At 74.6% G+C, this 100,382-nt stretch carries 81 protein-coding genes and 1 pseudogene (1 of these 82 running past the window's edge); 44 read left to right on the top strand and 38 right to left on the bottom strand.

The features are described from left to right. Positions 1 to 8,753: non-ribosomal peptide synthetase (locus tag CHC11_RS33345; RefSeq protein WP_143227413.1), on the bottom strand; the 8,753-nt coding region annotated here is incomplete at its 3' end. Positions 8,754 to 9,213: 460 nt separating this feature from the next. Further along, a complete protein-coding gene (locus CHC11_RS33340; protein WP_089315851.1) occupies positions 9,214 to 10,767 on the bottom strand; it encodes an amino acid adenylation domain-containing protein in 1,554 nt (517 codons plus the stop codon). A gap of 237 nt (positions 10,768 to 11,004) precedes the next feature. On the opposite strand from CHC11_RS33340, the gene sbnA reads away from it, so the two are divergent. The 3 genes and pseudogenes from sbnA to CHC11_RS33325 form a co-directional block, all read left to right on the top strand. Next, positions 11,005 to 11,970, top strand: coding sequence for a 2,3-diaminopropionate biosynthesis protein SbnA (gene sbnA / locus CHC11_RS33335; RefSeq protein ID WP_089315850.1), 966 nt, complete (start codon positions 11,005 to 11,007; stop codon positions 11,968 to 11,970). Between the two features lie 28 nt (positions 11,971 to 11,998). Beyond that, complete coding sequence (gene sbnB / locus CHC11_RS33330; protein ID WP_089315849.1) at positions 11,999 to 13,024, top strand: 2,3-diaminopropionate biosynthesis protein SbnB; 1,026 nt, start codon at positions 11,999 to 12,001, stop codon at positions 13,022 to 13,024. 60 nt (positions 13,025 to 13,084) lie between these two features. Continuing rightward, positions 13,085 to 13,180, top strand: a pseudogene (locus CHC11_RS33325) (SDR family oxidoreductase); the annotation flags it as partial. A 49-nt stretch (positions 13,181 to 13,229) separates the two neighbouring features. Here CHC11_RS33325 and CHC11_RS33320 read toward each other — a convergent pair. Both CHC11_RS33320 and CHC11_RS33315 read right to left on the bottom strand, forming a co-directional pair. Beyond that, a complete protein-coding gene (locus tag CHC11_RS33320) occupies positions 13,230 to 14,036 on the bottom strand; it encodes an SAM-dependent methyltransferase (protein ID WP_089315848.1) in 807 nt (268 codons plus the stop codon). Positions 14,037 to 14,198: 162 nt separating this feature from the next. After that, entirely contained in the window at positions 14,199 to 14,789 is a 591-nt protein-coding gene (locus tag CHC11_RS33315) for a Uma2 family endonuclease (RefSeq protein ID WP_218826351.1), read from the bottom strand. 146 nt (positions 14,790 to 14,935) lie between these two features. Here CHC11_RS33315 and CHC11_RS33310 point away from each other — a divergent pair, with 146 nt between their 5' ends. Further along, positions 14,936 to 15,178, top strand: coding sequence for a Rossmann-fold NAD(P)-binding domain-containing protein (locus CHC11_RS33310; protein ID WP_089315846.1), 243 nt, complete (start codon positions 14,936 to 14,938; stop codon positions 15,176 to 15,178). 91 nt (positions 15,179 to 15,269) lie between these two features. Beyond that, positions 15,270 to 16,367: an acyl-CoA dehydrogenase family protein gene (locus tag CHC11_RS33305; protein WP_089315845.1), complete on the top strand. Its 1,098-nt coding sequence runs from the start codon at positions 15,270 to 15,272 to the stop codon at positions 16,365 to 16,367. On the opposite strand, the gene CHC11_RS33300 is transcribed toward CHC11_RS33305, so the two are convergent. Next, on the bottom strand, positions 16,342 to 16,752 hold the full coding sequence (locus CHC11_RS33300) for a DUF2000 domain-containing protein (RefSeq protein ID WP_089315844.1): 411 nt from the start codon (positions 16,750 to 16,752) through the stop codon (positions 16,342 to 16,344). The two genes, CHC11_RS33305 and CHC11_RS33300, sit on opposite strands and share 26 nt — an antisense overlap. A gap of 62 nt (positions 16,753 to 16,814) precedes the next feature. Here CHC11_RS33300 and CHC11_RS33295 point away from each other — a divergent pair, with 62 nt between their 5' ends. The 3 genes from CHC11_RS33295 to CHC11_RS33285 all read left to right on the top strand — a co-directional run bounded on the left by CHC11_RS33295 (position 16,815) and on the right by CHC11_RS33285 (position 19,517). Then, on the top strand, positions 16,815 to 17,621 hold the full coding sequence (locus tag CHC11_RS33295; protein WP_245920091.1) for an AraC family transcriptional regulator: 807 nt from the start codon (positions 16,815 to 16,817) through the stop codon (positions 17,619 to 17,621). A gap of 15 nt (positions 17,622 to 17,636) precedes the next feature. Then, complete coding sequence (locus CHC11_RS33290) at positions 17,637 to 18,635, top strand: ADP-ribosylglycohydrolase family protein (protein ID WP_245920089.1); 999 nt, start codon at positions 17,637 to 17,639, stop codon at positions 18,633 to 18,635. An 84-nt stretch (positions 18,636 to 18,719) separates the two neighbouring features. Then, on the top strand, positions 18,720 to 19,517 hold the full coding sequence (locus CHC11_RS33285) for an alpha/beta fold hydrolase (protein WP_089315842.1): 798 nt from the start codon (positions 18,720 to 18,722) through the stop codon (positions 19,515 to 19,517). On the opposite strand, the gene CHC11_RS33280 is transcribed toward CHC11_RS33285, so the two are convergent. The 3 genes from CHC11_RS33280 to CHC11_RS33270 all read right to left on the bottom strand — a co-directional run bounded on the left by CHC11_RS33280 (position 19,514) and on the right by CHC11_RS33270 (position 21,640). Then, positions 19,514 to 19,933: a TIGR03668 family PPOX class F420-dependent oxidoreductase gene (locus CHC11_RS33280; protein WP_089315841.1), complete on the bottom strand. Its 420-nt coding sequence runs from the start codon at positions 19,931 to 19,933 to the stop codon at positions 19,514 to 19,516. The two genes, CHC11_RS33285 and CHC11_RS33280, sit on opposite strands and share 4 nt — an antisense overlap. 223 nt (positions 19,934 to 20,156) lie before the next feature. Next, on the bottom strand, positions 20,157 to 20,960 hold the full coding sequence (locus tag CHC11_RS33275; RefSeq protein ID WP_089315840.1) for an enoyl-CoA hydratase: 804 nt from the start codon (positions 20,958 to 20,960) through the stop codon (positions 20,157 to 20,159). A gap of 35 nt (positions 20,961 to 20,995) precedes the next feature. Further along, the gene (locus CHC11_RS33270; RefSeq protein WP_089315839.1) at positions 20,996 to 21,640 is read right to left on the bottom strand and encodes a class II aldolase/adducin family protein; all 645 of its coding nucleotides are present in this window, start codon (positions 21,638 to 21,640) and stop codon (positions 20,996 to 20,998) included. Between the two features lie 71 nt (positions 21,641 to 21,711). Here CHC11_RS33270 and CHC11_RS33265 point away from each other — a divergent pair, with 71 nt between their 5' ends. Continuing rightward, positions 21,712 to 22,629 (top strand): carbohydrate kinase family protein, encoded by a 918-nt coding sequence (locus CHC11_RS33265; protein ID WP_089315838.1) that lies wholly within the window; start codon positions 21,712 to 21,714, stop codon positions 22,627 to 22,629. A gap of 88 nt (positions 22,630 to 22,717) precedes the next feature. Here CHC11_RS33265 and CHC11_RS33260 read toward each other — a convergent pair whose 3' ends face one another. Next, positions 22,718 to 23,359: an ACT domain-containing protein gene (locus CHC11_RS33260; RefSeq protein WP_089315837.1), complete on the bottom strand. Its 642-nt coding sequence runs from the start codon at positions 23,357 to 23,359 to the stop codon at positions 22,718 to 22,720. Positions 23,360 to 23,554: 195 nt separating this feature from the next. On the opposite strand from CHC11_RS33260, the gene CHC11_RS33255 reads away from it, so the two are divergent. Genes CHC11_RS33255 through CHC11_RS33230 form a run of 6 tightly spaced genes read left to right on the top strand, consistent with a single transcriptional unit; the run spans position 23,555 to position 33,655 of the window. Next, complete coding sequence (locus CHC11_RS33255) at positions 23,555 to 24,193, top strand: nucleotide exchange factor GrpE (RefSeq protein WP_245920087.1); 639 nt, start codon at positions 23,555 to 23,557, stop codon at positions 24,191 to 24,193. Between the two features lie 5 nt (positions 24,194 to 24,198). Further along, positions 24,199 to 25,782, top strand: coding sequence for an Hsp70 family protein (locus tag CHC11_RS33250; protein WP_089315835.1), 1,584 nt, complete (start codon positions 24,199 to 24,201; stop codon positions 25,780 to 25,782). 28 nt (positions 25,783 to 25,810) lie between these two features. Further along, a complete protein-coding gene (locus CHC11_RS33245; RefSeq protein WP_089315834.1) occupies positions 25,811 to 28,441 on the top strand; it encodes a SaeA-related protein in 2,631 nt (876 codons plus the stop codon). Further along, entirely contained in the window at positions 28,441 to 29,712 is a 1,272-nt protein-coding gene (locus CHC11_RS33240) for a TRAFAC clade GTPase domain-containing protein (protein WP_089315833.1), read from the top strand. The genes CHC11_RS33245 and CHC11_RS33240 overlap by 1 nt, the downstream gene beginning before the upstream one ends. Positions 29,713 to 29,714: 2 nt before the next feature. Further along, positions 29,715 to 31,937: a GAP1-N2 domain-containing protein gene (locus CHC11_RS33235; protein WP_089315832.1), complete on the top strand. Its 2,223-nt coding sequence runs from the start codon at positions 29,715 to 29,717 to the stop codon at positions 31,935 to 31,937. Next, positions 31,934 to 33,655, top strand: a complete 1,722-nt coding sequence (locus tag CHC11_RS33230) for a TRAFAC clade GTPase domain-containing protein (protein WP_089315831.1) — start codon at positions 31,934 to 31,936, stop codon at positions 33,653 to 33,655. Before CHC11_RS33235 ends, CHC11_RS33230 begins: the two co-directional genes overlap by 4 nt. A gap of 40 nt (positions 33,656 to 33,695) precedes the next feature. Here the strand turns inward: CHC11_RS33230 and CHC11_RS33225 are convergent, their stop codons facing one another. Beyond that, positions 33,696 to 34,331 carry a TetR/AcrR family transcriptional regulator gene (locus tag CHC11_RS33225; RefSeq protein ID WP_245920084.1) on the bottom strand — a complete coding sequence of 212 codons (636 nt, stop codon included), beginning with the start codon at positions 34,329 to 34,331 and terminating at the stop codon, positions 33,696 to 33,698. 136 nt (positions 34,332 to 34,467) lie between these two features. Here CHC11_RS33225 and CHC11_RS33220 point away from each other — a divergent pair, with 136 nt between their 5' ends. From CHC11_RS33220 to CHC11_RS33210, 3 genes are all read left to right on the top strand, one after another. After that, a complete protein-coding gene (locus CHC11_RS33220) occupies positions 34,468 to 35,448 on the top strand; it encodes a phosphotriesterase family protein (protein ID WP_089315830.1) in 981 nt (326 codons plus the stop codon). A 97-nt stretch (positions 35,449 to 35,545) separates the two neighbouring features. Next, a complete protein-coding gene (locus CHC11_RS33215) occupies positions 35,546 to 36,631 on the top strand; it encodes a S1C family serine protease (protein ID WP_089315829.1) in 1,086 nt (361 codons plus the stop codon). Positions 36,632 to 36,692: 61 nt separating this feature from the next. Further along, the gene (locus CHC11_RS33210; protein WP_089315828.1) at positions 36,693 to 38,975 is read left to right on the top strand and encodes an FdhF/YdeP family oxidoreductase; all 2,283 of its coding nucleotides are present in this window, start codon (positions 36,693 to 36,695) and stop codon (positions 38,973 to 38,975) included. 89 nt (positions 38,976 to 39,064) lie between these two features. Here the strand turns inward: CHC11_RS33210 and CHC11_RS33205 are convergent, their stop codons facing one another. After that, positions 39,065 to 39,763: a TetR/AcrR family transcriptional regulator gene (locus CHC11_RS33205; protein WP_089315827.1), complete on the bottom strand. Its 699-nt coding sequence runs from the start codon at positions 39,761 to 39,763 to the stop codon at positions 39,065 to 39,067. 125 nt (positions 39,764 to 39,888) lie between these two features. On the opposite strand from CHC11_RS33205, the gene CHC11_RS33200 reads away from it, so the two are divergent. Beyond that, positions 39,889 to 40,902, top strand: a complete 1,014-nt coding sequence (locus CHC11_RS33200) for an alcohol dehydrogenase catalytic domain-containing protein (RefSeq protein ID WP_089315826.1) — start codon at positions 39,889 to 39,891, stop codon at positions 40,900 to 40,902. Here CHC11_RS33200 and CHC11_RS33195 read toward each other — a convergent pair. Continuing rightward, positions 40,889 to 42,298 (bottom strand): amidase, encoded by a 1,410-nt coding sequence (locus tag CHC11_RS33195; protein WP_089315825.1) that lies wholly within the window; start codon positions 42,296 to 42,298, stop codon positions 40,889 to 40,891. The genes CHC11_RS33200 and CHC11_RS33195 overlap by 14 nt on opposite strands. A 2-nt stretch (positions 42,299 to 42,300) precedes the next feature. Continuing rightward, a complete protein-coding gene (locus tag CHC11_RS33190) occupies positions 42,301 to 43,314 on the bottom strand; it encodes a D-2-hydroxyacid dehydrogenase (protein WP_179279130.1) in 1,014 nt (337 codons plus the stop codon). A gap of 306 nt (positions 43,315 to 43,620) precedes the next feature. Here CHC11_RS33190 and CHC11_RS33185 point away from each other — a divergent pair, with 306 nt between their 5' ends. The 5 genes from CHC11_RS33185 to CHC11_RS33165 all read left to right on the top strand — a co-directional run bounded on the left by CHC11_RS33185 (position 43,621) and on the right by CHC11_RS33165 (position 47,717). Then, a complete protein-coding gene (locus CHC11_RS33185) occupies positions 43,621 to 44,103 on the top strand; it encodes a DUF3830 family protein (RefSeq protein WP_218826356.1) in 483 nt (160 codons plus the stop codon). Positions 44,104 to 44,119: 16 nt separating this feature from the next. Next, on the top strand, positions 44,120 to 44,881 hold the full coding sequence (locus tag CHC11_RS33180; protein WP_089315861.1) for a maleate cis-trans isomerase family protein: 762 nt from the start codon (positions 44,120 to 44,122) through the stop codon (positions 44,879 to 44,881). Positions 44,882 to 44,916: 35 nt separating this feature from the next. Beyond that, complete coding sequence (locus CHC11_RS33175) at positions 44,917 to 45,690, top strand: maleate cis-trans isomerase family protein (RefSeq protein WP_089315823.1); 774 nt, start codon at positions 44,917 to 44,919, stop codon at positions 45,688 to 45,690. 20 nt (positions 45,691 to 45,710) lie between these two features. Continuing rightward, positions 45,711 to 46,370 carry a GntR family transcriptional regulator gene (locus tag CHC11_RS33170; RefSeq protein WP_089315822.1) on the top strand — a complete coding sequence of 220 codons (660 nt, stop codon included), beginning with the start codon at positions 45,711 to 45,713 and terminating at the stop codon, positions 46,368 to 46,370. A 93-nt stretch (positions 46,371 to 46,463) separates the two neighbouring features. Next, complete coding sequence (locus tag CHC11_RS33165; protein WP_089315821.1) at positions 46,464 to 47,717, top strand: aspartate aminotransferase family protein; 1,254 nt, start codon at positions 46,464 to 46,466, stop codon at positions 47,715 to 47,717. Positions 47,718 to 47,840: 123 nt separating this feature from the next. Here CHC11_RS33165 and CHC11_RS33160 read toward each other — a convergent pair whose 3' ends face one another. Continuing rightward, positions 47,841 to 48,698 (bottom strand): esterase/lipase family protein, encoded by an 858-nt coding sequence (locus CHC11_RS33160; protein ID WP_089315820.1) that lies wholly within the window; start codon positions 48,696 to 48,698, stop codon positions 47,841 to 47,843. Positions 48,699 to 48,891: 193 nt separating this feature from the next. Next, complete coding sequence (locus CHC11_RS33155) at positions 48,892 to 49,551, bottom strand: TetR/AcrR family transcriptional regulator (protein ID WP_089315819.1); 660 nt, start codon at positions 49,549 to 49,551, stop codon at positions 48,892 to 48,894. Positions 49,552 to 49,621: 70 nt separating this feature from the next. On the opposite strand from CHC11_RS33155, the gene CHC11_RS33150 reads away from it, so the two are divergent. Both CHC11_RS33150 and CHC11_RS33145 read left to right on the top strand, forming a co-directional pair. Then, positions 49,622 to 51,049, top strand: a complete 1,428-nt coding sequence (locus CHC11_RS33150) for an MFS transporter (RefSeq protein ID WP_089315818.1) — start codon at positions 49,622 to 49,624, stop codon at positions 51,047 to 51,049. After that, the gene (locus tag CHC11_RS33145; protein ID WP_089315817.1) at positions 51,046 to 51,426 is read left to right on the top strand and encodes a cupin domain-containing protein; all 381 of its coding nucleotides are present in this window, start codon (positions 51,046 to 51,048) and stop codon (positions 51,424 to 51,426) included. The genes CHC11_RS33150 and CHC11_RS33145 overlap by 4 nt, the downstream gene beginning before the upstream one ends. Positions 51,427 to 51,472: 46 nt before the next feature. On the opposite strand, the gene CHC11_RS33140 is transcribed toward CHC11_RS33145, so the two are convergent. Together CHC11_RS33140 and CHC11_RS33135 are read right to left on the bottom strand one after the other, a co-directional pair. Next, complete coding sequence (locus CHC11_RS33140) at positions 51,473 to 52,618, bottom strand: CaiB/BaiF CoA transferase family protein (RefSeq protein ID WP_089315816.1); 1,146 nt, start codon at positions 52,616 to 52,618, stop codon at positions 51,473 to 51,475. A 76-nt stretch (positions 52,619 to 52,694) separates the two neighbouring features. Next, positions 52,695 to 54,182, bottom strand: coding sequence for a hypothetical protein (locus CHC11_RS33135; protein ID WP_089315815.1), 1,488 nt, complete (start codon positions 54,180 to 54,182; stop codon positions 52,695 to 52,697). Between the two features lie 376 nt (positions 54,183 to 54,558). Between CHC11_RS33135 and CHC11_RS43590 the strand changes: the two genes are divergently transcribed. After that, entirely contained in the window at positions 54,559 to 56,283 is a 1,725-nt protein-coding gene (locus tag CHC11_RS43590) for a serine/threonine-protein kinase (RefSeq protein ID WP_179279129.1), read from the top strand. A gap of 21 nt (positions 56,284 to 56,304) precedes the next feature. Here CHC11_RS43590 and CHC11_RS33125 read toward each other — a convergent pair whose 3' ends face one another. From CHC11_RS33125 to CHC11_RS33115, 3 genes are all read right to left on the bottom strand, one after another. After that, a complete protein-coding gene (locus tag CHC11_RS33125) occupies positions 56,305 to 58,341 on the bottom strand; it encodes a fibronectin type III domain-containing protein (RefSeq protein WP_089315813.1) in 2,037 nt (678 codons plus the stop codon). A 133-nt stretch (positions 58,342 to 58,474) separates the two neighbouring features. After that, the gene (locus CHC11_RS33120) at positions 58,475 to 59,410 is read right to left on the bottom strand and encodes a threonine ammonia-lyase (RefSeq protein WP_089315812.1); all 936 of its coding nucleotides are present in this window, start codon (positions 59,408 to 59,410) and stop codon (positions 58,475 to 58,477) included. Next, positions 59,407 to 59,577: a hypothetical protein gene (locus CHC11_RS33115; protein ID WP_245920081.1), complete on the bottom strand. Its 171-nt coding sequence runs from the start codon at positions 59,575 to 59,577 to the stop codon at positions 59,407 to 59,409. The genes CHC11_RS33120 and CHC11_RS33115 overlap by 4 nt, the downstream gene beginning before the upstream one ends. Positions 59,578 to 60,147: 570 nt before the next feature. Here CHC11_RS33115 and CHC11_RS33105 point away from each other — a divergent pair. Beyond that, positions 60,148 to 60,786, top strand: coding sequence for a hypothetical protein (locus CHC11_RS33105; protein WP_089315810.1), 639 nt, complete (start codon positions 60,148 to 60,150; stop codon positions 60,784 to 60,786). Here CHC11_RS33105 and CHC11_RS33100 read toward each other — a convergent pair. Genes CHC11_RS33100 through CHC11_RS33085 form a run of 4 tightly spaced genes read right to left on the bottom strand, consistent with a single transcriptional unit; the run spans position 60,767 to position 67,239 of the window. Beyond that, the gene (locus tag CHC11_RS33100; RefSeq protein WP_143227412.1) at positions 60,767 to 62,956 is read right to left on the bottom strand and encodes a transglutaminase TgpA family protein; all 2,190 of its coding nucleotides are present in this window, start codon (positions 62,954 to 62,956) and stop codon (positions 60,767 to 60,769) included. The genes CHC11_RS33105 and CHC11_RS33100 overlap by 20 nt on opposite strands. Further along, positions 62,953 to 64,083, bottom strand: a complete 1,131-nt coding sequence (locus CHC11_RS33095; protein WP_089315808.1) for a DUF58 domain-containing protein — start codon at positions 64,081 to 64,083, stop codon at positions 62,953 to 62,955. The genes CHC11_RS33100 and CHC11_RS33095 overlap by 4 nt, the downstream gene beginning before the upstream one ends. Before the next feature lies 1 nt (position 64,084). Next, positions 64,085 to 65,080 (bottom strand): AAA family ATPase, encoded by a 996-nt coding sequence (locus CHC11_RS33090; RefSeq protein WP_089315860.1) that lies wholly within the window; start codon positions 65,078 to 65,080, stop codon positions 64,085 to 64,087. Next, positions 65,080 to 67,239 (bottom strand): hypothetical protein, encoded by a 2,160-nt coding sequence (locus tag CHC11_RS33085; RefSeq protein WP_089315807.1) that lies wholly within the window; start codon positions 67,237 to 67,239, stop codon positions 65,080 to 65,082. Before CHC11_RS33085 ends, CHC11_RS33090 begins: the two co-directional genes overlap by 1 nt. Positions 67,240 to 67,512: 273 nt before the next feature. On the opposite strand from CHC11_RS33085, the gene CHC11_RS33080 reads away from it, so the two are divergent. The 6 genes from CHC11_RS33080 to CHC11_RS33055 are packed head-to-tail and all read left to right on the top strand — an operon-like array spanning position 67,513 to position 75,646. Beyond that, positions 67,513 to 68,274 (top strand): M50 family metallopeptidase, encoded by a 762-nt coding sequence (locus CHC11_RS33080; RefSeq protein ID WP_089315859.1) that lies wholly within the window; start codon positions 67,513 to 67,515, stop codon positions 68,272 to 68,274. Positions 68,275 to 68,330: 56 nt separating this feature from the next. After that, positions 68,331 to 69,629 carry an SWIM zinc finger family protein gene (locus CHC11_RS33075; protein WP_089315806.1) on the top strand — a complete coding sequence of 433 codons (1,299 nt, stop codon included), beginning with the start codon at positions 68,331 to 68,333 and terminating at the stop codon, positions 69,627 to 69,629. Beyond that, positions 69,626 to 71,146 carry a DUF5691 domain-containing protein gene (locus CHC11_RS33070; RefSeq protein ID WP_089315805.1) on the top strand — a complete coding sequence of 507 codons (1,521 nt, stop codon included), beginning with the start codon at positions 69,626 to 69,628 and terminating at the stop codon, positions 71,144 to 71,146. Before CHC11_RS33075 ends, CHC11_RS33070 begins: the two co-directional genes overlap by 4 nt. Beyond that, entirely contained in the window at positions 71,143 to 72,276 is a 1,134-nt protein-coding gene (locus tag CHC11_RS33065; protein WP_089315804.1) for an ATP-binding protein, read from the top strand. The genes CHC11_RS33070 and CHC11_RS33065 overlap by 4 nt, the downstream gene beginning before the upstream one ends. After that, positions 72,273 to 74,471: a DUF5682 family protein gene (locus CHC11_RS33060; protein ID WP_089315803.1), complete on the top strand. Its 2,199-nt coding sequence runs from the start codon at positions 72,273 to 72,275 to the stop codon at positions 74,469 to 74,471. Before CHC11_RS33065 ends, CHC11_RS33060 begins: the two co-directional genes overlap by 4 nt. Continuing rightward, complete coding sequence (locus CHC11_RS33055) at positions 74,453 to 75,646, top strand: VWA domain-containing protein (protein ID WP_089315802.1); 1,194 nt, start codon at positions 74,453 to 74,455, stop codon at positions 75,644 to 75,646. The genes CHC11_RS33060 and CHC11_RS33055 overlap by 19 nt, the downstream gene beginning before the upstream one ends. A gap of 74 nt (positions 75,647 to 75,720) precedes the next feature. Here CHC11_RS33055 and CHC11_RS41760 read toward each other — a convergent pair whose 3' ends face one another. Beyond that, a complete protein-coding gene (locus CHC11_RS41760) occupies positions 75,721 to 77,211 on the bottom strand; it encodes a serine/threonine-protein kinase (protein ID WP_179279127.1) in 1,491 nt (496 codons plus the stop codon). Between the two features lie 101 nt (positions 77,212 to 77,312). Between CHC11_RS41760 and CHC11_RS33045 the strand changes: the two genes are divergently transcribed. The 3 genes from CHC11_RS33045 to CHC11_RS33035 are packed head-to-tail and all read left to right on the top strand — an operon-like array spanning position 77,313 to position 79,872. Then, complete coding sequence (locus tag CHC11_RS33045; protein WP_089315801.1) at positions 77,313 to 78,386, top strand: FecR/PupR family sigma factor regulator; 1,074 nt, start codon at positions 77,313 to 77,315, stop codon at positions 78,384 to 78,386. 23 nt (positions 78,387 to 78,409) lie between these two features. Beyond that, on the top strand, positions 78,410 to 78,799 hold the full coding sequence (locus tag CHC11_RS33040) for an ArsR/SmtB family transcription factor (RefSeq protein ID WP_089315800.1): 390 nt from the start codon (positions 78,410 to 78,412) through the stop codon (positions 78,797 to 78,799). Then, positions 78,796 to 79,872: a cation diffusion facilitator family transporter gene (locus CHC11_RS33035; RefSeq protein WP_089315799.1), complete on the top strand. Its 1,077-nt coding sequence runs from the start codon at positions 78,796 to 78,798 to the stop codon at positions 79,870 to 79,872. Before CHC11_RS33040 ends, CHC11_RS33035 begins: the two co-directional genes overlap by 4 nt. 26 nt (positions 79,873 to 79,898) lie before the next feature. Here CHC11_RS33035 and CHC11_RS33030 read toward each other — a convergent pair whose 3' ends face one another. The 5 genes from CHC11_RS33030 to CHC11_RS33015 all read right to left on the bottom strand — a co-directional run bounded on the left by CHC11_RS33030 (position 79,899) and on the right by CHC11_RS33015 (position 85,756). Continuing rightward, the gene (locus CHC11_RS33030; RefSeq protein WP_089315798.1) at positions 79,899 to 81,890 is read right to left on the bottom strand and encodes a glycoside hydrolase family 44 protein; all 1,992 of its coding nucleotides are present in this window, start codon (positions 81,888 to 81,890) and stop codon (positions 79,899 to 79,901) included. A gap of 1 nt (position 81,891) precedes the next feature. Then, on the bottom strand, positions 81,892 to 83,400 hold the full coding sequence (locus CHC11_RS33025) for a cellulase family glycosylhydrolase (protein ID WP_089315797.1): 1,509 nt from the start codon (positions 83,398 to 83,400) through the stop codon (positions 81,892 to 81,894). Positions 83,401 to 83,577: 177 nt separating this feature from the next. Then, positions 83,578 to 83,718: a hypothetical protein gene (locus tag CHC11_RS41755; RefSeq protein WP_179279126.1), complete on the bottom strand. Its 141-nt coding sequence runs from the start codon at positions 83,716 to 83,718 to the stop codon at positions 83,578 to 83,580. Between the two features lie 110 nt (positions 83,719 to 83,828). Then, entirely contained in the window at positions 83,829 to 84,716 is an 888-nt protein-coding gene (locus CHC11_RS33020) for an amidohydrolase family protein (RefSeq protein WP_089315796.1), read from the bottom strand. 20 nt (positions 84,717 to 84,736) lie between these two features. Beyond that, positions 84,737 to 85,756 carry an alpha/beta hydrolase gene (locus CHC11_RS33015; RefSeq protein ID WP_089315795.1) on the bottom strand — a complete coding sequence of 340 codons (1,020 nt, stop codon included), beginning with the start codon at positions 85,754 to 85,756 and terminating at the stop codon, positions 84,737 to 84,739. A gap of 170 nt (positions 85,757 to 85,926) precedes the next feature. On the opposite strand from CHC11_RS33015, the gene CHC11_RS33010 reads away from it, so the two are divergent. Next, the gene (locus CHC11_RS33010; protein ID WP_089315858.1) at positions 85,927 to 86,913 is read left to right on the top strand and encodes a diacylglycerol/lipid kinase family protein; all 987 of its coding nucleotides are present in this window, start codon (positions 85,927 to 85,929) and stop codon (positions 86,911 to 86,913) included. Between the two features lie 16 nt (positions 86,914 to 86,929). Here the strand turns inward: CHC11_RS33010 and CHC11_RS33005 are convergent, their stop codons facing one another. Together CHC11_RS33005 and CHC11_RS33000 are read right to left on the bottom strand one after the other, a co-directional pair. Continuing rightward, positions 86,930 to 87,499, bottom strand: a complete 570-nt coding sequence (locus CHC11_RS33005) for a PadR family transcriptional regulator (protein WP_089315794.1) — start codon at positions 87,497 to 87,499, stop codon at positions 86,930 to 86,932. A 61-nt stretch (positions 87,500 to 87,560) separates the two neighbouring features. Continuing rightward, the gene (locus tag CHC11_RS33000) at positions 87,561 to 88,415 is read right to left on the bottom strand and encodes an aldo/keto reductase (RefSeq protein WP_089315793.1); all 855 of its coding nucleotides are present in this window, start codon (positions 88,413 to 88,415) and stop codon (positions 87,561 to 87,563) included. A gap of 94 nt (positions 88,416 to 88,509) precedes the next feature. Between CHC11_RS33000 and CHC11_RS32995 the strand changes: the two genes are divergently transcribed. After that, positions 88,510 to 89,175, top strand: coding sequence for a response regulator transcription factor (locus tag CHC11_RS32995; protein WP_089315792.1), 666 nt, complete (start codon positions 88,510 to 88,512; stop codon positions 89,173 to 89,175). 19 nt (positions 89,176 to 89,194) lie between these two features. On the opposite strand, the gene CHC11_RS32990 is transcribed toward CHC11_RS32995, so the two are convergent. Genes CHC11_RS32990 through CHC11_RS32975 form a run of 4 tightly spaced genes read right to left on the bottom strand, consistent with a single transcriptional unit; the run spans position 89,195 to position 94,368 of the window. Then, positions 89,195 to 89,587: a hypothetical protein gene (locus CHC11_RS32990; protein ID WP_089315791.1), complete on the bottom strand. Its 393-nt coding sequence runs from the start codon at positions 89,585 to 89,587 to the stop codon at positions 89,195 to 89,197. Then, positions 89,587 to 91,920, bottom strand: a complete 2,334-nt coding sequence (locus CHC11_RS32985) for a DUF4132 domain-containing protein (RefSeq protein ID WP_089315790.1) — start codon at positions 91,918 to 91,920, stop codon at positions 89,587 to 89,589. The genes CHC11_RS32990 and CHC11_RS32985 overlap by 1 nt, the downstream gene beginning before the upstream one ends. Then, complete coding sequence (locus CHC11_RS32980) at positions 91,920 to 92,138, bottom strand: hypothetical protein (protein WP_089315789.1); 219 nt, start codon at positions 92,136 to 92,138, stop codon at positions 91,920 to 91,922. Before CHC11_RS32980 ends, CHC11_RS32985 begins: the two co-directional genes overlap by 1 nt. Positions 92,139 to 92,187: 49 nt before the next feature. Continuing rightward, positions 92,188 to 94,368, bottom strand: coding sequence for a DUF4132 domain-containing protein (locus CHC11_RS32975; protein WP_089315788.1), 2,181 nt, complete (start codon positions 94,366 to 94,368; stop codon positions 92,188 to 92,190). 96 nt (positions 94,369 to 94,464) lie between these two features. Between CHC11_RS32975 and CHC11_RS32970 the strand changes: the two genes are divergently transcribed. The 5 genes from CHC11_RS32970 to CHC11_RS32950 all read left to right on the top strand — a co-directional run bounded on the left by CHC11_RS32970 (position 94,465) and on the right by CHC11_RS32950 (position 98,965). Next, complete coding sequence (locus CHC11_RS32970; RefSeq protein WP_245920077.1) at positions 94,465 to 95,940, top strand: flavin-containing monooxygenase; 1,476 nt, start codon at positions 94,465 to 94,467, stop codon at positions 95,938 to 95,940. 24 nt (positions 95,941 to 95,964) lie between these two features. After that, a complete protein-coding gene (locus CHC11_RS32965; RefSeq protein WP_089315786.1) occupies positions 95,965 to 96,732 on the top strand; it encodes an SDR family NAD(P)-dependent oxidoreductase in 768 nt (255 codons plus the stop codon). Between the two features lie 123 nt (positions 96,733 to 96,855). Continuing rightward, complete coding sequence (locus tag CHC11_RS32960; RefSeq protein ID WP_089315785.1) at positions 96,856 to 97,803, top strand: DMT family transporter; 948 nt, start codon at positions 96,856 to 96,858, stop codon at positions 97,801 to 97,803. A gap of 17 nt (positions 97,804 to 97,820) precedes the next feature. Further along, complete coding sequence (locus CHC11_RS32955; protein ID WP_089315784.1) at positions 97,821 to 98,576, top strand: serine protease; 756 nt, start codon at positions 97,821 to 97,823, stop codon at positions 98,574 to 98,576. Positions 98,577 to 98,644: 68 nt separating this feature from the next. Continuing rightward, positions 98,645 to 98,965, top strand: coding sequence for a GroES family chaperonin (locus CHC11_RS32950; protein ID WP_089315783.1), 321 nt, complete (start codon positions 98,645 to 98,647; stop codon positions 98,963 to 98,965). Between the two features lie 171 nt (positions 98,966 to 99,136). Here CHC11_RS32950 and CHC11_RS32945 read toward each other — a convergent pair whose 3' ends face one another. Both CHC11_RS32945 and CHC11_RS32940 read right to left on the bottom strand, forming a co-directional pair. After that, positions 99,137 to 99,742, bottom strand: a complete 606-nt coding sequence (locus CHC11_RS32945; RefSeq protein ID WP_089315782.1) for a hypothetical protein — start codon at positions 99,740 to 99,742, stop codon at positions 99,137 to 99,139. Continuing rightward, positions 99,732 to 100,382 carry the 3' portion of a hypothetical protein gene (locus tag CHC11_RS32940; RefSeq protein WP_089315781.1) on the bottom strand. 411 nt of this gene lie beyond the right edge of the window, so the window shows 651 of its 1,062 coding nt (coding positions 412-1,062); its start codon lies off the right edge, out of view; it ends in the stop codon at positions 99,732 to 99,734. The genes CHC11_RS32945 and CHC11_RS32940 overlap by 11 nt, the downstream gene beginning before the upstream one ends.

Raw genomic sequence — 100,382 nt, 5'->3', positions numbered from 1 at the left:
TCGGCGGGCAGCGGCAGCTCCTCCGGCAGCCCCGCCAGCGCCTCGCGCCAGTACGCGATCTGCCGCGAGACCAGACTGCCGGGATCGTCCTCGGAGCCGAACAACTCCTGCTGCCAGAGCGTGTAGTCGGCGTACTGGACGGGCAGCGGCGCCCACTGCGGCTCGCCGCCCTCCGCGCGGGCCGCGTAGGCGGCGATGAAGTCGCGGGCGAGCGGCGCCATCGACCAGCCGTCGCCGCCGATGTGGTGCATGAGCAGCAGCGCGACGTGCTCCCGCGGCCCGACCCGGAACAGGTGGGTGCGCAGCGGCGGCTCGGCGGAGATGTCGAAGGCGTACCCGGCGGCCATGGCGAGCCGCGCCGGCAGCTCCGCCCCGGTGGTTTCGGTGATCTCCAGCTCGGGCCGTGCCGCGGCCGCGTCCAGGATGAGCTGGCGCGGCACTCCCCCGCTGTCGGGCAGGACCGTGCGGAGCGACTCGTGCCGTTCGACGAGGTCGCCGACGGCGGCGCGGAGCGCGTCCACGTCCAGCGGGCCGCGGATGCGCAGCGCGGTCGGCATGTTGTAGGTGGCGGACGGTCCCTCGAACCGGCTGAGGAACCAGAGCCGCTGCTGGGCGTAGGACGGCGGGATCACGGCCGGGCGCTCGCGGGGCTCCAGCGCGGGCCGGACGGGCGCGGCGCCGCGGCCGAGGAGGGCGGCGAGGCCCGCGACGGTCGGCGCCTCGAACAGCGCCCGGACGGGCAGCTCGACGGCGAGGGCGCGGCGGACCCGGCTGACGACCCGCATCGCGATGAGGGAGTTGCCGCCGAGCGCGAAGAAGTCGTCGTCGGCGCCGACCCGGTCCACGCCGAGCAGGTCGGCGAAGGCGGCGGCGACGGCCTCCTCCGCCTGCCCGGACGGGGCGCGGTACGCGGTCGCGGGGGCGATCGCCAGTTCCGGCTTCGGCAGCGCCCCGGTGTCGACCTTGCCGTTCGGGGTGAGCGGCATCTCGTCCAGGACGACGACGGCGGCGGGCACCATCGGCTCCGGCAGGCTCTCGCGGATGTGGGCGCGCAGCTCCTCGGGGTCGAGGGTCTGGCCGGGCGCGGCGACCACGTACGCGACGAGGCGCTTCTCGCCCGGCCCCCCCGCCGACTGCCCGGTCTGCCCGGCCTCCGGGAGGTCCCGCGGGGCTCCGGGCAGGTCGAGGGCGCCGACGGTGACGGCGCCGCCGGAGTCGACGGCGGCCTCCAGGGTCCGCCGGTACCAGCCGGCGAGCCGCTCGGCGGTCGCGCGGTCGAACAGGTCCAGGGCGTACTCCAGGGTCCCCGCGTACCCGCCCGCGCCGTCGCGGGCGGCCTCCAGGAGGAACTCCAGGTCGAACTTGGCGACCCCGGCGTCCACCGGCTCGACGGCGACGTTCAGGCCCGGCAGCTCGACCGACGCCTCGGGGTTGTTCTGCAGGGTCAGCATGACCTGGAACAGCGGGTGCCGCGCCAGCGACCGCGCCGGGTTGAGCACCTCGACGAGCCGCTCGAAGGGGACGTCCTGGTGGGCGTAGGCGGCGAGGTCGGTCTCCCGGACGCGGGCGAGCAGCTCGGCGAGCGACGGGTCGCCGGAGGTGTCGGTGCGCAGCACCAGCGTGTTGACGAAGACGCCGACGAGGTCGTCCAGGGCCTCGTCGGTGCGGCCCGCGATCGGCGAGCCGATCGGCACGTCCGTCCCGGCGCCGAGCCGCGTGAGCAGCGCGGCGAGCGCGGCCTGGAGCACCATGAAAACGCTGACCTGGTGGTCGCGGGCGAGGGCGCGCAACCCGTCCGCCAGCTCCGCCGGGACCTCGAAGGCGACCTGGCCGCCCCGGTAGGACGCGCGGTCCGGACGGGGGCGGTCGTGCGGCAGCCTGATCTGGTCGGGCAGCCCGGCGAGGGCGTCCTTCCAGTAGGCGATCTGGCGGGCGGCGAGGCTCGCCCGGTCGCGCTCGTCGCCGAGCAGCGCGCGCTGCCAGAGGGCGTAGTCGGCGTACTGGACGGGCAGCGGCGCCCAGCCGGGGGCGCCGCCGTCGCGGCGGGCCAGGTAGGCGGTGATGACGTCGCGGGCGAGCGGCGCCATCGACCAGCCGTCGCCGGCGATGTGGTGCAGGACGATGAGGAGCAGGTGCTCGTCCTCGCCGAGCCGGTACAGGTGGGCGCGCACCGGCAGCTCGTTCGCCAGGTCGAAGCCGCGGGTGGCGTCCGCGAGGAGGGCGGCGCGCAGGTCGGCGGGCTCGCCGACCGTCAGGCGCGGGTCGGCCTCGTCCGGCGCGATGATCACCTGGTGCGGCTCGCCGTCGGCGTCGGCGAACAGCGTCCGCAGCGGTTCGTGCCGGGCGACGACGTCGCGCAGCGCGTCCCGCATCGCCGCGGGGTCGACCGCGCCCGTGAGGCGCAGCGGAATCGGCATGTTGTAGGTGGCGGTGAGCCCTTCGAGCCGGTTCAGGAACCAGAGCCGCTCCTGCGCGTACGACACCGGCAGCGGGACGGGGCGCTCCGCCGCCCGCAGCGCGGGGCGCCCGGCGTCCCCGGCGGAGGCGATGTACTCGGCGAGGCCCGCGACGGTCGGGGCCTCGAACAGCGCCCGGACCGGCAGTTCCACGTCCAGCGCGGCGCGGGCGCGGGCGACGACGCGGGTCGCCTTGAGGGAGTCGCCGCCGTGGTCGAAGAAGCCGTCGTCGACGCCGACCCGCTCCAGGCCGAGGACGCCGGCGAAGATCCCGCAGAGGATCTCCTCGCGGGCGTCGCGGGGCCCCCGGGCGGTGAGGGACGCGGCGAAGTCCGGCTCGGGGAGCGCGGCGCGGTCGAGCTTCCCGTTCGGGGTGAGCGGCATCTCCTCCAGCACCACGATCGCGGAGGGGACCATGTAGTCCGGCAGCGTCCCGGCGACGAACGCGCGCAGCTCGGCCGGGCTCGCGGAACCGACGACGTAGCCGGCGAGGACGGTGTCGCCGGCCGCGTCCCGGCGCGCGAGCACGACGCTCTGCGCCACGGCGGGGTGCGCGGACAGCGCGGTCTCGATCTCGCCCGGCTCGATCCGGAAGCCGCGGACCTTCACCTGGTGGTCGAGGCGGCCGAGGTACTCGATGTGGCCGGCGCGGTTCCAGCGGACGAGGTCGCCCGTCCGGTACATCCGCTCGCCCGGCCCGCCGAACGGGCACGCGACGAACCGGTCGGCGGTCAGGCCGGGGCGGCGCAGGTAGCCGCGCGCCAGCCCGTCGCCCGCGAGGTACAGCTCGCCGGGCACGCCGACCGGCACGGGGCCGAGCCGGTCGTCCAGCACGTAGGCGCGGGTGTTGGCCATCGGGCGGCCGATCGGCGCCAGTCCCTCGGTGTTGCCGTCGTCGTACCACCCGGTGACGAAGATCGTCGCCTCGGTGGGGCCGTAGATGTTGGAGACGCGGGCGTCCGGCAGCAGCGCCCGGACGTCCCGGACGAGCTGCGGCGGCAGCGCCTCGCCGCCGAGCGCCACGTCCCCGGCCTCCAGCCGCAGGCCGCCGCGCGCCAGCAGCGCCGACACCGCGGACGGCACGCCGCTGACGAGCGTCCCGGACCAGCCGCCGCGCTCGGCGACCTCCAGCAGGTCGCGGACGACCTCGATCTCGCCGCCGGCGGTGAGCGGAACGAGCCACTCGAACACCGACACGTCGAAGTTCAGCGACGTGGAGAACAGCACGCGCGCCAACCGGGCGGGCCCGTAGCTCGCCATCGACTCGGCGCAGAAGTCCACGACGTTGGCGTGGGAGACGACGACGCCCTTGGGGCGTCCCGTCGACCCGGAGGTGTAGATGACGTAGGCGGGGTTCGCGGGGCGCAGCGGCCGCACGCGTTCGGCGCCGGTGACGTCGTCGCCGCGCAGCCCGTCCAGCCGGAGCGCGTCGAGTTCGACGCGCGGGGTCGGGCCGGGCAGGTCGGCCCCGGACGTCGTGATGACGCAGGCCGGGGCGGCGTCCTCCAGCATGTAGGCGACGCGGTCGGCCGGATAGGCCAGGTCGATCGGCTGGTAGGCCGCGCCCGCCTTCAGCACGGCCAGCGCCGCGACGACCAGGTTCTCGTCCCGCGGCAGGGCCAGCGCGACGAAGTCCTCCGCACCGACCCCGCGGCCGATGAGGTGGCGGGCGAGGCGGTTGGCGCGGGCGTTCAGCTCGGCGTAGGTGAGCCGCGCCCGGCCCGCGACCACGGCGGTGGCCTCGGGCGTCCGGGCGGCCTGCGCCTCGACCAGATCGGGGACGACGGCCGGGGCGACGGGCAGGTCGGTGGCGTTCCAGGCGCGCAGGAGGGTGTCGCGCTCGGCGTCGTCCAGCAGGTCCACGGCGCTGAGCGGCAGGGACGGGTCGGCGGCGACCTGTGCCAGCAGCCGCTCCAGCCGGGCCGCCATCGACGCGGCGGTCTCGGGGTCGAACAGGTCGAGCGCGTACTCCAGCCGGCAGGCGATCCCGGCCGGGCCGCCGGAGGCGTCCCGCCTCTCGTCCACCAGGAGCGCGAGGTCGAAGCGGGACACGCCCGGGTCGACCGGCTCCAGCGCGACCGTCAGGCCGGGCAGCGCGACCCGCGCGGACGGGTCGTTCTGGATCGAGATCATCGCCTGGAACAGCGGGTGCCGGGCCATGGACCGCTGCGGGTTCAGCACCTCGACCAGGCGCTCGAACGGGACGTCCTGGTGGGCGAACGCGGCGAGGTCTGCCTCGCGGACGCGGGCGAGCAACTCGGCGAACGTCGGGTCCCCCGAGGTGTCGGTGCGCAGGACGAGCGTGTTGACGAACACGCCGACCAGGTCGTTCAGGGCCTCGTCGGAGCGGCCCGCGACGGGCGAGCCGATCGGCACGTCCGTCCCGGCGCCGAGCCGCGTGAACAGGCCGGCGAGCGCGGCCTGCAGCACCATGAACAGGCTGGCGCGGTGGTCGCGCCCGAGCGCGGCCAGCGCCTCGTGCAGGGCGGGCGCGAGCGTGAAGGGGTGCTGGGCGCCCCGGTAGGTGGCGCGCGGCGGGCGCGGCCGGTCGGCGGGGAGGGCCAGCTCCGCGGGCAGGCCCGCGAGGGCCTCGCGCCAGTAGGCCAGCTGCGCGGCGATGACGCTGCCCGGGTCGTCCTCGCCGCCGAGGACCTCCCGCTGCCAGAGGGCGTAGTCGGCGTACTGGACGGGCAGCGGCTCCCAGCGCGGCTCGCCCCCGGCGGCGCGGGCGGCGTAGGCGGCGATGAGGTCGGCGGCGAGCGGCTCCATCGACCAGCCGTCCCCGGCGATGTGGTGCATCACCAGCAGGAGCAGGTGGTCGTCCTCGGCGACGCGGAACACGTGCGCGCGCACGGGCGGCTCGGCGGCCAGGTCGAACCCGCGCGTCGCGGCCTCGAACACCGCCGCGTGAAGGTTCTCCGGCGTGACGTCGGTGAACTCCGGTTCCCGCCCCATCTCGCCAGGCGCGAGGATCCGCTGGTACGGCTCGCCCTCGACCTGCACGAACACCGTGCGCAGCGCCTCGTGGCGCGCCATCATGTCGCGCATCGCGGCGCGGATCGCGGCGACGTCGAGTTCGCCGGTCAGCCGCAGCGGGATCGGGATGTGGTAGGTCGCGTTCGGGCCTTCGAGGTCGTGGATGAACCACAGCCGCCGCTGCGCGTACGACACGGGCACGAGGGCCGGACGCTCGGCGGGGACGAGCCTCGGCCGGACGCCGCCGCCGGCCTCCTTGAGCGCGGCGGCGAGCGCAGCGACGGTCGGTGCTTCGAACACCGCGCGGACGCCCAGGTCGGCGCCCAGCGCGGCGCGGGCCCGCGACACCACGCGGGTCGCCTTGAGGGAGTCGCCGCCGAGGTCGAAGAAGTTGTCGTCGATCCCCACCCGCTCGACGCCGAGGACCTCGGCGAACACGGCGCACAGCGCCACCTCGCGGGCGTCGCGCGGCGCGCGCCCGCCCGCGGGCGCGGCCAGGTCGGGCGCCGGGAGCGCGGCCCGGTCGAGCTTGCCGTTCGGGTTCAGCGGCATCGCGTCCAGGACGACGATCGCCGACGGGACCATGTAGTCGGGCAGCACGGCGGCCAGGGACCGCTTCAGGTCGGCGGGGTCCGCCCCGTCCGACACGGCGTAGGCGACGAGGACGGTGTCGCCCGCGTCGTCCCGGCGCGCGACGACCACGCTCTGCGTGACGGCCGGGTGCGCGGACAGCGCCGTCTCGATCTCGCCCGGCTCGATCCGGAAGCCGCGCACCTTCACCTGGTGGTCGAGGCGGCCGAGGTACTCGATGCGGCCCCGGTCGTCCCAGCGGACGAGGTCGCCCGTCCGGTACATCCGCTCGCCCGGCCCGCCGAACGGGCACGCGACGAACCGGTCGGCGGTCAGGCCGGGGCGGCGCAGGTAGCCGCGCGCGATCCCCTCGCCCGCGAGGTACAGCTCGCCGGGCACGCCCGCCGGGACGGGCCTCAGCGACGCGTCCAGCACGTAGGCGCGGGTGTTGGCGATCGGGCCGCCGATCGGGGCGCGGCCGGCGGCGTTGCCGTCGTCGAACCAGGCCGCGGCGTAGACGGTCGCCTCCGTCGGGCCGTAGATGTTGGAGATCCGCGCGTCCGGCAGGAGGGCGCGCAGGTCCTGGACGAGCCGCGCCGGAAGCGCCTCCCCCGCCAGCACCACGTCCCCCGCGTCCGGAGGGAGCGCGCCGGTGCCGAGCAGCGCGGACATCGCCGACGGGACGCCGCTGATCAGCGTCCCGGACCAGCCGCCGCGCTCGGCGACCTCCAGCAGGTCGCGGACGACCTCGATGTGGCCGCCCACCGTGAGCGGCGTCAGCCACTCGAACACCGACACGTCGAAGTTCAGCGACGTGGAGAACAGCACGCGGGCGAGCCGCTCCGGGCCGAAGTCCCTCCCCGCCCAAGCGCACAGGTCGACGGCGTTGGCGTGGGAGACGACGACGCCCTTCGGGCGTCCCGTCGACCCCGACGTGTAGATGACGTAGGCGGCGTTGCCCGGCCGGAGCGGCCGGACGCGGTCGGCGTCGGACGGGCTCACCGCCGGGTGCCCGGCCAGGTCGAGGGCGTCCAGCAGGACGCGCGGGGTCGTGCCGGGCAGGTCGGCCCCGGACGTCGTGATGACGCAGGCCGGGGCGGCGTCCTCCAGCATGTAGGCGACGCGGTCGGCCGGATAGGCCAGGTCGATCGGCTGGTAGGCCGCGCCCGCCTTCAGCACGGCCAGCGCCGCGACGACCAGGTTCTCGTCCCGCGGCAGAGCGAGGGCGACGAAGTCCTCCGCGCCGACGCCCCGCGCGATCAGGTGGTGGGCGAGGCGGTTGGCGCGCTCGTCCAGCTCCCGGTAGGCGAGGGTCGTGCCGCCGCGGGTGACGGCCGGGGCGTCCGGCGTCCGGGCGGCCTGCGCCTCGAACAACGCGGGGACGACCGCGGGCTCGACCGGAGCCGCCGTGTCGTTCCACTCCTCGAGCACGCGGGACCGCTCCGCGTCGTCGAGCAGCTCGACCTCGCGGAGCGGCGTGGCCGGGTCGACGTCGGCGAGCGCGCCGAGGAACCGGATGTATCGGTCCAGGTGCGTGGCGACCTGGTCCTCGGTGTACAGGTCCGGGTGAGCCTCGAAGTCGACGCGCATGCCGGCGCCGTCGAAGTTGTCGTAGATGTTGATCGACAGGTCGTCGATCGGCCCGGTGGTGATCGCGTGCATCCGCGCCGGCAGGCCCGCGAAGTCCAGCCGGTAGTCGAACGCCATGATGTTGATGACCGGCCCGTGGAGGCGCCGGCGCTCGCCGAGCAGCTTCAGGTCCCGCAGCAGGTCCTCGCGCCGGTAGTGCTGGTGGCGCAGCGCCCGCGCGCTCGCCCGCGTCGCCGCGCGGACCAGCTCGTCCACCGTCATGTCCGGCCGGACCCGGACGCGCAGCGGCAGGATCGTCGCCAGCATCGCCGGGGTGTCCAGCGCGATCTGCGTCGTGCGGCCGGTGACGGCGAGGCCGAGGACGACGTCCTCGGTGCCCGTCATCCGCGCCACGTACGCGGCCGTCGCCGCGATCGCCAGGCCCTGCGTCGCGGTGCGGAGCCGGCGCGCGCCGACCGCGAGCTCGGCGGTCCGCTCCGGCGGGACGACGGAGATGAGGCTCAGGTAGTCGGCGGTCGGCTCGGCCATCTCCTCCGACAGCGACACCGCGACGGGCCGGTCGGCGAACCGCTCGGTCCAGTAGGCGCGGTCCCGCTCGAACTTCTCCGACGCCCGGTAGGACTCCTCCTCGGCGAGGACCCGGCGGTAGTCGCCGGCCTCCGCCGGGACGTACTCGCCGCCGTTCGCCAGCGCCGTGTAGATCTCGGCGGCGCGGCGACTGATGATCGATCCGCTGTAGGCGTCCTGGATCACGTGGTGCGCGCGGATGAACCAGCGGTGCAGGCCGGGGGCCAGCCGCAGCAGGGCCGTGGAGTACAGGCGCTCGGCGTCCGGCGGCAGCGGCTCCGCCATCGCCTCCCGCATCCACGCCCGGGCGGCGGCGTCCGGGTCGGGCTCGCCGGACAGGTCCACGAGCGGGATCGTGGCGATCGCGTCCGGGTCGAGCACCTGGTGCGGCACGCCGTCCCGCTCGGCCAGCCGGGCGTTCATGGCCGGCGACTCATGGGCCGCCAGGCGCGCCACCCGGTCGAACAGCTCGTGGTCGACCGCGCCCTCGATCTCGATGTACTGCGCGATGTGGATCGGCGTTCGCGGCGCCAACTGCTGCGCGTACCAGACGCTCTGCTGAGCGGCCGAAAGGGGAACGTACTCGGTGGACATCAAGCGGTGCTTTCCCGGTCGCAGGGGGTTTGCTTCACGCCCGGTTTCGGGTCCGACAAGACGCCGGCGGGCAGAAATTCAAAGAGAATGACCACAGAACTGATCGGGTTTCCCCGTCCCCTTTCACCCCGAGTCCCCTCCGGGGGACGCACATCGCCCGCGCGATCCCGGAGTCAACGCCCTGTGTTCCGGCCAATACGGAGCGCCGCCGCTTTCCGCCCTCGCCCGTCTTCCGTCCGCGTCCCACGATCTACTCAGGAGTAGCGGGGTCACAGTCAACCAGCCGGTCACATGCCTCGCAATCCCCTCAAAAGCAGAACTTGCCCCGCCCCATTGCTAACAGGAGTGACAAAACCATCGGCCGCCAGGTCCGTTCCGGACCGGCCGGACGCGCGCCGGGTGACAAAGGTTGACAACCGAATCCGGCCAGTCCGGTCACGCTCGGTGAACGGCGGGCCCGCTACCTGCCCGGGTACTCGTGCACCACCACCGCGGCGGCCCGCACGGCCGGGTGGCGCTGCAGCACCGCCTCGATCTCACCCAGCTCCATCCGCACCCCGGCGATCTTGACCTGGCGGTCGACGCGCCCCAGGTACTGGAGGGTGGGACGGTCCTCGCCGCCCGCGCCGGGCGGCAGCAGCCGCACCGCGTCGCCCGTCCGGTAGAGGCGCCCGGTCGGGGACGCGCCGAAGGGGTCCCGGTAGAACGCCTCCCGGGTCCGCTCGTCGTCGCCGAGGTAGCCGCGGCCGACCACCACGCCGCCGACGAACAGCTCCCCGGTCTCGCCGACGCCGCACGCCGACCAGGCGCCTCCGGCCGTGCCGCCGTCCCCCTCCGGCCGCAGCACGTACAGGCGCGCGTTGACGATCGGCGTCCCGATCGGCAGGCGGAGGAGCCCCAGGTCGCCGGCCGTCACGATGTGGTGGGTGACGTCGTCGGAGCACTCGGTCGGGCCGTAGGCGTTCAGCAGCCGGGCGTGCGGCATCGCCTCCAGCCAGCGGCGGGACAGCTCGGCCGGCAGCTCCTCGCCGGTGGCGATCATCCAGCGCAGGCCCGCCAGCGGTCGGGCCGCGCCGCCCTCCGCCGGTGAGGCGCCGGGGGCCAGGTCGTCCAGCAGGTGCCTGACCATGGTCGGGACGAGCTCGACGACCGTGATGCCCTGCCCGTCCACCGCGCGGGCGAAGGCGACCGGGTCGTGGCCCACCTCGTCGCCGATCACGTCCACCCGGCCGCCGAGCAGCAGCGGGCAGAGCATCTGCCAGATCGAGATGTCGAACCCCAGCGGGGCGGTGAAGGCGACCACGTCGTCGCCGGTCAGCTCCAGGTCGATGATCTTCGCCCAGAGGTGGTTGAGCATGCCCTGGTGCTCGACGACCGCGCCCTTGGGGCGGCCCGTCGAACCCGAGGTGAACAGCACGTAGCGGGGCTGGTCGGGCGCGCTCAGGCGCGGCTCCCCCGCCCAGGGGGCGAGGCCGTCCGCCCGCGCGGCGGGGGCGACGCGGCACCCCGCCTCCGCCGCCCCCTCCAGCAACGCCGGCGCCGTTCGATCCGGTACGTCCACCGTGACCAGCACGGAGGCGCCCGCCTGGTCGAGGACGTCGCGGACGCGCGCGGCGGGCCAGGTCTCGTCGGCCGGGACGTACAGGGCGCCGACCAGCTCGATCGCGAGGAACGCGGCGATGACGCCCGCGCACCGGCCTCCGCCCACGCCGACGACCGCGCCGGGGCGGACGCCCTCGTCCTCCAGCAGCGTGGCGAGCCGGCGCGCCTCGCCGGCCAGCTCGGCATAGGAGAGCGTCCGGTGCCCGTCGGCGACGGCGGGGCGGTCGCGCTCGGCGGCGATCCGCTCCACCCGCGCGATGACCGGGCCGGCGAGGTCGACGTCCCGCTCGCGGAGCATCCCGAGCCGCGCGGCCAGCTCGCGGGCGCGCTCCGCCTGCGCCGCGGGCACGTCCAGGGCGGGCAGCCCGGCCAGGGGGAGCAGCCGGTCCACGGCGGGTCCGCGAGCACTCATCTTTACTCTCCGTGTTGTAGGACATCTCCGCTGTAACAGCAAAACAAGCGGCCGCCATAGCCTAAGTCCGACCCGGCAGAAGCACCACGCATTCTGCCCTACCGACGGGTAATCAGGGGGGTTGCGGCCGCAAGATGCCCGAAGGTACCGTGATGCCTCGCCATGGCTCTGGCGTGAAGCCCGCGGCGAACTTCGGGGGAAGACGAGGGAATTGCTTCTTCATTTCAGGGTGGCAGCGTGCCGATCATAACCTCGCCGCAGGAATTCAATGTCGACGACCTTTACATCGATCTTCGGCATGTCATCGAACGCCCGCTCTACCTCAAATGCGAAGGCTTTAACTTCGCCGGTTCGGTGAAACTGAAGGCGGCCGCGGCGATGGTCGAGGCGGCCGAGCGGGACGGCGCGCTCACCCCTGACTCGATCATCGTGGAGTCGTCGTCGGGCAACCTCGGGATCGCGCTCAGCCTGATCGCCGCGAGCCGCGGCCTGCGGTTCGTGTGCGTCACCGACCCGCGCTGCAACCCGGCGTCGATGCGGGTCATGCGGGCCCTCGGCGCCGAGGTGCGCGTGGTGTCCGACCGGGACGCCAACGGCGGCTACCTCGGCGGGCGCATCGACTACGTCCGGAACCTGTGCGCGTCCGGGTCCGGGTACGTGTGGCTGAACCAGTACGCCAACCGCAACAACTGGCTGGCGCACTACCGCGGGACCGCCCCGGCGATCGACCGCGAGTTCCCCGACCTGGAGGTCCTGTTCGTCGGCGCGGGGACGACCGGCACGCTGATGGGCTGCGCCCGCTACTTCCGCGAGCACCGCCGGCCCGTCACGATCGTGGCGGTGGACGCGGTCGGCTCGGTGACCTTCGGCGGCCTCCCCGAGCGCCGGATGGTGCCGGGCCTCGGCACCAGCAGCAGGCCGGCGCTGGTGGACGAGTCGCTCATCGACGACGTGGTGCACGTCCCCGAGACCGACACGATCCGGACCGTCCACGCGCTGGCCTCGCGCGGGTTCCTGTTCGGCGGCTCCACCGGCACCGTGGTGTCGGGCGCCTCCCGCTGGCTGGAGGCCAAGTACCCCGGCGAGGACCCCGTGGCCGTCGCCATCGCCCCCGACCTCGGCGAACGCTACCTCGATTCCATCTACGAGGAGAACTGGCTGCGCGAACACTTCGGCGACCCGGCCGCTATCCTCGGCGACTGATCATCTACAGGAATACGGAGTTCCGCATATGACGCAGGCCCCAACGTTCGCCGTGGTCTCCGGCGCCCAGGTCCACGAGGCCGTCGCCGGGCGCGAGGCGGAGGTCACCCGGATGGTCGAGGCGGCCTACCGGCTGCACGGCGAGGGCCTGACGGTCAACCCCGACTCCTACTTCCTGCGCTTCCCCGACCGCCCGTCCGACCGGATCATCGCCCTGCCCGCCTCGGTCAAGGGCGGCGTCGGCGTGCACGGCATCAAGTGGATCTCCAGCTTCCCGGGCAACGTCGCGAGCGGCATCCCGCGCGCGTCGGCCGTGCTGATCCTCAACGACGCCGAGACGGGCTACCCGTTCGCGTGCCTGGAGAGCTCCATCATCTCCGCCGCCCGCACCGCCGCGTCCGCCGCGCTGGCCGCCGCGGCCCTCGCCGACCGCCGGGGCCCGCGCCCCCGCCGGGTGGGCTTCGTCGGCGTCGGCCTCATCGCCCGCTACATCCACACCTACCTGGCGGGCAACGGCTTCGCCTTCGACGAGCTCGGCGTCCACGACCTGTCGCGCGAGCACGCCGAGGGCTTCCAGGGCTACCTGGAGCGCACCGAGAAGGGCGAGATCACGATCCACGACTCGGCCGAGTCGCTGATCCGCTCGTCCGACCTGGTCGTCTTCGCGACCGTCGCGGGCGAGCCGCACGTCACCGACCCGGACTGGTTCGCGCACGACCCCCTCGTCCTGCACGTGTCGCTGCGCGACCTCTCCCCCGAGATCATCCTGTCGTCGTACAACGTCGTGGACGACGTCGAGCACTGCATGAAGGCCAACACGTCCCCGCACCTGGCCGAGCAGCGGGTCGGCCACCGCGACTTCGTCGCCGGGACCCTGTACGACGTCCTGACGGGCACGACGGCCCCGCCCGCCGACAAGCCGGTGGTCTTCTCACCGTTCGGCCTCGGCGTCCTGGACCTCGCCGTGGCGAAGTTCGTCTACGACCAGGTCGCGTCCTCGGGCGAGCTGAACACCGTCCCCGGCTTCTTCCACGAGATGAAGCGCTACGGCTGACGCCCGGTCGCGGCGAGCAACTCGCAGGCGCGCGTCCTTCGGCCCCGGCCCCACCCTGTCGGCCGCATCGGCCGCCCCGAGGAGGTCGCCGAGACCGTCGCCCTCCTCGCGTCCGACGTGTCGAGCTTCATCACCGGCGCCCTCGCCGCCGCGGACGGAGGCTGGACCGCCAGCGATCCGGAGGACCCGATCCGGGCGGGTACGGCTAGGGCTTGCGGGCGACGGCGGCGTACATGTTCGTGGCGGTGTCGGGCAGAGGCGCGGCACCGGGTGCGGGGCGCCAGCGCGGCATCGGGACGACGCCCGGGTCGAGGAGCTCCAGCCCGGCGAAGAGGCGCTCCACCTCGGCGTGGTCCCGCAGGTACATGGGGATGCCGCTGCTGGTGTAGTCATCGGCGAGCCGCTGCGATTCGGGGGCGAGGTCGGCGGTGGGGATGGTGACGGCCAGGTGGCTGCCGGGGGCGAGCGGAGCGACGAGCGCGTCCACCAGGCCCGCCGCGTCCTCCACGAACTGGAGCATGGCGATCACGGTCAGCGCGACCGGCCGGGAGAGGTCGAGGACGTCGCGCAGCACGGGATCGGTGTGGAGCGTTTCGGGGGACCGCATGTCGGCCTCGATGTACGCCGTGCGGCCCTCCGGAGTGCTGGTGAGCAGCGCACGCGCGTGGGCGAGGACGATCGGGTCGTTGTCGACGTAGACGACCCGCGCGTCGGGCGCGACCTCCTGGACCACCTCGTGCAGGTTCGGCGAGGACGGGATGCCCGTTCCGACGTCGATGAACTGCCGCACGCCCAGCTCGGCGAGATGGCGGCCCATCCGCTGCATGCAGGCCCGGTTGGCGATCATCGAGGTGCGCAGCCCCGGCCAGTTCGCCAGCACCGTGGCCGCGGTCTCCCGGTCGGCGGCGTAGTTGTCCTTGCCGCCGATGATGTAGTCGTAGACCCGTGCCGAGTGCGGCCTGTCGGTCTGCAGGTCCGCCTCGGCCGGCCGGCCCTGCGGAGAGTCCGACATATCCGGTACCCGCCTTCGCTCGTGCCTCCAGATCGGTGATCACTCTAGTTCCGGATCGCACGAAGGGCCCCGCTTTCGGCCACAACGGACCGCCATCGCCTTCGGGGCGGACGGCGTGGCGACCACGGCCGGGTGAGCCCTCGGTCGCCACCGCCCCCCGGCTCAGCCGAACTCGGAGGTGTCCAGCTCGATCTCGAACGGTTCCGGCAGCGGCAGCGGCTTGCCGAACTGCACCTGATCGATGTGCCCGTAGTCCTTGCCGTCCGGCCCGCTGAACAGGACCGCCTTCTGCTCGCCCCGGTCGATCAGCAGGTAGAGCGGGACCCCGGCTCGCGCGTATCCGAACCGTTTGCCGTTCCGGTCGGCCTCCGGCCTGGAGGACGTCACCTCGACCACCATGGCGATGCCGTCGGGCTCGACCCGCATCCACTCGGGGGACCCCCGGAAGAGGCGCAGCTCGGCGGGAGCGATGACCATGTCCGGGATCACGCGGCTCTCCCGGTGCGCGTCGTCACCCGGGAGGATCAGTCCCTTCTGGCCCGCCCAGTGGAACCTGCGCGGCGTGTCGCGGACGATCTGCAGCGAGAGCTCGGCGATCCAGTCCTCGTGGTCGCCAAGGGGGGGTGGGGTCACGACGATCTCTCCGTCGATCAGCTCCGCTCGGAAGCCCTCCGGGGTGTCGAGGGCGAGGAAACCTTCCAGGACGACGTCAGCGTCATCGTGCGACAGAGGCTCTTGAACCATCACAGTCATGCCCTGCTCCTTTCCTCGCGAGCGAGTTTATAAGCAGAGCGCCACCTTTCGCATACGGATCGTAGTTGCCGAGCTTGACGGTCCCAGCGTACGGCGCCGCGCCTCGCGCGGGACTTAGAACGAGCGCGAGTGGGCACGGTCTGTCTATGGATGAGCGAGATGTTCCGCGTGGGGACGTGCAGGAGCTGTCGGACTTCGAGCTGGTCGTGTACGAGACCGTGGCCGAGATCGACAAGGAGAGCGGGGCGGCGGACTTCGAGACGATCGGGGCGCTCGTCGACGCGCCCGAGGAGGATCTGTGGGCCGCGCTCGGGCACCTCGTGTCGATCAACCATCTGCACTCGACGAGCAAGGGGTACGTCCTCGGGCCGCACGACTGGGCGCCCTGACCGTCCCGGTGGATGGGAAGGGCGCGGAGGCGGCGGCGGGCGCGCGGCACGATGACCCGGTAGGCCTGGGACACGTGTGGGAGGACGCCCGATGAAGCTCGTCGTCACCGAGGAACAGCGGGAGCTGCGGGACGCGCTGCGGCGCTTCTTCGCCGACCGGTCCCCCGGCGCCGAGGTGCGGCGGCTGATGGAGACGGCCGAGGGCCACGACCCCGGGGTGTGGCGGCAGATGGCCGAGCAGCTCGGGCTGCAGGGTCTGGCGATCTCCGAGGAGCACGGCGGCGCCGGGTTCGGGGTGCGGGAGCTGGCCGTGGTGTTCGAGGAGATGGGGCGGGCCGTCGTGTGCGCCCCCTTCCTCGCGACGATCACGGCCGCGGCGGCGCTGGAGGCCGGCGAGGGCGGGCACGACCTGCTGCCCGGCCTCGCGGACGGGTCGGTGATCGCGACGCTCGCGGTGGCCGAGGACGGCGGGTCCTGGGATCCCGGCTCGGTGCGGGCCGCGTTCGAGGGCGGCGTGCTGCGGGGGACGAAGGACTTCGTCCTGGACGGGCACATCGCCGACCTGGTCCTCGTGGCGGCCCGGGACGAGGACGGCGTCGGGGTCTACGCCGTCGAGGACGCGGCGGGGCTCGTCCGGCGGGCCCTCCCGACGCTCGACCAGACGCGGAGGCTGGCGCGGATCGGGCTGGACGGGGTTCCGGCGCGCAGGGTCGGCGGCCCGGAGGCGCTGGCGCGGGCCCTGGACGTCGCGGCCGTGGCGCTGGCCGCCGAGCAGCTCGGCGGGGCGCAGCGGACCCTGGACATGACGGTCGAGTACGCGAAGGTGCGGCACCAGTTCGGGCGGCCGATCGGGTCGTTCCAGGCGGTCAAGCACCGATGCGCCGACATGTTCGTGCTGGTGGAGTCGGCGCGGTCGGCCGTGCTGAACGCGGCGGCCGCCGCCGACGAGAGCCCGGACGAGCTGCCCGCCGCCGCCGCGCTGGCCCAGGCGTACTGCTCGGAGGCCTTCTTCCACACGGCGGGCGAGGCGATCCAGCTGCACGGCGGCATCGGCTTCACCTGGGAGCACGACGCGCACCTGTACTTCAAGCGGGCGCAGTCGTCCCGGGAGCTGTTCGGTTCGCCGGACCGGCACCGCGAGCGCCTGGCCGCCCTCGCCGGGCTCACGGGTGCAGCCGCAGCCCCTTGAGGACCTTGTCAACGCCGTTCTTCGGGCCGTGGACGGCGAACCCGACCAGGGGCATCTCCTCGGCGGCGACGGCCCGGACGGTCGCGCGGTTGGCCTCGTCGTGGCCCGTCTTGAACATGTCCTCGATGTAGACGGCGACGTCCATCTCCCGGGCGAGGGCGCGCGCGTGGGCCCTTGAGATCGCCTCGGCCTCTGCCTCGTAGACCAGGACGGGCTGGCGGAACATCGCCAGGTAGGTGTTGCCGGACGCGTCCTCGTACGGCTCGCCGACGACGCCGGGGACGCCGCCCGCGACGGCGCTCGCGAGGAACGCGGTGACGTTGAGCCGCTGCCAGGCGGCCAGGTCGTCGCGGACCACGATCCCGATCTTGGTGTCGAAACGCATGCGGTCCAGCCTGCCCCGGCCCGGGGGCGCCGTCTTGAACGCTCGTGCGCCAGACTTGAGGCGTGGACTGGAGCAGGTACTGGCGGTCGCCCGACCGTCCCCTGGAGGCGATGCACGCCCACTTCGAGCGGCACGCCTACCACCGGCACAGCCACGAGACGTACTCGTTCGGCGTCACCGAGGACGGCTACCAGGCGTTCCGGTGCCGGGGCGGGGCCCACACGAGCGCGGCCGGGATGGTCATCGCGTTCAACCCCGACGACCCGCACGACGGCCACGCCGCCGACGAGCTCGGCTTCACCTACCGCATCGTCCATATCGGCGCGGGGCTGATCTCGGACGTGCTCGCCGACATCGCGGCGCGCCCGGTCGGAGCACCGCTGTTCGACGCGCCCGTCGTGGCGGACCCCGCCGCCGCCGGGGCCCTGCGCGGGCTGCACGCGGCGCTGCTCGGCGGCGCGCCGGCCCTGCGGCGCGACGAGCTGCTGACCGCGGCCGTCGGGACGCTGGTCGACCGGGCCGCCACGCGGCGGCTGCGCGCGACGCCCGCAGGCGGCTTCGTCGAGCGGGCCCGGCGGCGCCTTGAGGAGTCCTACACCGACGACATCGGCGCCGACGCGCTGGCGGAGGCGGCGGGGTGCAGCCGGTTCGCGCTCTACCGGGGGTTCCGGCGGGAGTACGGGATGGCGCCGAGCGACTACCAGCGCCAGCTCCGCCTCCGCGCGGCGCGCCGCCTGATCGCCAGGGGCGAGGCGATCGGGGACGTGGCGGCCGGCACCGGTTTCGCCGACCAGAGCCATCTGACGCGGTGGTTCGTCCGCTGCTACGGCGTGACCCCTGGCGGTTACCGCGACGCTTGTACGGTTTAGGGAAGAATGCCGCCCATGAGACGGGCGAGCGGGGCGATGTTCGGGCTGGCGTACGGGGACGCGCTGGGCGCGCCCACCGAGTTCCTCACCATGAAGCAGATCCACCGGCGGTTCGGTGAGCACGGCCCCACGCAGCTCAACGGGGACCCGGCCCTGGTCACCGACGACACCCAGATGGCGATCGCGGTCGGGCTCGGACTGCTGGACGCCTTGGCGAGCCCCCCGTTCACGCCCGATCTGATCACCCCGATGTGGCGGCGGCGCTTCGTCGACTGGCTGAACAGCCCCGACAACAACCGCGCGCCCGGGCACACCTGCCTGGACGCGTGCCGGAACCTGGCCGCCGGGACACCCTGGGTCGAGGCCACCGTGGCGGGTTCCAAGGGGTGCGGCGCCAACATGCGCGTCGCGCCGGTCGGCCTGGCCCCGGGGTTGACGGACGAGACGCGGGCCGGGGCGTCGCAGCTCCAGGCCGCTCTCACGCACGGGCATCCGACCGGGCTCGCGGCGAGCGAGCTGACGGCGTTCGCCGTCCGGTGGCTGGCCGACGGCATGGCCCCGTCCGACCTGCCCGCCGCGCTCCGGGCCCGCTGCCGCGAGCAGCGCACCGTCTACCACGAGCGCTGGCTCGGCACCCTGTGGCAGCGGCCGGGCATGGACACCCCCGGGACGTTCATCGCCCGGGGCTGGGACGAGTGCCTGGCCGTCCTCGACCGCTTGGACGAGGCCGTCGCGCGCGGGGACCGGACGTCCGACCCCTGCGCGGCCACGGGCGCGGGCTGGGTCGCCGAGGAGGCGCTCGCCACCGGTCTGCTGTGCTTCCTGCTCTTCCCGGACGAGCCGGTCGAGGCGATCTGGCGCGGCGCCGCCAGCTCGGGCGACTCCGACTCGATCGCGTGCCTGGCCGGCGCGTTCGCGGGCGCGCACCTCGGCATGGACGCCTGGCCGGGCGAGTGGTCCGCCCGCATCGAGTACGCCGGCGACCTCGCGAGGCTCGGCGAGGCCTGGGACTGATTCCGAGAGCACTGCTCTTGACTTCCGTCCACCCCAAAGCTAATCTCATTAGCTATAGGGCTACAGACCTTTAAGGAGTGCGCGATGAGCGAGACCCGGTTCCTGGACCTTCCCGGCGGACGGCTGGCCTACGACGACGACGGCGACGGCCCGCTCATCGTGTGCCTGCCCTCGATGCTCGACCTGCGGTCGCAGTACCGGTTCCTGCGGCCGCTGCTTCTGGACGCCGGGTACCGCGTCGTGACCGTCGACCAGCGCGGGATGGGCGAGACCAGCGCCCGGTGGCCGGAGTACGGGAGCACGCCGCTGGCCCGCGACCTGCTGGCCCTGCTCAAGCACCTGGACGCGGGACCGGCGCTGGTCTACGGCTGCTCCAACGGCGCCGCCGCGGCCGTGTGGGTCGCGGCCGAGGCACCCGAACTCGTCAGGGGACTCGTGCTGGCCGCGCCGTTCGTCCGGGACGGCAAGGCCGGGTTCGCGATGAAGCTGACCATCGCCCTCATGCGGGCCCCCGGCCTGGCCCTGCCGCTCTACCTGTCCTACTACCCCAAGTGGGAGCCCAAGCCCCCGGCCGACTTCGCCGAGCACAAGGCGAGGCTGAGGGCGAACCTGAAGGAGCCGGGCCGCGACAAGGTCATCGCCGAGTACCTGAGCATGTCGCACGCCGAGTCCGAGGCGCGGCTCGACCGGGTGCAGGCGCCCACGCTCGTCATCATGGGCACGGGCGACATCGACTGGCCCGACCCGGCCGCCGAGGCCGAATGGGTCGGCCGGAGGCTGAACGGCCAGGTCGTCCTGCTGGACGGCGCCGGCCACCACCCGCACGTGGAGTTCCCCGAGAAGGTCGCCGAAGCCGTCACGACCTTCCAGCGCTCCCTCTAGGACGCGGACCAGCCTGTCCAGGCTTCGATCGTCATGGCTATGACCGGGCCCACGGGCGGGCGTTCGCGGTACTGGGGGTAGCGGTCCGCCAGGAGGCGGACGGGGGCGGCCTTGCGGGCGGGGTCGTCGACGACGGTCGCGTGGCCGTCCACGCGGACCCACCAGAGGCGGTCCCAGTCGTCCTCGTAGTGGTCGGCCAGGAGCGCGACGCGCGGGTTGGCCCGGATGTTGGCGAGGCGCCGCAGATCCCGGGTGGTCTTGGGCTTGTGGTCGACGGCCGTGTAGACGGCGCCCCGGTGGACGGCGAACGTCACGGGGACGAGATGCGGGCGGGCGTCCTCCCCCACGGTCGCGAGGCGCGCGACCGGCACGGTGGTCAGCAGGCGGCGCGCCTCGTCCGGCGCAAGCTTGGGCACCCCCTCAGCCTGCCATGCCGCTCCCCCGGGCGGGGTAGGGCGATCGCCCCGCGGCGGGAGGCCCTGCGGCGGTGGCGCGGAGAGGCTCGTCCCAGCGACGGGCTCATCAGCGGATGGTCCGGCTGGACGGTCGCGGCGTGCGGGATCGGCGCGTTCGCCGCCTACGGCGTGGCGCTGGGCGCCGCGGCGTGGTCGTACCAGCGGCGGACCCGGCCGGTGTGCGTCAGTCCTGGAAGTCCGGGGGACGGTGCTCGCGGCGCGCCTTGATCGCCTCTTCGAAGTTGTGGGTGGTGAGGCGGACGAACAGCTGGGCGAGCCCCTCCTGCCCCATATGGGCGTCCAGGCTCGCGGCGTCCAGGCTCGACCACAGCATCCGCTTCGTCAGCTCGGTGCCGGGGCGGCTGAACCCGGCGATCCGCTCGGCCAGCTCGTAGCAGGCGTCCAGGAGCTCGTCCCCGGGGACGACGCGGGACAGCAGGCCGATCCGCTCGGCCTCGGCGGCCTCCACGTCGCGCCCGGACAGCATCAGCTCGAACGCGCGGGACGCGCCGATCGCGCGCGGAAGCAGGTAGCTGAGGCCGAGCTCGCTCGCGGTCAGCCCGTTGTTGATCCCGGCCGCGCGGAACAGGGCCGTCTCCGCGCCCAGCCGGATGTCGGCGGCGAGCGACAGGCACAGGCCGCCGCCGATCGCCGGGCCGTTGACCGCCGCGATGACCGGCTGGTGGACGCGCCGCATCGCCCGCACCACGTCGTCCAGCAGCTCCATCGAGCGCAGCGCGATCGTCGGGAGCGTCAGCCCGTCGATGCCCGGGATGCTCCCCGGGTTCTCCAGGTCGGCCCCCGAGCAGAACCCCCGCCCGGCGCCGGTGATGACGACGACGCGGGTGCCGTTGTCGCGGCCGACCTCCTCCAACGCCTCCCGGAAGGGGACCATCACGTCGAACGCCATCGCGTTCATGCGCTCGGGCCGGTTGAGGGTGATGAGGGTGACGTTCGGGCGCGGCCTGTCGACCAGGACGAAGGGCAAGGCGGGCCTCCCAGAGTGACCTAACAAGCGTTAGGTTACACGCGGGGGAAGTCGGGCGGCGCGAGCCCCCGCTCGACCACCTTCGCCAGCTCCTCCTCCGTCAGGACGCGCGGCTCCCCGATCGTCCTGGCGCGGACGTAGACGCCGCAGAGCCACTCCAGGAGGCGCGCGTTCTCGTACGCCTCCTCCAGGTCGCGGCCGATCGTGACGCCCCCGTGGTTGGCCATCAGCGCGGCGCGCTTGCCGCCCGCCATGGCCGTCCGGACGTTCTCGGCCAGTTCGGGCGTCCCGTAGGTGGCGTACTCGGCGACCTTCACCACGCCGCCGAGCAGGAGCGTGTTGTAGTGGATCGGCGGCAGCTCGGACATGGTCGTCGCCACCACGGCTCCGTAGGTGGAGTGCGTGTGCACGATGGCGGCGGCCGGGGTCGCCTCGTAGAGGGCGAGATGCATGGGCGTCTCGGACGACGGCGCCTTGTCCCCGTCGACCCATCGGCCCGCGACGTCCACGACCGGGCAGTCGGCCGGCTCCATCCGGTCGAGCATCATCCCGCCCGGCGTGACCGCGACCAGATCGCCCGACCGGACGCTGACGTTGCCCGACGCGCCCGTCACCAGCCCGGTCCCCGCCAGCCGCCGGCCGATCCCGCACAGCGCGTCCCGCTCGTCCCTCAACAACATGCGAATACCTCTCACGTTCTGTGGCCTGCACCGCGTACGCTACGGCCCTGACGATCACAAGGGGGCCGGCCATGACCGTCGTCACTCTCGGCGCGCACGTCCTGGACGTGCTCGCCCGCCCGGTGGAGGGCATCCCGGACGGTCAGGACACCGTCGTCGTCGAGCAGATCCGGGTGACCGCGGCGGGCGCCGCCGCGGGGACCGCCGTCGCCCTGGCCCGCCTCGGCAACAAGGTCGTCTCGGTCGGCGCGATCGGCGACGACGACCTCGGCGACCTGCTGGTCACGATCATGACGCGCGAGGGCGTGGACGTGCGCGGGCTCGTCCGGCGGGCCGCCGACCAGACCAGCGCGTCGATCCTGCCGATCCGGCCGGACGGCGGGCGGCCGAGCTTCCACGTCCCCGGCGCGAACCTGACCCTCACCGCGGACGCGGTCGGGCCGGGACTGCTGGCCGCGGCGAGCGCCGTGCACCTCGGCGGCCCCGACGTCACGTTCGGCCTCAACGACCCGGCCTTCTTCGCCGTGCTCGCCGCGGCCCGTGAGGCCGGCACCGTCGTGACGATGGACCTGCTGTCCAACATGCCCGACCTGCTGGACGGCGCCGCCGCGTTCCTCCCCCACGTCGACCACTTCCTGCCGAACGGGGAGCAGGCCGCCCTCATGACCGGAGAGGACGACCCGGAGAGGGCCGCCGCCGCGCTGCTCGCACGCGGGCCGGGCACGGTCGTCGTCACGCTCGGCGGGGACGGCAGCCTCGTCGCCACCGCCGAGGGCGTGCACCGGCTGCCGGCGCTGCCCGCCGAGGTGGTCGACACGACCGGCTGCGGCGACGCGTACTGCGCGGGGTTCATCACCGGCCTCACGCACGGCGAGGACGTCCTGGAGGCCGCGCGCTGGGGCACCGCCGCGGCGGCCACCGTCGCCCAGGGGCTCGGCTCCGACGCCGGCCTCACCGACCTGGACGCCGTCCTCGCCCTGCTGGACTGACACGGAACCGAAGCGACACGGGCGGCCAGAGCAGTGACATGGGCGCTCGAAGCGGCGCCACGGGCGCTCGAAGCGGCGCCACGGGCGCTCAGAGCGGCGCCGCGCCGCGGGCGCGGTGCAGGACGGCGTCCGCGGCCCCGGCGAGCTGCTCCAGCCGGAACACCTCCGTCCGGTGGAACGGCGGCGCGCCCGTCCGGGCGACCACCAGCGCGACCCCGCCCGAGGCGAGCGGGCAGACCGCGAAGCGCGTGCCGTCCTGCGCCGTGAACGCGCGCGGCCGCAGCGGCCGCAGCTCCGGCAGGCCGGCGCCCGGCTCGCCGCCGGCGCTGGCGTGCACCAGGACCGCCTCGTCCTCCCCCTTCAGCTCGGCGAGGCCCGCCCAGTCGGCGCTCAGGACGGCCGGGACCGCGTCGGCGAGGATCTCCAGGCCGCGCTCCGGGACGGCGGCGACCTGACCGATCACGGCCGCGTCGGGGAAGGCGCCCTGCGGCTCGGCGGTCGGCCAGATCCCGACGACCTCCACCCCCGGCACCGTGCCGAGCCCCGCGGCCAGCCGCTCGGAGTCGGCCCCCGCGGGCCACACGACGGTGAAGTCGTCCATCGCCCGGCCGTTGTCGCGCTCCAGCACCGCCATCTGGACGACGTCCGCCCCCGCCGCGCCCAGGGTGCGCGCGACCTGCCCCAGCGAACCGGGACGGTCCGGCAGCCGCACCCTTATCCGCAGCAACATCGGCCACCTCCAGTCTCCGTGCGAGGCCCCCAGCTTCGGCGACACCCGTTTCCCCCGTGTTACCCAGACGTGTCGTCCCAAGAAAGCGGCACGGAAAGTCGGTGCTGGAACGGCGGGCGCGGGTCAAACTAGAGTCCGGTGGAGGTCATCGGTTGGCCTGACGTCTCCTGCCGTCCAGCATTAAGGTGACTCTACGTGTCGAGGGACGGGGAACCCCCAGTCAGTGAAGCCTCCGGTACCGGGCCCGAGCCGGCGCGCCCCGGGGACGCCGGGGACGCCGGCGCGATGCTGCACGCCGAGGTGAGGGACGCCCTCGCCGGGCTCACCGCCCGCCTCGACCGCGAGCGGGAGCGCGCGGAGCACCGCGAGGCCGTCATCGACCGGCTGCACGAGGAGAACCAGCGGCTGCGGCGCGGGGAGCTGCAGGCGATGCTGGAGCCCGTCCGCGCGGCGCTGTACCGGCTGCACGACCAGGCGCGCCGCGAGTCCGACCGGCTCCGCGCACCCGATCTCACCGAGGCGCCCGACCCGCGGCGGACGGCGGTGCTGCTGGCGGCGTTGGCCGACGACGTCTCCGACGCGCTCGCGCGGCTCGGCGTCGAGCGGTTCACCGTCGAGCCGGGCGCCCCCTACGACGCGTCCCGGCACCGTCCGGTCGCGGTCACGCCGGTCGACGACCCCGTGGCGGACGGCACCGTCACGGCCGTGCAGTCCGACGGGTTCGAGCAGAGCGGGAAGGTGCTGCGCAAGGCGGCGGTCAGCGTCGGCAGGCTCGCCGAGCCGGCGGCCGCCGGCGAGGCGGCGCACAACGGACAGACGACGAACAGCGGGTGAGGGACATGGCCGTCTACGGGATCGACCTGGGAACGACGTACTCCTGCATTGCCTCCATCGACGATGTGGGCCGGCCCGCGGTCCAGCGGAACCTGGAGGGCACCGACACCACTCCGTCCGTCGTGTTCTTCGAGAGCGGCGAGAACGTCGTCGTCGGCCAGACCGCGAAGGACACCGCGGTCCTGGAGCCCGACAACGTCGTCAGCCTGATCAAACGGGACATGGGCCGGGACGTCACGCGCCCCGTCCACGGGATCGACTTCACGCCCGAGGAGGTGTCGGCGTTCATCCTGCTGAAGCTGGCGACGGACGCGCGCACCACGACGGGCGAGGAGGCCCGCGACGTGGTCATCACCGTCCCGGCCTACTTCGGCGTGGCCGAGCGCGACGCGACCCGCAAGGCGGGCCGCATCGCGGGGCTGAACGTCATCGACATCGTGTCCGAGCCGATCGCCGCCGCGATCACCTACGGCGTCCTCAACCCCGAGAGCGACCGCACGATCCTGGTGTACGACCTCGGCGGCGGGACGTTCGACACCACGGTCATCGCGCTGCGCGAGGGCCACATCGAGGTGGTGTGCACCGACGGCGACCACGAGCTCGGCGGCGCCGACTGGGACGCCCGGCTCGTGGAGCACCTGGCCGAGCGGTTCCGCGCCGAGCACCCGGGCGCCGGCGACCCGCTGGACGACCGGCAGACCGAGCAGCAGCTGCGCCGCGACGCCGAGGACGCCAAGAAGGCCCTCACCACCCGCACGTCCCACACCGTCCGGGTGATGCACGGCGGGCGGGTCGCCTCGGTCGAGGTGACGCGGGAGAAGCTGGAGGAGCTGACCAAGGACCTCCTCGACCGCACCGTCGAGATCACCGGCCGGACGCTGGCGACCGCCGCCGAGAAGGGCGTGGAGGACTACGACGACCTCGTGCTCGTCGGCGGCTCGACGAAGATGCCGGTCGTCGCGGCGCGGCTGCACACCGAGCTCGGCCTCGCCCCCCGCCTCCAGGACCCCGACCTCGCGGTCGCCAAGGGCGCCGCCCTGTACGCGTTCGAGGAGACCTACCGGCGGCTCGTCCGGGAGGGCGCCGCCGAGCGCGCCGAGGAGATGGCGACCCGGGCCGGCCTGTCGGCCGAGCAGCAGCGGCAGATCGCCGGGCGGCAGATCAGGACGGTCGCCTCGCACGCGTTCGGGATCGTGGTCGTCGACCGGGAGACCGGGGCCGAGAGCGTCGCGCACCTCGTGCACGCCAACGACGAGCTGCCCGCCGCCAAGACCGAGGACTTCTTCACCGTCTACGACGACCAGTCCTCGGCCGACATCCGGGTGATGGAGCAGGCCGGCGTCGTGGAGTCCGCCGACCTGATCGACAACACCGAGATCGCGACCGGGGAGATCCGCGTCCCGCCGGGCAAGAAGGCCGGCTGGCCGATCGGGGTGACGTTCGCGCTCGACTCCTCCGGCCTGCTGAACGTCACGGCGATGGAGAAGGAGACCGGCGAGCGGCTGGAGCTGAAGGTGGACGTCGGCGGCATGTCGGAGGAGGAGGTCGAGCGCTCCCGCAAGGCCCTCTCCCGGGTCCAGGTCAGCTGAGCGGGCCGCGGATCCCCTGGAGGCGCCCGTGGCGTTCGACGAGGACTACCGGCGGGAGGTGCTGGAACCCGCGCGGGCGGCGGGCGACCGGCCCCCCGAGGACCTGCGCGTCCGGTACGCGCTGGAGGGTCCGCTGGAGGCGGCGGCCGTCACGGCGCGGGTCAGGCAGGTCCGGCAGTGCTGGCGGCGGGCGCGCGGGCAGCTGAAGTACCGCAAGCTCATCGACCGGCTGGAGGCCGAGCACCGCGAGCTGGCGCCGCTGTTCTCCGCCGCCGGGCGCGGCGACCCGCGCCCGCTGGAGGCACGGTTGCGCGGCGGCCGCGAGCGCGCCGAGCGCCGCCTCGGCGAGGCCCGGGCCCGCCTCGCGGACGCGGCCGGGACGCTGCGGATGGCCACGCCCGCGGAGGTCGAGGCCATCGCCCGCACCACCGGGGTGCGGGGCGCCGAGCTGGCGGGCCTCGCCGCCGCCGACGGCGTCGAGATCCGCGAGCCCGACCCGCTGCCGTCCGCCGCGCCCTATCCCGCGTACCGGAAGGTGCGCGAGTCGCTGGAGATCCTCGGCAGGCGCCACCTCGCCGACTTCCTTTTCGGCGCCGGCCTCACCGGCCCGATCCGCGTCCTGGACGGCTTCGCCGTTCCGGGCGGCGGCCCGCGCCCGGACGCGGACGCGGTCGCGGCGGCCGGAGCCGAGTGGGCGCGCCGCAGCCGCGACACCACCACCACGCACGCCGACACCGTGCTGGCCGCGCTGCGCTCGGGCGCCGACCTGCCCGGGCTGCTGCTGTTCGACATCGCCGACCGGCTCCGCGAGCGCCTGCGGCAGCGGGCGTCCGAGCGCGCCCTGCTCCGGTACGCCGCCGAGGAGCTGGGCGTCGAGCAGGGCGACGCCCGCCGCCTGGTGTTCGCCGTCGTGCGCGAGACCGACCCGGGCGGCGGCCTCGCGGGGCGGCTCCGGGCGCTGCTGGACGCCGGCGACGTGCACGCGGCGGCCGCGCTGGCCGACGCCGCGCGGGTCCCGCACCCCTCCCCCGGCGCCGAGCCGCCCGAGGAGGAGGTGCTCGCCGCCGAGGCCCGGCACCGCCTCGGCACCGCGCTGCGCCTGCGCGAGGCCGCGGCCGGCGAGCCCGACCCGGACCGCGCCCACCGCCTGCTCGCCGACGCGCTGCGCCTCGTCCGGGACCTGCCGGGCGCCGCCGCCCACCAGCGGCGCCTGCCGCCGCGCCCGGTGCCGGCGGTGCACCTCGACGTGGACGGCGCGTCGGTGCGCCTGTCCTTCGAGGATTCGCCGTCCACCGGGGGCGAGGTGACCTACCACGTCGTGCGGCGGGAGGGCAGGGCACCGCGCGACGCGCGGGACGGCACGGCCGTCGGCGGGGCGCTGGACACCCGCCCCCCGGTCAACGTGCCGCTGTACTACGGGGTGGCCGCGGTGCGCGGCGAGGCCGCCGCGGCGCCCGCGGTGGCCGGGCCGGTGGTCGTGCGGCCCGAGCCGGGCGAGGTCGAGCTGACCGCCGGGGACGGGCAGGTCACGGGACGCTGGCGGTGCCCGGCGGAGGCGGTGCGGGTCGTCGTGGCGCGGGAGGGGCGGACCGTCGCGGCGGGCCGGGACGGGTTCCGGGAACGCGTCCCGAACGGGCGGACGCACCACTACCGCATCGCCGCCGTCTACCTCGACGCGTCCGGGCGCGAGGTCGTGACGGACGGGGTGCGGGCGTCGGCCACGCCGAGCGCGCCGCCCGAGCCGGTGTTCGAGCTGACCGCCGAGACCGACGCGTCCGACCCGGGGCTGGTGCGGGCACGGTTCGCGCCGCCCGCGCACGGGACGGTGGAGCTGGTGCTCTGCAAGGGCCCGCCGCCGTGGCCGCGCAGCGCGCTCGTCCCGCTGGAGGAGGTCCGGCGGGAGACGCGGCGGCTGGCGTGCGCGCAGGAGGAGGGCGGGCTCGCGGCGCGGCCGGGCGGCGGGGGGTGGCTGCTCGCGGTGACGGTCGCGGAGGGCACGGCCGCGATCGGCGCCTACCACCGGCACGTGAACCTGCCGCCGCCGCGCCGGCTGGTCGCCGAGCGGCGCGGCGCGTACGTGCACGTCGGGTTCGACTGGCCGCCGGACGTCGCGGAGGTCGAGGTCGCCTACCGGATCGGGCGGGACGCCGGAACGGAGGCCGCGCCGTCCGGTGACTCCGCGCACGTCCCGGTCCGGGCCGCGCAGAGCGTCACCCGGGCCGCATACGACACCCAGGGCGGGATCCGGCTGCCCGTCCCCGAGGACGCGCCCGTCGCGCTGTCCGTGGCCGCGGCCGGGACGGTGGGCGGCGCGCGGATGACGGGCCCGCCGGCGACGGCGGAGGTCGCGGCGCGCACGATCGTCCGTTACGACGTGCTGCGGTCGGGCCCGCCGTGGCGGCGGACGCTGACCCTCCGGCTCACCTCCTCCCGCCCGCTGCGGGTGGCGCGGCTGGCGCTGGTGCTGCGCGCCGGGCGGGTCATGCCGCAGCGCGCCGCCGACGGCGAGACCCTCGGCGCGTGGGACCGGGTGCCCGTGCCGGGCGAGCTGTCGCTCGGCGCGCCGTCCGCGTCCGGGCCGTACTGGCTGCGCTGCTTCGCCGACGACGACGCCGTCGAGCTGAGCGATCCCCCCGTCCGCCGACTCCAGGTCCCCTGATGACGAGACCCCTGGCCCGGGTGGGAATCCCCGGCGCGCCGTCCCGGCAGGGCATCACCTGCCCCTACTGCTTCGCCTCCGTCGCGCCGCAGCGGATCCTGTTCCGGTGCCGGGGGCAGTCCGGGCGGCGGCAGGGCTGCATCCCCGTCATGGACGAGCGGCTGGCCGAGTACACCGGGTCGGCGGCGGGGGCGTCGCTGCCGCCGGTGTTCGCCGCGCACGGGCGCAGGGGCCGGGCCGACTGCCCCGGGTGCGGGCTGCCGACCGGGAACCGCGCCTGCCCCGAGTGCCACAACCCGCTGCCGTCGGCGTACTGCGACTCCCCCGGCCGGATCGTCGCGCTCGTCGGGGCGAAGAACGCCGGGAAGAGCACCTACATCGCGGTGCTGCTGCACGAGCTGATGAACCGGGTCGGGACCGAGCTGGACGCGTCGCTGGTCGCGTGCGACGACCGGACGATCGAGCGCTACAAGCGCGACTTCGCCCGGCCGTTGCTGGAGGAGCGGCGGCTGCTGCCGACGACGCCGAGCGCCGCGACCGGCCCGCGCGAGCCGCTGGTGTACCTGCTCACCAGGACCCGGACGCGGAAGGGCCGCTTCACCCGGCCCCGCAACGACTCGCTGGCGCTGGTGCTGTTCGACACGGCGGGCGAGGACCTGCGCAGCCGCGAGGCCACCGGCCTGCACCTGCGGTACCTGGAGGCCGCCGACGCGATCATCTTCCTGGTCGACCCGCTGGAGCTGCCCGGCGCGCGGCCGGGCGTGCTGGACGCGGTGCCGGGCCCGCGCGCGGGCGACGATCCGGGCGGGGACGATCCGGGCGGAGGCGATCCGGGCGGGGAGCCGCTGGACGTCATCGCGCGCGTCACCGAGGCGCTGCGGCTGCGGCACGGCACCCGTCCGGGCGAGCCGCTGCCCGTCCCGGTCGCGGTCGCGCTCACCAAGATCGACGTGCTGCGGCCGGGGCTGCTGCGCCAGTCGGCGCTGCACCGGTCGCGGTCCGGGCAGGGCGTCCTCGACCTCGACGACAGGGACGCGGTGAACGAGCAGGTCCGCGCGCTCCTGCACGACTGGCAGGCCGGGCGGCTCGACACCTACCTCGGGCAGCAGTACGCCGACCACGCGCTGTTCGGCCTGTCGGCGCTCGGCGGCGTCCCGGAGGAGGGGCGCGTCGGCGCGGGCGGCGTCCGGCCGTACCGGGCGGAGGATCCGCTGCTGTGGCTGCTGTACCGGTTCGGGATGCTCGACGGCGTCCGCCCGGGAGGGGCGTAGCGGTGGCCTGGCAGCTGCACTACACCTCCGCACGGAGCGGCCCCACCGGCCGGGCCGGGTTCCAGTTCGTCGCCGAGACGCCCGGCCTGCCGGAGGGGACGCGGGCCGCGGTCACGCCCTACCTGTCCTACCGCCCGCCGCCGGACGCGCCGCTGTCGCCGGGCGACGCCGAGCTGGACCTGTTCCCCGTCTCGCTGCTGTACGACGAGGTGGACGGCCGGCCCCTGCTGCTGCGCTGCCGCTACCTCGGCCGCGACTACTCGGGCCGCTACGGCAACTTCTTCGCGCACGCGGTGGTCGCCGAGCCCGAGGAGCTGGAGGGGCTGCGGCCCGCCGAGCTGTGGCAGGCCGCGCACTGGACGCCGCTGCCCGCGCCCGGGGCCGTCCTCGCACCGCTGGAGGAGCTGACGCCGGGATCCGCGCTCGATCCGGAGGCCCTCGCCGGTTGGCTCGCCGCCGCCGGGCCCGGCGACCCGTACGCGCTGCTCGCCCATCTGGTGGACGCCGTCGCGGGCGTGCTCGGGCGGGGCCACGGGCGGGTCGTCCTCGTCGCCGACGACGTGGAGGCGATCGCCCGCTGGATCGCGGTCGTGTCGTACTCGCTGCCGGTCGCGGCGGCGGCCCGGCTGTCGTTCGTCACCTACACCGCCGACCCGGACGGCACCGCGCAGCGCCTGGTCGGCACGACGCCCGCCGTCTGGGCCACCGCCCAGAACCACGCCTCGCACGCGTCCGCGTTCGACCTTCGCCGCGGCGTCCCGGACGGCCGGGCCGGCCGCTTCGCCGAGACCGTCGCCCGCTGCTGGCGCACCCGCGACTTCGGCGGCCTGGACGCCCTCGCCGAGCTGGCGCCGCCGGACGACCCCGCACGGGAGGGCGCCGCCGCGCTGCTGGCGCTGTGCCGGGGCGGCGCCGGCGTCACGCCGGACGAGGAGGGCGCGGCGGCGGAGCTGCTGGCTCGGCGCGGGACCGCCGTCCCCGCCTGGGTGTGGCGCGACCTGGCGCCGGGCGTCCCGTCCATGGGCCTCGATCTCGCGCTCACCGTGCAGGACCGGGCGCGGGCGGCCGGCGCGGCGGACCTCGCCCCCCGGTGCGCGCTCCGCGTCGGCGAGCTGGTGTCCGGGAGGCTCGCCGGGGCGTCCCGCCTGGCGGAGGTCGCGGAGGCGGCCCGCGTGGCGGAGCGGGCCGGCGTCCCGGTCGGCCCTCGCGAGGTGGCGGCGTCGGCGGCGCGCTGCGTCCGGCGCGGTCCCGCCGGGCTGGAGGGCGCGCTCGCCGCCTGCCCGGCCGGGCTTCGGGGCGCGCTGCTGGACGGGGTCGTCGCCGGGCTCGCCGGATCCAGGGACCGGGCGGACGCCCTCACCCCCGAGACCTGCGACCTGCTCTACGAGCACGCCGGGCGGCTGCGCGCAGCCCCCGTGGTCGCGGTCGCCGTGCTGGCATCGGTCGGGCGGAGGCGTCCCGCCCGCCGTATCGCGGTGACGGGCGAGCTGCTGCGCCTGGACGGCGGTGACACCCTCGACGTCGGCGGGGCGCTCCGGGAGATCTGGCCGGCGCCCCCGTCCGCCGCCGCATGCCTCGACCTGCTGGACGCCCGCGGGCCCGCGCCGCCGCCCCCGGCACTGGCGGAGCTGGCGTCCCGGACCCTCGCGCGGCTCGCGTCCCCCGGCGGCGACGGCCTCGCCGACCCGGCGACCCTGCGGCTCGCCGAGCGGGTACGCGAGCTCATGCCGGACGGGCCCGCCGGACGCGACGCCGCCCTCGTCCAGGCGTACGGGACGGCCATCACCGCGGGACCGCCGCGGGCCGCGCGGGCGCTGGAGCGCCTCGCCGAACCCGGCGGCGCCACCGAGCGCCTCGCCCGGGAGGCGTTCGCCGACGCGGCGCGGCGGCTGTCCCCGCGGCCGCCCGGGTTCCGGGCGGAGCTGCTGGCGGCCGTGCCCGCCCCCGTCAGGGCCCGGCTCGCGGAGCGGTGGACGGCCGAGCTGCCCGGCCGCGTCCGCGCCGGCCGCGCGCCGCTGCGCGGCGGCGAGGTCGAGCGGCGCAACGAGCTGGTCGAGGTGGTGCTGCGGCTGCGCGGGCGCGGCGCGGCCGAGCCGTCCCTGGAGGCGTGGGCGCGGGCGGCGGCCCGGCGGTGGCTCGCGGCCAGGCAGCTCGACTCCCATCTGGCGCGCCGCCCCGAGTTGCGGGCCGAGCTGCGGGCCCTTCTCGCGGAGGGCGCACCGTGAACCCCGTCATCGTGCTGCTGCTGATCGCCGTGTGGGTGGGCGCCATGTGGCTCGGTTTCCTGTACGTGTTCCCCGTGCTGTTCGCCGCGACGCTGGTCGTCGCCGGGGCCGCCGCGCTCGGCGTGTACTGCCTGCACGCGTGCCGGACGCTCGCGCCGTCCACGCTGGAGGGGCCCTCCCCGGTCGCCGAGCCCGCCGTCGCCTACCGGCACTACCTGCTCGGGCAGGTGTGGCGCGACTGGTGGACGATCAGCCGCACGGTCGTCCCGCAGGTGTACCGGACGGCCCGGAGCGTCGTGCTGAGCCTGACGCGGACGCTTCTCGGCGGTCCGTGGGGGTTCTTCGTCTTCCCGGTCTGGCTGGCGCTGTGCGCGGGCATCGTCGCCGCCGCCGCTCCCGCGTCGGTGTTCGTCCTCGCGCTGACGGTCCTGTACGGGCTGGTCGCCGCGGTCGGGCTGGCGGTGTGGCTGGCGTGCGTGCTGGTCCTGGCGGCGGTCGAACGCGTCTTCATGGGGTACGGCCGCATCCTGCAGACGTGCCCGCACCCCTTCTGCTACGAGCGGATCGGGCTGCCGGAGTACGCGTGCCCGGGCTGCGGCGCGCGGCACCGGCGCCTCTCGCCGGGGGCGGGCGGCGCGTTCCGGCACGTGTGCCGCTGCGGGGCTCGGCTTCCCACGACCGTCCCGCTCGGGCGGTTCCGCCTGGCCGCGTACTGCCCGCACTGCGGCGGGCGGCTGCCCGAGCGCATCGGGCGCGTCCGCGTGGAGCCCCTGCCGTTCGTGGGCGGACCGGCCGCCGGCAAGACCACCTTCATGGTCCTCGGCATCCGGGCCCTGCACGCGCGGGCCCGCGCCGTGCACGGGCGGCTGTCGTTCGTCGAGCAGCGGCACGCGCAGGCGTACGCGGGCGCGATACGCGAGTTCCAGCGCGGCGGGCGCCTCGCCAAGACCGGCCCCGAACTTCCCCAGGCCACCATGGTGGACGTGGAACTGCCCGGCCGCGTGCGGCGCATCCTCTACCTGTTCGACCCCGCGGGCGAGCACTACACGGGCGCGACGGAGGTCGAGTCGCTGCGTTACCTGGACCACGGCGAGGCGCTGCTGTTCGTCGTGGACCCGTTCGCGCTCCCCCAGCTCCGCCGGTCGCTGACCGGGGACGAGAGGGAGTTCGTCGACGAGGCCGCCGCCTCGTCGGAGGAGGACCCGGCCGACACCCTCCAGCGGGTGCTGAACGAACTGCGCTCGCGTCCCGACCAGGGGCGGCAGAAGCGCGTCGCCGTCGTCGTCACCAAGACGGACCTGCTGCTGCGCACGGAGATCGGCCGCAGCCTGGATCCCGACGCCGACCCGCGAGAATGGCTCGACCGCGTCGGGCTCGGCAACACCGTGCGCACGCTCGACCAGGTCGCCGCCCAGGTGCGGTACTTCGCCTCCGGCCTCGGCACCGAGCCCGCCGCCGTCGCCGACCTGCTCGGCTGGGTGACCGGACTGCCCGCGGCGAGTGCGCAGGACGGCGCCCGCGCGCCCGCCGACGTCCCGCCGGAGCCCCCGGGAACGGCGCCGCTGCGCGCCCCGTGGCCGGTGCGCGGCCGTGACGCCGGCCGCGTACCCGCCGGATACCAGGTGGGGCGCTGGGCCGTGCTCGCCGGCGTGTCGGTCCTGACCGTCGCCACCATCGCGGGCGCGCTCGTCGCGGCGGCCGAGCGCCTCCCCTTCTGATCGGCTGCCCGCGCTTGAGGCCGCGTCCCGCCCGGCGCCGTCAGGCCGTGGGCCGGTCCAGGGCGTCGAGGATGAACCCGGCGACCTCGTCGGCGAGCCGGGCGGCGGGCTTCGGGCCGTTCGCGCGGTACCAGGCCGGCATCTGGTTGACCATGCCGAGGGCGACGATGGTGATCGTCTCGGCGGGGGTCCCGGCGGCGAACACGCCGTCCCGCTGGCCCTGCTCGATGAGGCCCCGGAACGTCACGTGGTAGCGGCGGCGGTCGGCGCGGACCGAGCGCATCCGGGCGTGGTCCAGCCGGTGCATCTCGCGGGCGAACACCTTCGCCTCGTCGATGTGCTCGGCGGTGCTGCGGATCAGCCCGGTCAGCACCGCGTGGACGGCCTCGCGCGGCGGCAGTCCGCGCGCCAGCACCGCGCCGAGGTCGGCGAGCTGGCGGGCGATCAGCGAGTGGTAGATCTCGTAGAGCAGGTCGTCCTTGGAGTCGAAGTAGTGGTACAGCGCGCCCTTGGTGACCTCGGCGGCCTCCACGACACTCTGCACGGGCGTCTGGTCGAAGCCGCGCTCGGCGAACAGCCGCAGCGCCGCCTCCAGGATCCGCCGCTCGACCGCGCTCTGCCGGACGGGCGCCGTGGACTCCGGCACCGGGCCGGGCGCCGACTCGGCATGCGTCACCTGGGCACCTCCCTCGCGCGCCGCATTGACTCCGGTGTGCCCCGCGCCCTAGCTTGCCAGAAACCGACCGGTCGGTATGCCCCCCCGCAGAGCCAGTATCGCACCCGCAGCAGCACCGCGCACCGCAGGAGAACCGATGCCCGCAGTTGAGACCGTCCGCGGCCCCGTCGACGCCGCCGCCCTCGGGCGCACGCTGATGCACGAGCACGTCTTCGTGCTCGGCGCCGAGAACGTCCAGAACTACGGCGCGGGCGACTGGTGGGACGAGGAGGAGAAGGTCGCCGACGCGGTCGGCAAGCTGCGCGAGCTGGCCGGGCTCGGCGTCACCACCATCGCCGACCCCACGGTGTGGGGGCTCGGCCGCTACCTCCCGCGGATCCAGCGGGTCAACGAGCAGGTGCCGGAGCTCAACATCCTCGTGGCGACGGGCATCTACACCTACAACGACCTGCCGTTCCAGTTCCACCACCGGGGTCCCGGCACGCTGGTGGACGAGGGCCCCGACCCCATGATCGCCGACTTCACCCGCGACCTGACCGAGGGCATCGCCGGGACGGGGGTCCGGGCCGCCTTCCTCAAGTGCGCCGTGGACGCCCCCGGCCTCACGCCCGGCGTCGAGCGGGTGCTGCGGGCCGTCGCCGCGACGCACCGGGAGACGGGCGCGCCGGTCACCGTGCACACCGAGAGCTCGATCCACGCGGGCCGGACGGTCGTGGACCTGCTGGGCGAGGAGGGCGTGGACCTCGCCAAGGTCGTGGTGGGGCACGCGGGCGACAGCAACGACCTGGACTACCTGATGGGGCTGGCCGACACCGGCGCGATCCTCGGCATGGACCGCTTCGGCCTCGACATCATCAACTCGACCGCGGAGCGCGTCGCGACCGTGGCGGCCCTGTGCGAGCGGGGCTACGCCGACCGGATGGTCCTCAGCCACGACGCGTCCTGCTTCATCGACTGGTTCGGCCCCGACCCCGCGACGGTGCCCGCGCTGCAGCCGAACTGGAACTACCGGCACATCAGCGAGGACGTCCTGCCCGCCCTGCGCGCCGCCGGCGTCTCCGACGCGCGGATCGACCAGATGCTCGTGGAGAACCCCCGCCGCTACTTCACCCGCTGAGCCCAGGCCGGCGTTCGCGCGGCGGAGTCCCCCTTACTTCGGACTAATCCCCCGGAATCGGGAATCATGGGAGGAACCTGCGGGAGGAGGCATCCAGGTGAGCGAGGACTCCGGGCGCCGCCGCGCCCGCGCCGCGGTCCCGTTGCTGCTGGTGGCGCTCCTGGCCCTCCTCGCCCCCGGCTGCCGGGTCGTGGAGAGCGGCACCCCCCAGGACGTCCCGCCCTCCGTCACCGCCCCCCGGCACAAGCACGCCAAGCCCAGCGGGCGCCGGCCGGGCGTGGTCAACATCGAGACCGAGCAGACGCTGAACGGCACCCGCGCCGCCGGCACGGGCATCGTGCTCACGGCGTCCGGCCTCGTGCTGACCAACAACCACGTCATCCAGGGCGCCACCGCGATCAAGGGGACGGACGTCGACAACCGCCGCGGCTACACCGCGGAGGTCGTGGGCTACGACCGGGCGGGCGACATCGCGGTGATCCGGCTGGCCGGCGCGGCCCGGCTGAAGGCCGCGGCGTTCGCCTCCGCGGGCGGCGTCGCGGTCGGCGACACGGTCACCGCCGTCGGCAACGCGGGCGGCAAGGGCGGCACGCCCACGGTCGTCACCGGCAAGGTCACCGCACTGGAGCAGTCGGTCACCGCGCGCGACGACAGCAACGGCACCTCCGAGCGGCTCACCGGGCTGATCGAGACGAACGCGCCGATCCGGCCGGGCGACTCCGGCGGACCGCTGCTCGACACCTCCGGCAAGGTCATCGGCATCAACACCGCGGCGTCCGCTGGGTTCTCGGTGAAGGGCGCCGAGAAGCGCAAGGACCACCGGGGCTACGCCGTCCCGTCCGACCGGGCGCTGGAGATCGCGCGGCAGATCCAGCGCGGCGAGGCGTCCTCGACCGTGCACATCGGCCGCACCGCGATGCTCGGCGTCAAGGTCCGCCCGAACGGCCGCTCCCCCGGCGCGCTGGTCGCCGAGCTCGTGCCGGGCTCCCCCGCCGAGGCCGCCGGGGTCCCCGTCGGCGGCGTCATCGTCGCCTTCGGCGACGCAGCGGTCGACACACCGGCCGCCCTCACGACCCTGATGCTGACCCGCCATCCGGGCGACGCCGTCCGGATCGAGTGGACGACGAGCCAGGGCGACCGCAGGGCGGGCACCGTCCACCTGACGGAGGGCCCGCCCCAGTAGCGCGCCGAACCGGCGCCGCGTGCGACAGTGGGGATGTCGGCCGACCACGAGGATGTGTTCTATGACGCGCAAGGCGCCCGCCGGTGACTCCGACGACGCCGATCTGGAGGTCTCGGAACCGAAGACCTGGGCGGCGGGCGTTCCCGGGGTGACGGCCGCGCTGCGCCACTCCTACGCGCAGATGGGCGTGCGGCGGACGGCGCTGACGCTGCTGCGCGTCAACCAGAAGCAGGGGTTCGACTGCCCGGGGTGCGCCTGGCCGGAGGGCGACCACCGGCACGCCGCCGAGTTCTGCGAGAACGGCGCGAAGGCCGTCGCGGAGGAGGCCACGGCGCGGCGCGTCACCCGGGAGTTCTTCGCCGAGCACGGCGTCGAGGAGCTGGCCGCGCGGTCCGACCACTGGCTCGGGCAGCAGGGGCGGCTGACCGAGCCGATGGTGAAGCGCGCCGGGTCCGGGCACTACGAGCCGGTGTCGTGGGACGAGGCGTTCGGCCTGCTGGCGTCCGAGCTGAACGCCCTGGACTCCCCGGACGAGGCCGTCTTCTACACCTCCGGGCGGACGAGCAACGAGGCCGCGTTCGCCTACCAGCTGTTCGCGCGGGCGTTCGGCACGAACAACATGCCCGACTGCAGCAACATGTGCCACGAGTCGTCCGGGTCCGCGCTGAGCGAGACGATCGGCATCGGCAAGGGCTCGGTGCTGCTGGAGGACCTCTACCGGGCCGACCTCGTCTTCGTCGTCGGCCAGAACCCGGGGACCAACCACCCGCGGATGCTGTCGGCGCTGGAGCGGGCGAAGAAGGAGGGTGCCCGCGTCATCGCGGTCAACCCGCTGCCCGAGGCGGGGCTGATGCGGTTCAAGAACCCGCAGCGCGCCTCCGGGATGGCCGGGCGGGGCACGGTGCTCGCCGACCGGTTCCTGCAGATCCGGCTGAACGGCGACCTCGCGCTGTTCCAGGCGCTCAACCGGATGCTGCTGGAGTCGGACGCGCCCGGCGCCCTCGACCGGGAGTTCCTCGACGCCCACGCGCACGGCTTCGCGGCGTTCCGGGAGCACGCCCTCGGCCTGGACTGGGACGAGGTGCTGGAGGCGACCGGCCTCACCCGCGAGGAGATCGCCGCGACGCTGGGCGACGTCCTCGCCGCCGAGCGGATCGTCGTCTGCTGGGCGATGGGCCTCACCCAGCACCGCAACTCCGTGCCGACGATCCGCGAGATCGTCAACTTCCTGCTGCTGCGCGGCAACATCGGCCGTCCCGGCGCCGGCGTCTGCCCGGTGCGCGGCCACTCCAACGTGCAGGGCGACCGGACGATGGGCATCTGGGAGCGGCCGAAGCCCGCCTTCCTGGACGCCCTCGCCGCCGAGTTCGGTTTCGAGCCGCCCCGCGAGCACGGCCTGGACACCGTCGGGGCGATCCGCGCCATGCGCGACGGCAGGGCGAAGGTGTTCCTCGGCATGGGCGGCAACTTCGTGCGCGCCACCCCCGACTCGGCCGTGACGGAGGCGGCCCTGCGCGGATGCCGGCTGACCGCGCAGGTGTCGACCAAGCTCAACCGGTCCCACGCGGTGACCGGCGAGGTGGCGCTGATCCTCCCGACGCTCGGCCGCACCGAGCGCGACGTGCGGGAGACGGGGGCGCAGATCGTCTCCGTCGAGGACTCGATGGGCATGGTGCACGCCTCCCGCGGCCGCCTCGCCCCGGCATCGGGGCACCTGCTCTCGGAGGTGTCGATCGTCTGCCGGCTCGCCAGGGCCGCGCTGCCCGGCTCGGGCATCGGCTGGGAGGCGATGGAGCGCGACTACGACGTGATCCGCGACCACGTCTCCCGGGTCGTCCCCGGCTTCGAGGACTTCAACGCCCGGCTCCGCGAGCGGGGCGGCTTCACGCTCCCCCACGCGCCCCGCGACGAGCGCAGGTTCCCGACGGCGACCGGCAAGGCCAACCTCACGGTGAACCGGCTGGAGGTCCTGCGGGTCCCCGAGGGGCGGCTGCTGCTGCAGACCATCCGCAGCCACGACCAGTACAACACCACCATCTACGGCCTGGACGACCGCTACCGGGGCATCAGGGCGGGACGCCGCGTCGTGCTCGTCAACCCCGCCGACCTGGCCCGCCTCGGCATCGCCGACGGCGCGACCGTCGACCTCGTCTCGGAGTGGCCGGACGGCGCCGAGCGCCGCGCCCCCGCCTTCCGCGCCGTCTCCTACCCGACCGCGCCGGGCTGTGCGGCGGCCTACTTCCCGGAGACGAACGTCCTGGTCCCGCTCGACAGCACCGCCGAGATCAGCAACACCCCCACGTCCAAGTCCGTCGTCGTCCGCCTGGAGCCGCCCGGCCCCTGAGCGGGCTCCCCCACGGTCGTGGTGAGGGACCTGGCGTCCTGGGGCGGCGTCAGCGTGAAGCGCCGCAGGCGCCGCAAGGACGAGGCCCCTCAGGACTGATCGGCCAGGCGGTCCAGCCACTCGCCGAGCAGCGCCGCCTCCGAGGCGGTCAGCCCGGTCGGCGGAGCGGACCGCAGTGCCGCCTTCAGCGCCACCGCGCGGGCCGCGAGGGGCGTGTCGGCCGGACCGCCGCCGCCGGTGGTCACGGCGGCGAGGACGGCCTCGCGCGTCCGGACCGAGGCGTCCCGGTCGGCGGCGCCGCCGGACGGGCTCGCGATCAGCGTCAGCGCGACGCCGATCCCGGCGGCGTGGATCATGCGGGCGGCGGTGGCGACCGGGACGCGGAGCCGTCCCGCGCGGGCCGCCGCCTCGACCAGGCCCAGCAGGATGCCGTACGCCTCCTCCACGGCGGCCGCCCGCCGGGGCGTCCCGTACATCAGCGTGTAGAAGGCGGGATGGGTGACGGCGTACTCGATGTGCAGGTCCCAGCCGCGGCGCAGGTCCTCGACCGGGTCGCCGGTGCCGCCCTGCGCCCGCTTGCCCGCCAGGTACTCCTCGAACCCGTGGGCGGCGACGGCGTCGAACAGGCCGCGCTTGTCGCCGAAGTGGTGGTAGAGCGTCGGCGCCCCGACCCCGGCGGCGGTGCACACGGCCCGCGTCGAGACCGGCTCGCCGCCGGCCTCGGTGAGCAGCCGCGCGGCCGCGCGCAGGATGCGGTCGCGGGTGTCGGGATCCTTCTGAGCGGTCACAACAACGATGTTACAAAACTTTCCGAGCAGCGCTATGCAGTGTCGTATAGCGCGAGTACAGTAATCGCTATACCGATGCTACGAAACGGCCGACCGGCCGTCACGACACGAGAGGGGGCGCCGCCATGCGCAGCGCCGTGCTCACCGCCCCGGGCGGGCCGCTGGAGATCGTCGAGCGCGAGGTGCCCCGGCCCGGCCCCGGCGAGATCCTGGTGCGGGTCACCGCCTGCGGGATGTGCTACTCCGAGGTCAACCACCTGCGGGGCCACTACCCGTTCGGAACGTTCCCCGTCGTCCCCGGACACGAGATCAGCGGCGTCGTCGCGGCGCTCGGCGAGGGCGTCGGCTGGCCGGAGGCCGGCACCGCGGTCGGCGCCGCCTGGCTGCACGGGTCCTGCGGCCACTGCGACCAGTGCGCCCGCGGCGACCAGATCCTGTGCACGGGCGCGCCGAAGCAGGTCACCGGCGTCAACCGCGACGGCGGGTACACCGAGTACTTCGTCGGCCGCGCCGGGTTCGTCACCCCGCTGCCGGACGGCCTGGACCCGGTCGCGGGCGCGCCGCTGATGTGCGCCGGCCTCACCGCGTTCAACGGGCTCCGGCAGGCCGGGGCCGTCGCCGGGTCGAAGGTGGCCGTGCTCGGCACCGGCGGCGTCGGGACGATGGCCCAGCGGTTCGCCGCCGCGATGGGGGCCCGCGTCGCCGTGGTGTCGCGGTCGCGCCGCGCCGAGAAGGAGGCCCTCGGCCTCGGCGCCGAACTGTTCGTCGCGACCGGCGAGCAGGACCCGGCCGAGGCTCTGCGGGCGTGGGGCGGCGCCGACCTGGTGGTGAACACCGCGCCCGACACCGCGACGGGGCTCGCCGCGTTCGGCGGCCTGCGCCCGGACGGGACCCTGCTCTACCTCGGCATGGGCGCCGAGAACGTGAGCGTGCCGCCGATGGCCCTGGTCGCCGGCCGGCTGCGCGTGATGGGCGTGCCGTCGGGCTCCCCGCACGACCTGCGCGACACCCTCGCGTTCGCGGTGGCGCACGGGATCGTCCCCGAGGTCGCCCCCGTCACGCTGGACGAGGCCCCGGGCGTCCTCGCCGCGATGGACGAGGGCGCCCACCGGGGCCGCGCGGTCATCACCTTCGCGTGAACCGTGTCCACGGCCGCGCCCGCTCGTAGACGGCGCACGCCGCCACCACCAGGGCGTCGGCGTGCCGTGCGCCGACGACCTGGAGGCCGACGGGCAGGCCGCGGGAGGTGAAGCCGCACGGCAGGCTCGCCGCGGGCTGCTGGGTCATGTTGAACGGGTAGGTGAACGGGGTCCAGCCCGTCCAGCGCGGGGAAGGCGAGCCCGGCGGGGCCTCCAGGCCGGCCTCGAACGCGGCGATCGGCGTCGTCGGGGTGAGCAGCAGGTCGTAGCGCTCGTGGAACAGGCCCATCACCCGGCCGAGCTCCATGCGGCGGGCCGTGGCCGTCAGGTAGTCCAGCGCCGAGTACCGCGCGCCCTGCTCGCAGATCTCCCGCAGGCCCGGGTCGAGCAGCCCGCGCTCCTCGGGCGACAGGTGCTCGACGACCTTGGCGGCGCCCGCGAACCACAGGACCTCGAACGCCTCGACCGGATCCCCGAAGCCGGGGTCGACCCGCTCGACCTTCGCGCCGAGCTCGGCGAAGACCTCGGCGGCGGCCGCGACCGGCGCCGCGACCTCCGGATCGACCTCCGCGAACCCGAGGTCGGGGCTGAACGCGACGCGCAGGCCGGTCAGGTCGTCCCGCCCGGCGCCGGCGACCCCGGCCTCGGCGAACGCGACGTCCGGCGGCGGCAGCGACGACCAGTCGCGGCCGTCGGGCCCGCAGACGGCGTCGAGCAGCAGGGCCGCGTCCGCCACGGTGTTGGTCATGGGGCCGGTGTGCGCGAGCGTCCCGAACGGGCTCGCCGGGTAGTGCGGGACGCGGCCGTACGTCGGCTTGATCGTGAAGGTGCCGGTGAAGGCGGCGGGGATGCGCACCGAGCCGCCGCCGTCGGTGCCGAGGGCGAGCGGCGCCATGCCCGCCGCGACCGCCGCCGCCGCGCCGCCGCTCGACCCGCCCGGCGTGCGGGAGGGGTCCCACGGGTTGCGGGTGACGCCGGTCAGCGGGTTGTCGGTCACGCCCTTCCACGCGAACTCCGGCGTCGTGGTCTTGCCGACGAACACCGCGCCCTGCTCGCGCAGGCGGGCGACGGACGGCGCGTCCTCGTCCCAGGTGCGGGCGGGGTCGATCGTCCTGGAGCCGCGCAGCGTCGGCCAGCCGCGGGTGAGCAGCACGTCCTTGACGGAGACCGGCACGCCGTCCAGCGGCCCGAGCGCCGCGCCGCGCCGCCACCGCTCGGTCGCGGCGCGCGCCATGTCGAGGGTGGTCTCCTCGTCGAGGAGGCAGAACGCGTTGAGCTCCGGGTCGTCCCGCTCGATCCGGGCGAGGACGGCCCCGGCGGCCTCGACCGGGGACAGCGCCCCGGCCCGGTACTCCGCGAGCAGTTCGGTCGCGGTCAGATCGGCCGCATCGGCCATGGCTACCCCCTCTGGTGTGATGCCGCCCGCTCCGAGCCCACGTACCCGAGGCGCTTGTCCACGACGTTGCGCAGGGGGCGGCCGGACACGTAGCGGCCGAGGTTGTCGGCGAACAGCCGGACCAGCTCGTCCCGCCAGCCGACCACGTCACCGGACATGTGCGGGGAGACGATGACGCCCGGCATCTCCCACAGCGGCGAGGACGCCGGCAGCGGCTCGTCCTCGAAGACGTCGAGCGCGGCGCCCGCGATCCGGCCCGCGCGCAGCGCCTCGACGAGATCGTCCTCGGCCACCAGGCCGCCGCGGCCGACGTTGACGAGCCGCGCGGACGGCCGCATCCGCTCCAGCGCCGCGGCGTCGATCATGCCCCGGGTCTGCGGGGTGAGGGGCGCGGCGAGCACGACGTAGTCGGCTGCGGCGAGCGCCTCGCCCAGCCGCTCCATCGGGTGGACGACGCCGAGGTCGGGGTCGGCGTCGCGGGCGGTGCGCCCGGCGCCGGAGACCGACAGGCCCGCCGCCGACAGCCGGCGGCCGATCGCGCGGCCGATCGGACCGGTGCCGACGACCAGCGCGCGGGCGCCGGTGATCCGCTCGGTCTCGCGGTGCCGCCAGCGCCGCTCGCCCTGGAGCCGGAAGGTGGTGTGCAGGTCCTTGGCGAAGGCCAGCACGAGCCCGAGGACGTACTCGGCGATCGGCTCGTCGAAGACGCCGCGCGAGTTGGTGACAACTGTGTCACTGTGGGTGAGCTCGGGGAACATGAGCCGGTCGACGCCGGCACTGGCGATGTGGACCCACCCCGGGCCGCCGGACTCCGGCCACGCGCCGGCCAGGGCGTCCGACAGGAAGTCCCACATGAACAGGACGTCGGCACCGGGAAGCGCCTCCCCCAGCTCGGTTTCGCGCACGTAACGGACTCGCGCGAGGCCCTCCGCCTCCCCCATGCCGCGCGGATCGGCGTCGCCCACAAGGACCACCACGTCAGGCGGTCTTCCGGAGGCGTGCTGAGCAGGGTTCATCGGCGTCACTTCCGGGGTGTGCGGAGTTTACGAGAAGGCAACGGCGGGAGGCATTGACACGCTAGGAACCGTTCGTAGGATTGTCAACAATCAACGCGGTGGACCGCGGCCCCGGCCACCGCGATGGGATATGTGCTGCAAGACCGTCGCAACCCGTGCCCAGCAGGGCCAGGACGGATCCCAGAGCGCTCTAACAGCCCCCGGTCGGGGGTGTGGGGGGACGTCCTCCCACGAACATGGAGAGTCCTTCGGGTGGCGACGCTCTCGCCCACCCCTGTTCACGGGGAGGTCAGCATGCCCAAGCTCATGACCATCACTCTGGAGCGCCGCGGTGTGACCTGCGTCGCGGAGCTCCTCGAGAAGGACGCGCCGAGGACCTGCGACGCGGTCTGGAACGCTCTACCGCTCGGCGGCGAGGCGTACCACGCCAAGTACGCCCGAAACGAGGTGTACACGATGGTCGAGCGGTTCTCCGAGGAGGAGGTCGGCCTCGAGAACCCCACCATCACCCCCATCCCGGGCGACGTCGTCTACTTCTCCTTCCCGGGCGGGATGCTCGACCGTAAGTTCAAGGAGGAGAAGAACATCCACGCGCTGCCCGGCGTCATCGACCTCGCGATCTTCTACGGCCGCAACAACCTGCTGCTGAACGGGGACGTCGGCTGGGTCCCCGGCAACGTCTACGCGACGATCGTCGACGGCCTGGACCGGATGGCCGAGGCGTGCAACGACGTGTGGCGGTCCGGCGGCGTGGGCGAGCGCCTCCTCTACGCGCGCGCAGAGTCCTAGAGTGACGGCCGCGCAGATGACATTCGACCCCTCGCTGGTCGTCGGCCCAGAGCTGCTCGCCCAGCACGGCATCGGGGTGGTCGCGCCGTTCGACTTCGCCCTCGACCGGGAACTGTGGCGCTGGACGCCCGACGACGTGTCGCTGTTCATGACCCGGCTGCCGTACGTGCCGGTCCCGGTCACGGTGGAGATGGCCTCCGCGCTGTCGGACCAGTCGATCGTCCGGCAGGCGACCCGCGACGTCCTGGCCCCCGAGCCGCTGGCGGTCGCCTACGCGTGCGCGTCGGGCAGCTTCATCCGCGGCAAGGCGGGCGAGCTGCAACTGCACCGGACGATGCTGCAGGCCGGCGCGCCGGTCTCGACGACGACCTCGGGCGCGCTGGTGGAGTCGCTGCGGCTGCTCGGCGCCCGGCGCATCGCGGTCGTCACGCCCTACATCGACGCCGTCACCGAGCGGCTCGTGTCGTTCCTCGGCGAGCACGGCATCGAGGTGGTCACCTCGGTCGGGCTGGGGCTGCTCAGCCACATCTGGAAGGTCGGCTACGGCGAGATCGTGTCGGCGGTGTCGGCGGTGGACCGCCCCGAGGCCGAGGCCGTCTTCATCAGCTGCACGAACGTCCCGACCTACGACATCATCGCGCCGCTGGAGCAGATGATCGGCAAGCCGGTGCTGACCGCCAACCAGGTGACGATGTGCTCGGCGCTGCGCGCCATGGGCCGCGCGGCGTCAGGTCCCGGGCAGTCCCTGGTCGGCCTGGCCCCCTTCACGGCGGCCTAGCCACCATGATCCCCGAAGGTAGGATTGTCGACAACATGCGACAGAACGGGTTGCGCGCGGGGTTCCTCTACCCCGGCTACAGCGCCGAGGACGACTACCCCGCCATCGAGCGCGCCCTGGGGGAGGTCAGCCTCCCGGTCGTGCACACGCTGATGCGCGAGGACGCCCACCGCGTCGACGCGCTGCTGGACATCGGCGGTGCCGACGTGCTCGGCGAGGGCGCCCGCACGCTGCGCGGCCTCGGCGTGAAGGCGGCCGTGTGGGCGTGCACCAGCGGAAGCTTCGTGTTCGGCTGGGACGGCGCCGCGCAGCAGGTCGCGGGCGTCCGCGAGGCGGCGGGCGTGCCCGCCTCCAGCACGTCCTTCGCGTTCGTGCACGCGGCGCGGGCGCTCGGCGTGAGCCGGGTCGCGGTCGCCGCGACCTATCCGGCCGACGTCGCCGAGCGGTTCGTCGCGTTCCTCGCCCACGCCGGCATCGAGGTGGTGGCGCTGTCCTGCCGGGGCATCGTCACCGCCGCCGAGGTCGGCACCCTCGGCCGCGACGAGGTGCTGGCGTTCGTCGCGGCCAACGACCATCCGGACGCCGAGGCGGTGCTGGTGCCCGACACCGCGCTGCACACCGTGTCCTGGCTCGGCGAGCTGGAGGCGCGGGTCGGCAAGCCGGTGCTGACCGCCAACCAGGTGAGCGTCTGGGAGGGGCTGCGGCTCGCGTCCGGTCCCGAGGGGCTCCCGCCGCGCACCGGGCTGGGCCGGCTGTTCGCCGTCCCCGCCGCCGTCGCCTCGCAGGGGCGAGATGCCTGGCAGACATGAGAGCCGAAAGGGAACCGCGCATGGGCCGACTGGGTGAGCTGGAGCCTGTTCCCCGCAGGTCGACGGTGGAGATCGTCTCGGACGAGCTGCGTTCGGCGATCATGTACGGGTCGCTGGAGCCCGGCGCGCAGCTCGGCGAGGCCGAGCTCGCCGCGCGCCTCGGCATCAGCCGCGGACCGCTGCGCGAGGCCATGCAGCGCCTCGTCCAGGAGGGGCTGCTGGTCAGCGAGCCGCACCGCGGGCTGTTCGTGATCACGCTGGACGAGGGGGACGTCGAGGACGTCTACCTCGCCCGGCTCGCGATCGAGCGCGAGGCCTGCCGGTTGATCATGAACCGGAACCGGGGCGAGGCGGTGGCCCGGCTCACCGAGGCACTGGAGGCGCTCGTGGCCGCCGCCCGCGAGCGCGACCGGGTCGCGATGAGCGACGCCGACCAGGCGTTCCACGAGGTGCTGGTCAGCTCGTCGGGCAGCCCGCGGCTGGAGCGGATGGCGCACACGCTGCTGGTGGAGACGCGCATGTGCCTGAACGCGCTGCAGGACACCTATCCCGAGCCCGCCGACCTCGTCGAGGAGCACCGGCGGCTCGTCGACGCGATCGGCGACGGGGAGGAGGAGCACCTGCTCACCCTCATCGAGGAGCACATGACCGACTCCATCCACCGGCTCCGCGAGTCCTAGCTTCCGGCCCCGCCACACAGGGGCCGCGGCCCTGGACAACGGTGCCGGGGCCACCTAGATTGCAGATTGTCGACAATCTACCGGAGGACGTTCATGGCGACGCTGTCTCCCCTGCTCAAGCAGGCCACCCCCGTCCTCGCCGAGCGCGGCGAGGGCGTCTACCTCTACGACGCCGAGGGCCGCCGGCACCTGGACTTCACCGCGGGCATCGGCGTCACCAACACCGGCCACTGCCACCCGCGCGTGGTCGAGGCCGCGCAGCGGCAGGTGGGCACGCTCATCCACGGCCAGTACACGACCGTCATGCACCGGCCGCTGCTGCGGCTGACCGAGGCGCTCGGCGAGGTGCTGCCGGAGGGCCTGGACTCGCTGTTCTTCCTCAACAGCGGCAGCGAGGCGGTCGAGGCGGCCATCCGGCTGGCCCGGCACGCCACCGGCCGGCAGAACATCGTCGTCTTCCACGGCTCCTTCCACGGCCGGACGATGGGCGCCGCCGCGCTCACCACGGCGGGCACGAAGTTCCGCGCCGGGATCGGCCCGCTGATGCCGGGCGCCGCGATCGCACCGTTCCCGCAGGCCTACCGGTACGGGTGGTCGGAGGAGGAGGCGACGCGGTTCGCGCTGCGCGAGCTCGACTACCTCCTCGTCACCGCGAGCCCGGCGTCCGACACGGCCGCGTTCGTGGTGGAGCCCGTCCTCGGCGAGGGCGGCTACATCCCCGCGCCGCCCGCCTTCCTGGAGGGGCTGCGCGAGCGCGCCGACCGGCACGGCATCCTGCTGATCATGGACGAGGTGCAGACCGGGTTCGGGCGGACGGGCCGGTTCTGGGGCCACGAGCACTCGGCCGCGCGTCCCGACGTCCTGATCACCGCCAAGGGCCTGGCGAGCGGGTTCCCGCTGTCGGCCATCGCGGCGCCGGCGGCGCTGATGGCGAAGGCCCGCCCGGGGTCGCAGGGCGGCACCTACGGGGGCAACGCGGTCGCGTGCGCCGCCGCGCTCGCCACCCTGCAGGTCATCGCCGACGAGGACCTGGTCGGCAACACCGCCGTGCAGGGCGCGCGGCTGAACGACGGGCTCCGCAAGGTCACCGCCGACCACCCGGCGATCGGCGACGTGCGCGGGCTCGGGCTGATGCAGGCCAGCGAGTTCACCACGCCGGACGGGGAGCCCGACGCCGCCGCCGCTGCGCGGGCGCACGGGGCCGCCGCCGAGCGCGGGCTCCTGCTGCTGACCTGCGGCGCGTACGGCAACGTCGTCCGGATGATCCCACCGCTGATCGTCACCGGCGAGCAGATCGACGACGGGCTCGCCCTGTGGGCGGACGCCGTCGCCGACGCCCTCGGTTAGGGCCCGCGCGCGGGGCGCCGCGGACGGCGGGCCGGCCGGGTTCGGACCGGCGCCGCCCCGGTGAACCGCCACGCGGCGGCGCCCGGCGGTGAAAGGGGGCCGCCGGGCGCCGCCGTCTCCCGGTCAGCCGAGGGGGTTCGCGCAGTCGATGGGCCAGTACGGGCCCCAGACGTCGAGCGAGTTCAGCACGAACTTGACCATCACCGGGTCGAAGGCGATGCCGACGTGGGCGTTGGCGTCGTTCGCGCACTTGTCCTGCAGCAGGACGTTCTGCGCGTTGGAGCCGTTGAGGAACTCCGAGGTGTAGGGCGTGACGACCTCGTCGTACTTGGTGGACAGCACGATGTAGGTCGGGCCGGGCACGGTGTCGCCGCCCTCGTTCAGCTTCTTCAGGAAGTCCGAGCCGACGATCTGCTGGCCCGCCGCCGGCGCGGCCTTCACGACCGCCTGCGTGATGCCGAGCAGGCTGCCCAGCTCCACCAGCCCGGACATGTTGGTGCCGTGGTTGGACGGCACGACGCCGACCAGCTTGTTGACCTTCGCGGCCCCGCCGAGGAACTTCATGTAGTACCGGGGCATCATGCCGCCCTGCGAGTGCCCGACGATGTCGACCTTGGACGCCCCGGTGGAGGCCGTGACCTTGTCGACGAAGGCCGACAGCTCACCGGCCGACGTGGGAATGTCGTTGATCCCCTGGATGGGGCCGTCCTTCGGGCCGCCGTAGTTGAGGGCGTAGACGCAGTACCCGGCCTTCTTCAGCGCCGGGGAGAGCTTCTGCCAGTTGAACGCCATGTTCTCGAACGTGCCGTGCACGAGCACCACGGGGCGGGGGTGGAAGAAGGAGGGCTTGCAGTTCCAGTCGTTCGCGCCTTCCGGGCTCGTCTCGGCGTGCGCGGCGGGGGCGACCGTCCCGGCCAGGCCGAGGGCGGCCGGGACCGCCGCGGCGATGACCGCCCACGAGCGGAGTCGTGTGAAACGCATGGGCATCTCCCTAATGCGGGCACGACGAGAACGGCCGGTGTCCGGCCTCTGGTCGTCGTGTTGATCGGGGTGGGGTGCCCACAACGTACGACCGGGTTCCGGCGCAGTCTTGTGGAATGACCGCCGGTTGCCGCGAAGGAATTGTCAGCCGGTTCACAATCGGCTCGGTGCGCGGGCGGCGTGGCCTGCGATCTCAAACGCGGGTGAGCCCGTCGACGAGCGCCCGCAGGCCGTCGAGGTAGGTGTCCTGCGCGGTCAGCATCGCCCAGCGGCCGGACAGGGACGCCAGCCGCGGCAGCTCGGCCGGGTCGAGGCCGGCGAAGACCCGGTCGCGGTAGGTGGGCCGGTCGTCGGCGGCGCGCCTGCGGGAGGACGCGGCCCGCACGAGCATCTCCCCCGCGGTGTAGTACCAGACCGCCCGGTAGCCGTGGACGGCCTGCTCGATGGTGAGGCCGCATTCCATCAGGGCGTCCACGATCCGCTCGTTGAACCAGAGCGCCTGCTCCGCCATCAGGTCGTCGGCGGTGAGGACCTCCACGATCCACGGGCAGCCGGCCAGCGTCTCGCGGATGGCCGCGGTCAGCACGACGACGCGCTCGCGGGGATCGGCGGGCAGATCGGGCCTGCGCAGCTCCCGGGCCGCGTAGTCCTCCAGCAGCAGGAGCAGGAGCTCCTCCTTGTCGCGCACGTGGTGGTAGAGCGCCATCGGCGTGCTGCCGACCTCCTTGGCCAGCCGCCGCATCGTCAGCCTGCCGGCCCCCTCCTCCTCCACGATCCGGCGGGCGGTCTCGATGATCTCCGCGCGGGAGATGCGGGGCGGCCTGCCGCCGCCCCGCCGCTCTGGGGACGCCATCCCCCCATCATCGCCCATCCGCACGCCCCCGGCTGGACAACCGGACGAGCTCCCGGGTAGCTTTCTATACATGTACAAAAACTCCAGACCAGGGGTGGTCTTGGCGGCCGCGTCCGTCGCCCAGTTCGTCGTCGCCCTGGACATGGCGGTGGTCAACGTCGCGCTGCCCTCGATCCGGACGTCCCTCGGCTTCGCCCCGGTCGACCTTGCCTGGGTCGTGCACGTCTACGCGCTCACCTTCGGCGGGTTCCTGCTGCTCGGCGGCCGGGCCGGCGACCTGTACGGGCGGCGCCGGCTGTTCGTCCTCGGCCTCGCGGTCTTCGGTCTCTGCTCGCTCGGCGGCGGCCTGGCCCAGGCGCCCTGGCAGCTCGTCGCCGCGCGGGCCGGGCAGGGCGTCGGCGCCGCGATGGTCGCCCCGGCCGCCCTCGCGCTGCTGACGACCACGTTCGAGGGCCGCGCCCGCGTGCGGGCGCTCGGCGTGTGGAGCGCGGTGAACGCGGCGGGCGGCGCGCTCGGCGTCCTCGCGGGCGGCGTCCTGACCGAGTACGCGGGCTGGCGCTGGGTGATGCTGGTCAACCTGCCCGTCGTCGCCGCCGCCCTGGCCCTGGTCCCGGCGGGGGTCCCGGCGGCGCGGTCCGCCGCGCGGGAACGGGCGGACGTGCTCGGCGCGGTCCTCGCCACCGGCGGCATCGGGCTCCTGGTGTTCGGCGTCGTCCGCACCGACACCCGAGGGTGGACCTCCGGCGCGACCCTCGCCACCCTGGCCGCGGCGGCGGTCGTCCTCGCGGCGTTCGTGTTCGCCGAGTCCAGGTCCCCGGCCCCGATCGTCCGGCTCGGCCTGCTGCGCGGCCGCTGGGTGGCCGGGGCGAACCTGATCGTGTTCTTCGCCGCCGCGGGGCAGTTCTCCGCCTTCTACTTCGTCTCCCTCTACATGCAGCAGGTCCTGCACATGGGGGCGGCCGCGACGGGCGCCGCGTTCCTGCCCTTCTCCGCCGGGCTGGTGGCCGGGACCGTGGCCGCCACGCGCATCACCTCGGCCCGCTCGCCGCGCGCGTCGCTGGTCCCGGGCGGCCTGCTCGCCGCCGCGGGGCTCGGCTGGTTCGCCATGATCAGCCCCGGCGGCGGCTTCCTCACCGACGTCCTCGGGCCCTCGCTGCTGTGCAGCGTCGGCACCGGCCTCGTCCTCGCCCCGGTCGCCGTCGCGGCCACCACCGGCGTCGCGCCCCGCGAGGCGGGCATGGCCTCGGGCCTGCTCAACAGCTCCCGCCAGCTCGGCGGCTGCGTCGGCCTGGCGGCCCTGGCGACCGTCGCCGCCCACCGCACCGGCGGCGCCCCGACCGCGTCCGCGCTGAACGACGGCTACGCCCTGAGCCTCGCCGTCTCCGCCGCCCTCTTCCTCATCGCGGCCGCGGTCGCCGCGGCCCTCCCGCGCCGCGGGTCCCCCGCCGGGTCCTCCCCGGCCCCCAAGGAGAACCGACTGGAAGGAACACGCTCATGAACCCGATCGACATGTTCGCCTCCGCCCTCACCTTCCACCCTGACGGTGCGGTCCGCGCGGCCGAGCGCCGCATGACGAGCGACGACGGCGGCTGGCAGATCGCGGCGTTCCACGTCGAGACCGACGAGGACGTCCACGCCGACCACTGGGAGGTGCACCCGGCCGCGGAGGAGGCGGTGTGCTGCCTGTCCGGCGCCCTGCGGCTCTACTTCCGTCCCGAGGAGCCAGGCGGCGAGGAGGAGATGGTGCGGCTGGCCGCCGGCACGGCCGTCGTCGTCCCCCGCGGCCGCTGGCACCGCCTGGAACTGGACGCCCCGAGCGACGTCATGTCCGTCACCCTGCGCCGTGGTTCCCGCCAGGAGAGGCGCACCGCCTGACGCGCCCCGGTGGCCGTGTCCGGGGCGGGCACGGCCACCGGTCCGGTCAGGCCTGGGCCACGGCGCCTTCCTTGAGGAGGGTCTCGGCGTCGTCGAAGCCCAGTTCGTCCAGGACGGCCCTGGTCTGGCCGCCGGGAAGGACGGGGACGCCGTCGGTCTCGGCCGGGGTCCGGGAGAAGCGGGGGGCCGGGGCGGGCTGGCGGTGGCCGGCGAGGTCGGGAAAGACCTCGCGGGAGGTGTTGAAGGGATGCTCGGCGGCCTCGGTCATCGACAGGACGGGGGCCACGCAGGCGTCGCTGGGGACGAAGACCTCCGTCCACTCGTCGCGGGTCTTCGCGCGGAAGGCGGCGGCGAAGCGCTCGCGCATGGCGGGCCACCGGTCGCGGTCGTACTGGGCGGGGATGTCCTCCCCGTCGATGCCGAGCCGGCGGAGGAACTCGGCGTAGAACTGCGGCTCGATGGCGCCGACGGCCATGTGGCGGCCGTCGGAGGTCTCGTAGACGTCGTACCAGGGGGCGCCGGTGTCGAGCATGTTGACGCCGCGCCGGTCCTCCCAGATGCCGCCCGCGAGGAAGCCGTGGATGAAGGTGGACAGGTGGGCGGTGCCGTCCACGATGGCGGCGTCGACCACCTGGCCGCGCCCGTTCGCCCGTGCCTCGAGCAGCGCCGCGAGGACGCCGGTGACGAGGTACATGCTGCCGCCCGCGAAGTCGCCGAGCAGGTTCATCGGGACCTGGGGCGGCCCGCCCGCGCGGCCGATGGCGTGCAGGGCGCCGGTGATCGCGATGTAGCCGACGTCGTGGCCGGCGGTGTGCGCCAGCGGCCCCCGCTGCCCCCAGCCGGTCATCCGCCCGTAGACCAGGCGGGGGTTGCGGGCCAGGCAGTCGTCGGGGCCGATGCCGAGGCGCTCGGTGACGCCGGGGCGGAACCCTTCGAGCAGGACGTCGGACTTCTCCACCAGCCGGAGGACGACCTCCCTGCCGCGCTCGCTCTTGAGGTCGATGGCGATCGACCGCTTGCCGCGGTTGGTGAAGTCGGTGCCGCCGGCGGTCTCGCCGTCGCGGACGGCGGAGGCGCGGTCGACGCGGATCACGTCGGCGCCGAGGTCGGCCAGCAGCATCGCCGCGAACGGCCCCGGCCCGATCCCGGCCAGCTCGATCACCCGTACTCCGGAGAGCGGCCCGTTGCCCATCTGCGACTCCCTGAATCTCGTTCGGTACCCCTCCAGTGTGCCCGATCCAGGTAAGCGGGCGCTGACCCGGCCCGCCCTAACGGGCGGTGAGGATCACGGGCGTGCCGGGGGCGGCCCGGGCGGAGAGGAGGCGGCCGCGCGTCGCCGGGTCCCGGACCCCCTCGGCGTGCGGGACGAGACCGCGTCCCGTCGCGGCCAGGTAGTACCAGCGGCCCGACGGGGCGCGCCACCACGTCCCGCTGACCGGGCGCCGGACGTCGCAGGCGCCCGTGGCGCGGTTCTGCGCCCCGAGCAGGGTCGCGAAGGCGGCGGCGCCGCCGTCGGCGTACGCCAGCCGGGTGCAGGTCCAGTCGGCGCTCTTCCCTCCGTGCGGCAGCGTCCCCGACCAGAAGTCGAACGCCATCGCCGCGGAGACGGGCCGCGAGGGCGCGGGGATCGCGCAGGCCAGCCTCTTCCAGAACGACCGGGCGGCGCGGCCGAGCGCGGCCGGCCGGTCGGGGCCGCCCGGGAGGCGGTCCGGCGCGCGGTAGCCGAGGACGGCCGCGCGCGGGCCACCGAGGTCGCCGACCGTCCGCGGGCCGAGGTGGAAGAGCGGGCCGCGGCCGCAGGCGGTGCCGGGACGGACGGGCGCCGTCACGCCGCCGGACGTGGCGAGCCGCCCCCCGGCGAAGGTCTCCGGCCGGGCGTCCCAGGGCGCGAGGAGGTAGCGGCCGCCGCCGAGGGCGATCGGCGCGGACGGGTCGGCGCCGATCGCGGCGACGTCGAGGCGGCCGGAGGCGTAGCGGGCCAGGCGCCCGCCGCTGCGCATCACGGCGAGCGGCGCGCCGTCCACCCGGCCGGCGTACAGGAGCTGCGCGACGCCGCTGTCGGGGCGGCGGCCCCCGGGCGCGGCCGCCCACGCGGCGGCGGCGCGCCTTCCGAACGCCCGGTCGCCGGCGAGGTCGCCGCGGGCGGGCCAGACGTCGAGGGAGCGGGCGCCGCGCGTCCAGGCGTCCGGCGCCGCCGCGACCAGGCCGAGACCGCGGGCGGACGCCTCGCGCGGGCCCTCCCGCTCGGTCACCAGCAGCGCCCCGACCAGCGCGGTGGTGAGGAAGGCCGCGGCCGCGAGCGGGAGCATCGAGCGGGTGCGGACGGGGCGCAGCAGCTCCGGCTCGAACCGGTCGGCGCGGCGGGGCTCGGGCACCTCGACGGCCTCGGCCGCGCGGATCACCGGCCAGGGGTCGCGGACCCGCAGCTCGACCAGCTGGTCGCGGACGGCGTAGCGGGGCATCCCCTCCACGTTCCGCAGCACGTAGGCGACGCGGACGTGGGGGTCGAGCCTGGACAGCGCCGCGGTCAGCGCCGGGTCGGGCAGCCGGGCGGGCAGCGCGCGCAGCCACGGGCCGAGGCCGATCTGCAAGCGGCGGGACGGGCGCAGCGACCGGCGCAGCACGCGGGTCCGCCGCCGGGCGTGCCCGGCGGCGGAGCGTTCGCGGGCGCCGCGCGCGGTGGAGTCCACGATCCGGCGGGCGATCGCCAGCCGGTAGACGCGCTTTCCCCGTCCCGGTAGAACGAAATACGCCATCCGGACAAGGTCGCCATAAGCCGATTCGGGCGGCGGTGTTTCCTTGTAAGGATTCGTCATGACATCGTCCGTCACGGCGGGCCACTCCCTCTAAGGCAGTTCCTTCGTCGCGAATCCCGAGGTTAGGACGGAGAGAGTCGGCACCGGAGCGCAATTGGCACAACGATTAACCGGCCGAGTGGAAATGTCATCTCATTTCCGTACGAGGCGCCGGGGGACGGCCGGGCCGGGCCTTCCCGGCGCGAGCAGGCACGCCCGTTTCCTCCCCGTACTACGCTGTTGCCCTCGGGGAACCGCCCCGGGCCGCGCCGCATCGAATGACCGCGCCCCGCCGCGCCCCGGACGAGACGAGCGACCGAGAGGGAACCCCCCACCCATGACCGAGGACGTTCCGGGCTACCGGGTGCTGGAGCAGGTCGGCGAGGGCGGCTTCAGCGTCGTCTACCGCGCCCACCAGGAGCGCCTGGACCGGATGGTCGCGCTGAAGGTCCTGTCGATCAGCGCGGTCGACGACGCGGCGATGCGGCGGTTCCAGCGCGAGTGCAAGATCACCGGGCGGCTCTCCGGGCATCCGAACATCGTGACCGTGCTGGACACCGGCACCACCCGGTCCGGGCGCCCCTACATCGTGATGGAGTACTTCGAGCACGGCGCGCTCACCGACCGGCTCGCGCGGGAGGGGCCGCTGGCGTTCGCCGAGGTGCTGCGGATCGGGGTGAAGATGGCGGGCGCGCTCGCCGCCACCCACGAGACCGACGTCCTGCACCGGGACGTCAAGCCGCAGAACGTGCTCCTGTCGCGGTACGGGGAGCCCGCGCTCGCCGACTTCGGCATCGCCCGCCTGGTCGACAGCTTCGACGCCACCCACACGCAGGCGTTCACCCCGCACCACGCCGCCCCCGAGGTGCTGGAGGGCAGGCCGCCGGGCATCGGGTCCGACCTCTACTCGCTGGGCTCGACGCTCTACCAGCTGCTGGCCGGGCGGCCCGCGTTCAAGGGGCCGCCCCGCGAGGGCATCGCGCCGCTGATGCTGCGGATCCTGAACGACCCGCCGCCGCCGATCCCCCGTCCCGACGTCCCGCGGCAGGTCACCGACGTCATCGTGCGCGCGATGGCCAAGACGCCCGACGAGCGGTTCGCGAGCGCCGTGGAGTTCGCGCAGGCGCTCCAGCGCGTGCAGGCCGAGCTGAGACTGCCGGTGACGGACGTCGCGCACAGCGGCCTCGGCGCGCCGGCGGTGCCGGACACCGGCCCGCGCCCCTCGTTCCCCGACACCTCCGCTCCGCCGCCGGTGCCCGCGTGGGCGCCGACCGCGCAGGCGCCGTCCCTGCCCGCCGCCGCGCCGCCGGCCCCGGCTCCGGCGCCCGTCCCCGCGCCGAAACCGCCGCCGTCGCCGTGGGCGCCGAACGCCCTCCCGCCGCGGGCCCCGGAAGCCGTCCTCCCCCAGGAGGGTTCGCGGCCCGCCCCGCAGGCCGCCTGGCCCCCGGCCCCGGCGCCCCCGGCGGACGACCGGCACGCGAGCGGCTCCTCCACGACGCCGCACACGACGCCGCAGGAGGGCCCGCACCAGACCACCTGGGCCCGTCCGCACGACGGGCCCCGCCGCGGCCTGGTCGTCGTGGCCGGGATCGTGCTCGCCGGCGGGCTGGCCCTCGGGATCGGAGCGCTCGCGCTGTCCGGGGGCGGCGACGGTAAGGGCGGGACCGCCGCGAAGTCGGCGCCGCCGTCTGGGACCCGGACCGTCCCGCAGGGGCAGGCCACCCAGGCGCCGCCGGAGCCGGTCCCGGAATCGCAGCTCGCGGCGACCCGGCCGCGCAAGGTGGTCGCGCGGCAGGTCGGCCGGACGGCGGCGCTGCTCTGGGCGCTGCCGCCCGCCGCGCGCGGGCTGCCGCTGCTCGTCCAGCAGCAGCCCGCCGGGACCCAGCCGATCGTGTCGGTGAAGGCGGGTTCGCAGTCGGCGACGATGCCGGGCCTGCGGCCGAACACGGCCCACTGCTTCAAGGTCGGCGCGGTGCTGCGCCTCAACCAGGGCCGGGCGCCGGACGTGGCGTGGTCGGCGCCCGCCTGCGTCGGCAAGGCGAAGAAGCGCACTCGGCCGTAACGCTCGCGGAGGGGCCGCGGGTCAGGGCTCGCACGTCCAGACCGCCGGCCCCGCGAAGCTCTTCCAGTCGCCCGGCGTGTTGACCAGGTAACCGATGAGGTAGCCGGTCTTGCCGCTCCAGGTGATGTTGGCGTACGTGTCGCCGGCGAGGCTGGGGTCGTTCTTGTGCTTGTAGTAGACGCCCTTCTTCTGGCAGTGCACGACGACGAGTTCGCCGTTGTTGTCGTTCATGGTGGCGACGGTCGTGCCGTTGTTCGCGTCGGCGGTGGCCCGGATGTAGGCGTTGGAGTTCCCGTTGCGTTCCACCGGGTACTTGGCCGCGGGCCCGGTGAGCCTGGCGCCGAGCGTCGCGACCGCCCCCGTGCCCGCGCCGTTCACGGCGGCGACGGTGAAGGTGTAGGGCCCGTTCGTCCACACGTCCCCGAGCGTCGCGGTCATGGCCGAACCCGTCGCGGCGGGCACCGTCCGGGTCCCCTTGACCGGGCCGTCCCACCCGATCCGGTAGGCGGACGCGCCGGGCGGGGCCGTCCAGGAGACCTTCGTCCCGGACGCGGTGGCCTGCGCCTGGAGGCCGGTCGGCGCGCCGGGCGTCACGCACGGGCGGGCGGGATCGCTGGGCGCCGACACCTGCTCGCGGGTCCGTCCGCGGCCGTCCCGGTAGCGGACGGCGACGCGGAAGCGGTACTCGCGGGCGCAGTCCCCTCCGGTGACCGTGAACGAGAAGGGGCCGGCGCCCGGCGCGATCGCGGCCGGGCTCGCCGCGAGGCCGGACGGGACGTCCTTCAGCGCGTACCCGAGGATCCTTTCGCCGTCCGAGGGCTGGAAGTCGATCCGCATCGTGCCCGCCCCGGGCGTGACCGACACGTTCAGCGGGGCGCCGGGCGGTTCGCCGGGACGCGGGCGGCGGGGATCCTGCGGGGCGGTCCGCGGCGGCGGGGCGCCGCCTCCGCCGGGCTGCGGGATGGTGCGGCGCACGGGGCCGCCCGCGACCCTGTCCCGGTACTTGTCGATGCCCCTGCGGCCGCCCTGCCCGTCGATCACGACGGCGCGCGGGCCGGACGGGTCGTTCGCCCACAGCAGGCCGTCGCGGACGAAGACGTCCAGCCTGGCGGGCCGCCCGCTGACCGGGACCGGCGCCTCGAACCGGTTGCCCGCCGCGTCGTACACCAGCAGCGCACCGGCCGTCTCGTCGGGGATGTAGACCTTGGGCCCGAGCATCTGCGGCGGCCGGTACCGGTGCTTCGGCATCGCGAGCCGCGTGCTGGAGTACCGCCCGGTGTCGGTGTCGACGGTCACCAGCGACCCGGCGCCGGGCACCAGCAGCGGGACGGTCTTGCCCTCCGTGGCGGGCGGGGCGAGCACGCCGCCGCGGCCCGCCTGCCGGACGGTCGCGGGCAGCGCGACCGTCAGCCGCGTCCCGGACGGCTTGACGACCGTGGCGGTGGCGTTCGTGGAGTTCACGACGACCGGGTCGCCCGCGGCCATGGTGAGCGCGAGGTCGTCCCCGGGCCCGCCGACGCGGACCGGCGGCTGCGAGCGGCCGTCCTTGAACGCCGCCACCTGCCCGTCCCGCGCCACGGGCACCCACAGGGCGCCCCGCGCGTCGATGCCCGCCTGCCCGAGGACGGGCGGAAGAGTGGCGGGCGCGCCGACCGGCGTCAGGCCGACCGGGTCGATCTGCTGGAGGACGCCCTTGACGGAGTCGACCGTGTAGGCCTTCCCGCCGCCCGCGAGGACCTGGAGGCCGCGGCCGAGCGGGCGGCTCGCGCCGACGTCCAGCTGGGAGGGGTCGAGGCGGCTGACGACGCCGGTGTCCTGGTCGACGATCAGCACGGTGGCGCCGTCCTGGACGACCTTGATGTCGTGGCCGCGCATCTGCGGGGGCACGCCGGTCTTGCCGTCCACCTTGGCCGCGGGCCCGTTGACGTGCACGACGAGGCCCTTGTTCCGCGCGGTGAGCCAGGCGCCGACGTCGGCGATCCGGTACTTGGCGCTCGCGACGCCCACCCCGTAGACGACGGCGGCGATGACGAGCACGCCGGTGAGCCCGACGGCCATCTGCCCCGTCAGCCGATCACGCCGAAAGAAAACGCCCAGGCCGGCCATGTCCTGAAATCCCCCACCCGTTTCGCAGGGGACACCGTAGCCGCTCGCGTCCCGCGGCGCCGGAGTTCCCGGAAATCGGCGGCGCTCAGCCCCCGCCGATCGCGGCGGCGTACGCCGGAACGGTGATGTTGCGCCCGGACACGACGACCACCAGGCGCCCGGCCGCCTCGACCTTCCCGGCCAGGACGGCGGCGACCGCCGCGGCGCCCGCGCCCTCGGCGACGAGGCCGTGCTCGTGGAACAGCAGGCGCAGCGCCGTCCGGATCTGGTCGTCGGTGACCGATGTCAGCTCGGCGGTGCGCCCGATCACCTCGGGGGTGACGCAACCGGGTTCGAGGTTGCCGGGCAGGCCGTCGGCGAACGTGTCGCCGACCTCGACCCGGGTGACCCGTCCGGCCGCCACCGACGCCGACACGCCGCGCGACACCGCCGACTCCACGCCCACGACCCGCACGTCGCCGCGCTCGCGCGCCCACAGGCACAGGCCGGCGACGAGCCCGCCGCCGCCGACCGGCGCGACCACCGTGAGGGGGCCGTCCGCCTGCCGGTCGAGTTCGCGCCCGAGGGTGCCCTGCCCCGCGATGACCGCCGGGTCGTTGTAGGGCGAGACGTAGTGGCCGGGAAGCGTCATCGCATGCGCCTCGGCCTCGTCGTAGGTCGTCCCGTGCTGGACGAGGCGCACCGGGAACGCGCGGATCCTGTCGACCTTGACCTGCGACGCCCGGGTCGAGACCACGACGGTGACGTCCGCACCCGCCTTCGCGGCGGCGTACCCCATGCCGAGGCCGTGGTTGCCCGCGCTCGCCGTGACCACAGGCTCCCCCTCGGGGAGCGCGGCGACGGCCGCGAGCGCGCCCCGCACCTTGAACGCGCCGATCGGCTGGAACGTCTCCAGCTTCAGCAGCGCACCCGGCGCCAGGCCAGACGGGACGAGGGGCGTCGGGGCGAGCTCGGCGGACACGGCCCGCCAGGCGCGGTCCAGGTCGTCCGGGGCGGGCGGCCGGACGGCGCGCACCCTCATGCCCCCTCCCCGGGCGACCCGTCCAGCCGCTCGTGGAGGCGCCGGCGGATCTCGTCGGGGGTGTAGGAGCGGCGGCGGCGCTCGGCCCGCACGATCACGGCCCCGGTCGCGGCGACGCCGAGGAACCCGGCGACCCCCAGCGCCTTCCAGAGATTAGATGCCTTCAAAAGATCAACGGGTTTCCGGCTCGTGCGCATACGGCTACCTTGACATCCTCTCCGCCCTGAAGGACGCAGATTCCCTCCACGCTGCGCGTGGACCGCGCGGCGTCCGGGTGGGTTACCGCTTCACTGCGCGGCGCCGGGACGAGGCTCGGTCTTACCTGCCCTCCACGGTCGTTTAGCCTGTCCGCCTGCCCGGCGGCCAGGATGTTGAGGGCGGCGTTGAGATCCCGGTCATGGGTCGCTCCGCAGGTGCAGTCCCACGCCCTTGTAACGCAGCTGCACGACCACAACCTATCGTCGGTGTATGGCTGAGTGTGAAGGCATCCGCACTGACAGGCACTGCTTTCGCGAACACTTGGTTTTGTGACCAAGTTCGCGGCGGGAGTTCGCCGGGTCCGTGGCGGGGCACCGCTGACCGCCCTCCGCCAACTCATCGAGCAGCAGAATCGCCCGGTCTGGGCCGGAATACACTGGTTCGCCCGACGGCGAATCGGCTGTTCCCGCTAAGCGGGAGAATCGGCTTCACTCTTAGCCTGACGGCCGGAGCCTTGCCGACGATACTGTTAGCGAGCTATGCCGGGCACAAGTATCTCCCTTGACGAGGCCGTCGAGCTGACCCGAACCGGGGACGTGTGGCTGTTCCGCGGCCGGACGGTCGCCGACCGCGCCATCCAGATGACGACCAACAGCCCCGTCAACCACGTCGGCATGGCGGTGGTGATCGACGATCTGCCGCCGCTGATGTGGCACGCCGAGCTCGGCCGCTCCCTGCGGGACATGTGGACCGGCGGGCACCACCGCGGCGCGCAGCTGCACGACCTGCGGGACGCGGTCCTGGCGTGGGGGAACCGCTACGGGCAGCGGGCGTGGCTGCGGCAGCTCGAACCGCCGCCGACCGGGGCGATGGAGGACGCGGCACTGCGCGCGGTGGCGCGGCTGGACGGCACGCCGTTCCCCTCGACGTCGAAGCTGGCGACACGGTGGCTGCGCGGGCGGGTGCCGATCCGGCGGCCGGCCGAGCGGGACGCGAACCTGGAGACGGCGTTCTGCGCCGAGATCGTCGCGGTGACGTACCAGTCGATGGGGCTGCTGCCGAAGGGGCGCCGCCCGAACTGGTTCGACCCGGGCCGGTTCTGGAGCGGGGACGATCTGGAGCTGGAGACGGGCGCGGTGCTCGGCGGCGAGATCGCGGTCAGCGTCCCCGCGTCCTGACGGCCCGGCGGTCCCGCAGCGACCGCGGGTGCAGGCGGCGCCGGAGCCGGCGCAGCCGCCCGGCCCTGGCGGTGACGAGGCGGCCGAGCTCGTCGGTGTGCCGCCACGCCCGGTCGGCGGCTCCGGGGTCCGGGTGGGACGCCGCGAAGCGGCTCCGGTTGACGAGGTCGGCGAGCGGCCCGAGTTGGCCGTGGGCGTCCTCGCCGACGGCCGACGCGCCGAAACGGGCGACCTCGTGCGCGGTCAGCGTCCGGGCCGTGGACAGGCCGACGTCGGCGAGGTGGTCGAGCGCCTGGTGCCATGCTCCGGTGATGCGGGCGGCGGGCGGTCCCGCCCTCCGGCGCCGTCTTCGCAGGGCGGGGGCGAGGAGGACGGCGCCCAGGTAGGCGATGACGAGCGCGCCTCCCGCGATCGAGGCGAGCACCCACCACGGCGTGGGCCGGTCGCCGCCGGCGGCGGCCGGCTTCTGCGGGCCCTTCTGCGTCGTGTCGCCCGGCCCCTGGCCGCGCTGCTGCGAGGCCGCGTTCTTCTGGGCCTGCTCCAGCTTCTGCTCGGTCTCCCCCGCCGCGACGGAGTCGTTCTTCTTGGACCGGCGCGCGCTTTCGGGGAGCGGGTTGAACCGGATCCAGCCGAGCCGGTCGAACTTGATCTCCGGCCACACCATCACGTCCCCGGACCGGACCTGGACGGTGTCGCCCGCGCGGTCGCCGCCGTCGAAGCCCACGATGACGCGGGACGGCAGGCCGATCGTCCGGGCGAGCAGGGCGTAGGCGGTCGCGAAGTGCTCGGGCGTGCCGCGCCTGCCCTCGCCGAGGAAGTAGTCGAGCTGCCGGTAGCCGTGCCCCGGCGGGGCGGTGACGTCGTACCGGGCGTAGCGCTTGAGGTACTCGGCGAGCATCGCGGCCTTCTGGATGGGCGACACGGCGCCCTGCGTCGCGGCCTGGGCGAACCTGCGGAACTCGGCGATCTGGACGGGCGGCTCCTTCGCGCCGGGCCCCCACGGCAGCTCCCGCGCCGCCCGGGCCTCGGCGTCGCCGGCGACCGCCGCCCCCGCGAGGTCGTCGGCCGTCCACTCGGGGACGACGGAGCCGACGCGGTAGCTCTGGCCGGGGCGCAGCGGCTGCGCGGCGGCCAGCGCGCCGCTGCCGGGGTCGACGACGACGGGGAGCCCGGTGACCTCCCGCGGCCGGTCGGCGGCGGGCACCCACACGCCCGGCAGGTCGCGGATGGTGATGTGCTGCGCGACCTCGTGCTCGCGGTCGGGGTCGGGCCCCTGCGGCACGCGGCTTCCGGTCGGGACGAACCGGGCCGTGGACGACCAGGTGACACCGTCGAACCGGTCCAGGACGGCGAGCCGCTCGATCTCGTTCCGCTCCGACCGGACCGTGAACATCACCTGGTCGGGGCTGAGCAGCCAGCCGCCGACGCGGTCCAGCGGGCTGACGCCGTCGCGCTGCTGCGGCGGCGGCGCCTGCACCTGCTCGCGCGGGTCGTAGGGGTCCGCGCTGACGGGGACGACGAGGCCGGCGGCGAACGCCAGCGCCCCGAGGACGGCCGCGGCGGGGACGCCGATCAGGAGGGGCCGCCACGCGACGCCCCGGCCCGGCCCGTCCGCGCGGACGAGAACCAGCACGGCGGTGAGCACGACGGTCGCGGCGGCGAGCGGCAGGTTGGAGCCGGGGCCGTCCACTCCGAGCAGCAGCGCGACCGCCCACACGCCGAGCGCCGGCACGCACGGCAGGGCGCGCAGCGAGGTGCGCAGTGCCAGCTCCGCCGCCGCGAACGCCGCCAGCCACACCACCACGTGGACCAGGACGAGGTACTCCGGCTTCGCGGGGGCGGGCAGCAGCGTGGTCAGGATCGACTTCCACGCGCCGAGCACGCCCTCGCGCAGCGTCTGCGGAAGCGTCCCGTCCCCGAGGGCGGGGCGCAGGACGGTGACCGAGACCGTCCCCGCCCAGGCGACGACGGTCAGCACCAGCGAGATCCACAGCGGCCACGGGCCCTTGTCCTTGCGCGGACCCGACAGCAGCCCGCACAGCAGCGTCGGCACCACCGCCGCGACGGCCGCGACGGGGACGACCGGCCCGAGCCCGAAGACCCGCTGGAACGCCAGCCCGGCGACGGCGACCAGGCAGGCCGTCACGGCGATCGAGGCGTACCGGGTCACCGGGCGCTCCCCAGCCGCCGCCACGCCTCCGCCAGCTCCTCCAGGTCGGCGAAGTCGACGAGCTGGACGCCGGGCGGCGCCGCCGCGGGCCCGTTCGGGCGGACCCGCAGCACGACGATGCGGTCGAACCGGCTGCGGACGGCCGCGACGCGCCCGAGCTCGGCGGCGTCCGGGGTGATGACGACGAGGGACCCGCCCGCGCGCACGCGGCGCATCGCGTCCACGGCCGAGCGCGTCCCCTCCAGCGTCTGGACGGAGGTGAGCCGGTCGAGGAGCACCTCCACGTCGTCCGGCCCGCCCCGCGTGTCGGCCACCTGGCCCTCGCCGGTGAGGATCCGGACGGGGAAGCTCGCCGACGCCGCCCCGGCCGCGACCGACGCCGCCGCGTCCACGGCCAGCTCGAAGTCGTCGGGCTCCGGCCACGAGCCGGGGCGCGCCTCCAGCACGACCGTCGTCGTCGGCAGGCTGGCGTCCACGAGCTGCCGGACCATCAGCGTCCCGGTGCGGGCCGACGACTTCCAGTGGATGTGGCGCAGCTCGTCCCCGATCACGTACTCGCGCAGCGCGTGGAACGTCGCCGTCCCGGCCGGGGACCTGTCGCTGGTCGGGCCCTCCAGGTGGTGGGCGCGGCCGGACGGCAGCAGCCCCAGCCGCACCGTCCTCGGCCGGACGAGCAGGACCCGCGGCGTCCCGTACTCCCGCACCCGGCGCGCCAGCCGGAGGGGGTCGGCGCGCACCAGCCGCAGCGGCCCCACCGGGATCTCGCCGCGCCGGGACGTCGGCAGCCGGTAGGTCACGGTGCGCCCGCCGCCCGGGCGCAGCCGCGGGATGTCGACCGCGACCGGGGTGGGGCCCGCCGCGTCCTCGGCGGTGAGCCCGCGGACGCCGCGCCCCCTGTTCGTCACGTGCAGGACCCCGACGGCGGGCTCGCCGCGCTCGACCCTCGCCGGCGCGATCTCCCGGCCGACCTCCAGCTTCGGGCGCGGCAGCGTCCACAGCGCCGCCGCCCCCACCGCGACGAGGCCCGCGACGGCCAGCACGGCGGGCTCGGGGTAGCCGAGCCACCAGCCCGCCGCGTACAGCAGGACCGAGCCGGCCGCCGTCCCCCACCCGAGCGGCGTCAGCACGTCACACCCCGGCGGCCTGCGGCGTCGGCACGTTGCCCAGCGCCTCGGCGACCACGTCGGCGCCCGAGCGGCCGCGCAGCTCGGCCTCCGGCGTGACGATCAGGCGGTGCGCGATGACCGGGACCGCGAGCGCCTTCACGTCCTCGGGAACGATGTAGGAGCGGCCGGCCGCCGCCGCGCGCACCCGCGCGGCGCGCAGCAGCGCGATGCTGGCCCGCGGGCTCGCGCCGAGCCGCAGGTCCGGGTGCTGACGGGTGGCCGCGACGACGCGCACGAGGTAGTCGTGCAGCGGCGGCGCGACGTGCAGCCGCTGCGCGAAGTCGATCATGCGGGTGAGGTCCTCGCGGCTCAACACCGGCGGCATCTGGTCGAGCATCGCCCCGGTCGGGGCCCCGGCGAGCAGCGCCACCTCGGCCTGGTGGTCGGGATAGCCCATCGAGATCCGCATCAGGAACCGGTCGAGCTGCGCCTCCGGCAGCGGGTAGGTGCCGTCCATGTCGACGGGGTTCTGCGTGGCGAGCACCATGAACGGGCGCGGGACCGGATGCGAGACGCCCTCGACGGTGACCCGGCGCTCCTCCATGACCTCCAGCAGCGCCGACTGCGTCTTGGGTGAGCCGCGGTTGATCTCGTCCGCGACGGCCAGGTTCGCGAAGATCGGCCCGGGGTGGAACTCGAACGCGCTCGTCCCCTGGTTGAAGATCGACACGCCGGTGATGTCGCTGGGCAGCAGGTCCGGCGTGAACTGGATGCGGGCCCACTTGGCCTCCACCGACGCCGACACCGCCCGCGCCAGGGTCGTCTTGCCGACGCCCGGGACGTCCTCGACCAGCAGGTGCCCCTCGGCCAGCAGGCAGGTCAGCGCCAGCTCGACCTTCTCCCGCTTGCCGCGCACGACCCGCTCGATGTTGCCCGCCAGCGCCGCGAACATCTGCGCGAACCGCCCGGCCAGCGCGTCCGCGTCCACCGCCGCGTTCATCCCGGGGTTCTCGGTCATCAGGTGCACTCCCAGAGTGAGGAGGAGAACGTCCCCGAGTTCGAGCCGGGGGTGTTCACGTAGAGGTCGCTGACCCACCGCGTCTGGCCGTCGTACTCGATCTTGTCCCAGACGTTGCTGACCAGGCTGGGGTCGTTCTCGTCCTTGACCGTGTCGCCTCTCTGCTGGCAGTACACCGTCACCTGGTCCGTGAAGCCCTTGGGGAACTGCCCGTTGCGCGGCGTGCTCGTACCCGGACCGGTGTGCAGATACGTGCTGGTGCTGTCGTTGTTGTGGCCGGGGTAGGGCCGGGCGTGCGCGTCCGGGTTGAGATCCGCTGACGTGGACACCGCCGTGGACGACCCCGCGCCGTTGCGGGCGGTCACGTTCAGCTCGTGCGTCCTCGCGTTGGCAAGGTTCCTGACCTGGTGTGAGGTCGCCTTGGTCGAGGCCGATCCGCCGTTCCAGGTGATGTCATAGGTGACGTCGAAGCCGGACGAGGGGGACCATCTGAGGTCCGCGCCGTGGTTGACGGGGGTGGCGGTGAGGCCGGTCGGCGGGCCGGGGGCGGTGCAGGCGGTGGCGCCGACCTCGCCGGACTCGCTGTAGGCGGGCTTGCCGTTCTTCCCCTTGTACTCGGCGGCCACCTTGTAGATGTGGGTGGTCGTGTCGCAGGTCAGGCCGCCGACGGAGAACGTCCCGCCCTGGCCGCTGCCGGGGAACTGGGCGGGGCTCGCACCGGCGACGGGCCTGCCGTCCCGGCCGAGCAGGACGAACCGGGTCACCGGGTAGACGCCCTGCGGCTGCGCGGCCGCCGTGAACCGCACCTTGATCGAGCCGTTGTCGCCTGACGCGGCCGGCGTCGGCGGGTCGGGCGCGGTGGGGTCCTTCTTCACCGGCGGCTTGGCGGGCCTGCCCGGCGGCGGCGTGACGGTGTTGGAGCCGCCGGTGCCCCCGCCGCCGCCGTTGCGGTTGCCCTGGCCGCCTCCCGGGCCGGCCTGGACGGGCAGCGGGCGCCGCGCGCTGCCGGGGACCTTGTCCTCGTACTTCTTGACGCGCTTGACGCCGCCGTCCGGACCGAAGGCGAGGGCGATGGGGCCGTCGGGGTCGTTCACCCACAGCATGTGGTCGCGGACGAGCATCTCGATCGCGCCGCCGGGACGCGTGGCCGTGACGGGCCGCTCCCAGGCGTTGCGCTCGGTGTTGAAGACCAGCAGCCGGCCGGACGTCCGGTCGGGCAGGTAGACGCGCTGCCCGAGGACGTTCGGGGGTTCGAAGGCGTGCTCCGGCACGCGCAGGGCCACCGAGTCGACCCGTCCGACGCCGATGTCCAGCAGGTAGAGGGAGCCGCCCGCGCCGAGCATCGGGACGATCTGCCCGTCGGCGACCGCCGGGACCTTGACGCCGTTCGCGGCCCGCGCGACGGGCGCGGGCAGGTTGATCCGCTGCGTGCCCTCGGGCCGGACGACCAGCGCCGTCGCGGACGTGCTGTCGGTGATCACGGGCCGCCCGGCGGCCATCGTCAGCGCGAGGCGGTCGCCGGCCTTCCCGGCCGCCACGGGCTCGCCCTGGCGGCCGGCCTTGAAGGGGACCACGTGGCCCGTCTGCGGGACGGGCACCCACAGCGCGCCGTCGGCGTCGATGCCCGCCTGCCCGAGCGGCGCGGTGAGGGTCGCGGGGCTCCCGAGCGGAGCCAGGGACACCGGGTCGATCTGCTGGACGGCGCCCTTGACGAGGTCGACCGTGTAGGCGGCGCCGGCGCCGGAGAGCACCTGCATGCCCGGCCCGCCGGCCTGCCGGCTCTTGGTGATCTTGAGCTGGGAGGGGTCGATCCGGCTGACGACGCCGGTGTTCTCGTCGACCAGCAGCACCGTCGTGCCGTCCTGCACGACCGTGATGCGGTGGCCGCGCATCTGCGGCACCACCGGGGCCTTGCCGTCGACCTTGCCGGCGAGCCCGTTGGCGTGCACGACCAGGCCCTTCCCGCTCGCGCTCAGCCAGGCCCCCACGTCGGAGAGCCTGTACCGGGCGCTGGCGGTGCCCACGCCGTAGACGAGCGCGCCCACGGCGAGCACGCCGACCAGCCCGGCGGCGATCTGGCCCGTCAGCCTGTCACGCCGGAAGAATCGGAAAAGACCGCGCGGGCCGGTGGTCCGCGCGGAGGATCGGTCCCCGTTCAATCCCCGCTCACCCTCTCGGCGCGCCGGGAGCGGGAGCCGCTGACCCGGGGCGCGAAGGCACCATAACGGCAATAGGGGGCGCTCCGGAACAGGTTTGCGCAGATCGGCCTGGTAGCGCCATGCCCGTCCGGCGGGTTACGGGTGATTCGCCATGACATCGATCACATGGAGGCCAGGAGGCGACATGCCCGGTCCGTCGGCAGGAGAACCGAACGCGAACGTTATCCGGGACGTCCTAATGTTGGGCATCGCGACGACGACTCCGAGGTGGACGTGGAAAATGTGAGCATCGCCGACCTGTGGCACCGGGTGACGGGAACGCAGCCGGATCCGCCGTGGTGGCTGGTGGCCCTCGTCGGTCTCGTGGCGCTCGCCTGCGTGGCCCACGGCCCGACCTGGCGGGTGGCGCGCAACACCGTGACGATCGCCCACGAGGGCGGGCACGCGCTGGTCGCGCTGATCTTCGGCCGCAAGCTGGACGGCATCAAGCTGCACTCCGACACCTCGGGCGTGACCGTGTCGCGCGGCAAGCCGCACGGCATCGGAATGATCTTCACGGCGATGGCGGGGTACGTGACGCCGCCGCTGCTCGGGCTGCTGTTCGCGCTGCTGCTCGCGGACGGCCGCATCACGCTGATGCTGTGGTTCTCGCTGGCCCTGCTCGCCGGGATGCTCATCATGATCCGCAACGCCTACGGCGCGCTGACGGTGATCGTCACGGGCGCGGTGGTCTTCGCGGTCTCGTGGCTGGGCAGCGCCACGGTGCAGGCCGGGTTCGCCTACCTGGCCGCCTGGTTCCTGCTGACGGCCGGCACCCGCCCGGTGATCGAGCTGCAGCGGATGCGGGCCCGGCACATGGCGCCGAGCTCCGACGCCGACCAGCTCCACCACCTCACCGGCGTCCCCGGGCTCGTCTGGGTGGGCCTGTTCGCGGCCACCGCCCTGGTGGCCCTGCTGGCGGGCGGCGCGCTCCTCATTCCGGACGTTTCGCTGCCCGATCTGCCCACGCCGCCGGGCTTCGGCGGGGTGGGCTGACGCCGGACGGGGCCGCATGGCGCCGATTGTCCGAGGGCGCCGATAGTTTCGGGGGTGTGAGGGATCGGTGGTCTCGTGAGCAGGTGCTCGGGCTCGCGCCCGACGCGTCGTCCGCCAAGGCGGCGGGCGGCGTCGCCAAGCCCGCCAGGTGGGCGGGGACGGGATGCGACGACGAGGCCGTCTGGGGCGAGTGCCGGGGCAGCGGCAAGTCCTCCTACCGGACGTGCGCCGACCTGACCGGCCCCGCGTTCCGGTGCACGTGCCCGAGCCGCAAGTTCCCGTGCAAGCACGCCCTGGCCCTGTTGTTCGTATGGTCGGACGGCCTCGTCGAGGGCGGGGCTCGTCCCGGGTGGGTCGCCGAGTGGGTCGAGGACCGCCGGGAGCGGGCCGGCCGGGCGGCCGGGCGGCGGGCCGCGCCGGCGGCCAAGGTCCGCGACCCGAAGACGGCGGAGCGGCGGGCCAGGCGGGTGGACGACGGGCTCGCCGAGCTGGACCAGTGGCTCCGCGACCAGGTCGCGCACGGGCTCGCGCAGGCGGAGAAGGCCCCCTACCGGCTGTGGGACGACGCGGCCCGGCGGCTCGTCGACGCGCAGGCGGGGGCGCTCGCGGGGCCGGTCAGGGGCCTGGCCGCGATCCCGCGCCGGCCCGGCTGGCCGGGGCTCCTGCTGGAGGAGTACGCGTTGCTGCGGCTGCTCGTCCGGGCCTACCGGCGGCAGGAGGAGCTGCCCGAAGGGCTGCGCGGGACCGTCCGCTCGCGGGTCGGGTTCACCGTCCCGCAGGAGGAGGTGCTGTCCGGCGGGGAGCGCGTCCGGGACCTGTGGTCGGTGACCGGGTCGCGCGACACCGCGCAAGACCTGGTCACCACGCGGAGGGTGTGGCTCCGCGGGAGCCGGACGGGGCGCCCCGCACTCGTGTTGTCCTTCGCCGCGCCGGGCACGACGCTGGACGGCTCGCTCGTCGTGGGTACGCAGGTCGATGCGGAGCTGGCCTTCTACCCGGGCGCGCAGCCGCTGCGGGCGCTGGTCGCCGAGCGTTACGGCGCGCCCATGCGGGGCACGCCCGCGGGGACGTCCGTCCGGGGCTTCCTGGACGAGCACGCGGCGGCCCTCGCGCTCGACCCGTGGCTGGACCGCTGGCCCGCGACGCTGGAGGAGGTCCGGCTCGCGCGCACCGAAGGAGGAGACCTGCACGTCCTCGACGGCGCCGGAGACGCGCTGCCACTGCGGACGGGCGATCCGTGGCGGTTGCTCGCGCTGTCGGGCGGCGGGCCGGTCACCCTGGCCGGGGAGTGGCGCCCGCGCGGCCTGCGCCCGCTGGCCGCGTGGCACGAGGACGAGGGGACGGTGATCCTGTGACGGCGTGGGACGAGCACGTCACCGCCGCGCTGCTGGGCACCGAGCGCCGCGACCCGCCCGCCCTGGCGGAGGCGCCCGGCGACGGCGGCGGCCATGGCGGCGACAAGGCGGGGCGGCTGCTCGACCAGGCGGCGCTGCTGGCCGTCCGGCGGCGGGCGGGGCAGGTCCCCTCGGGCCCGGCCCCCGAGCCGGTGGCGCTGGCCCCGGTGGAGGACGCCCCGGCGGTTCCGAGGGCGGCGGCGGTCCGGCTGCGGCGGATCCTCGGCGGCGAGCAGATCCGGGTGCTGCCCGAATGGCTGGACGCGGCGGCCGCCCGGGGCCTGCGGGTGCCCGCCCAGTCGCTTCCCGACCTGCTGGAGCGGGGGCGCAGCGACCGGATGCTGCGGTCGTCGATCGCGCGGGCGTGCGGGCGGCGCGGCGTGTGGCTGGCCCTGCAGAACACGGACTGGGCCTACCTGGTGGGATCCGGTGACGACCCCGGCGGCGGCCCCGAAGTGTGGGAGACCGGGACGCGCAACCGGCGCGTGGCCTACCTGACCATGCTTCGCGAGACCGAGCCAGAACGCGCGCGGGAGCTTCTCCAGGGAACCTGGGCCAAGGAGCCGGCGCCCGACCGCGCGGCGTTCGTCGCCACGTTCGCGCATGGGCTCTCCCTCGACGACGAGGAGTTCCTCGAGGCGGCTTTGGGCGACCGCGGGAAGGACGTCCGGCAACTGGCGTCCGACCTGCTGGCCCGCATGCCGGGCTCCGCGTACGGGGCGCGCATGGCGGCGCGCGCCCGTGCCTGCCTGACCGCCGGGGAGCGCACGGTCCGGGGCCGCGAGCAGACGTGGATCCGGGTGGAGCCGCCGCACTCCCACGACGAGGACATGGCGCGCGACGGCGTCCCGTTCCATCCGACCGGGTCGTTCGCGCCGCGCGGCGGGGGCGCGCCGGTGGGGACGCGGGCCGCGTGGCTGCGCGAGATCCTGGCCCGCACCCCGCTGTCCACCTGGACGGAGCTGTTCGGGCTGCCGCCCACGGAGATCGTGTGCCTGCCCGTCTCCGACTCCGACGGGCGCGACGTCCACATCGGATGGGCCCGCGCCGCCCTCGGCCAGCGCGACACCGGATGGGCGCGGGCGCTGCTCAGAGGCGGCGTCATGGTGGACGAGCCGGAGGCGCTCGCCGACCTGCTGTCGGTCCTGCCCGGCCCGGAGCGCGACGCGGCGGCGGCCGACCTGATCCGCTGGGTGGAGGGGCGCCCCGGCCTGCTGCGGGTTTTGGAGCGGGTGCCCGGCCCGTGGGCGGGGCCGCTCGCGGCGGCGGTGGTCGAGACGCTGAGCGCGTCCGCCGAGCGCCCCACCCGCCGCGACGAGCACCTGATCACGCAGCTGTGCCGGCTCGCCGACCAGCGGCTCGCCCCGGCGGCCGCGGCCCGCCTGGCGGCCCTCGGGCCGGCCGCACCGCAAGCCGTCACCGACCTGATCGCGACCCTGCGGTTCCGCGACGAGATGCTGAAGGAGCTCGACCAGTGACCGAAGAGGCAGGCCCGGGGGGCTTCGACGACGGTTCCCCCGCCGCGGCCGCGGGCGCCGTGCTGCGGCCGCACGCCGAGCAGGAGCACGCCGGCGAGCTGGCGCGGCTGGCCGAGCACGACGACCGGCCCCGGCCGCCCGGCTGGCGGCTGTCGCCCTGGGCGGTCACCACGTACCTGCTCGGCGGGGAGCTGCCGGACGGCTCGGCGATCAGCCCGAAGTACGTGGGGCCGCGCCGGCTGATGGAGGTCGCGGTGGCGACGCTCGCGACCGACCGGGCGCTGCTGCTCCTCGGCGTCCCCGGCACGGCGAAGACCTGGGTGTCCGAGCATCTCGCCGCCGCGGTCAGCGGCGACTCCACGCTGCTCGTGCAGGGGACGGCGGGTACGGCGGAGGAGGCGATCCGCTACGGCTGGAACTACGCGCGGCTGCTGGCCGAGGGCCCCTCGGAGCGGGCGCTGGTGGAGAGCCCGCTGATGCGCGCGATGCGGCGCGGCGCCGTCGCCCGCATCGAGGAGCTGACCCGGATGCCCTCCGACGTCCAGGACGCCCTCATCACCGTCCTTTCGGAGAAGACGCTGCCCGTGCCCGAGCTGAACGCCGAGGTGCAGGCGCGCAAGGGCTTCACGGTCATCGCGACCGCCAACGACCGCGACCGGGGCGTGAACGAGCTGTCCAGCGCGCTGCGCCGCCGGTTCAACACGGTCGTGCTGCCGCTGCCGGAGTCCGTCGAGGACGAGGTCGCGATCGTCGCGCGCCGCGTCGACCAGATCGGCGCCGGGCTGGAGCTGCCGGAGAGCCCCGCGGGCCTGGAGGAGATCCGGCGCGTCGTCACGGTGTTCCGGGAGCTGCGGTCCGGGGCCACGGCCGACGGGCGCACCAAGCTGAAGTCGCCCAGCGGGACCCTCAGCACCGCCGAGGCCATCTCGGTGATCACCAGCGGGCTGGCCCTGGCCGCGCACTTCGGCGACGGCGTGCTGCGCGCCGCCGACGTGGCGGGCGGGATCGTCGGCGCCGTCGTGCAGGACCCGGTGTCCGACCGCGTCGTGTGGCAGGAGTACCTGGAGGCGGTCGTCCGGGACCGCGCCGAGTGGCGGGACTTCTACCGCGCCTGCCGGGAGGTCTCTTGAGCCAGGTCGAGGTCTTCGGCATCCGGCACCACGGGCCGGGGTCGGCCCGCGCGCTGCGGGGTGCGCTGGAGGACTTCGAGCCGGACGCGGTGCTGGTCGAGGGGCCGCCCGAGGCCGACGCGATCGTGGAGCTGGCGGGCGAGCCGGGGATGGTGCCGCCGGTCGCGCTGCTCGCCTACTCCCCCGTCCCCGCCGACGGCGACCGCCGGGCCGCGTTCTGGCCGTTCGCCGAGTTCAGCCCGGAGTGGCAGGCGATCAGATACGCGCTGTCGGCGGGCGTGCCCGTCCGGTTCTGCGACCTTCCCGCCGCGAACCAGCTCGTCCCGGCGCAGCAGGAGCCGCCCGAGGAGGGCATCAGGCTCGACCCGCTCGGCTGGCTGGCGAAGGCCGCCGGGTACGACGACGCCGAGCGGTGGTGGGACGACGTGGTCGAGCACCGCCACGGCGGCCCGTCCCCGTTCCCCGCCATCGCCGAGGCCATGGCGGAGCTGCGCGGCGAGCTCGAACCGGCGCCGATGGAGGAGCGGCGCGAGGCCCACATGCGCCGGACGGTGCGCCGCGCCCTCAAGGAGGGGCACGAGCGGGTCGCCGTGGTCTGCGGGGCGTGGCACGTCCCGGCCCTGCGCGCCAAGGTCCCGGCGAGCCGCGACGACGGCACGCTGCGCGGCCTGCCGAAGACCAAGGTCGCCATGACGTGGGTGCCGTGGACGCACGGGCGCCTCGCCGGATGGTCCGGCTACGGCGCGGGCGTGCGCTCCCCCGGCTGGTACCACCACCTCTTCGCGGCGCGCGACCGCCCGATCGAGCGCTGGCTGACCGCCGCCGCCCGCGTCCTGCGCGAGGAGGACCTGCACGTCTCCTCCGCGCACGTGATCGAGGCCGTCCGGCTCGCCGAGGCCCTGGCCGCGCTGCGCGGGCGCCCCCTCGCCGGGCTGGACGAGGTCACCGAGGCGACCCGGGCCGTCCTGTGCGAGGGCGCCGACCTGCCCGTCCGGCTCATCCAGGACCGGATGGTGGTCGGCGAGCGGCTCGGCGCCGTCCCGGAACGGACCCCGATGGTGCCGCTGCAGCGCGACCTGCAGGCCGAGCAGCGGCGGCTCAGGCTGAAGCCGGCCGCGCTCGGCAAGGAGCAGGACCTCGACCTGCGCAAGCCCACCGACCTGGAGCGCAGCCGCCTGCTGCACCGGCTCCGCATGCTGGACGTGAACTGGGGCGTCCCGTCGGAGAGCCGCTCCAAGGGCACGTTCCGCGAGACGTGGACGCTGGCCTGGCGGCCCGAGTTCGACGTGGAGCTGATCGAGGCGAGCGCGTGGGGCACCACCGTGCGCGGCGCGAGCACCGCCCGTGCGCGGGAGGCGGCCGAGAGCGCCACCGCCCTCGCCGACCTCACCTCCGTGGCCGAGCGCTGCCTGCTCGCCGACCTCGGCGACGCGCTCCCCGCGGTCATGCGCGCCCTCGCCGACCGCGCCGCGGTCGACACCGACGTCGCGCAGCTGATGGCGGCGATGCCGGCGCTGGTCCGCGCGCTGCGCTACGGCGACGTGCGCGGCACCTCCACCGGCCCGCTCCGCACGGTGGTCGACGGCCTCGTGGTCCGCGTCTGCGTCGGGCTCCCGCCCGCGATCACCGGGCTGGACGACGACGCCGCCCGCGAGTTCCTCGGGCACGTCGACGCCGTCCACGGCGCCCTGTCCCTGCTCGCCGACGAGAGCCACATCGAGCGCTGGCGGCGCACCCTGGAGGGCCTGCTCGGCCGCCCCGACACCCTGCACGGCCTCATCGAGGGACGCCTCACGCGCCTGCTGCTCGACGCCGGGCGGCTGCACGACGTCCCCGACCGGATGGCGCGCGCCGTGTCCGTCGGCGCGGCGCCCGACCGCGCCGCGGCCTGGGTCGAGGGCTTCCTGGCGGGCGGCGGTCTCCTGCTCATGCACGACGAGGCGCTCCTGCGGCTCGTCGACGAGTGGATCGCCGGCCTGCCCGCCGACTCGTTCACCGATGTCCTGCCCCTCCTGCGCCGCACGTTCGGCGCCTACCCCGCCGCCGAGCGCCGCGCCATCGGCGAGCGGCTCCGGCGCCGCGACCGCGCCCTCGCCGGGCGGGCACGGCCGCCGGAGGACGACGTCGACGAGGCCCGGGCGGCGGCGGCGGCCGCCACGGCCCTGCGGATCCTCGGATGGGAGAAGCCGTCGTGACCGATGAGAGCGTGGACGACCGGCTGCGGCGCTGGCGGATGGTGCTCGGCGGCGACCAGGCCGACGGGACCGGCGTGACGCTGGCCGGGGACGACGTCCGCATGGACGGCGCGCTGGAGCGGCTCTACGGGGCCGGCGGCGGCGAGGGCCGGCCCCGGCCGGGGCGGCGCGGCGCCGGGCTCGGCGACTCGGCGCCCTCCGTGGCCCGGTGGCTCGGCGACATCCGCGCCTACTTCCCGTCGAGTGTCGTGCGGGTGATGCAGAAGGACGCGATCGAGCGCCTCGACCTCACCCGGCTGCTGCTGGAACCGGAGATGCTGGACGCGGTCGAGCCCGACGTCCACCTCGTCGGGACGCTGCTGTCGCTGAACCGGGTGCTGCCCGACCAGGCCAGGGAGTCGGCGCGCGCGGTGGTGCGCGCGGTCGTGCGCGACCTGGAGCGGCGGCTCGCGCAGAAGACGCGCTCGGCCGTCGGCGGGGCCCTCGACCGGTCGGCGCGGGTGCTGCGCCCAAGGCGGCTCGCCGACGTCGACTGGGATCGCACGATCCGCGCGAACCTGCGCCATTACCTGCCCGACCAGGGCACCCTCGTGCCGGAGCGGCTGATCGGGTACGGCAGGCGGCGGCAGGCCGTCAAGCGGGACGTGGTGCTCGCGATCGACCAGAGCGGCTCGATGGCGGCGTCGGTGGTGTACGCGAGCGTGTTCGGGGCGGTGCTGGCGTCGATGCGGTCGCTGCGCACGTCGCTGGTGGTTTTCGACACCAGCGTCGTGGACCTCACCGACCAGCTCCACGACCCGGTGGAGGTGCTGTTCGGCACCCAGCTCGGCGGCGGCACCGACATCAACCGCGCCATCGCGTACTGCCAGAGCCTCGTCGCGCGCCCGGCCGAGACGATCCTCGTGCTGATCAGCGACCTGTACGAGGGCGGGATCCGCGACGAGATGCTGCAGCGGGTCGCGGCGCTGACGGCGGCGGGCGTGCAGGTCGTCGTGCTGCTCGCCCTGTCGGACGAGGGCGCGCCCGCCTACGACCACGACAACGCCGCGGCCCTGGCCGCGATCGGCGTCCCGGCCTTCGCGTGCACCCCCGACGCCTTCCCCGGCCTGATGGCCGCCGCCATCGAGCGCCGCGACCTCAAGGAATGGTCCGAGCGCGCCACCGGAGACCGATGACCGACCGGACGGGAGAGCGACCCGCTTACCGCCGCCCCGACCCCGGCCTGACCTGACCTGGCCAGGTGGTCGTGTCAGACCGGTGAGCGGACCAGGCCGCGGACCAGGAGCAGTACCACCAGGGCGGTCAGCAGGGCGTGGCCGGCCAGTGCGGACGGCTGGATCTGGACGAGCGCGCCCCAGGCCGCCCACATCGCGACGCGGGCGACGCGCGCGGCCATCACCGTCCCGGCCGCGGGGCGGCTGCCGCGCCACGCCAGGATCACCCCGACCAGGGTGACGACGGCGACGACGGCGAACGACGAGGCGACCACGGGCAGCAGGCCGCCCCGGTGGCCCTCGCTGAGGGACGGCCGGGCGATCAGGATCGCGAGGGCTGCGACGTCCAGGGCGGCGAGCAGCGCGGCGAGGAGCAGGCCGGTCACGACCGCCGGGCCGCGCCGCAGCGTGCGGACGGCTCGGGGCGTCCGAGGCAGCGGAGCGGGCGTGGGCGCAGGTCCGGGCATAGGCACAGGTCCGGGCGCGGGTCCGGGCGCGGCCGCAGGTCCGGGTGAAGGCGGTGCCGGCGGTGCGGGCGCGGACGTGGGTGAGCCGGGCCATGTCGGCGTCTGCGTCCAGGAGGTCTCCGCGAACGTGTCGGCGGTCGGCTGCGGCGTGCTCTCGGGCGCGGGCCTCGGGACCGGGCCGGTCGGGCCGGTGAAGTCCTCCGTGAGGTGCTCGGCGGGGATCTCCAGCCGGGCGTGCCGCTCACTCTCGCCGAGCAGCCAGAGCAGGACGTCCTCGGAGGTGGGGCGGGCCTGCGGGTCCTTGGCGAGGCAGGCGGCGGCGACCTCGGCCAGCGGGCCGGGCAGGGCGCCGAGGTCGGGCGTCTCGTGCAGGATCCGGTACATCACCGCGGGCAGCGGGCCGCCCGCGAAGGGGTCGCGGCCGGTGGCGGCGAACAGCAGGGTGCTCGCCCAGGCGAACAGGTCGGCCGACGGCCCGACCCGGCCGGTGAACTGCTCGGGGGCCATGTAGGCGGGCGTGCCGACGACCTGGCTCGTCATCGTCGCGCTCGCGTCGAACGCGCGGGCGATCCCGAAGTCGATCACGCGCGGCCCGTCCGGGCCGATCAGCACGTTCTGCGGCTTGAGGTCGCGGTGCACGATGTTCGCGCGGTGGATCGCCGACAGCGCCGTCACCGAGCTGATCGCGAGCCGGTCGAGGGCCGCGCCGGTGCGCGGCCCCTCGTCGCGGACGAGGGCGCGCAGCGACGGCCCCGGCACGTACTCGCTGACGATGTAGGGGCGGTCGCCCACCACGTCGGCGGCGAGCATCTGCGCCGTGCAGAACCCGGCGACCCGCTCCAGGACGGCCATCTCGCGCACGAACCGCTCCCGCGCGTTGGCGTCCCCGACGAGCTGGGCGTGCAGCAGCTTGACGGCGACGCGGGCCGGCCCGGGGCCCGGCTCGGCGGGGCGGCCGAGGTACACCGTGCCCTGGCCGCCGGCGCCGATCCGCCCGAGCAGCTCCCAGCGCCCGAGCCGGGTGGGATCGGCCGCGGTGAGGGGAACCGGACCCGCCATTCGCACCCCCTCGAAAAAAATTGAGCATTCCCGCGGGCACAAAACCGCTCCGCCCGGCATCGAAGAGTATAGGTTCGGCGAGCCCGAAGCGGGAGAAGAAGATGCTGCAGATTCGTTCGACGATTGCGCGGTCCAGGTTCGGCGCCGTGCCGCTGGCGGGGTCCGTCGCGGCCCTCGTGGCGGCGGGCGCGCTGACCGGCTGCGGGGACGCCGGCGCGACCATCACGCGGCTGACGGTGGGATCGCCGGGGCCCGACCCGTACACGCTGGCGTCCGGCACCGACAGGGTCGACGTGAAGGCGAGGCCGCAGGCAGGCGGCACGAAGGAGGGGGACGCACCTGGGCTCTACGGGGGCACGCGCCGGGCCTCGACCTGCGACAGGGAGAAGCTCGCCGCCTTCCTGCGGGCCCATCCCGACAAGGCGCAGGCGTGGGCGCGGGTGCAGGGGATCCCGGTGGGCGACATCCCGCGGTACGTGTCGCGGCAGACGCCGGTCCTGCTGCGCACCGACACGCTGGTCACCAACCACGGGTACCGGGCCGGGAAGGCGACGAGCGACCCCGCCGTCCTTCAGGCCGGAATGGGCGTTCTGGTCAATGGCTACGGAGTGCCCACGGTGAAGTGCAATTGCGGCAATCCCCTCACTCCGCCCGACAAAAAGATCTCCACCCGGAACGCGTCGTACGGTGGCCGATCCTGGCCGGGATTCGAGAAGGGGAATGTCACCCGAATCCGGCCGCGGGATTCCCAGAAGGGGACGATCGTCACTTTCGTCCTGGTCGACCCGGAGGCCACGATGGGATTCGCCCGGCCCCGCGCCACCGAGGGGGCGGCGGACGGGCCGCCGACCGCGCTGCCGCGGACGGAGACGGAGGTCGTGGCGAGCGACTCGCCCGCGCCGTCCGACTCCGGCCTGGAGACGCCCGGCACCGAGTCCCCCGGCACGCAGTCGCCCGGCCTGGAGACGCCCGGGCCGGAGACGCCCGGCACCCAGACACCGGGGACCGAGTCCCCCGGGCCGCAGACCCCGGGCCCCGCGCTCTCGTCCCCGTCACCGGGCGTGGCCACGCCGGACCCGGGTACGGGCGCAGGTGGGAAGGACGCGCCGGGCGACGGGGCGCACGGGCCGGTCTCCCTGCCGCCCTCGAAGGAGCCCGCACCCGCGACCTCCTGACACCGTGCGCTATCTTTGTTCATATGAGCAGTGCTTCAGATGTCGTCGCCCCGGACGCCTGCGCCGTCCGGGTGGTCGACGCCGCGAAGGTCGCCGCCGTCTCGGCGTCCCTGCCGGACGGGGAGACGATCACCGAGCTGGCGCAGGTGTTCGGGCTGCTGTCCGACCCCGGCCGGCTGCGGGTGATCACCGCGCTGCTCGAAGGGGGAGAGATGTGCGTGTGCGACATCGCCGCGTCCTGCGGGCACTCGGAGTCGGCGGTCTCGCACGCGCTGCGCCTGCTGCGCGCCAACCGGGTCGTGCGCGTCCGCCGCGCCGGCCGGATGGCCTACTACCGGCTTGACGACTCGCACGTCCGGCTGCTGCTCGATCTCGCCCTCACCCACGTCGGCCACGGGGAGGAAGGCACATGATCGGGGACCGCGAGGACACGCCGGGGAAGCGGGGGCACCAGCACGGGGAACTCCAGCACGGGGAACCTCGGCACGGGGAACCTCGGCACGGGGGGCACGGCCACGGGCACGGGCACGCCGTCTCCGCGGGCGCCGACCGGCGGCTGCTGACCGGCGCGCTGGCGCTGATCATCGCCTACATGTCGGGCGAGGTGGTCGTCGGCCTGCTCGCCGGGTCGCTGGCGCTGATCACCGACGCCGCGCACATGATGACCGACGCGTTCGCGATCGCGCTGGCGCTGGTCGCGATGCGCATCGCCGCCCGCCCGCCGAAGGGCGGGTACACCTTCGGCCTGCGCCGCGCAGAGATACTGTCCGCGCAGCTGAACGGGCTGACGCTGATCCTGCTCACCGTCTACTTCGTGTACGAGGGGGTCCGGCGGCTGATCGAGCCGTCCGCCGTGGAGGGCCAGTTCGTCTTCTGGACGGCCCTCGCGGGCATCGCCGTCAACATCGCGGCGACCGTGCTGATCAGCCGGGCGGACCGGCGCAGCCTGAACGTCGAGGGCGCGTTCCAGCACATCCTGAACGACCTGTTCGCGTTCGTCGCGACCGCGGTGGCGGGCCTGGTCGTGTGGACGACGGGCTTCGCCCGCGCGGACGCGATCGCCTCGCTGGTGGTGGCCGCGCTGATGCTCAAGGCCGGGTACCGGCTGCTGCGGGACGCGGGCCGGGTGCTCATGGAGGCCGCGCCCGCGGGGCTCGACCCGTCCGAGCTCGGCGCCCGACTCGCCGGGCGCCCCTGCGTCGAGGAGGTGCACGACCTGCACGTGTGGGAGGTCAGCTCGGGCTACCCGGCGCTGTCGGCGCACGTGCTCGTCGACTCCCAGGGCGACTGCCACGCCGTCCGCCGCGACCTGCAGGAGCTGCTGCGCGACGCTTACGCGATCACGCACACCACGCTGGAGGTCGACCATGTGGACGAGCCGTCCGGCGGCGGGCACGTCCACTGCGACGACCCGCACGGCCCCCGCCATGTGGCGGAGGCCGTCGAGCCGCACGAGCACGCGGGCGGCGCGCCGTGCGACCACTAGGGCCGCGCCGCCGCGCCGTCCTGTGATCAGCGGGTGGTGCAGGCGGCGCCGTTCACCCTGAAGGCGCTCGGAGGCGGATTCGTTCCGCCGCTCGCCCCGTTGAAGCCGATCGTCACCGAGCCCCCCGGCCGGATGGTCCGGTTCCAGTCGAGGTTGCGGGCGGTCACGTCCGGGCCGTTCTGCGACCAGGCGGCGTTCCAGCCCTGGGTGACGCGCTGGCCCGCGGCGAACGCGAACCCCAGCGTCCAGCCCTCGATGGGCGAGGTCCCGGTGTTGGCGACGGTGACCTGCGCGGTGAAGCCGGTCCCCCACCGGCTCTGCACCGCGTAGCCGGCCTCGCACGCCGGGGCGGCCGGGCCGCCGCCCGCCGGGATCTCGACCAGCGTGATCGAGGACGCGGGGAACATCGAGGTGAACCCGGCCGCCCCGACCGTCACGTCCGGGGCGCGGACGATCGCGGCCTGGTCGGCGCCGCTGTACCGGTAGACGTGCCCGGCCGCCGAGCCGGACCGCCCGGCGATCGAGACGGTGCTGGTGAGGTCGTCGGTCGGCGACTTGTTCACGACCATGAGGGTGAGCGCCTTGTCGGACGAGCGCTCCGCCGCGTACACCGCGAGCCTGCCCTGGTCGGCGCTCGACGCGCGGACGGACGTCTCGCCGAACGCGGCGCCCGCGCCGTCGTAGTCGCGGTACATGCGGAAGGCGTAGGCGCCCGGGTCGGACGTGCCCGGCGGCGCCCACAGCGTCGCCAGGTCGAGGCCCTCCCGCCCGAAGATCCCGAGCACGTCCGCCTGGGCCAGCGCTCCGTTCAGGTGGCCGAGCGCGCCCCAGTTGTACTCGGTGATCGCCAGCTTGGTGCCCGGGTAGTTCTGGTTCACGAGCTCGCGCATCCGCGGGATGTAGTTGATCGGCTGGCCGATCCAGCTCTCGTCGGTGTAGGAGGGGTCCCACAGCTGCCGGGTGGAGCGCAGCCGCAGCTCCTGGGTCGCCGCGCCGCCCGGGTCGCCGGAGGACACGCCGGCCTGCTGCGGATAGATGTGCTCGTCGAAGTAGTCGAGGATGCGGGTCCCGTGCTCCTCCTCGTAGGCCTTCATCTGCCGGAGGTACCAGTCCGCGAAGGGAACGCCGCCGTGCGCCGCCCGGTCCGGCGGGTCGGCCCAGCAGTCGCCGCCCACCCGGTCGCAGGTCTGCTTGTCCAGGCCCGACAGGGACAGCGACTGGAAGCCCCAGCCGACCGGGCCGAGCGTCCTGGCCCCCGGGTCGGCGGCCTTCACGGCGGAGGCGATCGCGTACGTCTGGCGGCGCATCTCGTCGTAGCCGGCGCCGTCCGGGTGCACGTCGCGGTGCGTGGCGTGCCAGAGGTCGGGCTCGTTGTCGAGGTCGTAGAAGCGCACGCCGCCGCCGTCGGCACGGCCGTACCTGCCCGTCAGGTGGGACAGCCAGTCGGTGACGTACCGGGGGCCGGCCGGGACGCTGGTGTCGGCCGGGTCGTTGCCCGTGACGTTCGAGCCGTCCGGTTTCACCCCGTTGCCGCAGTCGGGCCGCCACTGGGTGTCGGCGCCCTGCTGCGGCCCGTACTTGGCGATGCCGAACCCGCAGGTGTAGTCGCGGCCTTTCGGAATCCAGCCGATCAGCGGGACGGTGAGGAGCGTGCCGGTGCCGGTCCGGCGGTCCTGGTCGGTGAACTGGTCGGTCTCTGACCCGTCGGGGAGCTTCGCGGGATCCGGCGCCGGGCCGGGCACGTTCTCGAAGTACCAGTCCGAGCCCCGGTTGGTCTCGTCGTAACGGTAGTTGTAACGGGTCGTCGCGTTGCCGCCCCACCGCCGGACGGGGAGGCGCAGCTCCTCGGCGAGGTCCTCGGCGGCGAAGTTCATCCCGTAGACGTAGGGGCTGATCGCGTGCCGGGACGCGGACGGGTCGACGGTCAGCGCGGGCCCGTCCGCGGCCCGCGCCGGGGGCGCGGCCCAGGGCAGGAGCGCGGCTGCCGCGACGACGGCGAGCAAGACCTTCCGGGTCATGTCACACCTCGCATGCCTTGTCGTTCACCTCGAACGCGGCGGGCGCACCGCTCGCCGCGCCGGTCGCCTGGAACCCGACCGAGAGCGAGGCGCCGGGCGCGACGGAGGCGTTCCAGTCCAGGTTCCTGGCGGTCACCGCGGCGCCGCTCTGCGACCAGGCCGCGCTCCACCCCTGGGCGACCTTCTGATCGCCGGGGAAGGCGAACTCCAGCGTCCAGCCGTTCAGCGCCGTGGACCCGCTGTTGGTGATGGTGACCTGGGCGGTGAAGCCGCCCGACCAGCTGTTCTGCACCGTGTAGGCGACCTTGCAGGACGTCCCCGGCGTGCCCGGGTCGCCGGGGTCGCCGCCCGGGTCGCCGGCGCCGAGCAGGTAGGGATCGAGGTAGGACTGCTTCGCCGTGTTCACGGTCGTCCAGTCGTCGTTGAGGATGCCGCCGGTGTCGCCCGAGTTGGGGTTCCACGACCAGAAGGTGAAGGAGATCCCACCCGTGCCCTTGCCGAGGTAGGCCGTCAGGGTGCGCAGCCAGGTCTGGTCGCGCGGATCCCTCAGCGTCGTCCCGAACTCGCCGAGCAGGACCGGCGCGACGTTGTCCTTGTAGAGGCGGCCCCAGTTCTTGTCCCAGATCCCGGCCAGGTTGGCCGGGAAGGACGGGTCGTCGAACCACGGCTGCGGGTACACCGACGTGGCGTAGTCGTGGGCGGAGTACACGAGCCGGTTCGCGATGTTCAGCCGAACCGGGTACTGCGCGGCGCCCTGGAGGTTGCCGCCCCACCAGTAGTTGTCGCCGCCGTGGTCGTTGACGCCCTCGACGATGATCAGCCAGTTCGGGTTGGCCGCGAGGACGGCGTTGCCGGCCCGCTCGGCGGCCAGCCGCCAGTCCCTCGTCTGGTCGCCGCAGCCCCAGCACGCCGGGGAGTGCGGCTCGTTGTGCAGGTCGGCGCCGATGACCGTGGCGTCGCCCGCGTAGTGCCGGGCGAGCATCGTCCAGTCGGAGATCCAGCGCGACTCGGGGTAGGCGGCGGTGTACCAGAGCGCGGACTGGCCGCCGGAGTCCGGGCGGTGCCGGTCGAGGACGACCTTGAGCCCGATCCGCCCCGCGTACGCGATGATCCTGTCCAGGATCTGTAGCCCGTTCAGGCCCCGCAGGTCGGGGTTCTTGGCGTAGTCGATGCTGTTCGGGGCGCTGCCGGAGTCGAACAGCTGGCTGCTGTAGGGCAGCCGCAGCGTGTTGTACCTCAGGCTCTTGATCTGGTCGAGCATGTCCTTGTAGCCGCGCGACCAGAGGCCGTGCGGGGCGTAGTTGGACGTCTCGGCGCCGAACCAGTTGACGCCCGTCATCCGCACCGGCCGGCCGGCGGCGTCGAGCAGCTGCCGGCCGCTGGTGTGCCAGTAGCCGGCGCCGTCCGCGCGGGCCGGGCGCGGCACGGCCTGGGCGAGCGCCAGCGCCAGCAGCACGGCCACGATGATCGGGACGAGGCGGGTCCGCCGGAGTCTCACGGTCGTTCTCATGCTGGGTCCTCAGTCGATCGAGTGGGAGCGCTCCCACCGTCAGCGGAGGCGCCCGGCCCGTCAAGGACGGCCACCGGTTGCCCCCGGTGACCAGGCATCCCGTGTGAAAACCCGTGAAAAAGACTGGCCCCGCACGAGGCGGGGCCAGTTGTTCAGGCAACCAACAACATCAGTTCGTCAGTCCTGCTTCCCGCGCTCGACGCCGAGGTTCTCCGCCACCTGGTCGATCACCTGGTCGACGTCCTCCGGGGAGCCGCTGACCACCGGCTGCTTGTCGGCCCAGTCGTCGCGCTTCTTCGGCAAACCGTTGCCAGCCATATCTATCACTCCTTCTCGTTTCATCCCTAAGGAGGTCGGAGCCCTTGACCCCGGCCACAACGGGGATCGTCCGCGATACTGGGCATCCCGCAACAATTTCGCCCCGCCGCCTAGGAGAGGCCGAACAGGTGGGCCGGGCCGCGCCAGCAGACCGAGCGCAGCCAGTCGTCGCCGAGGTCGAGCGCGGCCAGCGACTCCAGCTGGTGCGCGTACTCGTAGGGGATGTTCGGGAAGTCGGTGCCGAGCAGGATCCGCCCTTCCAGGCCGAGGTCGCGCAGCCGGGGCAGCAGCGCGTCCGGGAAGGGCGCCAGGGCGGCGAAGCGAGTGAAGATCATCGTCGTGTCCAGGTGGACGCCCTCGTGGACGGCCGCGAGGGCGAAGAAGCCCTCGAACTCCGGCGCGCCCAGATGGGCGACGATCGCCGTCAGGCCCGGGTGGCGGGCGAGGACCTCGCCGAACGGGCCGGGCCCGGTGAAGCCGTTGGCGACCGGTCCGGAGCCGGCGTGGACGAGGGCGGGCACGCCGGCGTCGGCGAGCATCCCCCACACCGCGTCCAGCTCCTTCAGGCGCGGGTCGAAGCCGCCGACCTGGAGGTGGACCTTGAAGACGCGGGCGCCCGCGTCCAGCGCGCGGCGCACGTACTCCTCGACGCCGGGCTCGGGGTAGAACGTGGCGGACTGGAGGCATTCGGGGACGCGGGCGGCGAACTGGGCCGCCCACTCGTTCAGCGACTCGGCCATGCCGGGCCGGTGCGGGTAGGCGAGCGAGGTGAACGCGCGGACGCCGAGCCCGTGCAGGAAGTCCAGCCGCTCCTGCTCGGAGTCCCGGTAGCGGATGGGCCACTCGGTGCCGATCAGCGGCCCGGCCTCGTCGAAGTACCCCCACACCGCGCTCATCAGCCGCTGCGGCATGAAGTGGACGTGGACGTCGATGATGCCGGGCAGCCCGAGCGACCGCCAGAACGCGGGGACAGCTGAATCAGAACGAGGTTCGGCCACGCCCCGACCCTAGCCGCCGCTCAGGTGATCTCCGCGAGCAGGGCGGGCAGCGCGGCCCGCAACTCGCGGCGCCAGTAGGGCCAGGTGTGGGTGCCGCGGTAGAAGTGCGTGGTGACGGGGACGCCGAGCTTCTTCAGCTTGCCCGCCAACTCCCGGGAGACGGTGTGGGACAAGGCCTCCAGCGCGTCGCGGGGGACGGCCTCCCGCGCGCCCCGGCCGGGGTGGTCGAAGGGGCCCGGGGCGCCGTCGCCGGCGCTGACGTGCACGCGGACGCCCGAGAGCCGGCCGGCGAGGTCGTAGGGGTTGTGCTGGCGCCACACGATGCGCTGCTCGTCGGGGTCGCCCCACATGTCCGTCCAGTCCAGGGACGGCGCGCCGATCGCGACGCTCAGCTCGACGAGGTCGGCGACGTCGAGCCCGGACGGGTCGCGGTGCAGCGTGTGCACCGGCCCGCTGAACGACGCCGCCGCCCGGAAGAGGCCCCGGTGCCTGGCCGCGTACGCCAGCGCGCCGAGCCCGCCCATCGCGTTGCCGGCGACGGCGCGGTCCGGGCCGGCGCGGTACCCGCGCTCCAGGATCTGCCGGAGCTCGGCGAGGTGGAAGGTCTCCCACTTCGGCGCGCCGCCGCCGCCGCGGTTCCACCAGTCGGTGTAGCTGCCGCACGGGCCGCCGTCCGGCATGACGACGATCACCTCGGCGTCCTCGGTCAGCTCCTCGATGTCGCTGTGCTCGCTCCACGCGGTGTGGCCGTCCCGGCCGGCGGAGGCCCCGTGCAGGAGCCAGAGCACCGGCCAGGTGCGGGTGGCGTCCCGCGACCAGCCGGGGGGCAGCAGGAGGCGGGCGCGGGCGACGCCTCCGAGGGCGGGGGAACGCACGGCCAGGTCGAGGACGCGGCGGCGCGGGCGGCGCTCGCCGACCACGGTGGCGCCGTCGTCGGCGGCGGGTGCGCCGGGCGGGGCCGTGCCGCCCGCCGCGATGGACGCGGTCAGTCCGGCGACCGCAACGATGAGTCCCGCTCCCGCCAAAGCGCGCAACCGCATGTCCCGCCCCCGGTCGTTCAGAGGTGCCTGCTGTAAAGGTTCCCTCTGACGGGAATGTTTCAACGCTGTGTAATCGGTTTATAAAATGTCGGGCCGGGAGTTCCGGTCCACATTCCTTCCAGGGGTGGCGCGGACGAAGGGGGCGACCGGAGGAGATGCGGAGCGTCCGGATGCGGAGCAAGGCGGAGCTGGAGTCGGCGATCGCGGACGGCGGGCGCGCCGCGCTGGTGATCAACTCCCGCTCCCGGCGGGGCCGGCGGCTCTACGGCACGGCCCGCCGCCTGCTGCGCGAGGCGGGGCTGGAGTTCTCGCACGTCTTCCCGGTGACCGATCCCTCCCGGCTGCCGGAGCTGTTCGCCGACGTCATCGCGCTGGAGCCCGACCTCGTGGTCGTCGGCGGCGGGGACGGCACGGTCGCCGAGGCGGTCGGGCACCTGGCGCACCGCGACATCGCGCTCGGGGTGCTGCCGCTCGGCACCACCAACAACTTCGCCCGCAGCCTGGAGCTGCCGCTGGACCTGCCCGGCGCGGTCGCGACCCTCGCCGTCGGCCGGCCGGACGGCGGGAAGGTCGCCGACGTCGACGTCGGCTGGTTCGAGTCCACGGGCGACCCGCAGGGCGAGGGGCCGGGCGACGAGCGCGAGCACATCTTCGCCAACATGGTCAGCCTCGGCCTGTCGGTCCAGGTCGCCGGGCACGTCCCGCACATGCTCAAGCGGTTCGTCGGGCGTCCCGCCTACGCGCTGACGGCGGCGGGGCTGCTGCCCCGGCACGAGGCGTTCACCGCCCGCATCACGATCGACGGCGAGACGCACGAGGTCGCGACGCACCAGCTGAACGTCGCCAACGGCGCGCACCACAGCGGGCAGCGCATCGCCCGCGACGCCAGCCCGGACGACCGGCTGCTGGCCGTGTACCGGCTCGGCGACGAGCGGCGGGTGCGGCTGGCGTCGGCCACGGCCCGACACGTCCTCACCGGCCCGTGGCGGTCGCTGGCGGACGACGCCTTCCTCACCACGACGAAGGTGGAGATCGAGACCGACCCGCCGATGCAGGTGGACGTGGACGGCGAGGTCCGCGGCCGCACCCCGGTGTCGATCAAGCTGCGCGGCAACGCCCTGCGGGTGATCGTTCCGAGGACGTTCGTCGACACCTGACCGGCGACCGGCGCCGCTAGGGCCGGGCGGGGCCGCGCTCGTCGGCCATGACGTAGGCGCCCGCCTCCAGGCGCTCGATCACGCCCAGCGTCCAGGCCCTGGCGGAGTCGGCGGAGTGGACCCACCAGCCGAGCAGCTCGCGCAGGTGGTCGGAGCGGTCCAGCTCGTCCAGGGGCGGGGCGACGGAGGCGCGCCAGGCGGCCAGGCCGTCGAGGCGCTCGCGCAGCAGGGCGAGCGCCTCGGCGCGCGGCAGCTCGGTGAGGAACCCCAGGCCCGCGGTCAGCATCTCCGGGTGCCGGACGTCCACCGCGGAGAGGGCGGAGCGCAGCAGCCGGTGGAACTCCGCCCGGCCGGCGTCGGTGATCTCGTAGTCGGTGTGCGGCGGGCCGGCCTCGCTCTCCTCCACCTCGTGGGCGTGCAGCATGCCCTCCTTGGCCAGCTGCCTGAGCGCGTGGTAGATCGAGCCCGGGTTGACGTGGGCCCACTCGTCCGAGCCCCAGGAGAGCAGCTCGCGGCGGACCTCGTAGCCGTGCGCCCGCCCGAACCTGCGCACCCCGCCGAGCACCAGCAGCCGCGTCGTCGACATGCTCTCCCCCTGATCGCAAACCTGTTCAGGTTAGAGGGTCCGGCGTCCGCGCGCGCGGTCCTCACCGCTTCAGGGCGGCGAGATCCTCCGGGTCGAGCGCCAGATCCGCGGCGGCGACGTTCTCCTCCAGGTGGGCCGGGGAGCCGGTGCCCGGGATCGCCAGCATCACCGGGGAGAGGGCCAGCAGCCCCGCGAGGAGCACCTGCGGGACGGTGGCGCCGTGGCGGGCGGCGACCGCGTTGACGCGCGCGTCGTCGGGGATGCCGAAACCGCCGAGCGGGAAGTAGGGGGCGTAGGCGATGTGCTCGCGCTCACAGGCGGCCAGGAGCTCGACGTCCCGCGACCGCGTCACGTCGAACCGGTTCTGGACGGCCGCGACCGGCGCGATCCCGCGCGCCTCCTCCAGCTGGGCGGGGCTCACGTGGCTCAGCCCGAGATGCCTGATCAGCCCCTCCTCGCGGAGCCCGGCCAGGACGGCGAAGCGCTCCCCGACCGGCTCGTCCGCCGGGGCCTCCAGCCCGCCGGGCCGCAGGTAGACCAGGTCGAGCCGGTCGAGCCCGAGCTCGGTGAGGTTGCGCTCCACCTCGGCGCGCAGCCCCGACGCCGGGAGCTGCCCGGACGGGTAGGGGTCGCCCGGTCCCCGGTACGGTCCCACCTTCGTGGCGACGACCAGGCCGGGCGGGTAGGGGGCGAGCGCGGCCCGGATCATCTCGTTGGCCGCGAGGCCGTCCTGGTGGTGGTAGAACGCCGCCGTGTCGATGTGGTCCACGCCCAGCTCGACGGCCCGCTGAAGGATCTTGATTCCGGTGTCCCGGTCGTTCGCGGGTCCGCCGCGGGTACTGGCGGGCAGCCGCATCGCGCCGAAGCCCATCCGGGAGATCCGCAGGTCGCCGCCGAGATCGAAGTGTCGTGTCATGCGGTCCACTGTGCCGAGACCGCGGGGTCCGGGCGATCGGCTGGCAGCTTGCTGCCAGCCGATCGCCCGGCGGGCCGCGTGGCAGACTGGGTCCGTGAGCGTCGATCTGGACCGGAACGTCGTGCTTCGCGGGGAGGCGGAGCTGGTCGAGCGCGCCGGACGGCTGTTCTTCGCGTGCGAGGAGTTCGCGTGCGCGGCGACGGACCAGAACACCTGGGCCCTGCCCGGGCTCCGGGAGCGGATCGTCGCCGAGCGTCGCCGGATCCGGCCCGCCCCGGCCGTCCGCAAGCTGTACAACCCGGCCGCCCTCGCCGACGAGGAGTCCGAGCGGCGGCTGCTCGCGGTCGCCGCCGCGGGCGCGCGGGTGCGGATCTGTTCGACGCCGCTCCCGCACGAGACGATCATCGTGGACGGGAGGGTCGCCATCCTCGCGGGCCCGGTGGAGGGCGGCGTCCGCGAGTACACCGTCGTCCGGTCGCCGGGCGTGGTCAAGGGCGTGGTCTCGCTGTTCCGGGCGACGTGGGAGACGGCGACCGAACTGGCCGACCACCGGCGCGACCGGCCGCCCGCGCTCGGCGGGGAGAGCCTGCGCATCCTGGAGCTGCTCGGCGGCGGGCTGAAGGACGAGGCGGCCGCGCGGCGGCTCGGCATGTCGCTGCGCACCTACCGGCGCCGCGTCGCCGAGATCCTCGTCCTGCTGGACGCCGACTCCCGCTTCCAGGCGGGACTGCGCGCCCACGAGTTCGGCCTGGTCGGCTGAGGGCCCGGCCGGCGGGCCCTCAGCCGCCCGCGAGCGGGACGAGCCTGATGAAGACGAGGTCGGGGTCGCCGGTGAGGTCGATCTCCTCATCGAGGTCCTCGACCTGGCGGTCGGCGGCGAGCACGAAGAACCCGTTGCCGAGGAAGGCGCGCTCGGCGATGTCGGCCTGCCGCTCCCAGTCCAGGCGGCGGGGCTCGCGCAGCCGGTAGCCGTTCAGCTCCGCCTCGGCGCCGTCCGGGCGGACCAGTCCGTGGAACCGGTCGGAGGGGCGGGCGTTGTGCCGGGCGACCTCCTCGCGGACCCGGAGCCTGATCAGCTCCCGGACGGTCATCCGGTCGGGCAGCCCGGCCACCTGGAAGCCGGCGACGGGCGCGCCGGCGGCCGTCTCGTCGCGGAAGTTGACGGCGGGCATCAGGCACCTCTCTTGATCTGCGCCAGGATGGACTCGTCCTCGATCGCGCTGTCGGCGGCGAGCAGGAACGCCTTGCTGAGGATGAGGGAGAGCCGCTCGTCCTCGAACGGCAGGAAGACCTTGGCGCCGGCGGCGCGGCGCTCCGGGACGATGCAGAGGAACGTGTCGTCCGGTTCCATCACGATGTTGGCCGAGCCCAGGTGGATCCTGTAGGTGCGCAGCTCGCCGCGTACGACCAGGTAGCGGCCGTCGATCTCGCAGCGGTCGGCGATCCTCGTGCGCGGCAGGACGCGTTCCAGTGCGTCCCTGCGGGTCCGGGTCGACTCGCCGAGGTCGGCGTACCACGCGCGCACCCAGTACTCGTGCGCCTCGCCGTCCTCCCACATGGGGTCGGCGGCGATGGAGGCGACGCCGACGAACAGGTCCACGTCCCGCATCGCCTCGCTGAACACCAGCGGCGGGACGTCGGCGAGGGCCGCCTCCCGCCAGCCGCCGCCGTCGCCGCGGCGGTCGAACACCACCCGGTTCGTCCCGGCGATCTCGTGCTCGCCCTGCCAGTCGGCCAGGACGTGGGAGAACCTGACCCGCCACTCCCCCGCCGCGAGCGTCCGGGCCGCCTCGTCGGAGCTCCCGCCGTCCCAGGGGCCGAGCAGGGCGCTCGTCCAGCCGCGGACCCGGAACAGGGCGAACATCCGCCGGTAGTGGACGAGGTGCGCGGCGAACCGGTTGGAGTAGGTCGCGGTGTCCTGTTCCGCGGGGGTGAGGAGGTAGATCTCGCGGAACGCCTGCTTGAAGGGCTGCCGGATCCGCCGCTCGACGAGCAGGTCGCGCCAGGCGCGCACCTCGTCCGGCCGTGACCTGATGGGGTGCCACAGCCGTACGGGCGCGTCGTCGGCGGCGTCCGGCGTTTCGCCGGCCTCGGGCAGGAAGGTGCGCCAGTCGCCGGGGGCGGTCTCGATCTGCCAGAGGAGCGTGCGCACCGCCGGCCCGGCGACCGGGTGGCGCAGGAGCGCCTTCCGCCACCGGCCGAACGGGTGGACGGCGTCGACGGTGAAGCCGCCCTCCAGCGCCCGCGCGAGCGTGATGAGCTGGGCGCTGACGCGTTTGGCGAGGTCGCGCAGTTCCGCGACCTCGGCCTTGTGGTCGCGGCGGACGGGCGCGGGCACGCCCTTCAGCGCCGTGCCGTCCTTCTCGAAGGTCAGCTCGGCCTTGCCTGCGGTGACGGTGACGAGCGCCGTGTAGCCGCCGAGTTCCCGGCGCAGGACGCCCCCGGGGCCGAAGCCGAGATCGGGTAGGCGCAGCGCGACCTCGGTCCGCTCGGCGAGGGCCGCCTCGACCTTCTTGAGCATCTTGTCGAGCTGCTTGGGCACCCCCGCGTGCCGGACTCTCCCGCGGACGGTCCGGATCGCGGTGACCAGCTCGGGCGTCGGGAACTCCTGCGCGGCCCGGACGATCTCGTACAGCAGCGCCTGCGACGGCAGCGTCCTCGCCTCCGTCGGAGCGACGGCGACGCCGGGCAGGAGACGGTCGAACAGGTCGGGCAGCCACGGCTCGTCGCGCAGCAGCGCGATGCGCGCGGCGTGCCCGACGGCGGCGACCTCGTCCCCGGTGAACGCCTTGTCCGCGCGGAACGGGATCTCTCCGTCCTGGACGGCACGGGCGCGGTCGGCGGCGGCCTCCAGGGCCGCGCGGGCGTACTCGACGCAGGCGGGTATGGCGGCGACACGCTCCCACACCTGGGGCGCGACCGGCGGGGAGGTGAACGACCGGGTCTCGAACAGCTCGGCCAGCAGCACCCGTTCCTGCGGTGCCAGGCGCAGGACGAGGTCGAGTTCGTCCCGCGCGATCGGCCCCTGCCTGACCCTCTCGAGGCGGTCGGCGACCGCGCGCAGGACGCCGTCGCCCGCGAGTCCGCCGATCGCGAGCAGCGCGAACGGCTGTTCGAGGCGCTCGTGGCCGAGCAGGAACTCGGCCAGCCTCCGGGCCGGGCCCGCGAGGTCGGGCCAGGGCCCCGTGCAGCGGACCAGCGCGCCCGCACCGAGCACGAGGTCCGCCCACTTGCGCTGGGCCAGCCCGCCGACCAGCGCCTGGAACATCCGCTCGCACGCCTCCGGCGTGTAGCGCGGCTGCCGCTGCTTGGCCTCGTCCTCGACCCTGAACCGGACGGACGTCGACACGAACGGCGCCTCCCGGCCGACCGCGTACGCGGCGGGCACGAGGGTGCCGAGGTCGTGGTCGGACAGCGCCGACAGGTCGGGATACCAGGTGCGGAGCTCCTCGTCCTCCGCCGCCGGATCGGTCATGGCGCGCAGCAGCCGCGCGGTCAGCTCCATCAGGCGCCCCTCGTGATCGGCCGCAGGACGGCCTCGTCGGTGTTCCGGTGGCCGGCGGGCAGCAGGGACGCCGTGCCGGGGACGCGGGCGAGCGAGCCGTCGCGGCCGAGCCCGTGCGCGGGCACCCCGGGCTCGGGCACCACCCCCTGCTCGGCGGGGCGGGGCGGGCGGTCCAGAAGGTCGAGCGCGGCCGGCGTCGCCCGGAGGTCGTCGGACATGAGGTGATCTTTCCAGATGGAGGCGCCGGTTCCGGGACGGTTCAGGTGATCACCCGCCGATCTGCCGCCGGATCGATGCATCGGTGATCTTGTGGTCGGCGGCCAGCAGGAACGCCTTGCTGAGGATGAGCGAGAGCCGCTCGTCCTCGAACGGCAGGTACAGCGTGCCGGGAGCCCGGCGCCCCTGGACGATGCACAGGTAGGCGCCGTCCGGCTCCATCAGGACGTTGGCCGACCCCAGATGGATCCGGTAGGTGCGCAGCTCGCCGCGGACCACCAGGTGGCGGCCGTCGAGGGCGCACCGTCCGGCGATCCTCGTGCGCGGCAGGATGCGCTCCAGCGCCGCGCGGCGGACCTCGGCGCTCGCGGTCAGCGGGCCGGAGCCCGCCTCGCGCCGGTAGGCGGCGTGGCGGTCCTCGCCCCGGTCGGCCCAGTCCGGGTCGGCCGCGATGGAGGTGACGCCGACGAACAGGTCCACGTCCCGCATCGCCTCGCTGAACACCGGCGGCGGGACGTCGGCGAGCGGCGCCTCCCGCCAGCGCCGGCCGTGCCTGCGCTCGAAGCGGACCTGGTCGGTCGCGGCGTACTCATACGCCCCGTCGGCCTCGTCCACCGGCTCGTGGTAGAGGCACGCCCGCCATTCGCCGCCGCCGAACTCGCCGCGCGCCTCGCCGTCGTGGCCGCCGTAGTGCCGGCCGAGGAAGTTCGCCTGCCAGCCGCGCTCTTTGAACAGCGCGTACAGCCGCCGGTAGTGGACGATGTGCGCCGCGTACCGGTTGGAGTAGGCCGCGGTGTCCTGTTCTGCCGGGGTGAGGAGGTAGATCTCGCGGAACGCCTGCTTGAACGGCTGCCGGACCCGCGCGTCGGCGACGCGCTCCCGCCAGGCCCGCACGTCGTCCGCGGCCGCCCGGATGGGATGCCAGAGCCTGACGTGCGCGGCGTCGCCGCCGGGAGCGGCGAGGGACGCGCGCCAGAGGCCGTCATCGCCCTGGAACTCCCAGATCAGGCCGCGGACGAGCGCACCAGTGACCGGGTGGTCGCGGTAGTGCTCGCACCATTCGGCGTAGGGCCAGGCGCGGTCCTGCGACATGAGGCCCTCGACGCGCGCCCGCTCGCTCGACAGCGTCGCCCGCACCTCCCTGGCGAGCGCCTTCAGCTGCCCCAGCTCGGCGGGGAAGCCGTCCTTCACCGCGGCCGGGGCCGTCCGGGAGGCACGGCCGTCCGCGCCGGTGAAGGTGATCCGGACGGTCGCCGCGTCCTCGACCGCGAGGCGCACCGTGTGGACGCCGAGCGTCCGCTCCACCGAGCCGTCCGGACCCAGGCCGTGGGCGGGAACGGTGCGCTCGACGAGCTGCGCCCGCGTGATGCCCTGCCGCTCGGCCGCCGCCTGGAGCGCCGTGTCGAGCTGCTTGCGCAGCGCGCGGTTTTTGATCGGCGCGCGGAGCCGCCAGAGCGCTTCCAGCGCGCGCGGATCGTCGACCGCGCCCAGCGCGTTGATCGCCGCGCCCGCGAGCTTGGGGCCCTCGTAGAGCTCGCGGCCGGACGTGCCCATGCGCAGCGCGAGCGACTGGAGGCGGGGCACGGCCTCGGGGCCGCCGGTGAGGGCCGCCGCCCAGACGACACCGCGCGCCACGTCCCCGTGGTGCGGGAGGACCAGATGGTGGTATCCGCACGCCGCGTCGGTGTGCGGGCCGTCCTCGCGGGTGCAGTGCGGCTCGTCCTCGGCGAGCGCGCGCAGGGACTCGGCGACGTCCTCGCGTGCGGCCGCCTCGTCGGCGAGGGTGACGCACGCCCGATGCCACGTGCGCGTGGGGCGCGGCGCCGACAGGCTCGCCAGGTGCCGGACGAACCGGGTCAGCTCGGCAGAGGGCGCCGTCCGCGCGCGCTCGCGGAGCGGCGCGGCCCACGTGCCGTGCACGGGGAGCACCCCCTCGGGCAGGTAGGCCTCGTCCACGCTCGCCAGCAGCGCCCGCAGCCGGCGGTCGACCCGCTGCCGGTACCCGATCGGGACGTCGGCCCGCGCGAAGCGGCCGTTGACCTGCTTCAGCATCGGCGCCAGCTCGCGCAGGGCTGCGGCGTCGAGGCGCGCGGCGGCGGGCAGCGCCTCTTCGAGGAGCAGGGCGAACCGGGAGCCGTGCTCCTGCGACTCGCAGGCGCGCGCCATCATCGCCTGGACGGCACCGGGGCCGTCGTCGGGGCGCGCTTCGGTGGCGAGGGCGTCGTCGGGCATGCCGGGATGCTGGCAGAACCGACCGACAGAACGCGCCGCGGCGACACCTTCTCAGTGACTTCATGGTCACCTACGCTCGTGGGGTACCGATGCAGAATGAGATTCGGGACGGCCATGACGCACAGCGTGGTGATCATCGGGAGCGGGTTCGGCGGGATCGGGATGGCGATCCGGCTGCGGCAGGCCGGCGTCCACGACGTGATGATCCTGGAGAAGGCCGGCGACCTCGGCGGGACCTGGCGCGACAACACCTACCCGGGCGCGGCCTGCGACGTCCCGTCCCACCTGTACTCGTTCTCGTTCGAGCGCAAGATCGACTGGTCGCGCCGCTTCCCGCCGCAGGCGGAGATCCTGGAGTACCTGCGGCACTGCGCCCGCGAGCACGGCGTCCTGGACAAGATCCGGTTCGGCGCCGAGGTGACCGAGGCGCGGTTCGACGAGGACGCGGCGCTCTGGCGGATCTCCACTACGACCGGGGACCTCGCGGCGCGGGTGCTGGTCTCGGCGTGCGGGCAGCTCAACCGGCCCGAGCTGCCGCCGATCGAGGGGCGCGAGTCGTTCACGGGGCCGGCCTTCCACTCCTCCCGCTGGGACCACGGCACCGACCTGCGGGGCAGGCGCGTCGCGGTGATCGGGACGGGCGCGAGCGCGATCCAGATCGTCCCGGAGATCGCCCGGGAGGCGGCGGAGCTGCTGCTGTTCCAGCGGTCCGCGCCGTACGTGATCGACAAGCCGGACCGGCCGTACCGGGACTGGGAGCGGGCCGCGCTGCGGGCCGTGCCGGGGCTGTACGCGCTGAGCCGCGCCCGGATCTACGCGCTGTTCGAGGCCCGCGCGCTCGGCTTCATCCGGTACCCGCGGCTGATGGGAGTCATGGAGCGCGGCTTCCGCCGGCACCTGGCCGGGCAGGTCGCCGACCCCGCGCTGCGCGCCGAACTCGTCCCCGGATACCGGATGGGGTGCAAGCGGATCCTGCTTTCCGGCGACTACTATCCGGCGCTGAACAGGCCGAACGTCCACCTCGTCACCGACCCGATCGAGCGCGTCACCCCGTCGGGCGTCCGGACGGCGGGCGGCGCGCACGAGGCCGACGTCATCGTGTACGCGACCGGGTTCCGCTCCACCGAGTTCCTGTCCCCCATGAAGATCGTCGGACGGGGCGGGCGGGAGCTGAACGAGGCGTGGCGGGACGGCGCGCAGGCGCACCTCGGCATCACCGTCAGCGGCTTCCCCAACCTGTTCCTGCTGTACGGGCCCTACACCAACCTCGGGCACAACTCGATCATCTACATGCTGGAGTCGCAGTTCCGGTACGTCCTCGGGTGCGTGGAGGCGCTGCGCGGCGCGGGCCTGGACTGGATCGACGTGCGGCCCGACGTGCAGGACGCCTTCACCCGGGAGATGCAGGAGCGGATGCGCTCGACCGTCTGGGAGGCGGGCTGCCAGAGCTGGTACATGACGGCGGGCGGGAAGGTCGTCAACAACTGGCCGGGCTACACCTTCGCCTACCGCCGCGCGACCCGCCGCCCCGACCCGCGCCACTTCCGCGCGCGGCGCGCTACCGCCCGGTAGCGAACGCGGCCTAGGCTCGGTGCCATGCCGACCGCCTTCATCACCGGCGCGACCGCGGGGATCGGTGCCGCCTTCGCCCGCCGCCTCGCCTCCGACGGGTTCGACCTGGTCCTGCTCGCCCGCGACGCCGAGCGCCTGGAGCGGACCGCCGGCGACCTGCGGGCCGCCTACGGTGTGCGCGCCGAGACGCTGCCCGCCGACCTGTCCACCGAGGAGGGGCTGGCCGCGGCGGAGGAGCGCGTCCGCAAGGACGTCGACCTGCTGGTCAACAACGCCGGGTTCGGCCACAAGGGCGTGTTCCTGAACGTCCCGGTGTCGGACGAGCTGACCATGCTGCGCGTGCACTGCGAGGCCGTCCTGCGGCTCACGCACGCCGTCCTCCCCGGGATGCTGGCGCGCGGCAGGGGCGGCGTCGTCAACGTCGCTTCGGTCGCGGCGTTCGCGACGCGCGGGACCTACGGGGCGTCCAAGGCGTGGGTCGTGAACTTCAGCCAGGGCGTCGCCGCCGACATCCGGAAGCGGTCGCGGGGCAGCGTCCGGGTGATGGCGCTCTGCCCCGGGTACGTGCGCACCGAGTTCCACGACCGCGCCCAGATGGACATGTCAGCCGTCCCGGGATTCATGTGGCTCGACAAGGACGACGTCGTGGCCGCCGCCCTGCGCGACCTGCGCCGCGGCGTGCAGGTCAGCATTCCGGGAGCGCAGTACAAGGCCGTCGTCGGGGCCACGCGGCTGCTGCCGCGCGGGCTCGTCGCCCGCCTGTCGTCCACCGCCGGGCGTCAATACGATTGATCATGTAGTCAGGGGTCACGGCCTTGTCACGGGCGGTGCGAGAGGGCAAGGTGGCAGGGCGAGTCGATTCGAGGGCGCGCCGGACGACTCTTCCCGTCCCCGTCCGCCGAAGGGTCTTTCCCGATGGGTCACGACCTGGGCTACGCCGCCCTCGCCCTGCTCGCCACCACCCTCTACTACATCGCCTTCCTCGTCTTCCGCGTCTCCGCGCGCCGCATGGAGCCGCTGCGGGGCAGCCGCCCGTTCCGCGTCGCCCGGCTCATGCTGACCGACCCCGTCTGGCTGGGCGGCGGTCTGCTGCTGTTCCTCGGCCTGGGCTACGAGGTCGTCGCGTTCTCCGCGATGCCGCTCGCCGTCGCGCAGCCCGTCTTCGCCCTCGGCCTGGTCCTCCTCGTCGCCTTCGCGGTGGGGATCCTCGGCGAGCGGCTGAGCCTGCGCGAGTGGGCGAGCGTCGCGCTGTTCGTCCTCGCCACCGGGCTGATCGGGCTGTCGGCCACGACCGAGGGCGAGCCGCGCGCCGACGCCACCCTCACCGGGACGCTCGCCCGGCCCTGGGCGATGCTCGCCGTGTGCGCCCCGGCGGTGGTCGTCGCGGCCCTGGTGTGGCTGGTCGGCGACCGCCGCGCGGGCGGGCGGCACGCCCGCAGGCTCGCCGGGGTCGCCTACGGGATCGGCGCCGGGGCCTGCGCCGGGCTGGCCGAGGCCGGCATCCGCGGCATCTCGCTCCTCTACCAGGACACCGGCAGCGCGCGGGCGGTCCTGGAGTCCCCCTACCCGTACCTGACGATCGGCCTCGCCGCGATCGCGCTCGGGCAGCTGCAGGTCGCGCTGCAGCGCTGCCGGATCGCGATCGTCGCGGTCGTGCTCACCGTCATCGGCCGGACGTACCTTGTCCTCAGCAGCACCGTCCTGTTCGGCGAGCAGTGGCCGCGCGACACCGGGCCGTTCGCGCTCCGGGCGGGCGGCTTCGCGCTCGCGCTGGCCGCGCTGGCGCTGTTCCCCCGCTACGAGGACCCGGCCGCCCGGACGCACCAGGCCGCCGCCGGGAAACGGGTGCGCGCCGTCCCTTGATCGCTTACAGTGCGGCCATGGCCCTGCTGTCCCGCCGGTCCCTCGGCCTCGCGCTGCTCGGAGCCTCCCTGGGGCTCGCCCCGCTCGCCGCCCCCGCCGACGCCGTCGTGGGCGGTGCCCCGGCGCCCGCCGCGCGGTACCCGTGGCTGGCCGCCGTGGGCTCGCCGATCTTCTTCGTCCGCCCGTCCGGGCAGTTCTGCGGCGGGGTGCTGGTGAAACCCGACCGGCTGCTCACCGCGGGGCACTGCGTGTCGATGTTCCGCTCGGTGCCCGGCGTCCTGACGGCCACCTTCGGCCGGGACGACCTGACGGGCCGCGGCGGGGAGACGGTCACGGTGAAGTCCGTACGCATGCACCCGAAGTACCACGAGACGTCCTTCAAGGACGAGACCGTCGGCCACCACGACCTCGCCGTCCTGACGCTCGCGCGCCGCGTGAACCGCCCGCAAGCGCCCCTCGGCACGCCCGGCTCCGCCCGCACGGCCGAGATCGCCGGGTGGGGCTTCACCTCCGAGAACGACCTGTTCAACACCCGTCTGCGGGCGGCCCGCGTGCCGCTTCCCGGCGACGCGGCGTGCCGGCGCGCCTACGGCGGCTCCTTCGACCCGTCCGACATGCTGTGCGCCGGGTCGGCGAAGGCCGACTCGTGCCAGTTCGACAGCGGCGGCCCGCTGATCGCGGGAGGGCGCGTGGCCGCGCTCGTCTCCTGGGGCTACGGCTGTGGCAAGCCCGGCTACCCCGGCGTCTACGCCAAGCTCACCTCCCTGCCCTGACCGGCCGCCGCACAGGCTCAGAGGCCGCCCGGAACGTTCCGGCCGCGCGGGCGGATAAACTCGCCGGCGTGCCCGAGCCGAAGTTCGAAGTCCAGATGCTGCACGACCGTGTCATGATCAAATCCGAGAAGGACAGCGGTGAGCGCCGCAGCACCGGCGGCATCGTCATCCCCGCGACGGTCGAGCAGCAGAACCGCCTGGTGTGGGGAGAGGTCTGCGGGGCCGGCCACCACGTGCGGATCGTCAAGCCCGGCGACCGCGTGCTGTTCCACCCCGGCGACCAGTTCGAGGTCGAGATCCAGGGCGAGAACTACCTGATCATGCGCGAACGCGACCTCCACGCCATAGCCAGTGAACGCCCCGAACACGGCACTGGTTTGTATCTATAGCCTTTGCTCCTTTTCCGGTCCTGGCGGCCCTCCGTCGTCGGGCACTGCCGGCGATCGCCGGCATCGCTCCGGCCCGCCTTGCGGCTCGCTTCGCGACCAGGTGCCCGCTCCGCTCGAACCTGCCTTCGGACGCGATCGCAAGCCTTCAGGTCGGTGTGGTCGTGCCGGCCTTCAGAGGAGGCTCTGCTCCTTCTGGGCTTGCTCGTAGCCGTGTGCGATCGCCGCGCGGAGCTCCTGCGCGTACAGCAGTTCCAGTTCCGGAGGAACGGCCGGGTGCGGCGACAGGAACGAGGGGACGAGCCGCTCGCGGTGGTCCGGCCAGGCCGGGCCCGGCCCGTGGCGGCGGGTGGAGGCCGGGAGCGTGCGTCCGCGGGCCCCGGCCGGGTCGGTGACCCAGCGCTCGGCCTCGTCCACCATCTCCAGCGCGGGGCCGAGACCGAGGGGCGCCGCTTCGAGCCAGGTCAGGCCCCGGGTTTCGAACTCGGCGCGCCGAAGGCCGGGCGCGTGCCCCACCGAGGTGATGATCGGTAGCAGCGCGCGGGCGGTGACCGTCTCGCAGGCGAGCATGCGCAGGACGGGGCCAGGCGGCGCGCCGTCACGGAAAGGGGGGCTCCAGTCCCTGCCGCGAGGACGCGCCCCGCAGGAGGGGCATGCCACGAGGCGCACGCGGACCGACGGCCCTTCCCTGCCGAACTCCACCCGGGGCGCGGCGCGCAGCGCGGCGCCGGCCTCCCGCCGGGCCATCTTCCCGACCAGGGCCGCGATGTCAGGACGCATGGGCGCGGCTCCGCTCCCGCATCCCCTGCCGCACCGCCGTCAGGGCCAGCCGGAGAGCGGCGTCCCGCAGCGCGCCGTGGTCCCGCCGAGAGAGACCCTGGTCGATCCACGACGCGATCGCCACGGGCGTCAGCGGCCCGCAGCCGGCCGCGGCGGGGGCGGACCTCCGGACGTCCAGGCCGAGGAGGTAGCACGCCGCCCACACCTCCGTCATCGCCGGGAGCCGCCGGGCGGGCAGCCCGGAGAGGTGGGGCGCGCCCGCATCCAGGACCTCCTCGGGATCCACCCCGGCCAGCGGGCAGGCGTCGTACCAGTACCAGGAGAACTGGTGCTCGACGGGGTCGCCGTGCATCAGCCGGATCGAGCAGACCGAGTCCTCCAGTGCGACGGTGAAGGTTCCCGGCGGCAGGTCGCCGCCGGCCGTCCGCTGGCCGGCCGGCCACCTCCGACCGGGTGTGAAGACGGTGGCGCGGAGCCCGTCATGGTGCCCTTCGACGAGCGACTCGGCATGCCCGTGGTCCATGAGGTGGGGCACCGTGGCCACGACCGGGATGCCTCGCTCCCGGCAGAAGACCACGACCATCTCGTCGTCGTCCTGGACCTCGTCCGGGATGCCGGCGAGATAATCGGCGAGGGCGTG

The organism is Actinomadura mexicana (assembly GCF_900188105.1).
GTDB classification, from domain to species: domain Bacteria; phylum Actinomycetota; class Actinomycetes; order Streptosporangiales; family Streptosporangiaceae; genus Spirillospora; species Spirillospora mexicana.
The sequence above is the reverse complement of the archived record's forward strand: the minus strand, read 5'-3'. Positions and strand labels throughout refer to the sequence as shown.

Coding starts and splice junctions, on each gene's coding strand:
- CHC11_RS33340 (WP_089315851.1), bottom strand. CDS start 10,767: ATGAGTGCTCGCGGACCCGCCGTGGACCGGCTGCTCCCCCTGGCCGGG.
- sbnB (WP_089315849.1), top strand. CDS start 11,999: ATGACGCAGGCCCCAACGTTCGCCGTGGTCTCCGGCGCCCAGGTCCAC.
- CHC11_RS33320 (WP_089315848.1), bottom strand. CDS start 14,036: ATGTCGGACTCTCCGCAGGGCCGGCCGGCCGAGGCGGACCTGCAGACC.
- CHC11_RS33315 (WP_218826351.1), bottom strand. CDS start 14,789: ATGACTGTGATGGTTCAAGAGCCTCTGTCGCACGATGACGCTGACGTC.
- CHC11_RS33310 (WP_089315846.1), top strand. CDS start 14,936: ATGGATGAGCGAGATGTTCCGCGTGGGGACGTGCAGGAGCTGTCGGAC.
- CHC11_RS33305 (WP_089315845.1), top strand. CDS start 15,270: ATGAAGCTCGTCGTCACCGAGGAACAGCGGGAGCTGCGGGACGCGCTG.
- CHC11_RS33300 (WP_089315844.1), bottom strand. CDS start 16,752: ATGCGTTTCGACACCAAGATCGGGATCGTGGTCCGCGACGACCTGGCC.
- CHC11_RS33290 (WP_245920089.1), top strand. CDS start 17,637: ATGAGACGGGCGAGCGGGGCGATGTTCGGGCTGGCGTACGGGGACGCG.
- CHC11_RS33285 (WP_089315842.1), top strand. CDS start 18,720: ATGAGCGAGACCCGGTTCCTGGACCTTCCCGGCGGACGGCTGGCCTAC.
- CHC11_RS33270 (WP_089315839.1), bottom strand. CDS start 21,640: ATGTTGTTGAGGGACGAGCGGGACGCGCTGTGCGGGATCGGCCGGCGG.
- CHC11_RS33265 (WP_089315838.1), top strand. CDS start 21,712: ATGACCGTCGTCACTCTCGGCGCGCACGTCCTGGACGTGCTCGCCCGC.
- CHC11_RS33260 (WP_089315837.1), bottom strand. CDS start 23,359: ATGTTGCTGCGGATAAGGGTGCGGCTGCCGGACCGTCCCGGTTCGCTG.
- CHC11_RS33250 (WP_089315835.1), top strand. CDS start 24,199: ATGGCCGTCTACGGGATCGACCTGGGAACGACGTACTCCTGCATTGCC.
- CHC11_RS33240 (WP_089315833.1), top strand. CDS start 28,441: ATGACGAGACCCCTGGCCCGGGTGGGAATCCCCGGCGCGCCGTCCCGG.
- CHC11_RS33220 (WP_089315830.1), top strand. CDS start 34,468: ATGCCCGCAGTTGAGACCGTCCGCGGCCCCGTCGACGCCGCCGCCCTC.
- CHC11_RS33210 (WP_089315828.1), top strand. CDS start 36,693: ATGACGCGCAAGGCGCCCGCCGGTGACTCCGACGACGCCGATCTGGAG.
- CHC11_RS33200 (WP_089315826.1), top strand. CDS start 39,889: ATGCGCAGCGCCGTGCTCACCGCCCCGGGCGGGCCGCTGGAGATCGTC.
- CHC11_RS33195 (WP_089315825.1), bottom strand. CDS start 42,298: ATGGCCGATGCGGCCGATCTGACCGCGACCGAACTGCTCGCGGAGTAC.
- CHC11_RS33190 (WP_179279130.1), bottom strand. CDS start 43,314: ATGAACCCTGCTCAGCACGCCTCCGGAAGACCGCCTGACGTGGTGGTC.
- CHC11_RS33185 (WP_218826356.1), top strand. CDS start 43,621: ATGACCATCACTCTGGAGCGCCGCGGTGTGACCTGCGTCGCGGAGCTC.
- CHC11_RS33180 (WP_089315861.1), top strand. CDS start 44,120: ATGACATTCGACCCCTCGCTGGTCGTCGGCCCAGAGCTGCTCGCCCAG.
- CHC11_RS33175 (WP_089315823.1), top strand. CDS start 44,917: ATGCGACAGAACGGGTTGCGCGCGGGGTTCCTCTACCCCGGCTACAGC.
- CHC11_RS33170 (WP_089315822.1), top strand. CDS start 45,711: ATGGGCCGACTGGGTGAGCTGGAGCCTGTTCCCCGCAGGTCGACGGTG.
- CHC11_RS33165 (WP_089315821.1), top strand. CDS start 46,464: ATGGCGACGCTGTCTCCCCTGCTCAAGCAGGCCACCCCCGTCCTCGCC.
- CHC11_RS33160 (WP_089315820.1), bottom strand. CDS start 48,698: ATGCGTTTCACACGACTCCGCTCGTGGGCGGTCATCGCCGCGGCGGTC.
- CHC11_RS33155 (WP_089315819.1), bottom strand. CDS start 49,551: ATGGCGTCCCCAGAGCGGCGGGGCGGCGGCAGGCCGCCCCGCATCTCC.
- CHC11_RS33150 (WP_089315818.1), top strand. CDS start 49,622: ATGTACAAAAACTCCAGACCAGGGGTGGTCTTGGCGGCCGCGTCCGTC.
- CHC11_RS33145 (WP_089315817.1), top strand. CDS start 51,046: ATGAACCCGATCGACATGTTCGCCTCCGCCCTCACCTTCCACCCTGAC.
- CHC11_RS33140 (WP_089315816.1), bottom strand. CDS start 52,618: ATGGGCAACGGGCCGCTCTCCGGAGTACGGGTGATCGAGCTGGCCGGG.
- CHC11_RS33135 (WP_089315815.1), bottom strand. CDS start 54,182: ATGGCGTATTTCGTTCTACCGGGACGGGGAAAGCGCGTCTACCGGCTG.
- CHC11_RS43590 (WP_179279129.1), top strand. CDS start 54,559: ATGACCGAGGACGTTCCGGGCTACCGGGTGCTGGAGCAGGTCGGCGAG.
- CHC11_RS33125 (WP_089315813.1), bottom strand. CDS start 58,341: ATGGCCGTCGGGCTCACCGGCGTGCTCGTCATCGCCGCCGTCGTCTAC.
- CHC11_RS33120 (WP_089315812.1), bottom strand. CDS start 59,410: ATGAGGGTGCGCGCCGTCCGGCCGCCCGCCCCGGACGACCTGGACCGC.
- CHC11_RS33105 (WP_089315810.1), top strand. CDS start 60,148: ATGCCGGGCACAAGTATCTCCCTTGACGAGGCCGTCGAGCTGACCCGA.
- CHC11_RS33090 (WP_089315860.1), bottom strand. CDS start 65,080: ATGACCGAGAACCCCGGGATGAACGCGGCGGTGGACGCGGACGCGCTG.
- CHC11_RS33055 (WP_089315802.1), top strand. CDS start 74,453: ATGGGAGAAGCCGTCGTGACCGATGAGAGCGTGGACGACCGGCTGCGG.
- CHC11_RS41760 (WP_179279127.1), bottom strand. CDS start 77,211: ATGGCGGGTCCGGTTCCCCTCACCGCGGCCGATCCCACCCGGCTCGGG.
- CHC11_RS33045 (WP_089315801.1), top strand. CDS start 77,313: ATGCTGCAGATTCGTTCGACGATTGCGCGGTCCAGGTTCGGCGCCGTG.
- CHC11_RS33040 (WP_089315800.1), top strand. CDS start 78,410: ATGAGCAGTGCTTCAGATGTCGTCGCCCCGGACGCCTGCGCCGTCCGG.
- CHC11_RS33035 (WP_089315799.1), top strand. CDS start 78,796: ATGATCGGGGACCGCGAGGACACGCCGGGGAAGCGGGGGCACCAGCAC.
- CHC11_RS33030 (WP_089315798.1), bottom strand. CDS start 81,890: ATGACCCGGAAGGTCTTGCTCGCCGTCGTCGCGGCAGCCGCGCTCCTG.
- CHC11_RS33025 (WP_089315797.1), bottom strand. CDS start 83,400: ATGAGAACGACCGTGAGACTCCGGCGGACCCGCCTCGTCCCGATCATC.
- CHC11_RS41755 (WP_179279126.1), bottom strand. CDS start 83,718: ATGGCTGGCAACGGTTTGCCGAAGAAGCGCGACGACTGGGCCGACAAG.
- CHC11_RS33015 (WP_089315795.1), bottom strand. CDS start 85,756: ATGCGGTTGCGCGCTTTGGCGGGAGCGGGACTCATCGTTGCGGTCGCC.
- CHC11_RS33010 (WP_089315858.1), top strand. CDS start 85,927: ATGCGGAGCAAGGCGGAGCTGGAGTCGGCGATCGCGGACGGCGGGCGC.
- CHC11_RS33005 (WP_089315794.1), bottom strand. CDS start 87,499: ATGTCGACGACGCGGCTGCTGGTGCTCGGCGGGGTGCGCAGGTTCGGG.
- CHC11_RS33000 (WP_089315793.1), bottom strand. CDS start 88,415: ATGACACGACACTTCGATCTCGGCGGCGACCTGCGGATCTCCCGGATG.
- CHC11_RS32990 (WP_089315791.1), bottom strand. CDS start 89,587: ATGCCCGCCGTCAACTTCCGCGACGAGACGGCCGCCGGCGCGCCCGTC.
- CHC11_RS32985 (WP_089315790.1), bottom strand. CDS start 91,920: ATGGAGCTGACCGCGCGGCTGCTGCGCGCCATGACCGATCCGGCGGCG.
- CHC11_RS32980 (WP_089315789.1), bottom strand. CDS start 92,138: ATGTCCGACGACCTCCGGGCGACGCCGGCCGCGCTCGACCTTCTGGAC.
- CHC11_RS32975 (WP_089315788.1), bottom strand. CDS start 94,368: ATGCCCGACGACGCCCTCGCCACCGAAGCGCGCCCCGACGACGGCCCC.
- CHC11_RS32970 (WP_245920077.1), top strand. CDS start 94,465: ATGAGATTCGGGACGGCCATGACGCACAGCGTGGTGATCATCGGGAGC.
- CHC11_RS32965 (WP_089315786.1), top strand. CDS start 95,965: ATGCCGACCGCCTTCATCACCGGCGCGACCGCGGGGATCGGTGCCGCC.
- CHC11_RS32960 (WP_089315785.1), top strand. CDS start 96,856: ATGGGTCACGACCTGGGCTACGCCGCCCTCGCCCTGCTCGCCACCACC.
- CHC11_RS32955 (WP_089315784.1), top strand. CDS start 97,821: ATGGCCCTGCTGTCCCGCCGGTCCCTCGGCCTCGCGCTGCTCGGAGCC.
- CHC11_RS32945 (WP_089315782.1), bottom strand. CDS start 99,742: ATGCGTCCTGACATCGCGGCCCTGGTCGGGAAGATGGCCCGGCGGGAG.